This window comes from Bradyrhizobium sp. 141 (genome assembly GCF_023074055.1).
Taxonomy (GTDB): domain Bacteria; phylum Pseudomonadota; class Alphaproteobacteria; order Rhizobiales; family Xanthobacteraceae; genus Bradyrhizobium.
Genome location: NZ_JADPKR010000103.1, coordinates 113,976 through 229,318, shown reverse-complemented (window position 1 = coordinate 229,318; position 115,343 = coordinate 113,976). Strand labels below are relative to the sequence as shown.

The window sequence follows — 115,343 nt, the reverse complement described above, 5'->3', positions numbered from 1 at the left end:
ATCATCGGCGGCGTGCTGTTCGGTGCCTTTGCCGGCTTCGAATACTGGTTTCCGAAGGCGTTCGGCTTCCGCCTCGACGAGCGCTGGGGCAAGGCCGGATTCTGGTTCACCTTCCTCGGCTTCTTCATCACCTTCATCCCGCTCTACATCGCCGGCATGCTCGGCATGACGCGGCGGATGCAGCATTATGACGTCGCGGCGTGGCGGCCCTGGATGATCGTTGCAGCCGCTGGCATGGCGGTGTTGACGATCGGTGTGATCTGCCAGATCGTGCAGCTCGTGGTCAGCATCCGCAACCGCGAGGCTTTGCGCGACCGCACTGGCGATCCCTGGGACGGCCGCTCGCTGGAATGGGCGACCTCGTCGCCGCCGCCCGTGTTCAATTTCGCCTTCAATCCGGATGTGCGCGGCGAGGATGCTTATTGGCACATGAAGGCTCACGCCCAACAGCAATCGCTCGAACGCGACAGGCCGGAATATCAGGACATCGAGATGCCCCGGAATTCCCCGACCGGCTTCGTCTGCGCGTTCTTCGCCACCATCATGGGCTTTGCGCTGATCTGGCATATCTGGTGGATGGTGATTCTGGGCGGTCTCGGCGCGTGGGCAACCTTCGTCGTGTTCGCCTGGCGGGACCACGACGAGTACGTCATCCCGGCCGAGGAGGTCGCGGCGATAGACCGCGTCAATCTCGAGGAGCGGCGCAGCCTCATCAGCATGGCGGGAGCAGCCTGATGGCGATGACCGCGACCGCCGGCCACGCGCACGCCGATCCCCATCACATCGGCGTTGTCATCGAACATCCCGGACCCGCCTCGAAGCGGATCGTGACCGCCTACGGCTTCTGGATCTTTCTGCTCTCCGACATCGTGATGTTCTCCTGCTTCTTTGCCGCCTATGCGGTGCTGTCCGGCCAGACTGCCGACGGCCCGAAAGGCTCGGAGATATTCGAGCAGAGGAATGTCGCGATCGAGACGGTCTGCCTGCTCTTGTCGAGCTTCACCTGCGGCATGGCGAGCATCGCCGCCGATGTGCGCAACCGGTTCTGGTTCTATCTCGGCATGACCGTGACCTGCGTGCTCGGGCTCATATTCCTCGTCCTCGAGTTCCGCGAATTCGCCGATCTCGTCGCGCGCGGCTATGGCCCGTCGCGCAGCGCCTTCCTGACCGCGTTCTTCTCGCTGGTCGGCTGCCACGGCCTGCATGTTTCGGCCGGCGTCTTGTGGCTGCTCACCATGATGGCTCAGGTGTTCGCCAAGGGCTTTCGCGCCGATGTGCTGCGCCGGATGATGTGCTTTGCGTTGTTCTGGCACGCGCTCGATATCGTCTGGGTCGGAGTGTTCTCGGTCGTCTACCTGCTTGGGAGTGGCGCATGAGCGATCAGACGCATATGCCGGCCGGCCACGATCTCGCGCCGGGTGACGAAGAGCAACACAGTGTCGGCACCCGCATCCTCGGCTACGTCGTCGGCCTTGTCCTGGCGCTGCTGCTCACGGCGACGTCGTTCTTCATCGCCGGCACCGATCTGGTCTGGCAGCCCTCGATCCCCGTCGCGCTGATCGTGCTCGCGATCGCGCAGATGGGCGTGCACTTGGTGTTCTTCCTGCACATTACTACCGGCCCCGACAACACCAACAACGTGCTGGCGCTCGCCTTCGGGCTGCTGGTGGTGTTCCTGGTGGTCGGCGGCACCGTCTGGATCATGGCGCATCTCAACGCGAACATGCCGCCGATGGACCAGATCATGATGCGCCAGTAGCGCGGGACGATGAGCTGTAATGCGCTGACTTCGCTACGTCGTCATGGCCGGGCTTGTCCTGGCCATCCACGTCTTGATCCGCGGCACGAAGAACGTGGATGCCCGGGACAGGCCCGGGCATGAGGGACTCGGTTTGCAGCACCGCACAAAAAAGAAGAGCCGCTTGTGGTGACAAGCGGCCCAAGTCTAGGGAGGAAACGCCCAAGCAAGGCAATCGGGCCGGAGCCGGATTGCCGCCAAGGAAACGCACGCGCAAGCGCTTGCGTCCGCTTACAAATGCGGCAACTCCCGATGAAGTTCAATTCCGGATCAATACGGTCTAGGACTACCACTCATGGGTGCGTGAACAGCTTTGTTCACTTCGGGCGACGGCAATTATAGGCCTTGCGGAAGCCGGCCGCCTGGGCGTCGTCTTCCGAGCAGAACCAGCGGTCTGGCTTGGTGGTCGCCGGGTAGCTCGGGCAGCCCCGCAAATGATAGATGCCGATATTGCCGGTGACGCGGGCACGCACCGCGAGCTTGCCCTTGATGCTGCAGCTCGGCGGCATCGTCAGCTCTTCCGGGAACAGCACGGTGCGAATTTCCTTGTCCCGGTCCTGGCGGCACGCAGCGCCCAGGAGTGCGCCGTCCTTCTTGCCGGCGCGGAAGTCTTGCGGTGCAACAAAGCAGCCCTTCCAGATGCCGACGGCGGCTGTCTTCGCTTCGGTCGCGGCCGGCTTGACGTTCGCCTTGATCGGCTCCCGCGCGATAGCAAAGCCGAGCTTGACCAGCTGTTCGTTCAAAGTCGATTTGTCGCCCTCGGCCGTGCAGATCGCCCGGTGCCGCTTGCCAAAACTCTTCTCCGGCCCGACATCGTCACAGCGCACCGTCCGCTTGCCGATCAGCTTGGTCAGCTGGTCGCGAGCCTCGATGCCGCAGGTCCAGGGATCGGCGTGATCGTCGATACAGACCTGGTCCAGCTCGGGCGCGTCGACGCCGTCGAGCCGATAGGTGGCGTCGCCAAGCTGGATGGAGTTGCCGTCGCGGACCGTCGCGGCGGCGGTCAGCGCGGAAGCCGGCTCGGAGGATGCCAGGAATCCGGACAAGGCGAAAAACCCAACGAGCGCAAAAGCGCGGGCGGCGGCAAAGACATTTCGGAAGGACATACGGTCTCGCTATCGATTGCTCGGGCGCCTGTTCCTAGCATCCGGACGTGGCGATACCAATGGTCTGCACCCTGCGAAGTGCGACATTCCGGCCTCGCGGCTTTACTCCCCGCCTGCTCTGATCCTATCGTTCGCGGGCCTTGCCAACCGTGCAGGCCGAATCGCCGGAAAGCGGCGAGGGCGGGAGGAAAAGGTTGCGATGAAAGACCCCGTGGACGTCCTGATCATCGGCGCCGGCGCTTCGGGCGCTGCGGTGGCGTGGTCGCTGGCCGAGACTAAGATGCACATTCTCTGCCTGGAGCAGGGTGGCTGGATGAACCCGGCGGAATATCCGAGCACCGGCCGCGACTGGGAGGCCAAGTTCTACGGCGAATGGTCGTCGAGCCCGAATGTCCGCGGCCGGCCCGAGGACTATCCTGTTAACGACGACAATTCGCCGATCAAGGTCGTCAACTACAACGCGGTCGGCGGCTCGACGGTGATGTACACCGCGCACTGGCCGCGGCTGCATCCCTCCGATTTCAAGGTGAAGACGCTCGACGGCGTCGCCGACGACTGGCCGATCGACTATGACGCGCTGACCCCGTTCTTCGAAGAGAACGACAAGATGATGGGCACGTCAGGGCTATCAGGCGATCCGCTCTCGCCGCTGACGCATCCGCCGATGCCGCAGCAGCCGATGGGATTGACGGGGGCGATCTTCGGCAAGGCCATGAACAAGCTTGGCTGGCACTGGTGGCCGTCGGACACGACGGTCGCGACGATGGACTATGAGGGCCGGGCGCGCTGCATCAATCTCGGCCATTGCACGCCGGCCTGCGCGCAGGGCGCAAAGTCTTCCACGGACATCACCTATTGGCCGCATGCGATCCGCGCCGGCGTCGAGCTGCGCACCCATTGCCGGGTGCGGGAGATCACCACCGACGAGAACGGCATGGCCTCGGGCGTGGTCTATTACGACAAGGACGGCGTCGAGCAGTTCCAGCCGGCGCATGTCGTCATCATCGCCTGCAACGGCGTCGGCACGCCGCGACTGCTGCTGAACTCGGCGTCCTCGCGCTTTCCGAACGGCCTCGCCAATTCGTCCGGCCTCGTCGGCAAGAACCTGATGTTCCACCCCTACGCGCAGATCTACGGCTATGTGAAGGAGCCGACCGACTCTAACCGCGCGCCGCCGACCTGCCTGTGGAGCAAGGAGTGGTACGACACGGACTTGTCGCGCGGCTTCGTGCGCGGCTATGGCGTCCAGTTCGTGCGCGGGGCAGGTCCCGTGTTCGAGGCCGTGGTCAGCGAGCAGAAGGGCATTCTGCCCTGGGGCGATGACCACCATCGCGTGTTCCGCAAGCTGAACGGCCATCGGCTGGGCTTCTCCGCGATCTGCGAGGATCTGCCAGAGGAGCACAACCAGGTCACGCTGGATCCGGTGCTGAAGGACAGCCACGGCATTCCCGCGCCGAAGATCGACTACACGATCAGCGAGAACAGCCGGAAGATGATGGAGCATGCGCTGGCGCGCGGCCGGGAGGTCCTCGAGACCGCCGGGGCGACCGACATCTGCATTAACTCGCCCATCCCTTGGGGCGGCTGGCACCTGCTCGGCACCGCGCGGATGGGCACCGATCCCGCGCGTTCCGTCGTCAACGAATGGGGCCGCACGCACGACGTGAAGAACCTCTTCATCGTCGACGGCAGCATCTTCGTCACCTCTGGCGGGGTGAACCCGACCTCCACCATCCAGGCCCTTGCGCTGTACATCGCCGACCAGATGAAGCAGCGCCTGGCCAATTTGTTTGACTGAACATGACGAAGAATGAAGCGACCTCCGCGCTCGGTGCACCTCTCCCGCTTGCGGGAGAGGTCGGCGCAACGCGCCGGGTGAGGGCTCTTTCCTCTGGGGGATTCCCTCTGTGGAGACACCCTCTCCCCAACCCTCTCAGCGCGAGCGAAGCTCGTCGCGCCCCGCAAGCGGGGGAGGGAGCAGACCTTCAACGCGGCGCCAGCTTTCGAAGAGGACGCGATGCCTGATCAACTCTCCCTCACGCCGCGCCAGCGCGAAGATCTTCGCACCGTCGCCGGGATGATCGTGCCCGCCAGCGACGAATACAAGGTGCCCGGGGCCGACGATGCCGCGATCCAGGCGGATATCCTTGCGACGCTCGGCCGCGACACCAAATTGGTGGCAGCGGCTCTGGACCACCTCGCTGACCTGGCAGGAGGGCCGCTCGCTGAGCTCGATGCCGATAGGCGCGATGCGGTGGCGCTGGTGCTCCGCAAACACGGCGGCGTGGCCGCCGCGACGCTCGTCCGCGTCGTCCTGCAATGCTACTACCGCGACGACCGCGTGCTGCGCTCGCTCGGGCTTGAGCTGCGTGCGCCGTTCCCCAGGGGACACGTGCTTCCGGACGGCGACTGGTCGCTGCTCGACCCGGTCAAGGCAAGGGGCGGCACACTGCGGCGGGCACCCTAGCCATCTGGGCAGTCCAGCCTAGCGCTCCAGGCAGGCACCTTGCGCGGCAGCGAACAGGCCACCATCTGTGTGAGCCTTCAAGGACTGTTGCCATGCTGGATTTTACCTCGGATATCGCCGATGACGCACCGTCATCGCGAACGCCGGCGGCTGCCACGGTCGATGACCGGGCGCTGCTGGACGCCTATTCCAATGCCGTGATCGACGTGACCGACCGCGTCGGCCCCGCGGTCGTGCGGGTCGAGACCGGGCCCAAGGTGCCGAACGGCCGCGAGCGCGGCGGGCTCGGCTCGGGCATCGTGATCTCGCCGGACGGACTCGTTCTCACAAACAGCCATGTGGTCGGCTCCTCCAGGGAGATCCGGCTGCGGGACGTCGAGGGCCATGTCGGCGAGGCCCAGGTGCTCGGCGTCGATCCCGACACCGACCTTGCGCTGCTGCGGGCTAACGGCGTGCGGCATCTGCCCTATGCCGCGCTCGGCAACTCCAAGACGTTGCGTCGCGGCCAGCTCGTGATCGCGATCGGCAATCCGCTCGGCTTCGAATCGACCGTGACCGCCGGCGTGGTCTCAGCGCTCGGACGCTCGATCCGCTCGGTCAGCGGCCGCACCATCGAGGACGTGATCCAGACCGATGCCGCGCTCAATCCCGGCAATTCCGGTGGTCCCCTGGTATCGTCGAATGCCGAGGTGATCGGCATCAACACCGCCATCATCAACGGTGCGCAAGGCATCTGCTTCGCGGTTGCCAGCAACACTGCGCAATTCGTGCTGTCGGAGATCATCCGTCACGGCTATGTCCGCCGCGCCTATATCGGCGTCGCCGGACAGACCGCGCCGGTCCCGCGGCGGCATGCGGTGCTGGCCGGCATCGAAAACAAGATGGGCGCGCTGCTCGCACAGATCGAGCCGGATGGTCCGGCGGCGAAGGCGGGGCTGCTGCCCGGCGACGTCGTGATCAGGCTCGACGGCATCGAGATCAACGGCGTCGACGATCTGATCCGGGTGCTCGACCGCGACCGTATCGGCCGGCGGCTCGCCATGGACTTGCTGCGGCTCGGCCGCCTGCGGGCGATCGACATCGACCCGATCGAGCGCAAGCCGCAACGCTAGCGCTCCACGGGCACGGCGGGGTATGACGGTGCCATGCCTCGTCCCAGGAAACCCGCCGCATGATGCCGGCGCATGAGACCTACGACGTCATTGTCATCGGCGCCGGTGCGGGTGGCATGACGGTGGCGGCCGTGGCCGCTGCTGAAGGCCTGCGTGTGCTGGTGATCGAGAAGACCGCGTTCGTCGGCGGCACTACGGCGTGGTCCGGCGGCATGGTCTGGATCCCTGCCAATGCCAAAATGAAAGAGGTAGGGCTCTCCGACAGTGTCGCGGATGCCGTGCAGTATCTGTCGAGCACGGTGCCCGAGCCCGCCAATGCCGGCCTGCGTGCCGCATTCCTCGCGCGCGGGCCCGAGGCGGTCGCCTATCTCGAAGCCAACACCGAGGTGCGGCTTCAGCCGGTGAAAACCAATCCGGATTATTATCCGGAACGGCTGGGCGCAACGCCCGGCGGCCGTGTGCTGGAGCCGGTTGCTTTCGATGGCACGCGGCTGGGCGGAGCTTTTGCGAGATTGCGGGCCCCGCTGCCGGAGTTCACGCTGTTCGGCCGGATGATGGTCAATCGTCTCGATATTCCGCATCTGCGGAAGGCGGGAAGATCGCTGCGCTCGACCCTGCGCGCGGCGCGACTGGTTTCCGAATATGCATTGCAGCGGCTGCGCAGCCCGCGCGGCACGACGCTGCATCTCGGCAATGCGCTTGCTGCGCGATTGTACGCCTCGCTGCTGGCGCGGCAGGTTGAAATTCTCTTCAGCGCCGACGTTGAAGACCTCTCCATGCAGGGCGATCGCGTCAGCGGCGTGGTGATCCGTCATGGGTCCCGCGACCGCCCGATCGCCGCGCGCCGCGGAGTCGTGCTGGCGACCGGCGGCTTCTCGCACGACGCGGTGTTGCGCAAGCGCCTTTTCCTGGCGGCAGCCGGATTTGTTTCGGCGACGAACACCTCCGGCACCGGCGACGGACTTCGGCTCGCGGCAACGGCTGGTGCCGCGCTCAACACGGACGCGACCAGCCCGGCCTATTGGGTGCCGGCCTCGCTGTTCCCCCGCGCCGACGGCAGCCGCGGCGTGTTCCCGCATATGGTGACCGACCGCGCCAAGCCCGGTGTGATCGCCGTCAACGCAGCGGGCCGGCGTTTCGTCAACGAAGCGCTGTCGTACCACGAATTCGTGCTCGCCATGCTCCGTGATGGCAATGGCGAACCGGATCGGCCGTTCTACCTGATCTGTGACCGCACGTTCCTGTGGGCTTACGGCCTCGGTCGCATCAAGCCGTTTACGCGCGGCTATCGGCGTTATGTGGCGAATGGCGAGTTGATCGAGGCTCCTGATATCGCAGAGCTCGCAACCAAGATCGGCGTCAAACCGTCCGCCCTCACGGCGACGATCGCGAACTACAACGCCGATGCGAAAGAAGGTCGCGACGGCGAATTCGGCCGCGGTAGCACCGTCTACCAGCGTCACCTCGGTGATATCAGCCACAAGCCCAACCCGTGCGTCGCGCCGATCACCTGCGCCCCGTTCTTCGCGATGCGCATCCATCCGGCCGATCTCGGCACCGCCATCGGCATGAAGGTCGATGCGCAGGCCCGCGTGCTGCGCGAGGACGGCACGCCGGTCACGGGGCTTTATGCCTGCGGCAACGACATGGGCTCGATCATGAACGGGAATTATCCGGGGCCGGGCATCATGCTGGGGCCGGCGCTGACATTCGGCTATATCGCGGGGCGGCATCTGGCGGAGGGCAGGGTGGAAGCGTCGAGTGCCGCCAAGACGTCGATCTAGCCACCCCCACCGCTGTCATGCTCCGCGAAAGCGGGGCATCCAGTACGCCGCGGCCTATCAGCATAACCGCACCGTCTCGGAGTACTGAATCGCCAGGTCAAGCCGGGCGATGACACTGACTGTTTGGTGAGACTCTTGGATTGCTTCGTCGCATCAGCGCAAAATTGCTACGCAATTTTGTCGCGAGCTCCTCGCAATGACCTGGAGAGAGTGCGGGCTACTCCGCAGCCGCGGCAAAGCGGCTGTTCTCGAGCTCCGCTTCCAGCCGCGCCGTCTCGGCCGCCGCGAGCTTGACGTTGGCTTCCTTGACGTGGCCAAAGCCGCGGATCGTCTCGGGCACGCGCGCGAGTCGCGTCAGCAGCGGGATCTGCTCTGCCTTCAGCCCGGCGGTGCGCTGGTCAATCATCGCAAAGTATTCCTCGACCAGCTTCCGCTCGGTGCGGCGCTCCTCGGTTCTGCCGAACGGATCGAACGCGCCGCCGCGCAGAAACTTCAGCCTGGCCAGTACGCGGAAGGCGTGGATCATCCAGCCGCCGAACTCCTGTTTCTGAAGACGACCCGTTATCTTGTCGCGCTTCGCGAAGATCGGCGGAGCCAGATGGAATTTCAGCGTGAAATCGCCGTCGAATTTTTCGGACACCTTCCTGGCAAAGCTGCCATCGGTGTAGAGCCGCGCGACCTCATACTCGTCCTTGTAGGACATCAGCTTGAACAGGTTCTTTGCGACCGCCTCTGTCAACTCCGTGGACGCGGGCGAAGCGGCGCTCTCCGCCTTGCGCACCTTGGCGACGGCTGCGAGGTAGCGGTCCGCGTGGGCCTTGTCCTGATACCCGGTCAGGAACGCCGCACGGGTCGCGATGATGTCGTCGAGCGATTTCGTCGGCGCTGATGTCCTGTTCTTGAACTGCAGCACGCTGCGCACCCGCGACATGTCGTGGGCGGCAAGGCGGCCCCAGGTGAAGGCGAGCTTGTTCATCTCGATCGCGGCGCCGTTGATCTCGATGGCGCGGAGCAGGGCTTCCAGAGACAGCGGGATCGCGCCTTTCTGGAAGGCGAAGCCGAGCATGAAGGGGTTGGTCGCGATGGAATCGCCCATCAGCGCTGAAGCAATGCCCGTCGCATCGATGATGTCGAGGTTCTTGTCGCCGATGGCATCGCGCAGCACGGTCTGCATCGTGCCCATCTCGAAATCGAGATCGGGGTTTTGCACAAAGCTCGCGGTCGGCTGCAAATCGGCGTTGATATAAGCCCTGGTCACGCCGCGCTCGGCGCGGCTGAGCGCGGAGGGACCTGCCGAGACGATCATGTCGCAGCCGAGGATGACGTCGGCGCCGCCGGTGGTGATGCGAACCGCGGAGATGTCCTCCGACTTCGGGGCGATGCGGACATGGCTCATCACGGCGCCGTTCTTCTGCGACAGGCCCGTGAAGTCCAGTGCCGAGCAGCCGCGGCCATCGACATGGGCGGCCATGCCGAGCAGGGCGCCGATGGTGATGACGCCGGTGCCGCCGATGCCGGTGACGAGAATGTTGTAGGGGCCTTCCAGCTCGCGTGCCGGCGGCAGCGGCAGGTCGGCGAACAGCTGTCCGGAATCGACCGCCGACGTCTTCATGCGCTTCAGGTTGCCGCCATGCACGGTGACGAAGCTCGGGCAAAATCCCTCGACGCAGGAAAAGTCCTTGTTGCAATTCGACTGGTCGATCTGGCGCTTGCGGCCGAACTCGGTCTCCAGTGGCTGCACCGAGACGCAGTTGGAAGCCTGAGAGCAATCGCCGCAGCCTTCGCAGACGAGCTCGTTGATGAAGGCGCGCTTGGCGGGATCGGGATAGAGCCCGCGCTTGCGGCGGCGGCGCTTTTCCGCGGCGCAGGTCTGGTCGTAGATCACGACCGTGAGGCCTTTGATGTCGCGCAGCTCGCGCTGCACGGCATCGAGCTCGCGGCGGTGATGGATGGTCGCGCCTTGCGGGAAGTAGTTGCCTTCAGGGTATTTGCTCGGATCGTCCGAGACGATCGCGAGCCGCTTGACGCCCTCGGCCCAGACCTGATGCGCGATCTGCGCGACGTTGAAGGCGCCTTCGGCGGGCTGGCCGCCGGTCATCGCGACGGCGTCGTTGTAGAGGATCTTGTAGGTAATGTTGATGCCGGCGGCCGACGCTGCGCGAAGGGCGAGAAGCCCGGAATGGGTATAGGTGCCGTCGCCGAGATTCTGGAAGATGTGGGTCTCTGTCGTGAAGGGTGACTGGCCGATCCAGTTCACGCCCTCGGCACCCATATGCGAGATCAGATCGGTGCGGCGGGTCGGCATGCTCAGCGCCATGCCGTGGCAGCCGATGCCGGCCATGGCGCGGCTGCCCTCCGGCACGCGCGTCGAGGTGTTGTGCGGACAGCCCGAGCAGAAGAACGGCGTGCGCGCGAGCTTGATCGGCGCACTGGTGGTGACGGGATGGTCGAAGGCCTCGAGCCGGGCGAGGCGCTGCTCCAGCAACGGGCTGTGATGGCCGAGCTTGCGCAAGCGTGCCACCAGCGCAGAAGCGACGATGGTCGGCGTCAGCTCGCCCTCGCCCGGCAGCAGCGGCGCGCCACTCTCGTCGCGCTTGCCGGTGACGGTCGGCCGCCTGGATGCATCGATATTGTAGAGGATGCGCATCAGCTGATCTTCGATGAAGCCGCGCTTCTCCTCGACCACGAGCACATCCTGAAGTCCTTCGGCGAAACGTTTCGCGCCGCTTTCCTCCAGCGGCCAGGTCAGCGCGACCTTGTAGATGCGAAGGCCCAGATCCTGCGCGTCCTTGTCGGTAATGCCGAGGTCGGCCAGCGCCTGGCGCAGATCGAGATAGGCCTTGCCGGTCGCGACGATGCCGAGCCTTGCGGGCTTGGAATCGAGCACGATACGATCGAGCTGGTTGGCGCGGGCGAAGGCCTGCACCGCTTCCATCTTGGGGCCGAACAGGCGCCTCTCGGCATCCAGCGGCGGATCGGGCCAGCGGATGTTGAGGCCGCCGGGCGGCATCTCGAAATCATCGGGCAGCCTGATCTGGATACGTTCGGGATCACTATCAATCGAGGCGGAGCTTTCGACGGTCTCGCTGATCGCCTTGAAGCCGACCCAGCAGCCGGAGAAGCGCGACAGCGCGAAGCCGTAGAGGCCGAGATCGAGATAATCCTGGAGCGTCGCCGGGTTGATGACGGGGATCAGCGCCGCCGCGAACACCTGCTCGCTCTGATGCGCCAGGGTCGAGGATTGGCAACCATGGTCGTCGCCGGCAAGCGCGAGCACGCCGCCATTGAGCGCGGTGCCGGCCGCATTGGCATGCTTGAGCGCATCGACCGAGCGGTCGACGCCGGGGCCCTTGCCGTACCAGATGCCGAACACGCCATCGACCTTGGCGCCGGGAAACAGGCCGACCTGCTGGCTGCCCCAGACCGCGGTCGCCGCCAGATCCTCGTTGAGGCCGGGGACGAAGGCGATGTCGTGCTGCTGAAGGTGCGACTTGGCGCGCCACAGCGCGTGGTCGTACATGCCGAGCGGGGAACCGCGATAGCCCGAAATGAAACCGCCGGTGTTGAGCCCCTGAAGCCGGTCACGTTCGCGCTGCAACATGGGCAGGCGGACCAGGGCCTGTGTGCCGGACAGGAAGATCCGCTTCGATTCGAGCCGGTATTTATCGTCCAGCTCGACCTGCAACAGCGTCATTTCAGGAGTCCTCGTCTTCTTGTTCGGCGCGGGGTTTGCGCTGCGGGAGGGATTGGCGGCTGCGCGACGCGAATTGTGACAGTCAAGAGCATGGGCCGGCGAAGTCAATATCGCTGGCCGCATCCGTGGCGCTCCTGCTAGTCATGGCTGCCTGTGGAGAGCACCATGACTGCAAACGCATTCGACACCGAGATCACCGAGGCCGGAGGGGCCTTGATCGGGCCGTGGCAGCAGCCGCGCCAGATGCTTCAGGCGCAAACTTATGACGCGCATGCTTCGATCCACGATGACTCGACCGCGCAGAAGCTGGGCTTCAAGGGCGGCACCATCGAGGGGCCGACCCATTTCAGCCCGTTCGCGCCGCTGTGCGAGCGACAATGGGGCCAGGCCTGGTTCGAGACAGGATGTCTCTCCGCGCATTACCGCAGCGTCTGTTACGAAGGCGAGGAGGTGCAGGCCATCCTGTCAAAACCCTTGCCCGATACGCGCCAGTGCCAGATCCAGATGGTCAAGCGCGACGGCACCGAGGTGCTGCGCGGCACCGCCTCGGTCGGCGAGACGCACGCGGCGACCGCGCTCGAAGCGCGTCTTGCCGAGCTCAAGCCGCTCGCCGATCCCGTGATCCTGCGTGACGTGAAAGTGGCGCAGACCAGCAGACGCCAAACCGTGCGAATGGCGTTCGACCAGATCATGGGCGACCTCTATCCGTTCTCGCTCCGGCAGAAGCTCGCGGTCATCACCGAAAACTCGCCCTATTATTCCGGCGCCGACAATCCCTGGCGCAAGCCCATCATCCCGATGGAGATGCTGAGCGTGCTGTTCCAGTACCGCTCCAAGGACGATCCGCTGCCGGCAAAGGGACCGGCGGTCGGCCTGTTCGCTGATCAGGAGATCAGGCTGGTGAAGGGGCCGCTGTTCGTCGACGAGGACTACGAGGTCGAGCGCGAGGTGGTTGCGCTCTCCGGCAGCCGCCGCACCGAAAGCGCCTGGGCCAAGACGCGCGTGTTCGACAAGGCGGGCACGATGGTGGCGACCATGCTGCTGAACATGGCGACGCTGAAGGATTCCTATGCGCCGTACGAGGAAGAGTATCGGCAGCTGTATGGAGCGGGGCGGTAGTCTCATCGTCATTCCGGGGCGCGCGTAGCGCGAACCCGGAATCCATTTTACCGCGGACCTTGGCGCCTGATGGATTCCGGGCTCGACGCTTCGCGTCGCCCCGGAATGACGAGCGGAGGGCGCTCATCCTTTAAGCAAATTCACGTCGCAAAGCCGTCGCACAGAGAATAAGCAGGCGTCGGCTTTTCGCGTAAGTTTCTGAGCGTGCTGCGAATTCCCCCGCCGTCCACGCCCCAGCGCAATTGTACACAATGGCACGGCGCTTGCAGAACTCCTGGCGCAGTTCTCGCGAGGGGCGGGCGTCATGCTGAGTGCAAGCAAGCCGACATTGGGCGTCATCAGCGCCGAGCCCGAGCCGATCACGCTCGACTGGTCCGCCACCGCGCTTCTGATCATCGACATGCAACGCGACTTCATGGAGCCCGGCGGCTTCGGCGAAACGCTCGGCAACGACGTCAGCCAGCTCGCGCGCTCGGTGAAGCCGATCGGTGCGGTGCTGAAGGCCGCGCGCGACACCGGCATGCTGGTGATCCACACCCGCGAGGGCCATCTGCCCGATCTTTCCGATGCGCCGGCGGCGAAGGTCGAGCGCGGCGCGCCGTCCTTGCGCATCGGCGATCCCGGCCCGATGGGCCGCATTCTCATCCGCGGCGAGGCGGGCCACGACATCATTCCCGAGCTCTATCCGCTCGACAGCGAAATCGTGATCGACAAGCCCGGCAAGGGCGCGTTCTACGCCACCGAGCTTACCGACGTGCTGGAGAAATACGGCATCGAAAATCTGCTGGTGTGTGGCGTCACCACCGAAGTGTGCGTCAACACCACGGTGCGCGAGGCCAATGACCGCGGCTACCGCTGCGTCGTCATGTCGGACGGCTGCGCGTCCTACTTCCCCGAGTTTCACGAGATGGGCCTGAAGATGATCAAGGCCCAGGGCGGCATCTTCGGCTGGGTCGCAACCTCAGCCGCGGTCTTGGAGGCAATGAAGATTTCGACCAAACAGGGGTGACATCATGAGCACATTGACGGGGACGACTGGCAAGTCTGAGATCACGACGTCCGAGTTCAAGCCGGCACTATGGACATCGGGCGACTGGAACGCGTTTTTCGGCTTCGGCACCAACATCCTCGTCAACATGCTGGTGCTCACGGGCCTCCTGCGTTTCGTTTTGAAGATGCCGGATAGTCTGGTGTTCGGCCGCATCCTGCCCGCGCTCGGGCTGATGATGTGCCTGTCGACCTTCTATTATGCCTACCTCGCTTACCGCCTGGCGCAGAAGACCGGCCGCAACGATGTCTGCGCGCTGCCCTCGGGCGTCAGCGTGCCGCACATGTTCATCGTCACCTTCGTCATCATGCTGCCGATCACGCTGAAAACCGGTGACCCGCTCAAGGGGTGGTCCGCGGGTCTGGTCTGGGTGTTCTTCCAGAGCTTCATCCTCATGATCGGCGGCTTCATTGCGCCGTTCATTCGCAGGATCACGCCGCGCGCGGCGCTGCTCGGAACCCTTGCCGGCGTCTCCGTCACCTTCATCTCGATGCGCCCCGCGCTTGAGATGTACATGACGCCGCAGATCGGTCTCGTGTGTTTCGCCATCATCCTGGTGAGCTGGTTCGGCGGCGTGAAGTATTGGCGCGGCATTCCGGCCGGCCTCGTTGCGATCGCCGTCGGCATGATCATCGCCTGGGGCTCGAACCTGTTCGGGCTCGGTCTCGGTGGATTGAGCATCGCGGGCGTTGGCGCAGCGTTTGCGAATTTCGGCTTCTCGGTGCCGCTTCCCGCCGTGGGCTACGTCTTCTCCGGCTTCGAATTCCTCGGCATCATCCTCGTCACCGCCATTCCGTTCGGCATCTACGACCTCGTCGAAGCCATGGACAATGTCGAGAGCGCGGAAGCCGCCGGCGACGAATATCCGACCACGCGGGTGCTCACGGCCGACGGCGTCGTCAGCCTGATCGGCTGCCTGATGGGCAATCCCTTCATCAACGCCGTCTATATCGGGCATCCCGGCTGGAAGGCGATGGGCGGCCGCATCGGCTACTCGGCCGCAACCGGCATCATGGTGATCGTGCTGGCCTGGTTCGGCATCATCTCGGTGCTGCTGGCACTCGTGCCCGTGGTCGCGATCTCGCCGATCTTGCTTTACATCGGCATGCTCATTGGCGCGCAGGCGTTCCAGACCACGCCGGTCAAGCATGCGCCCGCGATCGTGCTGGCGCTGACGCCGCATCTGGCCGCCTGGGCCAAGCTGCAGATCGACACGATGCTCGGCTCGACCATGAATGCGGCAACAACCGTCGGCGGCTTGGCCGCCGACAAGGCCGACGCTGTCAAAGCTGCCGCGATCGCTGCACTGCCGCAGCAGGGCGTGTTCTACCACGGGCTGGAGGTGATGGGCGGTGGCTCCATTCTCGGTGGCCTCATCCTGGGGGCGATCGGTGTCTTCATCATCGAGCGCGACTTCGAGAAGGCATCGGGCTTCGCGCTGGTCGGTGCGGTCCTGACCTATTTCGGCTTCATGCACGGCGAGGCCGTCGGCATCGGCGGCGGATTTGGTGTCACGCCCGCTGTGGCGCTCGCCTATGCCGTGATGGCCGCCGGCCTGTTCGCGGCCAGCAAGCTCGGCGCCAGCGCATCCTATGCCGTGCATCCGGAGATGTCGGCCGCGCCGGCGGAGTAGACCTGGGGCAACAAGAATCTGCGGCCGGACGGCATCGCGTCGTCCGGCGCATTCTACCCCTACCGAAACTTACGCACTGGATTCCATACTTACCAGAACGTCCCCGGCGATGATCTCGGGGTCTCCAAGATTGAGGTCGGGCAGGCTTGCCTGAACGAAACCCAGCACTTTGTCGTTCGCCGCATTGGCGCTCTCGCGGTCCTCGAATATCATCACGGCGACGCCGACGCCGTCGCCTCCGTCCAGCACGTAATAGGATCTGAAACCGGGCGATTCCCTCAGGATGTGACCGATGCCGCTCTTGGCACGGCGAGCGGCGTCCGCAACCGAGCGAACCTTGGTGTACTTTCGAACGAACATGTACATCAGGGCACCTATGCGTCTCAGTCCCTGCCACACGCATCAAAGCACATCAGGACGGTGCCGGACAGGCTCTTCGGGCGGACGATTCCCGTCGCGCAGTTTAGCCGCCCTTGACGGCTCCCGCCGTCAGCCCGGCGACGATCTGCCGCTGCGCCAGCACTGTCAGGAGCAGCACCGGGAAGGTGACGATCAGCGCAGCGGCGGCGAGCGGTCCCCAGCTCAACTGGTCGAACGAGATCATGTTGTACACGGCGACGGGCAGGGTGCGGGTCTCGCGCCCGGCCAGAACGATGCCGAACACAAAGTTGTTCCACGAGAAGATCACGGCCAGGATGAAGGCGACCGCGATGCCCGGCCGCGCGATCGGCAGCGCGACATGGCGGAACACCTGCCAGCGGCCGGCGCCGTCGATCAGGGCGGCTTCCTCCAGCTCCATCGGTGTCGTCTCGAAATAGCCGATCATGATCCAGATCACGATCGGCACCGTCACGACGAGGTGGATGATGATCTGCGGTACCAGCGTGCCGAGCAATCCCAGCCACTGAAACAGCAGGAACAGCGGGATCAGGTAGGACAGGCCCGGCGTGATGCGGGCGATCAGGATTACGATCGCGGATTTATGCGCGGCCATGCGCGCGATGCCGTAGCCGGCGGGGACGCCGACGATCAACGCCAGCGCGGTGGCGCTACCTGTCACGATCAGGCTGTTGACGAAATAGGTCAGGAAGCGGTTGGAGGCGAGGACGTCGGCATAGTTCTTCCAGGCGATACGATCGGGGATGAACACCGGCGGATAGGCCGCGTTGTCGACCTCGAACTTGAGCGACAGCGATGCCATCCAGAGGAAGAACAGGATGGCCGGCGACACGATGACGAACACCGAAAGCCAGAGGCCGATCTGGCCGACGATCTGACGTAGGTTGATTTGACTTGAGGTCATGCGCGGCTCGCGATCTCGGTCCACAGCATGCGCTGGCGGGCGTAGAGCATCACTGCCGCGAGCAGGACGATCAGCAGGAAGAACACCACCGCGATCGCCGAGCCGTAGCCGAGATCGTAATAGGTGAAGGCGACGCTGTAGAGATAGATGTTGATCGTCTCCGACGCCGAGCCCGGTCCGCCTTGCGTGATCGCGAAGATGATGTCGAAGCTTTTCACGGCGTCGATCATGCGGATCATGCCGGCGATGAACAGGAACGGCATGATCAGCGGCAGGGTGATGAAACGGAACACCTGCCAGAAGCTGGCGCCGTCGATCTGCGCGCTCTCGTAGGGCTCGGTCGGGATCGCGGCGAGGCCCCCGAGCACGATCAGCATCACCAGCGGCGTCCATTGCCAGGTCTCGACCAGCACCAGCGAGGGAATGACGGTGGCGGGGTGGAAGACCCAGAGCTGCGCGGGGATCCCGACCAGCGACAGCAGATAGTTGAGCACGCCGAGCTGCGGATGGAACATCATGGTCCAGACCAGCGCGATCGCCACCGGCGTCGCCATCATCGGCATGATGAAAATACCGCGCAGAAAACCGCGGCCGGGAAATTTCTGGTGAAACACCACGGCAGCGAGCGTGCCGAGCGCCAGCGGCAGCACCACCGACAGCACGGTGTAGACCATGGTGTGGCCGACTGCCTCGAGGAAGCGGGGATCGCTCGTCAGCCGCAGATAGTTGGAGAACCCGACGAAGGTAGTCGCCGAGCCGACCTTCCACTCGTTCAGGCTCATCCAGATGGTGAAGACCCACGGGAAGATGATGATGGCGAGCACGACGACCAGCGCCGGCACCACGAACGGCCAGTAGGACGGTGGCCGCAAGGCCTTCTCCGGCGCGGCATCGGACCGTGCCGCGGCCGGAGTCGATTGTGTCAACGTGCTCACGCCTTTTCGCTGCGCTCCAGGATCGGCCGGTACTGTTCGTGCGCCTTCTTCAGCTCGGTAGCGGGATCGGCGCCCGACAGTGTCGAGGTCAGCGCGGCGCCGACGAGATCGCGGAATTCTGCGACTGGGATGACGACGGGAAGGCCCAGCTTGCTGATCTTGGCGGAATCGATCACCGATTGCAGCCATTCCTTGGGCATCTTCACGCCGCTCTGGACCTCCGCATCGTTCAGGATCGAGTTGCGGAACGGTACGCCGCCGCCGGCCTGCAACAGCCGCGCGCCCTGCTGCTTCGAGACCGCCCATTGGCACAGCAGATAGGCGGCTTCCTTGTTCTTGCTTGCGGCGGCAATGCCGATGCCGTCGCCATAGGTCGCTGAATATTGCCCCTTCGGTCCGGCCGGCACGACGGTATAACCGACCTTGCCGACCACGCGCGAGGCGGCGGGATCCTCCAGCGGCGGCGCCCAGCCGACGCCGTCGATCCACATCGCGGAGCGGCCTTGCGTGAACGAGGCCATCGACTCCATCCAGTTGAAGCCGGCGACGCCGGGCGGGGCCACCTTCGTCAGCAGCGTCTGATAGAGTTTTGTCGCCGCGACGGCTTCCGGACCATCCGTGAGGATGTTGCCCTTGGCGTCGAGGAATTCGCCGCCATAGTTGAGGAAGAAGTTGGTCCACAGGGTCATGTTGGCGTTGCGCAGGCCTCGCCCGACGAAGCCGTAGGTGCCGTCCTTGGCGTCGGTGAGCTTTTCGGCTGCGGCGACCATCTCGTCCAGCGTCTTGGGGACAGCGACGCCCTTCTTCTGGAACAGCTCCTTGTTGTAGTAGAGGATGAAATAATCGACCGACCAGGGCAGCGACAGCATCTGGCCCTTGTCGTTCTTGGCGTATTGCAGACCTGCGGCCGAGAAATCGCCCTCGACGAGATCGGGCGCGGTCAGTGCCGGATCCTTCATGAAGGGCGTCATGTCGGCGAGCCAGCCGGCTTTCTCGAACTGCCGCTTCTGCACGTGATAGCTGAGATGGACGACGTCGAAGCTCGGCCGGCCCGAGGTGAGCTCGATCACGACCTTCTGGCGCTGCTGCTGTTCAGGAATCTGCTCGGATTCGACCTGGATGCCGGTGAGATCCGTGAACTCCTTGATGTTCTTTTGCAGGTTGTCGCCGCGCGGGCCCTTGGCGAGGATCACCTCCAGCTTGGTCCCGGCGTATTTCTTCCAGTTGACCTCGGCGCGCGCCGGCAAACCGGTCAGGCCGAGTGCGCCGGCCGCGGCGGTACCCGCTAGCAGCGTGCGGCGCGAGATGGTGTGGTTGGCCAATTTAGTCCCTCCCTCTAATTCATTTTCTTTGGGAGGGATACTAGCGGCCGTTCCACGCCTGCCTAGCCCTAATCGACGATCAGGGCCGCACCGCCGGCGTCTCCACTGGCAGGCCGCGCGCCCGCGACATCAGATAGAGCTCGAGTGCAACCAGCTCGGGCGAGCCGTAATCATAGGCCTGGGCGCGGACGCCGCTCATGCAGCTGCGCAGCCGCCGTTCCAGCGATCCCAGCGTTTGCCATTCCAGCCGGTAGAGCGGATAGCCGGTCGGCTGTCCTTGCGTGACCGGCGCGCCCGCCAGGCGCTTGTCGAAATTGTCGTCGTGGCAATTGGTGCAGGCGAGGTTGAGCTGACCCTCCCGTTGCATGAAGAGGTTGCGGCCTTGGTCCACAAAGGGCTTGAGGTTTGGATCGTCGCCGGCCGTGATCGGGATGCCGCGCGATTGGTGAGCGACGAAGGCGGACAGCGCCAGGAGATCGCGGCTCTCGTAAGGCAAAGGCGTAGCCAGCTGATGATTGGCCCGGCAGAGGTTGATGCGCTGGTCGAGCGTAACGGGGCGCCCCAGGGGCTTGTCGAAGGCGGGGTAGCGTGCGGCGACGCCATTCATGCTGGTGCGCGCATCGCCATGGCAATCCGCGCAGGCCTTTTCGGCATTGCCGGTCTTCTTTCCCCATAGCGCCTCGCCGTCCAGCACGAACAGCATGCCCGGATTAGCCGTGTCGTCATCCTGCATCGCGCGCGTGTCGGGCCCCATGAACGAATAGCCGGACCGGTGCGCATCGGGCGGGATTTCACCGGCGAGCAGGGCAGGGGCCGCGGCGAACAATGCCGCCGCTGCTATAGCGCGCCAAACGCTCATTCGACAATGATCGATGCCGATGCGGTCGACGAATAGCCGTTGTCGCCGATCCATTCGAATTCGAACTTGCCGCTCTCCTTGGCGACCGTGAAGAACGATAGATAAGGATTGGCCGCGATCGCCGGAAACAGATCGGCGCGAAAGATCTCGGCGCCGTTGTAGCGGCAGGTGAAGCTGGTGATGATGTCGCGCGGCACGAGCTTCCCGTCCACGGTGTGGCGAAAGCCGGTTTCCATGATGTGCGAGGTCAGCGTCCGGATCTCGATGACGTCGCCGCGTCTGACCTTTGCCGGAACGTTGATCAGTGCTGACATCAGTTCATCTCCTCGGTGCAGGCGGCCAGCGTCACGACGATTTCGGCGGCAACCTGCCAGAACGTGTCGTCGGACAGGCGGGCGATCGCGACCACCTTCTGGGTGTCGGCGAGCCGGATCCGGGTCGAGACCTGGGGGCGGCCGGAGGAGGGTCCGAGATGGAAATTGGCGATGTTCGGCTGCGGGTTCTTCTCGTTGAAGACGTGGATGCTCTTGACGTGGTCATCGGCCGTCATCGCGCTTGCGACGCTCACCGTCATCGGCACCGTATTGCCGTTCTCGACCAGTGGCGGAATGTCGAGCTTCACCCTGCCGGTGCGCAATTGCGCTTCGCCGACGACATTGCGGATCGCGGTATTGAGCATCGCGGGCGTGGCTTGAAGTGGACGCAGGGTGACGATCGGGATCGTTCCGGCGGCAGTGATGCCTCCCGCAAGGCTTAGGAATTGTCGTCGGGTGGTTGGCATGAGCAGTCCTAGTCGCCAAGCGTTGCAAGAAAGGCCACGATGTCCTCGATCTCCGCAGCCGACAATATCGGCTTGCCGGCGAAGTTACGTCCGACGCGCACGAGGCCGTCGTTGCGATAATAGGACGGCATGATGGTCTGTGCGTTGAAACGCGACGCATCGACCAGTCGAAGCCGCAACTGGCTCACCGTCCATCGGTTCCCGGCGCCGGCGAGGTCGGGCGCGAGATCTCCCTGGAACCGCGTCTCCGGAAAGGGCCCGGAATGGCAGAGGATGCAGGTCGTCGTGCGCGCGAGCACCAGTGAGCGCCCGCGGGCGGCATCACCGGGCGATCCCGTGAGCGAGGCTGGAATGCCATCGCCGATGATTGTGTAGCGCGCGAGCTCGTCCGCCTTGATATGCGAGGAGAGGGCGAGGCTCGCTGCGATGAATACAGCAATCGCAGATATCGGATGGGGCGCATAGCGCCGCGGCGAACTCCACTGACCTCTCCCGCTTGCGGGAGAGGTCGGCGCGCAGCGCCGGGTGAGGGCTCTTTCCTCTTGGGGGTTCTCGCGAGTGGAGGCACCCTCTCCCCAGCCCTCCCCCGCAGGCGGGGGAGGGGGCGCACTGCGTTGGTGGCGACGGCTTGGTCCCATCATTGCTCTAGCCAAAGGTATCCGCCGTGATGGTTTCAAACCAGCGCTCCGTCTCCGCGGCCTCGCGCGCCCGCAATTCGCGCGGCGCATCGACCGGGCTGGTCGCGCCGCCCTCGACCTCGGCGAAGATGTCGCCTCTCGGCTGGTAGTTGCCGGCGAGTGAAAAACCGTAACCGGGGGCGACGGTGTTGTAGCAGACACCCGTGAGCCGCGGCGCCTGCGGCGCGCGTCCGGCGAGTAGATTGACGATTGCGCTGGCGCAGGCCTTGCCTTGCGCGCTTGCAGCGGATGCCGATTTGGGAATGCCGCCGCCAAGGCAGGCATCGCCGATGACGTGAATGTTTCTGACGAGCCTCGACTCGAAGGACATGGGATCGATCGGGCACCAGCCGGTCGCATCCGTAGCGCCCGCGATCTCGCCGATGCGTCCCGCACGCTGCGGCGGGATGACATTGGCGACGTCGGGCGTGTAGTTGCCGAACTCGGTAACGATCGTCATGGTCGCCGGATCGACCGAAGTCACGCGGCCGCCTTGCGACAGCGAGACGCGCTCGATCATGTCGCCATAGAGCTCCTTCCAGGCTGTCTCGAACAGCCGCTGCTGGGAGAAACTATCCTTGGCATCGAGGATCAGAACTTTCGAGCGTGGCTTGTTCGTCTTCAGGTAATGCGCGATCAGGCTGGCGCGCTCGTAAGGCGCAGGCGGGCAGCGCGAGGGATTGGCCGGGATAGCAATGGCGACGGTGCCGCCGTCCGCCATCGCCTCCAATTGCCTGCGCAGCAAAAGCGTCTGGGCTCCGGCCTTCCAGGCATGCGGCATCTTCTCCGATGCGGCGTCGTCATAGCCAGGCAGGGCTTCGACCTGGAAGTCGATGCCGGGGGAGAGCACGAGGCGGTCATAGCCAAACGCCGTGCCATCGGCCGTCGTCACGCTACGCTTTTGCGCGTCGATGGCCGTTGCGGCCTGAGCGACGACGGTGATGCCTTCGGCCGCGAGCTTGTCGTAGCCAAACTGCTGCGCCTCCATCTTGCGCAGGCCTGCGATCACCGCGTTGCTGAGCGGGCAGGAGATGAAGGTCTTGTTCGGCTCGATCAACGTGACCTGCAATCTCGCATCGGCGCGTTTGAGTGCCCGGGCGCAGGCGGCGCCGCCAAAGCCGCCGCCGACCACGACGATGCGGCCCGCCGATTGCGCGCGCAGGATCGAAGGTGCGAAGAGCGATGTGGCCGCGACGGTGATGCCGAGGACGGCATCCCGCCGTGTCACCGGCACATTCATGAGTCTTGTCCGGAAAAAATGCTGCGGCTGCATTTGAGGCAGCCGCAGCGCTCTCTTAGGCAAAGGTGATGTTCTGGTCCCGCAGCGGCACCGAGCGGATGCGCTTGCCCGTCGCGGCGAAGTAGGCGTTGAGCACGGCCGGCGCGGCAACGCCGATGGTCGGCTCGCCGACACCGCCCCAGAACCCGCCGCTCGGCACCATCACCGATTCCACCTTCGGCATCTCGTTGATACGCATCGAGTTGTAGGTGTCGAAGTTGGTTTGCTCGATCTTGCCGCCCTTGACCGTGCAGCCGCCGTAGAACAGCGCGGAGAGGCCATAGACGAAGGAGCCCGCGATCTGCCGCTCGACCTGCGCCGGATTGACGACATAGCCGGGGTCGGTGGAGGCGACGATGCGATGCACCTTGATCTTGCTGCCGTCGGTCACCGAGATTTCGGCGGCGCCGGCGACATAGCTGCCATAGCCCATGACCTGGGCAATGCCGCGATAGACGCCCTGCGGCGCCGGCGTGGTCCAGCCGATCTTCTCGGCGACCGCATTGAGCACCGCCAGATGCTTGGGATGATTGCCCATCAGCTTGCGGCGGAATTCGAGCGGGTCCTGGCCTGCGGCCTGGGCCAGCTCGTCCATGAAGCATTCCATGTAGATCGCGTTGTGATTGACGTTGACGCCGCGCCAGAAGCCGGGCGGAACGTGCGGGTTGCGCATCGCGTGCTCGACCAACAGGTTCGGCACCGAATAGCCGAACGCGGCCTCGCCGGATTGGGCGACGCCCTGGAATGCGGCCGGGTCCATGCCGTTCTGCAACGCCTCGGGGCGAAGCGAGAACAGGATCGACTGCCCGGACAGGCGGTAGTGCAACGCGACCAGATTGTTGTTGGCGTCGAATGCGCCGGTCATCTTGCACTGGGTGATGGGGTGATACCGGCCGTGTGCCATATCCTCTTCGCGCGACCACAACAGCTTGATCGGCGTGCCCGGCATCTCTTTGGCGATCAGGACCGCCTGACGGACATAGTCGGTCTGACCGCGCCGGCCGAAGCCGCCCCCTGGCATCACCTTGTGCACGTCGCACTTCTCGGCCGGCAGGCCGGAAGCCTCCAGCACCGCTGCAAACGCCGCCTCGCCATTCTGCGTGCCGCACCAGACCTCGCATCGGTCCGCGGTGTAGAGCGCGGTGGCGTTCATCGGCTCCATCGTGGCGTGGTTCTGATAGGGATAGCTATAGACGGCCTCGACCTTCTTGGCCGCGCCGGCAATCGCCGCCTTGGCGTCGCCGTTCTTGTTGCCGACATAGGCCGGCTGCTTGTCGTCGAGGCCCTCGGCCAGCCACTTCGCAATCGACTCGCTGGAAACTTTGGCGTTGTCGCCTTCGTCCCAGACGATCGGCAGCGCCTCCAGCGCGGTCTTGGCGTGCCACCAGGTGTCGGCAACGACCGCGACCGCGGTATCACCGACCTTGACGACCTTCTTGACGCCTTTCATACCGGCGATCTTGGCTTCGTCAAAACTCTTCAACTTGCCGCCGAACACCGGGCAGTCCTTGATCGCGGCGTTCAGCATGCCCGGCAGCTTGACGTCGGCGCCGTAGATCATGGCGCCGGTGGTCTTGTCGACGGTGTCGAGCCGCTTCACGCCCTTGCCGATCAGCTTCCAGTCCTTCGGATCCTTCAGCTTGACGTCCGACGGCGGCGTCAGCTTTGCCGCAGCCTCGGCGACCTTGCCGTAGGTCGTGGTCTTCCCCGAGGGCGTATGGGTGATGACGCTGTTCGCGGCTGCGCATTCGGAGGCCGGCACTTTCCAGCCGTCGGCGGCGGCCTGGATCAGCATCACGCGCGCGGTGGCGCCGCCCTTACGGACATAGTCCTGCGAGGAGCGGATGCCGCGGCTGCCGCCGGTCGAGAAATCGCCCCAGACACGCTTGCGCGCGACGCTCTGGCCGGGTGTCGGATATTCGGTCGTGACCTTGGTCCAATCGCATTCGAGCTCCTCGGCGACGAGCTGGGCGAGGCCTGTCAGCGAGCCCTGGCCCATTTCGGAGCGAGCGATGCGAATCACGACTGTGTCATCGGGCCTGACCACGACCCAGGCGCCGATCTCGGGCGAGCCGTCGGCGGCGCGGACCACGGCGGGGCCGCCGAAGGGAATGTCGAGGCCGATGGCCAGGCCGGCACCGACTGCGGCCGTGCCAATGACGAAGGCGCGGCGGTTGAGCCGCGGCGAAACATGCTTGTTCATGTGGGATTTCCTTACGCGCTTGCGATCGTGTGGATCGCTTCGCGCACCTGTGCGAAGGTGCCGCAGCGGCAGATATTGGTGATGGCCTCGTCGATGTCGGCGTCGGTCGGCTTCGGCTTCTCGCTCAGTAGCGCCGCCACCGCCATGATCATGCCGCTCTGGCAATAGCCGCATTGCGGCACGTCCTGGGCGATCCAGGCTTCCTGCACCTTGTGCAGCGAATCACCGGATGCGAGGCCTTCGATCGTGGTGATCTTCTTGGCTGCGGCCTCGCTGACCGAAACGCCGCAGGAGCGCATCGCCACCCCGTCGATGTGAACGGTGCAGGCGCCGCATTGTGCAATGCCGCAGCCATATTTGGTGCCGGTCAGGCCGGCATTCTCGCGAATCGCCCAGAGCAGCGGCGTATCCGGCTCGACGTCGAGGGTGAAGGTTTTTCCGTTGATTGTTAGGTTTGCCATCGCAGTCCCCTGATTGGCCCAATCCACCGATTGGACTCAGGGGCGCACTGTGTCCGGCAAACTGGAACCGTTCAAATCAACAGTCCGAGGGTTGCCGGCGAAGATTTCGCGGCCGCGGGAGGATTTTGGATCGGGCGGTGTCGTGAGTTCCGGAAATTGCGGCTGACGGCGGAGCCCCCTCCCTGAGCGCCGATAATGTGGCTTGGCGCGACGGTTCCGGAGGCGACAGTTTGTCCCTTTTGCTGGGGTGCAAGATTTGGGCGCTTTGGTACACTAGGCCGACGCCAAAAGGAGTTCCATGAAGGTGCCGACCCCCTGCAACGTGCTGATGCTCTATCCGCTGTTCTCAGCAGAGTCCTTCTGGACCTTCGGCGAATCCTGCAAAGTGTTGGGCGTGAAGCGCCCGGCCGCCCCCTTGGGCCTGATCACCGTTGCCGCCATGCTGCCCGAGAGCTGGACGGTCCGGCTGATCGACTGCAACACGGCCTCCTTCGGTGACGAAGATCTCGCCTGGGCCGACGTCGTCTTCACCGGCGGAATGATGCCGCAGCAGGCCGATACGCTGCGTCTGATCGAACTCTGCCGTGCGGCCGGCAAGCCGGTGGTCGTCGGCGGTCCCGATCCCACCTCCAGCCCCCACATCTATGAGCGGGCCGACTTCCGGGTGCTCGGCGAGGCCGAGAGCGTCATCGACGAATTCATCGCGTCCTGGGAGGGCGGCGCACGGTCCGGCGTCTTCACCGCGCCGAAATTCCAAGCCGACGTCACCAAAACGCCGGTGCCGCGCTTCGACCTGCTCAAGTTCGAGGACTACCTCTATCTCGGCGTGCAATATTCCCGCGGATGTCCGTTCACCTGCGAGTTCTGCGACATCATCGAGCTTTACGGACGCGTGCCGCGGACCAAGACGGTCGAGCAGATGTTCGTGGAGCTCGAGACGCTCTACAAGATGGGCTATCGCGGTCATCTCGACTTTGTCGACGACAATTTCATCGGCAACAAGAAATCGTTGCGGCAATTCCTGCCCAAGCTCGCCGAATGGCAGCGCGCCCACGGCTATCCGTTCGAATTATCGACCGAAGCCTCGGTCAATCTGGCCGATGATCCCGAGCTATTGGAGTTGATGGGGGCGGCGAATTTCTTCGCCATCTTCGTCGGCATCGAGAGTCCGGATCCGGCCACGCTGGTCGCGATGCGCAAGAAGCAGAACACGCGGCGCAACATCGCCGAGAGCATCCACAAGATCTACGCCGCCGGCATGCTCGTCACCGCGGGCTTCATCGTCGGCTTCGACAATGAGAAAGTCTCGATGGCGGACGCCATGATCGACTTCATCGAGGAGGCGGCGATTCCCGTCAGCATGGTCGGCCTGCTCTATGCCTTGCCGAACACGCAGCTCACGCGCCGCCTGGAGCGCGAAGGCCGGCTGCATTCGGGCCACGATGTGGCGCCGACCATCGGCGCCGATCAGTGCACGGCCGGGATCAACTTCGATCCGGTGCGCCCGCTGCGCGACATCCTGACGGACTACAAGCGGGTGCTGGAGCACGTCTACAGCCCGGCGGCCTATGCAGGACGCGTCGACCGCCTGATGACGCTGCTCGACCGCTCCAGGCAGCGTCACGAGCTCGCCGAAGGCGATATCCGCGCCAAGCTCGGTGCGATGGAGACGGTGCACAAGGTGGTCAGCGCCCTTCCCGAGGCGCGTGCGCCGTTGTGGCAGACTTTCATGAACTGTGCCAAGCGCGACACGACATCCGCGCGCATTGCCGTGCAGATGATCGCCGCCTATGCCCATCTCGGGCCGTTCTCGCGCAAGGTCATCGCTGCCATCGATGAGCGCCTGGCGGCGCTGGACAACGAAACCACGCCGGCGACTGTCGATGTGACGGCGGCTTGACACCTGGCGCGAGAGCTTACTTCACCGCCAGCCGCAAAAAGCTCATCACGCTGCCGAGCGCGGCAAAGCCCGCGCCGAGCGCCAGCGCCAATGTTGCGCCCTCGTGGCCCGCGAGCGCGAAGCAGGCCGCGGCGAGCGCGGCGCCCGTGGTCTGCCCGGTCAAGCGCGCGGTGGCGACGATGCCGGAGGCGCTGCCGCTGCGATGCGGCGGCGCGCTCGACATCACCGCCTTCATGTTCGGCGCCTGGAAGAAGCCGAATCCCATGCCGCAGATCACCATCCGCCAGATGATGTCGAGGATGGCGGGATTGGCCGGCAGCATCGCGAGCAGCGCCATGCCGAGGCCGAGCAGCACGAGCCCGATGCCGCCGAGCAGGCCGACCGCGTGGCGATCGGACAGGCGCCCGGCGATCGGCGCCATGATGCCGACCACCAGCGGCCATGGCGTCATGAAGAAGCCGGTCTCGACCTGGGAGCGGCCGAGCACGTCCTCGAAATAGAACGGCAGCGAGACGAAGGCGAGACCCTGCACGGCGAAGGAGCACACCGCCGTCGCCGCCGACAGCGCGAACATCGGCCGGCTGAACAGGTCGATCGGCAGCATCGGCGCAGGATGGTCGGCATGTCGGCGCGTCAGGATGAAGCCGAGCGCGAGCGCGGTGACCAGCTCGATGCCCACGACCACTGGCGACAGATTATGCGCGGCGCTGCCGATGCCGGTGATGAACAGGCCGAGGCAGGCTGACGCCAGGATCGCGCCGAGAAAGTCAAAGCCGTGATCGGCGCGCGGCGTCTTCGGCAGCATCGCAAAGCCGATGCCGATCGCGACCAGGCCGAACGGGATGTTGACGGCGAACAGCCACGGCCACGGGCCGAGCGCGAGGATGGCGGAGGCGATCGAGGGTCCGAAGGTGAAGGCGGTCGCGACCACCAGGGCGTTGTGGCCGAAGCCGCGGCCCTGCATCCTTCCGGGATAGACGAAGCGCACCAGCGCCGTGTTGACACTCATGATGCCGCTGGCCCCCAGGCCTTGCAGCGTGCGGGCGAGCAGCAGGCTGTCCAGCGACCACGCCACCGCGCAGAACAGCGAGGCGATGGTGAACAGGATCAGGCCGCCGAGATAGATGCGCTGGTGCCCGACGATCTCGCCGAGCGCCCCGAGCGGCAGCAGCGTCGCCACCAGCGCGATCTGGTAGACGTTGACCACCCAGACCGACTGCTCCGGACTGACATGCAGATCGGCGGCAATGGCAGGCAAGGCGATGTTGGCGATCGCGGTGTCGAGCGAGGCCATCGCCAGCGCGGTGAAGATCGCGGCGATTGCCCAGCGCCGCTGCGCGGCCGGCAGGCCATCGGACATGGTGTGATCGGGCTCGCGCGTGGCGGCAGGTAACGTAATTGTCATTGCCTTGTTGTCATTGCCTCAGCGCGTTGCTTCGGCGGCGTGGCCGAAAGGGAGTTTCGGCATGTACTACGCCCACGCCGCCTGCCACAGGCACACGCGTGCATGCTGTGTATGCGCCCGCGGCTGCGGGCTCCGACAAAAAGTGCGAAAACAACCCCATGCACAGTAGAGATGGGCTTGATCAATAAGGGGTTTTCAATCTGCAGCGGGACGACATCCGCCGTTGCGACGACGTTGACACGTCGGGCAAAGCACCCGCAAGATGTTATGCTGACGACACCCGGCAAGCACGTGGACGCGCGCCTCTCAGAGCACGATTGGCCGCCTTTGAAGGCAAGGTAGATGCCGGGTGCGCTGTCGCCGACATTGTTGCCGGCGTCTCACCAGCTATGGCTCGCCTCCTGCACTGTATTGCCTTCGATCGAGCAGGCGAGCCCAGGCTGACGAAATCGGCGTTCAGCTACACCGTCGGGCATAGCAGCGTGAACGGGCGAAGTTCGCGCCGGGAGACCGGGTAGTCCCGAATGATAAATTGCGCGAGGTCGCGGCATGACGGCTGGCGGCGGAATAAGCGACGTGGAGACCAGCGCCCGTGGTGGTGGAAAACCGTCACTGAAAACCGTCACTCGAATACAAGCCCCAACGCCAACCAGGTCGCAAGAGACAAGCAGACGCCAATTCCCAAATAGGGCAATGCAAGGCGCATCGGTCACTCCTCAGCTCCGAGACGCTGCGAAAACGCCGTCAGCTTCGCATGTTCGCCGTGACCTGCCCATATTCCATACGATGTACGAGCTTTGATTTACCGCGGACCGGTCGGACACGTTGCCGGCGCAATGAAGACGATGCCAACAGGAAGCAAACGCGCCTGATTTGACGCCGTACCAGACTTATTTAATTTGACTTCGCATTTTCTTCGAAATATATAATTATAATCTATTTAATTATTTAATTGTGAGCCGGGTACCTGCCAAGTCATTTCGATCTCAGGACTTTTGTTCAATGCCGAACCGCGAAACAGGCGGAGCAATCGCGTCGCTCTAGCCGTTTATCTAAAGAGGCGTGATCGATGCGCCGACCAATTGATACCGCACCCAGGGACGGAGAAGACATCTGGGTGGAAGATGCGACCGGGGCTGTTGACGTCGCCCGCTGGTCGCCTCAAGCAGGCAAATGGGTCTCCAAAGACGGCGCTCCAATCAACGCCGAGCCGACCCATTGGTATCCCGAAACCGAGGACATCGACGCAGAGGGAGAACCATTGGGCAAGCCGTTCGCAGCGGCTGTCATTTTGCTTCCCGCGATCCTGATCGGAGCGGCCTTCCTAGGTGTGTTCGACACTTTCGGCGCACGAACGATTCCGGAAATGACGCAAATCGGCGGCGAGAACGCCCTCAGCTTCGACCAACGGCCGGAAACAGGGCCGGGGTCGCAAGCGCTCCTTCAGCGCGAAGCGAGCGGAGCCCTGACGTACACGGTGCCGGCAGGCATGGTGCAGCCTGAGCCATGGCCCGATCGAGATGCTTTGCACAGTTATGCGCGCGCCAGTGAACTGGACGGGGCGCGCAGGGAACTCGAGGAGGCGGTCCAGCACGCAGACGCGGCAAAAATTGCGGCGGACGAGTTGCGGCAGTCGCTGCAACAGGAGCAAGCGCGCAGCGCTGCGCTTGCGAACGAAGTTGCCGAATTCCGCCGCGAGATCGATACCCGTGACGCAGGATCGCGGAAGGCGGAGGATGTGGCCGCGCAGCAGAGAGAGGCGGCGCAGCGGGAGATCGCAGAACTGGAGCAGTCTCTGCAGCGCGAGCGGGAAAATAGCGCCGTCCGCGCGAGGCAGGTGAACGCCGCTCAGGCAGCAGCGGCGAGCGCGGAGCAGGAACGCCACGAGGCGCAGTCGCGCGCTGCCGCGCTCGCGAGCGAACTCGCCGGAATACCTCGCCGTTTGCCTATGGCGGAAGCTGCGACCGCGGAGCAAAGCCAGGCGGCGGGGCTGGAGATTGCGGAACTGCGGCAGTCCCTTCAGCAAGAGCAGGAAAAGAGCGCCGTTCTCGTCACGGAGGCCAAAGCAGCGCAGGCCGCAGCTGCCAATGCCGATCAACAACGCCGCGCTCTCGAAGAGGCTCAAGCGCACGCCGCTGCGCTGGAGAGCGAACTTGGCGAAGTGCGCCGGGAGATCGAAACCCGCAACGTGCAATTGCGCGAGGCCGAAAATGCGGCCTGGCAGCAGAGACAGGCAGCGAAACGGGAGATCAGCGAACTGCGGCAGTCGTTGCAACAGGAGCGGAGCAAGACCGAGGCCAGGGAGAGAGATCTTGCACCGAGGTGGCGCTCCACCCATGAGCGCGCCCTCGCAGTGCAAGCAAATGACGTCCCGGTCTTGCCGGCGACGCGGAGCGTGGAAGTGGCGGAGCCACCGACCGCCGCAGTCCCGAACGAGGCGGAGGCCCGCTTGATCCCGCGTGCCAGGGCGCTGCTCGATCAGGGAAATATTGGTGCAGCACGCATCGTACTCGAGCTCGCGGCTGAGAAAGACATTGCGCAGGCAAGTTTCATGCTCGCCGAGACCTACGATCCGGCGGTCTTATCCGCCTGGGGTACTTATGGAACGCGCGGCGAAGCGGCCAAGGCGCGAGAACTCTACGCGAAGGCACACAGGGGCGGTATTCGCGAAGCGAAGGAACGGCTGGATGCGTTGCGACCCTGAGAATGGGCTTCTTGCAGTCCGAGGGACGAAAGCTCGCGGTGGCTGAGCCGGAAGGGAACGACATGAACAAGGCGCCAAAGTCACACTCGTTGCTCCTGCTCACTTGCTTGGTGCCGGTCGCGATGATGCTTCAAACGGCCTGCTCGGAAGCGCAAACGGCGAGAAATGCCAAGGCCGATGCACAGCTCGTCCGACCGCTCCCGAAAGAGAACGAAAAAGACCGGATGAACGCCTGGACGGTCGGGCTCGCCGGGGGCTTGCTCGAGGGCGCGCCGATCCGCCTCGCCGCAGAAATGGCTCGCGTCGTCGACGACGGAGCAGACCTGCATCTCCTGCCGATCGTCACCCGGGGGGCCACCGACAATCTGAATGCGCTACTTTATTTGCGCGGCGTCGATACTGCCATCATCAATTCCGACGCGCTCGAGGAGTATAAGATTCAGGCGCCGCAGATCCGAAGCCGCATCACCTATCTGCTCAATCTCTTCCCATCCGAACTGCACATTTTTGTGCGGCCTGAAATCACAAGCCTGCAGGATCTTGTCGGCAAGAGGGTGAACTTCAACACCCTGGGCACCGCGGCCGCCTATTCAGGACCACTGATCTTCAGCCGTCTGGGGATCGATGTCGATAAGACATTCATTCCGCATCAGGTTGCCCTGGAACAGATGCGCAAAGGCGAAATGTCGGCCGTTGTGTTCATCACGTCGAAACCCGTCGACGCCTTTGTAAAGGGCCGCTGGGAGGCTGGATTCAAGTTCCTCCCGATCCGTTACGACAAGACGTTCGAGGACTATTATCTGCCCGCGACCTTGGACGCCAATGAGTATCCCAATCTGATCAAGCAGGGTGAGCGGGTCTCGACCATCGCGGTCCCGACAGCACTTGTCGCCTTCAACTGGCCGCTACGCTCCAATCGCTACCAACGCGTGGCTCGCCTTGTCGAGTACCTGTTCTCGCGCATCGACCGCCTGCAGGCACCAGGCTTCGATCCGAAATGGCAGTCGATCAATCTTGCGGCATCCGTCCCGGGTCTCACACGCTTCCAAGCCGCGCAGGAATGGCTGGATCGCAAAGCGCGCAGCGTACAGGCGAGGCCATGAAGGCTGCCGCTCCTCCGCTCGCTGTCGCCTTCAACGTCGCCTGCGGTATCGCCTACGCGCAAAGTGCGAGCGATTCCATGGAAACACTTAGGGCTTGTTCGGCGATGGAGGGACAAGCCCGGCTGGAATGTCTGCAAGACTTATCGCGCAAGGGTCCACCGTCCAGTCGGGGGAGGCGGGATGCTGGCTGGATCGTCAGCGAGACGACTTCGCCCGTGGATTATCTGCCGGTCGTCACCGCCACCACCACTTCTGTCGGCAGCTCGGATGGCGCCGCGATGCAACTCGCAATCCACTGCCGCAGAGGCCGCACGGAAGTCATAGTCGCCGGACCGGCGCTGTCACGCAGCGCCAACGAATACGTCATCTCCTTTCGGCTGAACGCGGATACGCCAATGCAATTCGCTGCAGCGTCGCCGTCATTCGGCTCCGGCATTGCTTTCGGGGGCGACGTCGTAAAGTTGTTAAGCTCACTACCCGACGACGGTCACATCGTTGTGAGCCTTTTCACCCGCACTGGCCCGGTGCAAGACGGACAATTCCTGCTCAGCGGATTCGAAAACGTGCGCAAGAAAATGGCGGCTGCATGCAAATGGCCACATGCCGTCGCTAGACCGGGTAGGTGAAGGTCAGGGAATGGGAGACACGAGATGATCAATCCAAAATGGGCGATCGCAGTCATCAGCGGCTTGACGATGTTGCTTCTGGTCGGACCAGGCGCGCAGGCGCAGCAGGACAACCAGTGGATCCCGCAGGCGCGCGAGAAGAGCCAGGCGAGCAACCCGAAGCATCCGGGTGGACAGAAGCAGGTGAGCAAGCCGCGGCAGAATCACGCGATCAAGCAGGATCCTCCGAACAACACGAAGATGGCTCAGGCTACAAAAACCGAGAGCGCGAAAAAGCCGCACCGGCTGGTGCTCCAGGTTAATTCCAACGAACCTGCGATGATGAACCTCACACTCAACAATGCGAGCAACGTCGCGCAATACTATCGCGATCTCGGTGAACCGGTGTCGATCGAGGTCGTCACCTTTGGTCCCGGCCTTCACATGCTGCGCGATGACACCTCGCCGGTAAAGCCGCGCATCGAGGTGCTCGCGATGAGCCATCCCGAAATCTCCTTTAAGGCTTGCGGCAACACGCAGGAAAACATGCGTAAGGCGGAGAACAAGGACATAAGCCTGATTCCGCAGGCCACGATTGTCAAATCCGGCGTCGTCCGGGTCATGGAGCTGCAGGAGCAGGGCTGGAGCTACGTCAAACCGTGAGGTCGGGCGGAGAGGCTGGACATCATCGCGTGCGCTCGCGGGCGGTGGATTCAGGAGGCCGCCCTAGAACTGATACCTCCTCAGCCCCATCCACCGGGATCACCGTGCGGATTCGGGAAAATGACGGCCCGCTTACCCAACTGGAGCAGCGGATGGGAATCCACGACCTAAATCAGATCGCGCCTCGTTGACGGCCGCGACTGGAGGCGGGGCGAACCTCCGCCATTCGTCGACTGGGTGCAGTCGAGCACTGTCATCGCGATTGCAGGCTCTGCTCTCTATTTTCCGGCCCGCGAAGCGCATCTGGATTCACCGTCCGCTCCCTCGGAGGCGCCGATGACGCTTTGCCGGAATGGCCGATCGGCAGGCTGCGGTTCCGACAATTCCTGGCAATACATCCGGTCGATGTTGTGCTGCATGAGCGCATAACAATCGCATGCGACCCTCTCGAGCCGTGCCCGATCGATCTCTATAAACCCCCGCCGGTCGGACGGGACGGCGCCGGCCTTGCGTAGCTTGCTCATCGTCAGAGTCACTGTCGTTCGCCGCACCCCAAGCAGTTGCGCAAGCGCCTCCTGCGTCACCGGAAGGAGGTCGTTGGGAACGCGGTCGTGAAGCTGCAGGAGCCAGCGTGCCATGCGGCCATCCACCCGGTGCAGCGCGTTGCAAGCGGCTACGTGCTGGAGCTGCAATAACAGGGCGCGGGCGTGGACCTGCACGACATTCCTGATGGCTGTACTTTGCGCATAGGCAGCCCTGAATTTGGCGGCGGAAATCATCGACGCCGTGCCGGTCACGCGAGCAATCGCGGTCACGGATGAAAGCGACGGGCCGAGCACGGAAAACGAGGCCAAAGCGCCTTCCCGTCCCATCAGGGTGGTTGCGACCGATTGCCCATCCGGCATATCGAGCATGAAGGCGATTGCGCCGCTGTGAGGAAAATAAACCGGGTCGAGCTCATCGCCCGATCGCACCAGGACGGCGTCGGTTTCGAACGAGACTTTCTGGAAATACGGCGTGAGCAAGCCGAGATCCGCAGGCGGCAATGCCGCCAGTAGCCGATTGCCGATTCCCGTGCGGTGAACGGTCACGACGCCTTCTCGTGAACGCGCACCCAACGAACGACGATATCCATCTATTTCATCAACCATGATGTTCCGAAATACGAACTGCCCCAACGAAACTATCCAAACAGAGGCATCAGTCGAGATCAAGCGCGGAGAAATGCGGGGCGCTTGCCGCTGTTCTCGCAAAGCAGGCTCTTGCATACATCATACTATTTAGATCTTTGCCCATTCAGGGCTCTGGCAATTCAGCCTGTAGGATGGGGGAGAGCACTTGCGAATACCCATCATGGTTCACCTTGGATGCTGTCGAAAAGGCCGACCGCAACACTCACGCCTTGCGATACCCGCACGCATCCCGTGAATTGCTAGAACTGATGGCGCCTCAACCCCCCATCCACCGGGATCACCGTGCCCGTGATGTACCGCGCCACCGGTGAGGCCAGAAACACTGCGAGTGCGGCGAGATCTTCCGGCTCGCCCCAATAGCCGACCGGGATCTCTTCCTCGGCAAAGCGCTCGCGATAATCGGGCGCGTAGTTGCGGCGGATCTGCTCGCTCATGATGCGGCCGGGCGGGATGCAGTTGATGGTGATGCCGTGCTCACCGATCTCGCGCGACAGGCCCTTGGCCCAGGCGTGCACGGCGGCCTTCGCGGCGAACGCAGCATTCAGCCCTTCCGGCTCGGACTTGCCGGTGATGTTGACGATGCGGCCCCATTTGCGCTCGATCATCTGCGGCAGCAGCACATGCGCGATGCGGCGGTAGCTGGTGAAATTCAGCGCGATCGCCTCGTCCCATTTGCTGTCGGGCGCATCGACCGGCAGCGGCCGGCTGCCGCCGGCATTGTTGATGAGGATGTCGACATGGCCGAGCTCTTTCAGCGCAAAGGCCGCGATCCTCTCCGCCGCGTCCTTGGCCATCACGTCCTGCTCGAACGGCGTGATCAGACCGGAGCCTTCCTCCTTCACCAGCTCGGCAAGCAGATCGGTACGCCGCGCCACGCCGACCACGCGCACGCCTTCGGCGGCGAGGCCCTTGGCGATGGCGCGGCCGATGCCAATGCTCGCTCCCGTGACAACAGCGGTTTTCGCTTTGAGCCCGAGGTCCATGGTCACACGCTCTCTTATTTGCTTTTGCTTGTTGCTGCTCGTTTTCCGGCCCTGTCCCGGTCGGGGTGATTTGCTCGACGGGGACGAGCAGTGGTAACCAAGCCCCTTGGCGAAGGAAACATCAAAAAGAAAAGGCGTCGGGCGATGGTCTGGGATCCGCAGCAATACCTGAAATTCTCCGGCCACCGGCTGCGGCCCGCCGTCGACCTCTTGATGCGGATTCCGGATTTTGCTCCGCGGGCAATCGCCGATCTCGGGGCGGGCGCCGGCAACGTGACAAAATTGATCAAAGAGCGCTGGGCGGATGCAAGCGTGACCGGCGTCGAGGGTTCGGCCGAGATGGTTGCGGCCGGGCGCAAGGCCGCGCCCGATGTGGAATGGTCGCACGAAGACCTCGGCCATTGGCGCCCCGCCAGGCAATACGACCTGATTTATTCCAATGCCGCACTGCACTGGCTGCCCGATCATGCGGCACTGTTTCCGGCGGTGATGGAGAAGGTGACGCCTGGCGGCACGCTTGCCGTGCAGATGCCGCGCAATTTTACCGCGCCCTCGCATGTGCTGATCGGCGAGACCGCGCTCGATGGTCCGTGGCGGTCCAAGGTCGAGCATCTCGTCACGCCGCCGCCGGTCGAGGGGCCGGCCTTCTACCACGATCTTCTCACGCCGATGTCGGCCAACATCGACATCTGGGAGACCGAATATCTGCAAGTGCTCGAAGGCGAGAACCCCGTCAGGGAATGGACCAAGGGGACCTGGCTGACGCGCTATCTCGACGTGCTCGCAGGCGACGAGAAGATCGCGTTCGAAGCCGCCTATGGCGCGCGCCTTGCGAAGGCCTATCCGAAGAACGGGGCGGGGCAGACCCTGTTCCCGTTCCGCCGTCTCTTCATGGTGGCCCAGCGCAAGGGCTGATGCACTGCCGCAATGCGACATAAGCGCTCTTTCCCTTGAACGGGCGCGGGGGCCGGGTTGCGTAGACCGCACTCGTCAAGCTAGCTTGGCTGCGGCAAATTGGGCTTAGGTCTAGTTGTTCGGCTTGCGGATTGCTGCCACTACTGACCTGCAAAACAAGAAGAACCCGGTTTTCGAGGTTGTTGGGGAGGTCTTCATGCGCAAACTGCTTCTCGCGGTCGCGGCGGCCGCGCTCGTTCTGGCCCCTGTCGTTGCGCAAGCCCAAACCCCGATCGTCATCAAGTTCAGCCACGTCGTCGCCAACGACACCCCGAAGGGGAAGGGCGCGCTGAAGTTCAAGGAGCTCGCCGAGAAGTACACCGACGGCAAGGTCAAGGTCGAAGTCTATCCGAACTCCACGCTGTACAAGGACAAGGAGGAGATCGAGGCGCTGCAGCTCGGCTCGGTGCACATGCTTGCCCCTTCGACCGCGAAATTCGCGCCGCTCGGTATCAAGGAGTTCGAAGCGCTCGATCTGCCCTGGCTGTTCAAGGACGACCAGACCTATGCCAACGCGATCAAGGGCACGATCGGCAAGTGGCTGTTCCAGAAGCTCGAGGCCAAGGGCATCACCGGGCTCGCTTACTGGGACAACGGCTTCCACATGGTCTCCTCGAATCGTCCGCTGATGAAACCTACGGATTTCCAGGGCCTCAAGTTCCGCATCTCGGGATCCAAGGTCGCCGACCAGTATTTCCGCCTGGTCGGCACGATCCCGCAGATCATGGCGTTCTCCGAAGTCTACCAGGCGCTGCAGACCGGCGTGGTCGACGGCTGCGAGAACACCGCATCGAACTATTTGACGCAGAAGTTCTACGAGGTGCAGAAGGACATCACCGTGTCCTATCATGCGCATCTGCAATATGCCGTCATCGTCAATTCAAAGTTCTGGTCGGGCCTGCCGCCCGATATCCGTACCCAGCTCGACAAGGCGATGGCGGAGGCGACCGACTACACCAACTCGATCGCACGCCAGGAGAACGAGGACGCGCTGGCCGAGATCAAGAAGACCGGCAAGACCAGTCTGCATTACCTCACCGACGCCGATCGCAAGGCGTGGCAGGAGGCGATGCAGCCGACCTACAAATGGGCGAAGGGCCGGGTCGGGCAGGAAGTGCTCGATCTCATCGCCAAGGAACTCGACGTCAAGATGAACTGACGGCCGGGCTAATAAGGACAATAGTAACGGTCGGGGGTGATCGCACTCCCGGCCGTTTCGCATCCGAACGGACGAGCCAATGCTGGGGGGACCAAGTTGCTGCGTGTGCTGAATCGTTTTCTCGATCATCTCGAGGAATGGCTGATCGCGACGATGATCGCGGCTGCGACGTCGCTCATCTTCGTCGCCGTGCTGCACCGTTACGGCGCCGGGCTGTCGATCGACATCGCCAAATGGGCGGAAGCCCGCAACCTGGCTTTCCTGGCCGTCCCGGCCCGCGCGGCATTCGTCTGGCTTGCCGCCCTCGACCTGTCCTGGGCGCAGGAGCTCTGCATCTACATGTTCATCTGGATGGCGAAGTTCGGCGCCGCTTACGGCGTGCGGACCGGCATCCATGTCGGCGTCGACGTGCTCGTCAATATTCTTCCGGGCGGATCGCGCCGCCGCGTCATCACTTTCGGCCTTCTGTGCGGCGCGCTGTTCACCGCCATCGTCGCCTATTTCGGCGCCGCCTTCGTCGGCCAGATGTGGCAGACCGGCCAGCAGTCCAACGATCTGGAAGCGCCGATGTGGATGGTGTATCTCACCATCCCGCTCGGATCCGGCTTGATGTGCTTCCGCTTCCTGCAGGTCGCCTGGTCGTTCCATCGCACCGGCGAGCTGCCGCATCACGACATGGCTGGCGTCGAAGGCGTCGACGTGGACCCGGTGCATCCGGCCCCGGTCACGCCGACCCAAGTGGTCCGGGACGAGCGCAGCCCGCTCGGCTGGATCCTGATGTTGCTGCCGGTGTTGATCGTCGCAATATGCTTCGCGCATGCGGGCCACGTCATCACCTTGCCGCAGGGCCTGCGCGTCGCCATCGTGTTCGCGCTGCTGCTCTCGTTGATGCTGACGGGCATGCCGATCTCGATCGCGCTTGGTCTCACCGTGCTGAGCTTCATGTTCACGCTGACCGACGTGCGAACGGAATCGGTGGCGCTGAAGCTGTTCACCGGCATCGAGAATTTCGAGATCATGGCGATCCCGTTCTTCATCCTCGCCGGCAACTTCCTGACCCATGGCGGGGTGGCGCGGCGGATGATCACCTTCGCAACCTCGCTGGTCGGCCATTGGTACGGCGGTCTCGCGCTGTCGGGGGTGGTCGCGTGCGCGTTGTTTGCCGCGATCTCCGGCTCCTCGCCGGCAACCGTGGTGGCGATCGGCTCGGTGATCCTGCCCGCGATGGTGGCGCAAGGGTTTCCCAAGCGGTTCGGCGCGGGCGTGATCACGACGTCGGGCTCGCTCGGAATTCTCATCCCGCCGTCGATCCCGATGGTTCTCTATGCCGTCTCCACCAACACCTCGGTGGGCAAGCTGTTCATCGCCGGCATCGTGCCGGGGCTTGCGCTCGCCACGCTGCTCGGCATGACGACGTTTTATCGGGCCTGGCGCAACGACTATCCGCGGATGCGCAAGGCCACCTTCCTCGAGCGCCTCGACGCTTTCCGCAAGTCGATCTGGGGCATCCTGCTGATCGTGATCGTGATCGGCGGAATCTACAGCGGCCTGTTCACGCCGACCGAAGCTGCCGCCGTCAGCGCGGTCTACGCCTTCATCGTCGCGGTGTTCATCTACAAGGATCTGAAGCTGCGGGACGTCCCACGGGTGCTGCTGTCATCGGCGAATCTCTCGGCGATGCTGCTCTACATCATCACCAACGCCGTGCTGTTCTCGTTCCTGATGACCTACGAGAACGTGCCGCAAGCGCTCGCGCAATGGATGATCGACCAGGGCCTGGGGTGGATCGGCTTCCTGCTGCTCGTCAACCTGCTGCTGCTGGTGGCGGGCAACGTGATGGAGCCGTCCTCGATCATCCTGATCATGGCCCCGATCCTGTTTCCGGTCGCGGTCAAGCTCGGCATCGATCCCATCCATTTCGGGATCCTGATGACGGTCAACATGGAGGTCGGCCTGTGCCATCCGCCTGTCGGCCTCAACCTCTACGTCGCTTCAGGCATCGCCAAGATGGGGATCACCGAGCTCACGGTCGCGGTGTGGCCATGGCTTCTCACCATGTTGGGATTCCTCGTAGTGGTGACGTATTGGCCCGGTCTGTCGCTGTGGCTGCCGCGGCTGCTGGGGATGTAGGCAGTAAGCCGCACGAATAGTGCACCCTCTCCCCTTGCGGGAGAGGGTGGCTTCGCGAAGCGAAGCCGGGTGAGGGGTCTCTCTCCGCTCGCTCAACTCTCATTGAATCGCGGAGACATACCTCATCCGGCGCTTCGCGCCACCTTCTCCCGCAAGGGGAGAAGGGAAGGGACAACTGCACTCCTCCGTCGCCGATAGCAATCGACCGCAAGATGCGGTTAGATGCTGCGCGACAGGCGGGGAGGAGAAACATGACAGAGCGCAGCAGCGAGCCGAAAGACGCCTCTCCGTCCGTCATCGCTCAGCAGCAGGCGATGCTGAATGCGCTGCCGTTTTCCGACACGCGGGATTTCGACGATGCCGCGCGCGGCTTTCTCGGCACGATCGAGAATGCAGCGATCACGAGCCCGCAAGGGCGGACGGTTTGGAGCCTCGCGCCTTACGGATTCCTGTCCACTAAAGAGGCGCCGCCCACGGTCAATCCGAGCCTGTGGCGGCAGTCACGGCTCAACATGCAGCACGGCCTGTTCGAGGTCGTGCCCGGCGTCTACCAGGTGCGCGGGCTCGACATCGCCAACATGACGCTGATCGAGGGCGAGCGCGGCGTCATCGTCGTCGACACCCTGACCTCGATCGAGGGCGCCCGCGCCGCGCTCGATCTCTATTTCAGGCATCGAGGTTCGAAGCCGGTTGCGGCCGTCATCTTCACGCACACCCATACCGACCATTGGGGCGGCGCGCGCGGCGTGCTGGAGGAGGACGTGCTCGCCAATGCCAGCGTGCCCATCATCGCGCCGAACCTGTTCATGGAGCACGCCGTCTCCGAGAACATCATTGCGGGACCGGCGATGCTGCGCCGGGCGCAGTACCAGTTCGGGCCGCTGCTCGCCAAGGGCGCGCGAGGGCAGGTCGATTGCGGGCTCGGCAAGTCGATGGCGGCCGGCTCCGTCGCGCTGCTGCGGCCGACCGACTTGATCATGGCGACCGGGGACACGCGCGTCATCGACGGCGTCGAATTCGAATTCCAGATGGCCCCGAACAGTGAAGCGCCGGCGGAGATGCACTTCTTCATCCCGCGCTACAAGCTGTTGAACCTTGCCGAGAACTGCACGCACAATTTCCACAATCTGCTGCCGTTCCGCGGCGCCGATGTGCGCGACGCGCTGGCCTGGTCGAAATATCTGAACGAGGCCCTGCAGCTCTGGGACGGCAAGGCGGAGGCGATGTGCGGTCAGCATCACTGGCCGGTGTGGGGAGCTGAGCGCATCGGCACGATGATCCGGCAGCAGCGCGACCTCTACAAATTCGCGCATGACCAGACCATCCGCCTGATGAACCACGGCCTCACCGCAGCCGAGATCGCCGAGACGATCCAGCTGCCGAAGAGCCTGGAAGGTGCCTGGCACGGCCGCGGCTATTACGGCCACATCCGGCACAATGTGAAGGCGATCTACCAGAAATATCTCGGCTGGTACGACGCCAATCCGGTCAATCTCGATCCGCTGCCGCCGGTGGAGTCAGGCAAGAAGTACGTCGAATATATGGGCGGAGCGGATGCGATCCTCGTACGGGCGCGCCGCGATTTCGACAAGGGGGAATTTCGTTTCGTGGCTCAAGTGCTCGGCCATCTCGTCTTCGCCGAGCCTGACAATGCGGCGGCGCGCGGTCTGCTTGCCGACACGCTGGAGCAGCTCGGCTACGCGGCCGAAAGCGCGACCTGGCGCAACGCCTATCTGTTCGGCGCGCAGGAATTGCGCCTGGGCATGCCGAAGGTGCCGGCGCGCCCGCCAATGCCGCGCGAGACGCTGGCCGCGCTGCGCACTTCCCAGCTCTGGGATGTGCTGGGTATTCGCCTCAACGGCCCCAAGGCGGAAGGCAAGCACATCGTCTTGAATTGGAGCTTTTCCGACACCGGCGAGACCTTCGTGCTCAACCTGGAGAACTGCGCGCTCACTTACTCCGAGGGCGTGCAGGCAGAAGGCGCCGATGCCAGCTTCACGCTGGCGCGCTCCACGCTCGACGAGGTGATCGCCAAGCTGACGAGCTTTCCGGAAGCCGTCGCGGCCGGCAAGGTTAAGCTCGCGGGCAACCCGATGAAGCTCGCCGAGCTGATGGGCCTGATGGACGAGTTTCCGCGAATGTTCGAGATCGTGGAGCCGAAGCGGGCGGTGGTGAGGTAGGGGGGCGCGTGCCCCGGACGCAGCGCAGCGCTTCTTCAGCGGTGCGCTGCTGAGCCGGGGCCCATGTTTCCGAGAGTACAGCCGGCGGCGTGGGTCCCGGCTCTGCGCCGCAACGCCAAGAGCGTTGCAGCGCGTCCGGGACACGAGAGTTGCCGCTACTCCGCGCTGCTCACCAGCTTGATCCGCGGCGCCTGCTCCTCGGCGAGGCTGCGGTAGGCCGCGAGATAGTCCAGCGCCATGCGCCGCGCCGTGAAGCGCGTCTCGAACTGCTTGCGGATCGCGGCGCGATCGAGTTGCGGAAGGCGGTTCACCACCCCCGCGGCACTGATGACGTCCTCGACGATGAAGCCGGTGAGGCCTTCGTCGATGATCTCCGGCACCGAGCCGCGGTTGAAGGCGACGACCGGCGTTCCGCACGCCATGGCCTCGATCATCACGAGGCCGAACGGCTCCGGCCAGTCGATCGGCAGCAGAAGTCCGAGCGCGCCACTCAGGAAATCCGACTTCTCATGATCGCTGATCTCGCCGATGAACTCCACCAGCGGATTGTTCTCGATCATCGGCCGGATCAGCTCGTCGTAGTAATCCTGATCGGCACGATCGACCTTGGCTGCGATCTTCAGCGGAATGCCGCAGTGGGTCGCGATCTTGATGGCGCGGTCGACGCCCTTCTCGGGCGCGATGCGGCCGAGAACGGCGAGATATTCCTGTTTCGCCGGCTTCGGCGTCAGCAGGTTCTCCGGAAGGCCGTGATGAATCGTGGTCACCCAATTCGCCTGCGGCACCGGCCGTCGCTGCGCATTGGAGATCGAGATGACCGGCATCTTGGAGAAGGTGTTGAAGACCGGCTGATGCTCCGGCAGGTCGAGCCGGCCGTGCAGCGTCGTCAGGAACGGCGTCGGCTGCCGGTGGAACAACGACCAGGGATAATAGTCGAGATGGAAGTGGAGGAAGTCGAACTCCTCGTCGTCACATTTCTGCCGCACGCGCTCCAGCAGCACCATGTGCAGCGCATTGGGGTCGCGCACGGAACCGTCGAGACGGAGCGCCCGGGGCCACAGCGCGTCCAGCTTGCCTGATGTCCGCGAGTCGCCGCTGGCGAACAAAGTCACGTCGTGCCCAAGGGCCACCAACTCTTCCGTCAACCAATGCACCACCCGCTCGGTGCCGCCATACAGCTTGGGTGGAACAGCCTCCGTCAACGGAGCTACCTGCGCGATGCGCATCTCACCATCTCCTCTGCGATCATGAAGTTGAAACCCCCGCCAGTACGGCACCGGCATGCCAGACAAGGGAACGTTCCCGCACTTGCGAAGTTCCTTCCTGCGAACGTTACATATTCGACACGTCCGCGGGCCGTCTCGATGCTGCCACTACATCTTCTCAGATCGTCCGCATCCGCATGTCGTGATCGCCCGGCTCGGGAACCGAGGCGAAGAGGTCGATGTTCAGTCGATCAGTAACAAAACGAAAATCAGCATAACGGGGCGATAGCCATATGGATCAGCTTTCTGGATACGCACGCAGGCCATTTGCCTTTGTCTTGCGCTATCTCCGGCGTCGGCTTGCGGCGCATCTGGTGATCCTGACTGCCGTCGTGGCAGCCGTTGCCTGCTCCGTGGGCACGCAGTACGGCGTCAAGTCGCTGGTCGACAGCCTGTCCGCGGGACCATCACACGGCGGGAACGTATGGCTGGCATTCATTTTACTCATGTCGCTGATCGCCGCCGACAACTTCCTGTGGCGGATCGCGAGCTGGACGGCGAGCTTCACCTTCGTTCGTGTCACGGGTGATTTACGCCGTGACATATTTCGTCATCTCACCGGGCACGCGCCGAGCTACTTCTCCGACCGGATGCCCGGCATGCTGACGAGCCGCATCACGGCGACGTCGAACGCGGTGTTCACGGTCGAGAACATGTTCGTCTGGAATGTGTTGCCGCCCTGCATTGCCACAATTGCGGCAATCGCCTTGATTGGAACCGTCAGCCCTTACATGGCGCTTGGCCTGATCGTGATCGCCGGCGGCATGGTGGTTGCGATGTTCCGTCTCGCCGCCGCGGGCAAGCCGCTGCATGACGACTTCGCCGACAAGGCCGCCGTGGTCGACGGCGAGATGATCGACGTCATCAGCAACATGCCGCTGGTGCGGGCCTTCTGCGGCATCGGCCACGAGCACGAGCGGTTCGACGCGACCGTGAACCGGGAGCTGACCGCGCGCAGCCGCAGCTTGCGTTATCTGGAAAAGCTGCGGTTGTTGCATGCCGCTGTGACCGTGCTTTTGACGATCGCGCTGATGGCCTGGGCAGTCACGCTCTGGCAGAAGGGCGAAGCGACGACCGGTGACGTCGTGCTGGTCTGTACGCTTGGTATCTCCATCTTGAGCGCAACGCGCGATCTCGCGGTGGCGCTGGTCGACGTCACCCAGCACGTCGCGCGGCTGACCGAGGCGATCGCGACGCTGCTGGTGCCGCACGATCTGCGCGATCACCCCGAAGCGGAGCCGCTGGTGAAGAGCGGCGCGGCGATCGCGTACAACAATGTTACCTTCGGCTATCCCGGCGGCGAGAAGATTTTCGAGCGGTTCAGCCTTCGTTTGCAGCCCGGCCAGCGCGTCGGCCTGGTCGGCCAGTCCGGCGGCGGCAAATCGACGCTGTTCACGCTGCTGCAGCGCTTCTACGATACCGACGAGGGCAGTATCACGATCGACGGGCAGGACATCTCGAAGGTCACGCAGCTGAGCCTGCGCGAGGCGATCTCCGTCGTGCCGCAGGACATCTCCTTGTTCCACCGGTCGATCCGCGAGAACATCCGCTACGGCCGCCCGAACGCGACCGACGACGAGGTGCTGCGCGCCGCGATCGCCGCGCGCTGCGATTTCGTCGAGAGCATGCCGGATGGTCTCGACACCATGGTCGGCGACCGCGGCGTCAAGATGTCGGGCGGCCAGCGTCAGCGCATCGCGATCGCGCGCGCCTTCCTGAAGGACGCACCGATCCTGCTGCTGGACGAGGCGACCGCGGCGCTCGACAGCGAGTCGGAAGAGGCGATCCGCGAGGCGTTGTCGCGGCTGATGCGGGGCCGCACGGTGATCGCGATCGCGCATCGCCTCGCGACGCTACGCAATTTCGACCGCGTGGTGGTGCTGAAGAATGGTAAGATCATCGAGGACGGCGCGCCGGACCGCCTGATGCAAGGCCACGGCCCCTATCGGGAATTGGTGACGCAGGAGATGAGCCGGCTCGCGAAGTTCGCCGCGTAAATCCAACAGTCGCGCTCGCGTTGGTTGCGTTTCGAAACAATGCGCAGGGGAGCAGCTCATGGCAGCCGAAGCCGTAACCCAGATCATCTCCGTATCGCAGACGGTGGACGCCGTCGCGGAGCAGACGTTCTACATCCCGATGACCGGGCCCGCAGCACGACCGCGGCGGTCCCTCAAGCACGACGACATGTTCATCGTGCTCGACAGCCATGGCGACATCGGCGCCTCCGCCGGCGGGCCGGACGGACTGTTTCACTATGACACGCGCTATCTGGCGCGGCTGGAGCTCGTGCTCGACGATCTCCAGCCGCTGCTGCTCGGCTCCAACCTGCGCGACGACAATTCGGCGCTGACCGTCGATCTGACCAATCCGGACATCTACCGTCAGGGCCGCCTGGTGTTTCAGAAGGACCTGCTGCACATCGTGCGCACGATCTTCCTGTGGCGCGGCACCGCCTATCAGCGCATCGGCGTGCAGAACCACGGTGACGCACGCGCCAGCTTCGAGCTGACGCTGCTGTTCGACAACGATTTCGCCGATCTGTTCGAGGTCCGCGGCGAGCGTCGCCCGCGCCGCGGGACCGGCACGAGCAAATTGCTCGGGCCGACCGACGTGCTGTTCGAATATCGCGGTCTCGATGACACCGAACGTACCACGGGGCTGCATTTCGACCCGCGTCCGACGCGGCTGTCGGTGAATGCCGCGACCTGGCAGATCGAACTGGATCCGCATGAATCGGAATCGCTGTTTGTGGCCGTGTCCTGCAACCGGCCGATCGCGGAGAAGCCTGCGCGCTTCTTCAGGGGCTTGCTCGCCCATCGCCGCGAGATGCGCCAGTCCACGATGGGCGCCGCCAGCATCGAGACCTCCAACAACATCTTCAACGAGGTGCTGTGTCAGGCCATGGCCGACCTCAACATGCTGATGACGGAGACGCCGCAGGGGCGTTATCCCTATGCCGGCATTCCCTGGTACTCGACGACGTTCGGTCGCGACGGCCTGATCACCGCGCTCCAGATGCTGTGGGTCGATCCGCGCGTCGCCAAGGGCGTGCTGCGCCGGCTTGCGCATTTTCAGGCCAAGGCGATAGATCCGCTCGCCGATGCCGCGCCCGGCAAGATCCTGCACGAGATGCGCGGCGGCGAGATGGCGGCGTTGGGCGAGGTGCCGTTCTCACAATATTACGGCAGCGTCGATTCGACCGCGCTGTTCATCCTGCTCGCCGGAAGCTATTTCGAACGCACCGGGGACGAGGCCACGTTGATCGAGCTATGGCCGGCAATCGAGGCGGGGCTGGCCTGGATCGACGGTCCCGGCGATCCCGACCAGGACGGCTTCGTCGAATACCAGCGCGCGACCGAAAAGGGGCTGGCCAACCAGGGCTGGAAGGATTCGTATGACGCGATCTTCCACGCCGACGGGCAGCTCGCGGAAGGCAATATCGCACTCGCCGAAGTCCAGGGCTACGTCTACGCCGCCAAGCAGCTCGCCGCGCGTTGCGCCTTGCGGCTCGGCAAGCCGGACCGTGCGCGTAAGCTCGAGGCCGAGGCCAGGGCGCTGGCCGAGCGCTTCGAGACGGCGTTCTGGTGCGAGGAGCTCGGCACCTATGCGCTCGCCCTCGATGGCAAGAAGCGGCCGTGCAAGGTGCGGACCTCGAACGCCGGTCAGGTCCTGTTCAGCGGCATGATCCGCGAGGACCGCGCCCGTCTCGTCGCAGCCGATCTGATGCAGCCGCATTTCTTCTCGGGCTGGGGCATCCGCACCGTCGCGCAAGGCGAGGTGCGCTACAACCCGATGTCCTATCATGACGGGTCGATCTGGCCGCATGACAACGCGCTGATCGCGCTCGGGCTTGCTCGCTACGGCCTCAAGCACTCGGTGGCGCATGTCTTCAAGGGATTGTTCGACGCGGCGACCTACATGGACCTGCGCCGGTTGCCCGAATTGTTCTGCGGCTTCCGGCGCGAAAAGCGGCGCGGCCCGACGCTCTATCCGGTCGCCTGCGCGCCGCAGGCCTGGGCCAGCGCGACGCCGTTCACATTGCTGGAAGCGGCCCTCGGCCTCGAGTTCGACGTGGCGCGCGGCGAAATTCGCCTGCGCAACCCGCATCTGCCGACGTTCCTCCACGAGGTGATCCTGCGCGATCTGCGCCTGGGCGAGTCCAGCGTCGATCTTCGCGTCAGCCGCCACGGCGACGACGTGGCGCTGGAGGTGTTGCGCACGCGCGGCCAGATCCAGGTCTCGATCGTGCTGGCGCGCTAGCGGCGCGCAAGGAGGGCGTCATGCGTGCGATCGGAGTATTGATTCTTGCCATAGCTATCGTCGCGAACCTGGCGGTCGCCACCTCGCGTGCCGCGGACGAGCCGCCCACGGACCCGAGTGAGGCGAATGCGCCGGCGACCCAGCCGCCGGCTTCGACCGTGCCCGTCACGCCGAAGGACGCCGCCCCGCCGCCGTCGGTGACCATCATCGGCGCGAGCGAGGCTCACGGCGTGCTCGGCCGCGACGTGCGCAGTGCTGCCGGTGAGGATATGGGCCGCATCGTCGATGTCATCGTCGATCGCGGCGGCCATGTCCGCGCCGCGGCTATCGATTTCGGCGGATTTCTCGGCGTCGGCAGTCGCAAGATCGTGGTGGACTGGAACGCACTGCGCTTCGGCAAGATCGCCAACAAGAAGGACAGCATCACGCTGGAATTGACCAAGGCGCAGGTCGCGGCCGCGCCGGAATACAAGGAAGACACGCCGATCGTGGTGCTTGGCGCGTCCGGCAGCCTTCAACCGCTGCAAGTGATCCAGTGAGGTGCGGGGAGGGCTGACCGGCTGTGCTGTTGTCGAGGAAGCCGAACCAAGCAGATCGCGATGGCCGCGTTGAACAGGACGACGTCGCCGTGCCATCGGCCGTTGGCATTCCGGCGCCGTCGCGCCAGAGCCTGCGCGGCCTCGACTGGTTCATCTTCTTCCTCGCCGACGTCCAGACCGGATTCGGTCCCTTCATCGCGGTCTATCTGACCACCCAGAAATGGACGCAGGTCGAGATCGGCCTCGTGCTGTCGATCGGCGGGATCGTCGCGTTGATCGGGCAGATGCCGGGCGGGGCGATCATCGATGCCGCGAAATCGGAGCGGCTGGTCGCCGGCCTGGCGATCGCGACGATCGGCGCTTGCGCGCTGGCCTATGCGGCAATGCCGATCTTCCCCGTCGTGGTGGCCGCGGCCACCTTGCACGCGGCGGCGAGCTGCGTGCTGGGGCCGGCAATTGCGGCGATCAGCCTTGGCCTGGTCGGTCCGCTCGCGATCGGCGAACGGCTCGGCCGCAATGCGCGCTTTGCCTCGCTTGGCAACGGCGTCGCAGCGGCGGTGATGGGCACCGCGGGCTATCTCTTGTCGAGCCGCTCGGTATTCCTGGTCACCTTCCTGCTCGCAATTCCGACCCTGATCGCACTCTCGCGCATCCGCGAGCATGAGGTCGATATCAGGCGTTGTCACGGCGAGATGCCGCCTGAAGCCGCCGACCGTGGCGACACCAATCTCTGGCATCTGATCCGGCAGCGTCCGCTCATTGTCTTCGCCCTCAGCGTGCTGCTGTTGCAGCTCGCGAACGCTGCGATGATGCCGCTGATGGCAAGTGCTGTGACGGCGCGGTCCAGCCAATGGGCAACGGTCCTCGTCGCATTTTGCATCGTCGTTCCGCAGGCGATCGTGGCGCTGCTGTCGCCGACGGTCGGCCGCAAGGCGCAGCTCTGGGGCCGGCGGCCGTTGCTTCTGATCGGATTCGGCGCGCTGATGATTCGCGGCCTGCTGTTTGCGACCGTGCGCGACCCGTACCTGCTGGTAGCAGTGCAGGTGTTCGACGGCATCACCGCGGCGGTGTTCGCGGTGATGATTCCGCTGATCGTGGCCGACGTCGCTTTCGGCAGCGGCCATTTCAACCTGGCGCAGGGCATCGTCGGCACCGCCATCGGCATCGGCGCGTCACTGAGCACGGCGCTCGGAGGCTATGTCAGCGACAAGTTCGGCAATGCCACCGCCTTCATCGGGCTGTCCGGCGTTGCCGCGACGGGGCTGTTGCTGATTCTCTTCGTGATGCCGGAGACACGGCGCACGGGTCTGGTCGCCACGAAAGAAATGGCCGGCTGAACGAATTCAACCGGCCAGTGGGTGGGGAGGACGTCGCAAAAATCAGGCGTCGAGATGCTGCAGGCGCTGACGGTTGCGCAGCACGATCTGGCGGGCGCCGGAGAAACCGAGAATGCCCTGGGCGTGAAGCTGCGACAGTGCGCGCGACACGGTTTCGAGCGTGAGACCGAGATAGTCGCCGATGTCGCGGCGGCACATCGGCAGCGCCATCATGCCGGCAACGGCGAGGCGGCGGTCCATTTCGAGCAGGAAGGTCGCAACGCGCTCCATCGCGGTCTTGCGGCCCAGCAGCAGCATGTGGTCCTCGGCGTGGCGAAGCTCGGAGGCGGTCATCGCCCAGAGCTTGCGGGCGACCTGGACGTCGGTGCCTGCAGCCTTCTCGAGGCTCGCGCGCTTCACGAGACGCACGGTGGTGTCGATGATGGCTTCGGCAGCAAGGCGGTGAGCGGGGCCGGATTCGAGGCCGAACACGTCGCCGGGAAGATGGAAGGCACCGATCTGGCGGCGGCCGTCCGACAAGAGCTTGTAGCTGCTCACTGCGCCTGACACGACCTGGTAGACATATTCGGCCGGCTCGTCCTCGCCATAGATCTCCTCGTCCTTGCGGTAGGAGAACTCCGTGGCGACGAGGCCGACATGGCCCGTGATGGCGCCGAACTGGTCGGTAACGGGATGGGCGGGAGCAATCTTGCCGACGATCTGGGTGTTGATCGCCTGGGTGTTGAGCGTCTGGGTCAGCATCTGCGCCATCTCCGTTGTGATGGAGCATTGCTACGCGGGATCGTGCAATCCGGAAATTTCGAGCGATATCTTAAGGACGATTACCTACGTAGAATCCCGTAGGTCAGGCGCGGGGACGGTCCTGGATGGCATGGCGGATGCACTTGACCAGGTTTTCGTCGAGAAGCGGCTTCAAAACCACGTCTTTGATGCCCGCCGTCGCAGCCCGGGCCGAGATGTTCTCGTCGGGATAGCCGGTGATCAGGATCACAGGCGCGTCGCGGTCGGATTCGCGCAAGTGGCCGGCGAGCTCGATGCCGTTGATGCCTGGCATCTTGTAGTCGATGACGTAGCAGTCCGGTCCAGGCGCGCCGCTGAGATTAAGCAGCGCCGTGGCGCTCCTGAAGGTTCGCACGGCGAAGCCGTCGGTCTCCAGCAGGAACCGCAGGGACCCCAGGACGGCGGCGTCATCATCGACCACATAGACGGTGCGGAGCGCTGAGGACGACGGCCGCTCATGATGTGAACCGACCTCGATCATGCTGCTTAGGCTAGCACAGTGCCGGGACGGGGGATTGACTTGCCTCAATCGTTGAGCATGCCGGCGCGCATCGCCAGCCGGACCAGTTCCGAGAGGCTGCCCGCCTGCATCTTGGTCATGACATTGGCCCGGTAGACCTCGATGGTGCGCGGGCTGATGTCGTATTCGCGGGCGATCAGCTTGTTGGACAGTCCCGCGATCAGCCCTTCCATGACTTGGCGCTCCCTGGGACTCAAGGACGCGACGCGGGCGGCGATGTCCTGCGCGACGGCCTCGCTCTTGGCGGCGGGCTCGGCCTGGCGGATCGCCGACTCGATCATGGCGGTGAGACGGTCGTCGTCAAACGGCTTTTCCAGGAAATCGACCGCCCCGAGCTTCATCGCCTCGACGGCGAGCGGCACGTCGCCATGACCTGTCATGATCAGGATAGGGAACGCGCTTTGCTGCGCCTTCATCCGCTTCAGCAGCTCGATCCCGTCGAGGCCGGGCATGCGCACGTCCGAGACGACGCAGCCGAAGCCGAGGCCGGGCATGGCGTCGAGAAAGGCGACTGCGTTGTCGAACAGCGTGACGCCGAAGCCGGCGGAATCCAGCAGAAAATTCAGCGAATCGCGCATCGCGGCGTCGTCGTCGATGACGTAGACATGTCCCTTGGTCGTCATGAATCAGCTTTCGTCGGTTGCCGGCAAGGTGAAGCGGAATGTCGCTCCGCCCGCTGCGTTGCTCTCGGCCCACATGCGGCCGCCGTGAGCCTCGATGATCGAGCGGCTGATGGAGAGCCCCACGCCCATGCCGGTGTCCTTGGTGGTGAAGAAGGTCTGGAACAGGTTTGGAATGACGTCGTCCCGGAAGCCCGAGCCGGTGTCGGAGACCTCCACCTCGATCATGTCGTCGCCGACGCGGGTATTGGCGACGACGAGCTCGCGCCGCGGCGACTGCGCCATTGCTTCGAGCGCGTTGCGAAACAGATTGACCAGCACCTGCTGGATCTGCACGCGGTCGGCAAGGACGAGATCGGCGTCGGGATCGAGGCTGAAGCGGAGCTGCACGTTCTGCTCGCGCGCGCCGGCGAGCCCGAGCGCGCCGGCCTCCTCAATCAGCTTGGACAGGCTCTCGACTCGCTTTTCCGATTCGCCGCGGGAGACGAAGTCGCGCAGGCGCCGGATGATCTGGCCGGCGCGCAAGGCCTGCTCCGCCGCGCGATCCAGCGCGCTTTCAACCTTCGGCATGTTGGGATCGCTGCTGCCGGCGAGGAGGCGCCGCGATCCCTTCATGTAATTGCTGATCGCCGCCAGCGGCTGGTTGAGCTCGTGGGCGAGAGCGGAGGCCATTTCGCCCATGGCGGTCAGCCGCGAGACGTGGACGAGCTCGGATTGCAATTCCTGGAGCCGGGCCTGGGTCTGCTGGTGCTCGGTGAGGTCGCGGACGAAGCCGGTGAAATAGGGCTCGCCGCCGGATTCCATCTCGCCGATCGACAGGTGCATCGGAAAAGTCGTGCCGTCGCGGCGCTTGCCGGTCACGATGCGGCCGATGCCGATGATGTGCGGATCGCTCGTGGTGCGGTAACGGGCAATGTAGCCGTCGTGGCGGGTGCGATCGGGCTCCGGCATCAGGATGCTGACGTTCTGGCCGATCGCCTCGTGCTCGGGCCAGCCGAACAGGCGTTCCGCCGCCGTGCTGAAGAGCTGCATGATGCCGTGGCCGTCGATGACGATCATGGCGTCGGGAATGGTGTGGAGGATGGAGCGGAGGTGACTCTCGCGCGTGCGCAGCGCCTCCTCGACCTGCTTCTCCTCGTCGATGTCGAGAAAGATGCCGCTGAGATGACGGGCGGCGCCGGATTCGTCGCGAATGAGTCCGGCCCGGGCGCGAATCCACTGTGCGCTGCCGGAGGCATTCGCGACCCTGAAGGAGACGTCGAAGCTGCCGCCACGTTCGGAAACGCGCTTGATCGCGCTCTCGACCCGCTCTCTGTCCGCGGGTTGAAGCTGCGACAGGAAGAGGTCGTAGCTCGCCGGCTGATCCCGTTCGACGCCGAGCAGAGCCCTGGCGGTATCGGACCAGTCCAATTCCCGCGTCGCGAGGTCGAGATCCCAGGTGCCGACGCCAAATCCTTCGATCCGAACGCGAAAACTTTCGCCTCGACCATCGTCCTGCGAGTGCGTTACGCGGGTCGGCGACAAGTGATGCTCCTAATCCTGATGCGGCGGCTCCGGACGCGGTTACCGCTTTCCTAATGTCGCCCAAGGCCGGGCCGGAGGCAAGTTCTGTCGCTTGCCGATGGACGGCAAGCCGGGGGCCGGTGGTCTCCTTGATCTATCTCATCTCCATGTGCGGAGGCAGGCGTAATTTCACCGAAGTCTTTGCACTGGAGAATTCCGATGACATACGCGACGGTGATGGTCAGCCTGGCGCTCGATCAGTCCAACGAGGCGCGTCTTCAGGTCGCCGGTGAACTGGCCGAACGATTCGAGGCTGATATCGTCGGGGTCGCGGCGGCGCAGTTTGCGCCGCCGCTCTATTTCACCGACGGCGCCGAGGCGCAAGCGCTGATCGACGAGGGCGAAGCTTCGATCAAGCGGCGGCTGGCGGGCCTGGAGGCGCAATTCCGTGCCGCTACCAAGAATCGTGGCGGACATGCGGAGTGGCGCAGCGCCATGGACTTTCCGGCGCGATTCGCCCTGGCGCAGGCGCGTTACGCCGACATCGTGGTCAGCGGCGGGCAGAGCCCGGCCTTCTCCGACGCGTTCGCGCTCGCAAGCCCCAAGGATCTGGTGATGCAGGCCGGCCGCCCGCTTCTCGTCGTCCCCGACCGTGCCAACTGGCTCGATCTGCGTAGCGTGCTGGTGGCGTGGAAGGACACGCCGGAGGCGCGGCGGGCGGTGGCTGATGCGCTGCCGATGCTGCGCAAGGCGAGGGACGTCACCGTCGCCACGATTCCGGAGCGCGACGACGATCGTTCGGTCGTGATGGCCGGCGTCACCGACGTTGCCGCCTGGCTCGCCCGCCACGGCGTCACCGCGACGGTGCGAATCTGCGAAGGCGCACGGAGCGAAACCGCCGCCGCGCAACTGGAGAAAGTCGCCGGCGACGTTGATGCCGGCCTGATCGTAGCGGGCGCCTATGGTCATTCGAGATTTCGTGAACTGATCTTGGGCGGCGTCACCCAGTATCTGGTCACGCAGACTGCCCGCAGCGTGCTGCTGTCGCATTGACGGCTGGCCGGAAAACAATCGAGGAGGACGCGCCGTGTACAGATTTCTTGAACAGACCGTCGACGGCTACATGACGCGCAACGTCAAGGCGGTGCAGCGCGACTGCGACTTGCTCGAGCTCAGCGAGATGTTCGAGACCGACGATTTCAACTCCTATCCGGTCGAGGACGACGGGCAGGTGGTCGGCATCGTCACCAAATTCGACATCCTGAAGTGCTTCGCTTTCACCCCGAGTCAGATGCTGCCCCGCTATCACGACCTGATGAGCCGCAAGGTCGGCGACGTCATGACGCCCGAATTCATCTATGTCAGTCCCGACACGCGCCTGACGCGCGTGCTCCAGATCATGGTCGAGCACCGCATCAGGAGCATCATCGTGCTCGATAACGCGCAGAAGCTGGTCGGAATCATCGCCCGCGAGGACGTCATCGCGGCACTCAAGGCGACGGCAAGGGACTGACTTCCTTTTTCCTCATGTTATGAGTCGTAGGGTGGGCAAAGCGCAGCGTGCCCACCATTTCTGCCAGCGGTGTTGGATGGATGGTGGGCACGGCGCAAGCGCGCCTTTGCCCACCCTACGATTCTGCTCTCGCGGAGCTGCACCCCTCACCCAAGTGAGTTTGTATATCCCGGCGGCGCTGCCCTCTCCCGCAAGGGGAGAGGGCACATCAACTGCCGGCTCCGCGGAAATACGGGGCAATCCCCAAAGAATGAGCCGATCCAGAACTTAAGTGCCGCTCTTGATTTCAATCAATTCCCCGCGAGGGTGAATGTGGTTTCTGGCGGCGTGTTCTTTCAGAGAGAATCCGCATGAGCCAGCCCTCCATTTCCAAATCCATGACATCAGGTGAAAGCGGCTTGGCTGTCGTGTTCGCAGTCACCGCCTTCCTCTGCGTGATCGCTTCGGCCAAGGCGCTCGATGCGCCCTTCGCCTTCCATGCCGCGCTCAGCGCGGCGGCGAGCCTGGCTGCGGTGTTCGTCATCGTCAACCGCTACCTCGACCGTCCGGCGGCGCTGCCGCCGGCGGAGATCAACGGCCGCCCGAACTACAACATGGGCCCGATCAAGTTCTCCTCCTTCATGGCGATGTTCTGGGGCATTGCCGGCTTCCTCGTCGGCCTTCTCATCGCCTCGCAGCTGGCCTGGCCGGCGCTGAACTTCGACCTGCCCTGGACCAGCTTCGGCCGCCTGCGGCCGCTGCACACCTCCGCCGTGATCTTCGCCTTCGGCGGCAACGTGCTGATCGCGACCTCGTTCTACGTGGTGCAGAAGTCCTGCCGCGCGCGCCTCGCCGGTGACCTCGCGCCCTGGTTCGTCGTGGTGGGCTACAACTTCTTCATTCTGATCGCCGGCACGGGCTATCTGCTCGGCGTCACCCAGTCGAAGGAATATGCCGAGCCGGAATGGTATGCCGATTTGTGGCTGACCATCGTCTGGGTTGTCTATCTGCTCGTCTTCCTTGCCACCGTCATCAAGCGCAAGGAGCCGCACATCTTCGTCGCGAACTGGTTCTATCTCGCCTTCATCGTGACGATCGCGGTGCTGCATCTCGGCAACAACCCGGCGCTCCCCGTCTCGGTGTTCGGCTCGAAGTCCTACGTCGCCTGGGGCGGCATCCAGGACGCCATGTTCCAGTGGTGGTACGGCCACAACGCGGTCGGCTTCTTCCTGACCGCCGGCTTCCTCGCCATCATGTACTACTTCATCCCGAAGCGCGCCGAGCGGCCGATCTACTCCTACCGGCTGTCGATCATCCACTTCTGGGCCCTGATCTTCCTCTACATCTGGGCCGGCCCGCACCATCTGCACTACACGGCGCTGCCGGACTGGACGCAGACGCTGGGCATGACCTTCTCGATCATGCTGTGGATGCCCTCCTGGGGCGGCATGATCAACGGCCTGATGACGCTGTCCGGCGCCTGGGACAAGCTGCGCACCGACCCCGTGCTGCGCATGCTCGTGGTCTCCGTCGCCTTCTACGGCATGTCGACCTTCGAAGGCCCGATGATGTCGATCAAGGTGGTCAACTCGCTCAGCCACTATACCGACTGGACCATCGGTCACGTGCATTCCGGCGCGCTCGGCTGGGTCGGCTTCGTCTCCTTCGGCGCGCTCTACTGCCTGGTGCCGTGGGCGTGGAATCGCAAGGAGCTCTACAGCCTGAAGCTCGTCAACTGGCACTTCTGGGTCGCGACCCTCGGCATCGTCCTCTACATCTCGGCGATGTGGGTGTCCGGCATCCTCCAGGGCCTGATGTGGCGCGCCTACACCTCGCTCGGCTTCCTCGAATATTCCTTCATCGAGACCGTCGAGGCGATGCATCCCTTCTACATCATCCGCGCCGCCGGCGGCGGGCTGTTCCTGATCGGTGCGCTGATCATGGCCTACAATCTCTGGATGACCGTTCGCGTCGGCGAGCAGGAAGCCCAGATGCCCGTCGCTCTTCAGCCGGCGGAATGAGGAGCTAAAGCAATGTCGTTCTGGACACGCCACCAAGTCTTCGAAAAGAACTCGATCATCCTGATCGTCGGCATCCTGCTGGTGATCGCGATCGGCGGTCTCGTCGAGATCACTCCGCTGTTCTACCTCAAGAGCACGATCGAGAAGGTCGACGGCGTCAGGCCCTATACGCCGCTGGAGCTCGCGGGACGCAACGTCTACGTTCGCGAGGGCTGCTATCTCTGCCACTCGCAGATGGTCCGCCCCCTGCGCGACGAAGTCGAACGCTACGGCCACTTCTCGCTCGCCGCCGAGAGCATGTTCGACCACCCGTTCCAGTGGGGCTCCAAGCGCACCGGTCCGGACCTTGCCCGCGTCGGCGCCAAATATTCCGACGACTGGCACGTCACCCATCTCACCAACCCGCGCGCGATCGTGCCGCAGTCGGTGATGCCGGGCTATCCGTTCCTGAGCCATAGCGAGGTCGATCCGGACACGATCGCCGACCACATGCGCACGCTGAGGACCGTCGGTGTGCCCTATACGGACGACCAGATCGCCAGTGCTGGCGCCGATTTGAAGGCCCAGGCCGACCCGGAAAATGCCGGCCCCGATGCCTTCAACAAGCGCTACGCCAAGGCCGTCGTGCGCAATTTCGACGGCAAGACCGGCACGCCGACCGAGATGGACGCGCTGATCGCGTACCTGCAGATGCTCGGCACGCTGGTCGACTTCAAGATCTACAACGAGAAAGCCAATCTTCGCTGAGAAGGCATGAACGATGAAAGCTATCCTGACAGTCCACAATCTAGCGTCCGAGCTCGTGACGACGATCTGGACGCCGGTGTTCGTCGCGATCTTTCTCGCGATCATCGCCTACGCTTTTTGGCCCCGTAACAAGGCTGTTTTCGATCAAGCAGCGCACCTGCCGTTGCGGGAGGAGTGAGAGACCATGACCGATCATCATAGCGACATCGATTCCGTCTCCGGCAAGTCCACGACCGGACATGAATGGGACGGCATCAAGGAGCTCAACACGCCGCTGCCGCGCTGGTGGGTGATCTCGTTCTATATCACCATCGTCTGGGCGGTCGCCTACTGGATCGTCTATCCGGCCTGGCCGCTGATCTCCAGCAATACCACGGGCATGTTCGGCTACTCCTCGCGCGCCGACGTCGCGGTCGAGCTCGCCAACCTCGAGAAGATTCGCGGTGACAAGATGGTGGCGCTGGGCGCGGCCTCGCTCGCCGACATCGAGAAGGACCCGGCCTTGCTGGCGCTCGCTCGCGCCAAGGGCAAGACCGTGTTCGGCGACAATTGCGCGCCCTGCCACGGCTCTGGTGCCGCCGGCGCCAAGGGCTATCCGAACCTGAACGACGACGACTGGCTGTGGGGCGGCACGCTCGACCAGATCATGCAGACCATCCAGTTCGGCGCGCGTTCCGGTCATGCCAAGACCCATGAGGGCCAGATGCTCGCCTTCGGCAAGGACGGCGTGCTGAAGGGCGACGAGATCGTCACGGTCGCCAATTACGTGCGGTCGCTGGCTGGCCTTCCGATCCGCAATGGCTTCGATGCCGCCAAGGGCGAGAAGATCTTCGCGGAGAATTGCGTCGCCTGCCACGGCGACGGCGGCAAAGGCAACCCGGAGATGGGTGCACCGAACCTGACCGACAAGATCTGGCTCTACGGCTCCGACGAGGCGAGCCTGATCGAGACCATCAGCCAGGGCCGCGCCGGCGTGATGCCGGCCTGGGAAGGGCGGCTCGATCCCGCCACCATCAAGGCGATGGCGGTCTACGTCCACTCGCTGGGCGGCGGAAAATAGCAGATCCCGTGGCTCAAAGGAGTCTAGCGGGGGCGAACAAAAGCGCCCCCGTTTGAGCTGGATCAAATGGCGCAACGATGTCGGGTCTAGGTTTAATCGCACCTCTTCGAGAAGTTCTAAGCGATGAACAAGACCGTGAACCCGAAAGACCTCACATCGGACGACCACAACGGGCCGCTCTACGCGGCCCAAAAAAAGGTCTATCCCCAGAGCGTCTCCGGCACATTCCGCCGGATCAAATGGAGCCTGATGGCGGTCTGCCTCGGCGTCTATTACTTCCTCCCCTTCGTGCGCTGGAACCGCGGTATCAGTGCCCCCAGCCAGGCGGTGCTGATCGATCTTCCCAACAGCCGCTTCTACTTCTTCTTCATCGAGTTGTGGCCGCAGGAGGTCTACTACTTCACCGGCCTGTTGATCGTGGCCGCGGTGGTGCTGTTCCTGATGAACTCGGTCGGCGGCCGCATCTGGTGCGGTTATCTTTGCCCACAGACGGTGTGGACCGACCTGTTCTATGCCGTCGAGCGTCTGGTCGAGGGTGACCGGCGCGAGCGGATGAAGAAGGACAAATCCTCCGACCCGCTGAAGCTCGAGCGGATCTCCGAGATCGTGCTCAAGCATTCGATCTGGCTCATGATCGCCTGGTGGACCGGCGGCGCCTGGGTGCTCTACTTCAACGACGCGCCGACCCTGGTGAAAGAGCTCGTCACCTTCCAGGGGCCGATGATCGCCTATGTCTGGATCGGCATCCTCACCGCGACGACTTATCTGCTCGCCGGCTACATGCGCGAGCAGGTCTGCACCTATATGTGCCCGTGGCCGCGGATCCAGGCCGCACTCACCGACGAATGGGCGCTCAACGTCACCTACCGCTACGACCGCGGCGAGAAGCGCACGTCGGTCAAGAAGGCCGCCGAGTTGCGCGCGCTCGGCGAGCAGGTTGGCGATTGCGTCGATTGCTACCAGTGCGTCGCGGTTTGCCCCACCGGCATTGACATCCGCAACGGACCGCAGATGGAATGCATCCAGTGCGGTCTCTGCATCGACGCCTGCGACAACGTGATGACCAAAATCGGCCGGCCGAAGCGGCTGATCGGCTACGACAACGACATCAACATTCAGCGCCGCCAGGAAGGCAAGGCGCCGATCTACCGCATCGTCCGCCCCCGCACCATCGGCTACAGCGCCATTATCGCGGCCATCGGCGGCTTCATGATCTACACGCTGGCGACGCGCAGCCTGCTCGACGTCAACGTGTTGCACGATCGCAATCCGGTCGCGGTCAAGCTCAGCGACGGCTCGATCCGCAACGCCTACACGGTGCGCCTGCTGAACAAAAGCGGCTACGACCGCATCATCGCGATCGACGCGAACGGTCCGGCCAACGCGACCATTCACGTGATCGGCGTCGATTCGGTGACCCCGGACCGGCCGATGATCGTGATCCCGCGCGACTCCACCAGCGAGCTGCGGCTGCTCGTCACCGCGCCGGCCGAGAACAATCCGGAGAAGTCGGTCCCCGTTCGCTTCCACGTCACCGATATCGGGCTCGGCGAGGTCGCTTCCGCCACCGACAATTTCGTCTCGCCTTAAGAAAAGTCTGGAGTGAGCCATGGCATCCGCCCCGAAGCCGCTGACCGGAACAAAAGTCTTCCTGATGCTGGTCGCTTTCTTCGGCCTCGTGATCGGCGTGAACGTCACCATGATGAAGCTCGCGATCGCGACGCTGCCCGGCACCGATGTCGACAGCCCCTATGCCGCCGGCCTGACCTACGACCGCGAGATCTCGGCGGCGCATGATCAGGCCGCGCGCAAATGGAAGGTCAACGCCTATATCGAGCGCCGCAACGACGGTGGCGCCGTGGTCCAGGTCGAAGCCCGCGATGCCGGCGGCCAGCCGATCGCCGGACTGAAATTCGGCGGACGCCTGGAGCGGCCGACCGACAAGCGCTCCGATCTCGCCGTCGAGCTCACCGAGGCCGGCATCGGCCTCTATCGCGGCAACGCAGCGTCCGTCGCGCCGGGCCAGTGGGACTTGGTGATCGAGGGCGAGGCGCGGGGGACGCGCGTGTTCCTGTCGCGCAACCGCGTGATCCTGAACTGAAGGACTTCGACATGCACGTCACGCGGGATTTCTCGCACTACGTCCGGACCGCGGGCGAGGGCGTCCAGCACATCGATCTCGCGGTCGAAGGCGTTCACTGCGCCGGCTGCATGGCCAAGATCGAACGCGGCCTGTCTGCCATTCCCGACGTCACGCTGGCGCGCGTCAACCTCACCGACCGCCGCGTCGCGCTGGAATGGAAGGCGGGTACGCTCGACCCGAGCCGCTTCATCGATCGGCTCGAGGAGCTCGGCTACAAGGCCTATCCGTTCGAGACCGAGAGCGCGGAGGTGGCGGAGGTCGCCGAATCGCGCTTCCTGCTGCGCTGCCTCGGCGTCGCGGCGTTCGCCACCATGAACGTGATGATGCTGTCGATCCCGGTGTGGTCGGGTAACGTCTCGGACATGCTGCCCGAGCAGCGCGACTTCTTCCATTGGCTGTCGGCGCTGATCGCATTGCCGGCGGCGGCCTATGCCGGCCAGCCGTTCTTCCGCTCGGCCTGGCGCGCGCTGTCGGCGAAGACGACCAACATGGACGTGCCGATCTCGATCGGCGTGATCCTGGCGCTCGGCATGTCCGTGGTCGAGACCATCCACCACGCCGAGCACGCCTATTTCGACGCGGCGATCATGCTGCTGACTTTCCTGCTGGTCGGCCGCTTCCTCGACCAGAACATGCGGCGGCGGACCCGCGCGGTCGCCGGCAATCTCGCGGCGCTGAAGGCGGAGACGGCCGCGAAGTTCGTCGGATCTGATGAGATCTCGCAGGTGCCGGTGGCCGCGATCCATCCCGGCGACATCGTGCTGTTGCGGCCCGGCGAGCGCTGCGCGGTCGACGGCACCGTGATCGAGGGCCGTTCGGAGATCGACCAGAGCCTGATCACCGGCGAGACGCTCTATGTCACGGCCGAGCACGGCACGCCGGTCTATGCCGGATCGATGAACATTTCCGGCACCCTGCGGGTGCGGGTTTCGGCCGCCTCCGAGGCGACGCTGCTCGCCGAGATCACGCGGCTGCTCGACAACGCGCTCCAGGCGCGCTCGCGCTACATGCGCCTCGCCGACCGCGCCTCCCGGCTCTACGCCCCGGTGGTGCATGCGACCGCGCTCATCACCATTCTCGGCTGGGTCATTGCCGGCGCGTCCTGGCATGACGCGATCGTGACCGGCGTTGCCGTGTTGATCATTACCTGTCCCTGCGCGCTGGGGCTTGCCATTCCGACCGTGCAGACGATCGCCTCCGGCGCGATGTTCAAGTCCGGCGTGCTGCTGAATTCCGGGGACGCGATCGAGCGGCTGGCCGAGGCCGACCATGTCATCTTCGACAAGACCGGCACGCTGACGCTGCCCGATCTCGAAGTGATGAATGCCGCCGACATTCCCGCCGATGTCTTCGAGCTCGCGGGCCGGCTCGCGCTGTCGAGCCATCATCCGGTTGCCGCCGCCGTCGCTCAAGCGGCCGGCGCCAGATCGCCGATCGTCGGTGCGGCCGAAGAGGCCGGGCAGGGCGTCCGTGCGACCGTGGACGGCGTCGAGCTCCGCCTTGGCCGCCCTTCTTTCTGCGGCGCGGAGGCACTGGTCGGCAGCGCCATGGTCGATCCCGAAGCTTCCATCGTCGCTTTCAGCAAGGGAAGCGACAGGTTCATCCTCTCGGTCCGCCAGGGCCTGCGTCCGGATGCGCAGGCTGTGATCGCGGCACTGAAGGCGCGCAACATCGGCATCGAGATTCTCTCCGGCGACCGCGAGCCGGCGGTGAAGGCGGCGGCCCATGCGCTTGACATTCCCGAGTGGCGCGCCGGGCTCACGCCGGCCGACAAGATCGCGCGGATCGAGGAATTGAAGCGGCGCGGCGCAAAGGTGCTGATGGTCGGCGACGGCATGAACGACGCGCCGTCGCTCGCGGCAGCCCATGTCTCGATGTCGCCGATCTCGGCCGCGCATCTGAGCCAGGCCACCGCCGACCTCGTCTTCCTTGGCCGGCCGCTGGCTCCGGTGGTCGCGGCCATCGACGCTTCGCGCAAGGCACTGCACCTGATGCGGCAGAACCTGTGGCTTGCGATCGGCTACAATGTCCTGGCGGTGCCAGTTGCGATCAGCGGCGTCGTGACGCCGCTGATCGCGGCGGCGGCCATGAGCGGATCCTCGATCCTGGTCATGCTGAATTCGCTGCGCGCGCGCAGCGCCTCGCGGGAGATCATGTGATGGAGATCCTGGTCATCCTGGTCCCACTGGCGCTGATGCTTGGAGGTGCTGGTCTCGTCGCCTTCCTCTGGTCGCTCCGCAGCGGCCAATACGACGATCTCGACGGCGCCGCCTGGCGCGCCATCGCCGACGACGAGCAGCCGCAGGAAGCCCCGGCGAAACGCTGAGGGCCTGCCCGTTCATCGAATTGCCACAGGCCTTGCGGATTGTTCGGTCTCGTTCTCAGCCGAGATCCTGCCATTGGTCGCCGAGAAAGATCTGGAATCGACCCTCGATCAGGTCCGCGCCAATGCGGCGGGACCGGTTGCGGGCGTGTTCGGTCCTGACACGCTGACCTGGCGGATCGACCGGGAGGCCGTCATCTTCCTCGGCGCCGGACGCGCGTTGTTGCTGCAACTGGCGCATCCCTGGGTCGCGGCCGCCATCGCCGAGCATTCGCGCACCTTGGCCGATCCGATCGGCCGCTTCCATCGCACCTTCGACATCGTCTTTGCCATGGTGTTCGGCTCGCTCGACCGGGCATTGCTATCGTCCCGGCAACTGCATCGGCGCCACGGCATGATCGTTGGCGAGATGCCCGAGACAGTCGGCCCCTTTGCGGCAGGTTCGCGCTATTGTGCCAACGACATTCCGTCGCTGCGCTGGGTTCATGCGACGCTGGTGGAGTCCGCGCTCATGGCGCACGATCTGGTCCTGCCGCCTTTCTCGGCGGAGGAGCGCGAGCGTTACTGGAGCGAGTGCCGGCTGTTCGGTGCCTTGTTCGGATTGACGGCGGACGACCTGCCGGCGGACTGGTCGGGCTTTAAGGCCTACACTGCGGCGATGACGCAGTCGGAGACGTTGACCGTCAGCCCGGCGGCACGCGAGATAGCCGCGCAGATCTTTGGCGGCGCGCGTCCGTGGTTGCGGCCGCCGCGTTGGTATCGCGCGCTCACGGCGAGGATGTTGCCGGAGCGCCTGCGCACGGGCTTCGGGTTTGAGGCCGATGATCGGGACGAGAGGGCGGCCGACAGCGCGCTGCGATGGATCAGGCGCATCTATCCAAGATTGCCGGATAGGCTGCGCTACGTCGGGCCCTACCAGGAAGCGCAGGCGCGGCTGCGCGGCGAGCCGCAGCCGGACTGGATGACCCGATGTCTCAACAGGGCGTGGATCGGCCGGCCACAGATGGATGTGCGCGGGAAGGGGTGACGGGCAAAAGCTATCATCCGTGTCCCGGACAAGCTGCAACGCATAAGCGTTGCGGCGCAGAGCCGGGACCCAGAGGCCAGGAGCTCTCGTGCAGCATGGGCCCCGGCTCAGCAGCCACCGTCGAAGAGACGCTGCGCTGCATCCGGGGCACGAATGTGAGATTCGCTTTCTCCACATCGTCATTGCGAGCGCAGCGAAGCAATCCAGACTGTCACCGCGGAGGCAGTCTGGATTGCTTCGTCGCTTCGCTCCTCGCAATGACGGAGTGTGAGGACGCGCCGTCGCCTCTCACACCGAAGCCAGCTTCCGGTACAGCGCGCTGTAACTTCCCGCCGAGACGCTCCAGGAGAACGAGCGTCCCATGGCGCTGCGACGCATGGTGTCGAGCTGGTCGTGCGCCACGAAAGCCGAGAAGGCTCGGCGCACGCCGCCGAGGAAGGAATCGCGCGAGGGTTTCGAGAACAGGAATCCGGTCTCGCCATCGGTGATGGTCTCGGCGAGGCCGCCGGTCTGGTGCCCGATCGGCAGCGAGCCGAAGCGCTGGGCGTACATCTGGCTGAGCCCGCACGGCTCGAAGCGCGAGGGCATCAGGGTGAAGTCGCTGCCGGCAAAAATGCGGCGCGCCTGGGCGTCGTTGAAGCCGATCACGACGCCGATGGCGTCGGGGCGGCGGCGATGCGCGTCGATCAAGGCCTGTTCGAGCGCCGGCTCACCGGAGCCGGTGACCACGATCTGCCCGCCGGCATCGACGATCTCGTCGGCCGCCGACAGCACGAGGTCGATGCCCTTTTGATGCACGAGGCGGGCGACGATCCCGAACATCGGGCCGCGCGAGACCGCAAGCCCGAACTGCTTGCGGACGTAATCCGCGTTGGCCTTCTTGCCGATCCAATCACCGGCGCCGAATTGCTGGGCGAGCTGGGCGCAGGAGAGCGGGTCCCAGCTCTCGTCGATGCCGTTGAGGATGCCGGTCAGCTCGGCGGCGTCCGAGCGCAGGCGGAGCAGACCCTCCAGACCGCAACCGAACTCGGCCGTCGTGATCTCCCGCGCATAGGTGCCACTGACGGTGGTGAGGTGCGAGGCGTAGACGAGGCCGGCCTTGAGGAAGGAGACCTGGTCGTAAAATTCGACGCCGTCGATGTGGAAGGAGCTCTCCGGTGCGCCGATCCGCCGCAGCGAGTCCTTCGGGAAGAGGCCCTGATAGGCGAGGTTGTGAATGGTCAGGATCGACGGCAGCTTGGCGCCGCGCCAGGCAAGATAGGCCGGCACGAGCGAGGCCTGCCAGTCATTGGCATGGATCAGGTCTGCTGCCCAATTCTTGTCCAGCTTGCCCATGGCCAGCTCAGCGGCTGCCGAGGCAAAGCGCGCGAAGCGGATGTCGTTGTCCGGCCAGTCGCGCCCGGACTCGTCGCCATAGGGGTTGCCGGGCCGATCGTAGAGTTGTGAGCACAACAGCACGTAGACCGGCATTCCGTCCTTCGTCGCGGCCCGGCCGAGCGAGCAGGCCGGCATTTCCGCGAACGCGGGGCAGCGGCCAACGATCTGAATATGCGTGAGTTGCTCGATGATATCGCGATAGCCGGGCAGCAAGATCCGGATATCGGCAAAGGAGCGAAGGGCGCGGGGGAGAGCGGCCGAAACGGCTCCAAGTCCGCCAACGCGGACGAAGTCATCCATCTCTGTGGTGACGAACAAGACCCTCAAGAACAGCTGCCCTCTTCCGATCCCGTTTGCTGCTATGCAAGAACGGGTCCAGTTGTCCCGGAATTCTTAAAGCCCGCCCACGCGGCGCGCCCGTTCGGTAAACACTTTCCTACTCAGCCGCCGCCCTCTAGGGTCGCCGCATCAACAACAGAGAACTTCGATAGTTCCTAAGAGACCCAAGGACGTAAGCAGGCATGCAGCTAGCAGATAAGCATGAGGGGACGACGACAAAGGCCTTCGCGGGGCTGCGGGTCCTGGATTTTTCGACCACGATCGCAGGTCCCCATTGCACGCGGATGCTTGCCGACATGGGCGCCGAGGTCATCAAGATCGAGACAGACGGCGGCGAGACGATGCGGACCCGGCCTCCCTTGCGCCAGGGGTGCAGCACCGCGTTCGGCCAGCTCAATGTCGGCAAGAAGAGCCTGGTGCTCGACCTCAAATCCGAAGACGGCAAGGAGACGGTCCGCCGGCTGGCGGCGACATCAGACATCCTGGTCGAGAACTTTCGCCCCGGCGTGATGCAGCGGCTGCGGCTTGACTACGACAGCCTGCGTCAGATCAACCCGAAGCTGATCTACTGCTCAATCTCGGGCTACGGCCAGACCGGTCCCTCGGCCGAGCTGCCGGCCTATGCGCCGGTGATTCACGCGGCCTCCGGCTACGACATGGCGCATCTCTCCTACCAGCCCGGCCGCAACCGCCCCGATTATTGCGGCATCTATCACGCCGACGTCGTCACCGGAACCTACGGCTTCGGCGCGATCACGTCCGCGCTCTATCAGCGCACCGTGACAGGGCTTGGCCAGCACATTGACGTCTCCATGATGGAAACGATGCTGTCGCTGACGCTGACCGAGTTGCAGACCTCGCAATTCACAGTGAAGGCGACCGCGCGCCCGATGTTCGGGCCGACCGAGACGGGAAACGGCTATGTCATGATCACTGTCGCCAGCGAGAAGACGTTTCAGGGCTTGATGGGCGTGATCGGCCGCCCCGCCTGGATCTCCGACCCGCGCTTCTCGACCTACGCCGCGCGCCGCGAGAACTGGGTCGAGATGATGGACGGCGTCGAAGCCTGGTCACGGCAACTCACGACCGATGCATGCCTTGCTGCGCTGGGCGCGGCCGGCGTGCCGGCTTCGGCCTATCGCACCGTGTCCGAGGCGCTGGCCGATCCGCAGCTCGCGCACCGGCAGGCGCTCTCCGAGGTGCGCGACGAGGGCGGCTCCTTTCAGGTGCTCAACCTGCCGTTCCGGATGTCCGGCGCCGACACCACGCCCGCCAGGACAATGGCCGTGCTCGGCGAGCACACGGATGCGCTGCGCGACGAAATCGGCCTCGCCGATGATGCGCCAATTCCGACAGGCAAAACGGCCGCGACACGCTGAGGCCGAGTGTCGTGCGGCAAGCAATGCGGCCTTGCGTTCCGTCGGCTTGTCATCATCGGCTAGCGTCAACTAGACAGGCCCCGGTTTGTCTCGTCACGCCACCCGTGGCATGGTGGCGATAACGACAAGCATGCCGGGAGGACGCCGATGAAGAGTTTCAAGGTTGCCGATTTCAAGGCGCCGCTGCAGGAGTTCGACGAGGCCACGCCGCAGCCCTCGGGCACGCAGGTGCTGATCAAGGTGAAGGCGGCTGGCGTCTGCCACAGCGACCTCCACATCTGGGAAGGCGGCTACGATCTCGGCCATGGCCGCAAGCCGCTGTCGCTGAAGGACCGCGGCATCAATCTGCCGCTGACCATGGGTCATGAGACGGTCGGCGAAATCCTGGCCTTCGGCCCCGACGTGAAGCCCACCGACCAGGGCGACGTCAAGCTCGGCGACGTTAGTCTCGTCTATCCCTGGATCGGCTGCGGCAAATGCGCCACGTGTCTGGCGGGTGACGAGAACATGTGCCTGACGCCGCGCTCGCTCGGCGTCTATTGCGACGGCGGCTATTCCGATCACATGCTGGTGCCGCATCCGCGCTATCTGCTCAATCTGAAGGGCCTCGACCCGGCGACGACCGCGCCCTATGCCTGTTCGGGCGTCACCACCTACAGCGCGCTCAAGAAAGTCGAGCAGCATTTCGACACGCCGATCGTGATGTTCGGTGCCGGCGGCCTCGGCCTGATGGCCCTGTCGCTCCTAAAGGCGATGGGCGGCAAGGGCGCGATCATGGTCGATATCGACGCCAGAAAGCGCGAGGCGGCGGAGAAGGCCGGCGCGCTCGCCACCGTCGATCCCAAGGCGCCGGATGCGCTGGAGCAGCTTGCGAAGAAGGCGGGCGGGCCGATCCGCGCCGTGATCGACCTCGTCGGCAACGCCGCGACGACGCAGCTCGGATTCGATTGCCTGACCAAGGGCGGCAAGCTCGTCATCGTCGGCCTGTTCGGCGGCGGCGCGACCTGGGCGCTGCCGCTGATTCCGATCAAGGCGGTGACGATCCAGGGCAGCTACGTCGGAAACCTGCGCGAGACGCAGGAATTGCTCGAGCTCGTGCGCACCAAGAAGGTGCCGCCGATCCCGGTGACGACGGCCCCGCTCGCCAAGGCCAACGACGCGCTGGTGCAATTGCAGCAGGGCGCGGTGGTCGGGCGTACGGTGCTGACGCCGTAACGAACGCTCTCTCCTCCGTCATTTGCGAGGAGCGAAGCGACGAAGCAATCCAGACTGCCCCCGCGGAAAGATTCTGGATTGCTTCGCTTCGCTCGCAATGACGACTTGGCTAACTTCTTTCTCGAGGCCTTCCATGTCCGCAAACAACGCCTTCCATATTGCCGTGCTTGCCGGTGACGGCATCGGTCCCGAAGTCATGGCGCCGGCCATCGAGGTGCTGCGCAAGATCGAGCAGAAATCGGATCTGCGATTCCGCTTCACCGAGGCCCCGGCCGGCGCCAATAACTATCTCGCCACCGGCAAGTCGATGCCTGACACCACCATCAAGCTGTGCGAGGAGGCGGACGCTATTCTGCTCGGGGCCTGCGGTCTGCCGTCGGTGCGCTACCCCGACAATACCGAGATCGCGCCGCAGATCGAGCTGCGTTTCATCTTCGATCTCTATGCCGGCGTGCGGCCCGCGCGTCTCATTCCCGGCGTGCCGAGCCCGATCGTCGGTGCCGACCAGCGCGGCATCGATCTCGTCGTGATCCGCGAATCCACCGAGGGCCTGTTCGCCTCGATGGGCAAGGGCGTCGTCACCCATGAGGACGCCCGCGAGACCATGGTGATCACGCGCCGGACATCAGAGCGCCTGTTCGAGTTCTCGTTCCGCCTTGCCGAGCGGCGCAAGGCGCGCGGCAAGCCCGGTGCGCTCACCTGCGTCGACAAGGCGAATGTGTTCAAGGCGTTTGCGTTCTTCCGCGGCATCTTCGACGAGATCGAGAAGAAGCATCCTGATGTGAAGACCGACCGGCTCTATGTCGATGCCTGCTCGGCGATGCTGGTCAAGCGACCCTGGGATTTCGACGTGATGGTGATGGAGAACATGTTCGGCGACATCGTCTCCGACATCACCGCGAGCCTGATCGGCGGCCTCGGCATGGCGCCGTCGGCCGACATCGGCGACAAATACGCCGTGTTCCAGCCCTGCCACGGCACCGCGCCCGATATCATGGGGCAGGGCAAGGCCAATCCCACCGGCATGATCCTGTCCGCGGCAATGATGCTGGACTGGCTCGCCGACAAGCACGGTATCGAGAGCGCGGCGGAAGCCGGTGAGACGATCGAGCGCGCGGTGGATCAGGTCTATGCCGGCGGCATCAAGCCGATGGAGTTCGGCGGCAGCAACGGCACGGCGGATATTACCAAGGCGGTGCTGGCGGCGCTGTAGTCGAACGCCACAAGCAAAGGGGCCTTGCGGCCCCTTTATTTCGTTCACCAGCGACGCCAGTGGCGGTGACCATAGCCCCAGCGCGGGCCGCCATAGTACCGGCGCGGGCCACCGTAATAGCCATAGGCGCGGTAATAGTTCGGGCGCCAGAAGCAACGGCCCCAGGGGTTGCAGACCCAGCGCACCTGATCGACATCAGCGGCCGGTCCGCTCGCGATTCGATCCGCCTGCGGAATGCCGTTCGGCATTGCCGCGAGCGCCGAGCCCGAGGCGAGCGCCGCACCGCCCAAGGCAGCCAGACCGAGAACAGCAAATTTGAATTTCATCGCAATCTCCCTCGTTGGTGGCGAGAGAACCTGCGACAGATCAACTGGTTGCTATCAAGGTGCGGCCGTGCGCGGATTTAATCTTCCTGAATGAAGGTTCAGATTCAGCGCCCCTGGAACTTGGGTCGGCGTTTCTCCATGAAGGCTTGCCGGCCCTCGCGGAAATCCGCGCTGTCCATGCAGGCATGGCCGACCGCCTTGATCGCCTCCATGTCGCGCTGGCTTTCGTCCTTCAGCACCTGCGCGATGGTGATTTTGGCGGCCTTGATTGCGAGCGGGGCGTTCTCGGAGATGGTCTGCGCGATCGTCATGGTCTCGCCCCAGAGCTCGCCCTCCGGGAATACGCGCTCGACGAGACCGATGCGCAGCGCCTCGGCGGACTCGATCCGCATGCCCGTGTACATCAAGAGGCGCGCCCAGGACGGGCCGACCAGCGACACCAGATGCTTCAAGCCCTCATAACCATAGGCGATGCCGAGCCTGGCGGCGGGAATGCCGAACTGGCTGCCGTGTGCGGCGATGCGAATGTCGGCGAGCATCGCGACCTGCATGCCGCCGCCGAGGCAGAAGCCCTCGATGCAGGCGATCGTCGGTTTGGGATAGTCGGCGAGCAGCGCACGCTGTGCCGCGCTGCGCTTGGCGTATTCCTCGGACGCCGCCGCGTTATGGCGTGTCTTCTCGAACTGGCTGATATCGGCGCCGGAGACGAACGCCTTGCCGCCGGCACCGCGCAGGATCACGACGCGCACCATCTCGTCGTCGCGCAAGGCCGTCAGCGCCTCGCCGAATCCCTCCCACATCTCCAGCGACATCGCGTTGCGCTTGTCGGGATTGTTAAAGGTGATCACGCCGACGCCACTGGCTGCGTGCTTGAGGATCTTGCCGTCGGCGTAAGGTGTTTCGGTCGTGCTGGAAATGTCGGGCATCGCGCGCTCGCTTGTCATGTGCGAGGGGCAATGTGCTGCGCGGGTGCTTGCGGGGTCAACCGGAGCAGGGCGCGCGAGTCTGCATCGGCCTGTTCCGCGATTGCATGGCGCCTCGTCCTAAGCATCGTGCCGCAAAGAAAAAGGGGCGGTCGAACCGCCCCGGAAAGGCCGCACGCAAGCGCGCGAGCCGGAATATGCTCGTCCGGTCTCGTTCAATCCGGCCGCGCCCCCGCGACGCGGCGGATTGAAGATCGACCCTTAAGGCAGACCGTCGATCGATCTCAGCTTTCGTTCGCTGCGATCGATTCCATCAGCGAGACGAGCTGACGCTGCACCGTCTGGTCCTTGATCTTGCTGTAGGCGCGCAGCAGGCGGAGGCTGAAGGCGCTGTCGAGGAACAGCAGGCTTTCGACTTCGCGGGCCTTGTTGTCGCCGTCGTAGAAGAAGGTCACGGGCACATCGAGGGCGGTGGCGATCTGCTGAAGTCGAGCCGCGCCGACGCGATTGACGCCCTTCTCGTATTTCTGGACCTGCTGGAAGCTGACGCCCAGCTTCTCGCCGAGCTCCGCCTGCGAGATCTTCATCTCGACGCGCCGCAGACGGATCCGTTTGCCAAGCTCAATGTCCGGCTTGCCGGCACTGCGCTGCTTCATTCTTTTCGCCGCTGCTTTCATCTCTGTTCTCACCTTTGTTCTTCGGTTGAAAATCCCCCGAAGAGCTGGGTCAGGGGTTCGCCCATATACGAGTTCTTGAATTCATGCGGGTGCACGAACTCTTCCTTAAACCACGGGAAGCGAGCCGGACTGAAAGCTTCGATCAGCCAGTCAATCATGTGCCGCACGCGCGGAATACGGCCGCTACCGGGATGGTAGGACAACCAGATATCCAGCGGTCGGTTCAGCTCGACCTCCAGTGGAATCAATTTCCCGCCAAGCGCAATGGCATAGCTGGGGAAGACGCCGATGCCGGCGCCATTCGCGACGGCCCAATAGTTGGCGCTTGAGACGTTGGTCTTCATGACCAGGAGGTCACGTTCCGAAACGCCGGGGAAGAAGCTCTCGAAGGATTCCTTGGCGGCGAGCTGGTCGGCGAATTGCAGCACCAGGCGATGCTTGATCAATTCCGCCGCCGAACGCGGCGCGCCATGTTTTTCGATGTATTTCTCGGAGGCCCAGAACATCAGGTGCATGCGACCGAGCCGCACCAGCTTGATGTCGAGCGCCGAGGGACGCGACAGATGGATGGCGACGTCGGCCTCGTGACGCGAGACGTCGGCCGAACGCATCGCGCAATGCAGGTCGACCAGAATCTTCGGATAGGCCTGCTGGAATTCAACCAGGCGCGGGGCGAGCCAGAACGTACCGAGTCCCTCGGTGACGGCGACCCGAACCTCGCCGGACAAAGCATTGGCCATCGAATCGCTGGCGCGCAGCACGTCGAAGGTGGCGGCCTCCATGCGCTCGACGGCGGAGACCACCAGCGCGCCTTCATCGGTCAGATGGGTGCCGTGGACGTCGCGGGTGAACAGCGTCGTGCCGGTCTGGCGTTCGAAATCGTCGATTCGCCGGCGCACGGCATTGATCGACAGCGACAAGCGCTCGGCCGCCGAGCGGAAACTTCCGCATCGGACGACTTCCAGAAATATGCGGGCCGTATCCCAATCAGAGAGGCCGCTGAGATTTGTCTTTGGGCGTTCCGCCAGATGAACGCCCCTTTCCGCTAAGGAGTGCATACAATTTCCTTCGGGCGACTAAACTGGCAGAATCTGGCGCAAACCACAACCACTGCGGGTTGGGGGACGTAAAGTTTTGAACGTCATCCTTACTACCTCGTGGGTGGTATCGGAGTGCTGCCAATGGCTGGGGAATCGGGCGCACTATTTGCCCGGATGAGGGGTGTAGCGTGAGTTCCGTTGCGAGCCGCGAAATGGCTGCGGAATTGCAGGCGCTGTCCGCAATGAATGACCATGCGCGAGAGCCGGCGCCGTCTCCCTCGACGGATCAATCACAGCGCGCCAGGCGTTTGCTCCCGGACCGCTTCGACAATGGCCAGCTGCGCAGCGCGGCGATGTCGGCCAGAATCGCGGTTCCAGGGCTGAACCCGACTGAAATCAGGTTCGGAGGCGCAGCGGCCTCATGCTATCCTCGGTATTCCATGGGGGCCGAAGGGGTCGTCACAACCACGTCTCGCAGGCCGAATTAACGGAAAGAACGCCGGTGTCGCATTCAGACGAACAGTTGCAGTCGGTGCTGGAAACGCTTGAGGAGTGCCGCAGGGTTCTCAACGCGTGCGACAGCCGTGAGTCGGCCGAGCTGCTGTCCATCGTCATCCTCGACGTCAGGATGAAACTCAAAGGAATTGACAGTGCCGATCTCAAGGCGCTGTGCGACGAAATGCTGCGGAGCGCTGCGAGCGAACCGCCGTCCCCTTCCAAGCAGACGCAGGACCAGCCCCGGCGTCCGCTGCTCCGCGTGGTGAAGTAGCCGCGCCGCCGAAGCTCGCTTTTTGGCGAGGTTTGTGCGCGTCCCGATGCCGCACCTGTGATCGCAGACGGCATCGGGCGGAGCCCTGGTTTCGTGCGCCTCTGTTGCGCATTCCCCGGCATCGGCTACACCAGAGCCGGTTCGGCTCCGGGCCGGGCGCATTCCGCCGCGCGCCCGACCGGCACCTGAGATGGCTCAGACGGCATCATGCAAAATGTTTCGATCCCGGCGGCGCTGATTGCCGGCCTCGTCAGCTTCCTCTCTCCTTGCGTCCTGCCGCTGGTTCCGCCGTATCTGATCTATCTCACGGGCGCCACGATCGAGCATGTCGAGAGCGACGAGCCGGCCTCGACCTCCAAGCGCGCGATCATGATGTCGGCGCTCCTGTTCGTGCTCGGTTTCTCCACGGTGTTCGTCGCGCTCGGCGCCAGCGCCTCGCTGATCGGCGGGCTGATCCGCGCCTGGTCGGCCGAACTGTCGATCCTCGCCGGCCTCGTCATCATCGTCATGGGCCTGCACTTCCTGGGCCTGACGCGCATCGGCCTGTTGATGCGCGAGGGCCGGCTGCCGATCCCCAGGCCTGTTGGCCTCTGGGGGGCCTATATCATGGGCCTCGCCTTCGCCTTCGGCTGGACGCCCTGCATCGGCCCGATCCTCGCCGCGATCCTCTCGATCGCCGCGGCTGAAGCCACGGTAACGAAGGGAGCCGGCCTGCTCGCGGTCTATTCCGCCGGCCTCGGCATTCCCTTCTTGATCGCCGCGCTGATGATCGAACAGTTCTCCGCGCTTTTCGCGCGCATGAAGGGCCACCTCGTCACGGTCGAGCGCGCCATGGGCGTGCTGATGGTCATCACCGGCATCGGCTTTCTCACTGGTGCGGTCTCGAATGTGAGCATCTGGCTGCTCGAGACGTTTCCGGCGCTGCAGACGATCGGGTAGAACTGCACAGTTTCCGGGGCATGCTCTAGTTGCTGCCAGCGGTGATTCCGCGCTCCCGGATGAGCGATCCGAATCGCTTGGAATCCTCGCTGGCTCTTTCTCCGAACGCTTCGGGCGACATTGCCGCCGGCACATTGCCGACCGCCATGATGCGCTCTTTCAACGCGTCGGTTGCAAGCGCCCGGTTGATCTCGGCGTTCAGGCGCGCGACGATATCGCTGGGCGTTCCCGCCGGCGCGTAGACGCCGAAGACGGCGTCCGCGTCAAAGCCGGTGAGGCCTAATTCGGCGAGCGTCGGCACATCAGGGAGTTGATGCGAGCGTTGCGGACTGCCGATTGCAATGGCCCGGAGCCTGCCCGCCTTTACATGCTCGATGGCGATGCCGGGATCGAACAGGAAGTCGAGTTGCCCGCCGAGCAGATCGTTGAGTGCAGGTGCCGCTCCACGGTAAGGCACGTGGACGGCATCCGTACCGGTCATCTTCTTGAGCAATTCCGCCGCGAGATGCGGAGAACTGCCGACACCGGGCGATCCGAAATTGCGTTTTCCCGGGTTGGCCTTGAGGTCGCCGATGAGCGCGTTGAGATCTTGCGCCGGATTGTCTACCCGGACGACGAGATAGAAGGGGACACGCGCAACGGAGGCGACGGGAACGATGTCCTTGGCCGGATCGAAAGGCATGGTGGCATAGATGTGAGGATTGATCGCGACCATGCTGCCTGAGGACATCAGCAGGGTATAGCCGTCCGGTGCGGACCGGGCCACCGCGTCGCCGCCGAGATTTCCGTTTGCGCCGGCCTTGTTTTCGACGACCACGGGCTGGCCGAAGGTCTCGCTGAGCGACTGACCAATGAGCCGCGCAAGCAGGTCGGCCGCCCCTCCCGGCGGGAAGTTGACAATGAGGCGCACGGCGTGAGTGGGCCAGGCCTGCGCGAGTGGCGGCTGTGCCGACGATGTCTGGGCCAGCGCTGCCGATATCATGCTCGCGGTGAAAGCGAGCGCGATCACAATGCTCCTCATGTTCGTCTCCCTCGGTTGTTTCATCGGGACAGATTGTTGGATTCCCGGTCTGTCGCCGGGATTGCGTTCCCCATGCGGGAGAGGACCCGGCCGACGCCCCTTAACCAGCGAGGAAATCGCCAATCGCCATGACGCAGGCTGGCTCTTCCTGCATCGCGAAATGTCCGACGCCCTGCACGATATGGATGCGTGCTTTCGCAATCTCGCTGGCCCAGAGCTCCGCCTGGCTGGCGGGGGCCAGCCGGTCCTTGTCGCCCCATACGATGAGCGTTTCGTTGGGGATCCGACTCAGCCAGCGACCAAGATTCGGGTGTCCCATGCCGTGGGCCTTCCGAATATTGCCCAGCGCCTCGCCCTCCCTGTCCCTCGCCGCAATGAATTGCTCCGAAGAAGGAGCAAGCGACCCTCCGGGAAAATACCGGGCGGCAACCTTCGTGCGATGCGCCAGGTATTGTGGCAAATCCTGCGGGGCGACTTTGCTGACGTCGGTGGCGCGATGATCGGGGTGATTGAGGCCGGCAGGGGCGTTGAGCACCAAACGGGCAAAACGCTCGCCGGCCACCACGGCGATTTCCGCGGCCATCCATCCGCCCATGGAATGCCCCACGAGGTGCGGTCGATCCAGACCCAACGCTGCGATGAGCCGCAGGTAGTGAACGACCAGATCCTGCATCCCGCAAATATGCGGTGCGGGCCCAGTCTCGCCGAAGCCGGGATGAAACGGCAGATAGACCCGAAACCTGTCGGCCAGAGCGCGGGCCCATTCATGCCCCTCGATCGTCGCCGCGCCATGGAGCGCCAGCACGGCAGGGCCGGCTCCTATGACCTTGATCGCAGTGTCGATGCCATCGATGTCGAGCCTTATCGTTTCGAAGGTCACGTCGGGGTCCTAGCTTGTTCGGTGATCTCTTCATCAACCGATGTGAGCGCGACGCATTTGGGGGATGACCTCCCCGCCGAAGAGGGCGATCGATTCGAGCCGCCGCGGCGAGGAGCTCCTGCCAAGCATCGCGAGAAGATGGCCGGCGCCGGATTGGCGGCATTGGTCGATGACTTGTTCGGCGACCTGCGCCGGAGTGCCCGCGATATAGTCGTCGTCATGCAGCGAAAATCCGGCTCCGGCCCGCGGTGCATCCAGCAGGGAGGATGAGCGCTCGACGACGCGCGGATCGCCGGCCACGACTTTCCGTGTGGCTGCCTTTGCGATCTCGGATTCCTCTCGCGCCAAGGCGGCATCGCGAGAGATCGAGATGTTCCGCCGGATGGCGAGCTGATCGGGCCCCGCCGGCAGTCCCAGCCGCGCAGCCTCGCTGCGATACGCGTCGAAGATCTCCGAGACGCGACCGACCGACTCGAAGCCGGTGCAAATCTTGGATCGCCTCTGCGCCGATTTCTGTGCGGAGCCGATGCTGACGACAGTTGTCCATTTGGGCGGGGAGGGCTGTCGAAAGACGCTCGGCATCAGGGTCAGGTTTTCGAGCTTCCAGTGTTTCCCGCTATGGTTGACGACAGGGTTTGCGAAGGCTGCGTCGATGATGTCCAGAGCCTCGTTGAACCGTTCGCGGGCCTCCTCCATCCCGAGGCCAATCCGGGCCAGCTCCTGAGGTACGCCCGCAGCAAAGCCGATTTCCAGGCGCCCGCTTGTCAGATGGTCGAGCATTGCCAGTTCTTCGAAGAGGCGCCACGGCTCATAGAATGGCACGACGTTGCCCATCGTTCCCAGACGCAGCCGGGTCGTTTGCCGAGAGATCGCTGCGATCAGGAGATTGGGCGACGGGCTCAGCGAGAGGCCGAAGTGATGTTCGCTGAAGAATATGCCCTCGAACCCGAGCCGCTCGGCCTCCAGCCAGAATGTGAGACCCTCGCCGAAGGCCGCGGTCACGGCATCGGACAACGATGTCCCGTCGCTCGAGGCCGGGGCCTGCATGAATTCAAAGATCCACGGCTTGATCAAGATATTCCCTCCCGCACATGGCCTTGTTGGTCGGCTGTTTTGTTGAACGGCATTCTTGACGGGTTTTTGAAATTTGGAAAATCGATTATATTGATCCGTGATATTTACGGCATGGATGTATCCGGATGCGATTCGAAGGCCTGGACCTCAATCTTCTGATCGCGCTCGATGCCATCCTCGAAGAGCGCAGCGTCATGGCGGCAAGCCGGCGCCTTCATCTCAGCCAGCCGGCGATGAGCGCCGCCATCGGGAGATTGCGTCAGTATTTCAACGACGAGATATTCACGATCTCACAGCGAAAGCTGGTGCCGACGCCATTGGCGCAGTCACTCGAAAAGCCTACGCGGGATATATTGCTGCGTATCCGGGCCAATTTGATCTCGCCTCCGAAATTCGACCCTGTGAGCTCGGAGCGGCGCTTTCGGCTCGTCGTCTCCGATTATGCGAGTATCGTGTTGATGCACGCCGTGATGAAGCGCGTCTATCGGGCCGCTCCACGCGTGTGTCTCGAAATCCTGCCCTTCAGCGACCGGGTCGGTGATCAGCTTCAGCGTGGAGAGGTCGATTTCGTCGTGATTCCGGATACAGGTCTCATTGACGGCCATCCGAGCCTGCATCTGTTTGCCGACGAGTTCTGTTGCGTCGCGTGGAGCGGAAGCCGCCAGATCGGGCGTTCGATCTCGCTCAACCGCTATCTTCAACTCGGGCATATCACGGCTCAGCTCGGACCCATCCGCGGGCTGTCGTTTGATGAACGAGCGCTCGTCCAGCTGGGCTACAGGCGTCGCATCGAGGTCATCGCACCGAATTTTACCGCGATGGCGGCGATGGTGATCGGGACGGACCGCATCGCGACAATGCATCGCCGGTTGGCGGCTATCTTTGCACGAAACTTTCCGCTGAAGCTGCTGCGCGCGCCGGTCCGCATCCCGGCATTTCGCGAAGCCCTGCAATGGCCGGCATCGTTCCATATGGATCCGGGGCTGGTCTGGTTGCGCGAGATCATGACCGACGTTGCTCGCGAGGTTGACCGGACGCCGGCGACGCAGATGAGGATTGGGTAGAAAGTCTATGGCGAATGTGCGCCCCTAGTTCTTGGTGAAGCGCGCCAGCGCCTTGCGATCGACATCGATTCCGAGTCCCGGCCCGTCCGGCACGCGCACGACGCCCCTCGCATGCTCGATCGGCTCCTTCAGGATCGCCTGCCGGATCGGATGCTCGGTGCGGTCGAATTCGAGCATCGGCTCCAGCGGTGCCAGCGAGCTCGGCGTGTGCGACGGTAGAACGGCGAGAAGCTGGAGCGAGGCGGCGATCGCAATCCCGGTGCCCCAGACATGCGGATTGTAGCGGATGCCGAACGCTTCGCTCATGTCGGCGATCTTCTTGCATTCGGAGAGACCGCCGGCCGCGCAGGTGTCTGGCTGGGCGATGTCAAGCGCGTGCGCGGCGAACAGATCGCGGAAGCCGAAGCGGGTGAACTCGCACTCGCCGCCGGCGATGGGGATCGTCAGCGCGGATCTCACCGCGCGATAGCCCGCGACGTCCTCCGGCGGTACTGGCTCCTCGAACCATCCGATGTCGTAACGTTCGATCACGCGGCCGAGCCGGATCGCGGCGACCGCGTCATAGGCGTGGTTCGCATCGACCATTAGCGCGACATCGGGGCCGATCGCCTCGCGCACGGCGCGCGTGACTGCGGCATCCTCCGCGAGGCCGAAGCCGACTTTCAGCTTCACGGCGCGGAATCCTTCCGCGGCGTAATCGGCCGCTTCCTCCGGCAGATACTTCAGTGGATCGCCCGATCTGCGCCGGTAGAGGCCGGTCGCATAGGCGGCGACCTCCGTGCGCGCCGCGCCGCCGAGAAGCTGGTACGCGGGCACGCCAAAGTGCTTGCCCTTGATGTCCCACAACGCGATATCGATTCCGCTCAGCCCCTGGATCACGACACCCTTCTGGCCGTGGTCGCGCAAGCGAGCGTAGACGGTCTGCCACAGCACGTCGGTGCGCAGCGGATCCTCGCCGATCAGCCATGGCGTGACGCTTCCGACCACCGCCGCCGTCATCCGCGCCGGCCCGTAGCATTCGCCCCAGCCGGTGAGGCCCACATCGGTCTCGATCTCGACCAGCATCGCTGTGCGCATGTCGTACCAGGCTCGCGAATAGGCGAAGGGCTGGGAGAGCTTGGTCTCAAGGATGTGCGTGTGCACATGGGTGATTTTCATCGCCGATGTCCCTTCGGTCTATTCAACGCGCCTCGTCCAGCGTGCAGATCACGGTGCAGACCACGCCGCGCGGCAGGAAGTCGACGGTTGCCTCGCCGCCGAGCTGGTCGCGTGCGCTGCGCTCGATCAGGCGCGAGCCGAAGCCGCGCTGCACCGGCGCCGTGACCGGCGGTCCACCGATCTCGGTCCAGATCAGCCGCAGCCGTGGCTTCGGCGCATCGGCGATGACCTCCCAGTCCAGTGTCACCCGGCCGGTCTCGTTGGACAGGGCGCCGTATTTCGCGGCGTTGGTGGCGATCTCGTGCACGATCATCGACAGCACCACGGCGAGCCGTGGCGACAGCGGCACCGCGGGACCGGCCATGCGGATGCGGTCGGGACCATTGAGAAGGAAAGGCTGAAGGGCGCGGGTAATCACGTCCCGGAGCTCGGAGCCCGCCCATTTTTCCTGGCTCAGAAGGTTATGCGCTTCGGCCAGCGCACCGAGCCGGCCCTCGAACTTGGTCCGCTCGTCCCGGCTGGCGCTGCGGAAGGTCTGCACCGCGATCGCCTGCATCAAGGCCAGCGTGTTCTTGACGCGATGGTTGAGCTCCTCGATCAGGAGATTGTGCAGCATCTCGCCGCGCGCGATCGTGGTGGCCATCCTGACCGCGAAGGTCAGGCCGGTCAGCAGCAGGATGCCGCCGATCAGGCTGGTGATCGCGATGTTGCGCCAGAGCGGTGCAATCAGCGAGCCTTCGTCGACGCCGGCGGCGATCGTCCAGCCCGTCAGTCCCGATCGTGTGTAGGCAGCGGCCAGGGCGACGCCGTCGAGCGATACCGTTGGGAGCGCTGCCTCGCTACGGCCGAACATCTCGGCATACAGCGATGGGGAAGCACGCTTGCCGAACGATTCATCCGGGTTCGGCGCGCGTGCAAATACGATGCCCTTGGTGTCGAGCAGAGACACGGTCCAGAGCTGGTCGGGCCGCTGCTTCTCCACCAGTTCCTGAAAGATGCTGATCGGCGGGCTGAAGCAGAGGTCGTAGATCACCTCGCCGTTGCGGAACACCGGAACCTCGACGGTGAGCACCTGCCGCCCATTGATCGCGCCTGTGAACAGGTCGGAATATTGCGGCGACCTGGTCGCGAACACCTTTTCGATGATCTCCAGATGGCCGCGCGGCGCTAGGCTTGCAGTGTCTTCCGTTGCGGAGGAGAACAACAGCCGGCCTTTTCGGTCGGAGATCAGCACCAGGCCGCCCTTGCCGTATTGCTCGACGAAGCCGAGCGCGATGCGGCGGAAATTTTGGAAGTCGTCGTTGCGCAGCGAATTCGTCAGCGCCAGAACCTGCAGGCCGCCGGTCATCCGCTGCACCTCGGAGTCGAGCACGAGGCGCATGCTGCGCACGTTCTCCAGCACGCGGCGGCTCGCGTCGCTTCGATCCTGCTTGTAGTTGTAGAAGACAATGCCAACCGCAAAGACGATCAGCGGCAACATCGTCCCCGTGACGAGAAGAGCGAGCCGGACCGGCAGGGTGAGCTTTGACAAACGCAGGCGTCCCGGTTCCGGCGCAGCGGCGCCGGATTATGATTTTGGGAAGACCATACGGGCGGGACTTGCGTGGCGCCACGATTTTCGCATCCGCAAGCCGCCGAGAGCTGCGATTTTGCAGCGCAGTCCGGGATGCCCGCGCATCAGCTCAGGCTCATTGCGGTCAAAAGTAGACACATGATGTAGGCAGCCGCCAGGCTGAGCTGCAAACCCGGGCCTCTCGATGCGATGTCATGCGGCCGGCGAGGGCGACCAGCTTTGCACTGGCCACCCACGCCTCGATCAATCGATTTCCTCAACCAGCGCACGTGCACAGCGTTCCCTGGCACAGGAACAAATTACCATTTTTTCCCGTTTACAGATCGACCGGGCCGGAAGCCCGGCGATTGGAGGAGGAGAAAATGAAGCTGAGAATAGCGACCGCAGCGCTGATGCTTGCTGCATTGTCCCTGCCGGCGTTCGCGGCCGACGAGTTCTATGTCGTCCAAGACCTCAAGACCAAGAAGTGCACCGTCGTCGACAAGAAGCCGACGGAGACGTCCATGACCGTGGTCAGCCCGTCGGGCACGATCTACAAGTCGCGGACCGAGGCCGAAAGCGGCATGAAGACCGTCAAGGTCTGCACGTCGAATTGAGGAGGATGACAAATGCCAGTCTTTATTTTGTGGGCCGTGCCGGCCGTTCTGGTGATCGGCGGCGGCATTTATCTGATTGGCCATATGCACTAGGCCTGCATCAGCAGGCGAACGGACCTGTGCGCGCAGCGCACAGGTCCGGTAAGTCTTCGGACCTCGCAAGTTTTCGGATTTTTGAGAGCGCGGACCGCGCGCCGGCCCGAGCGCGAGTTGCAGTGCAACAGGTCGTGCAGGGGAGCCCTGCGACGAAGGAGTACCTCCAGCGCAGTCGAAATGACTTCCGTCCCGGCGAGGTTTTTCATACGCTTCCTCCAGCAAGCCGCATACCGGCTGCGCTCACGCCCCGGCGACAGGGGCGGAGCATCAAAGGGAGGGGAGACGATGAAGCGAAGGTCATTTCTCGCTGGTATCGGCGCGACCACTGCGGCGGCGACGATTGGCATGCCGTCGATCCTCAGGGCGCAAGCGCCGATCACCCTGAACGGAGCCGTGCAGTTCAACGACGACCACGCCTTCAACCGGGCGCTGCTCCGGTTCGAGGAGCTGGTGAAGAAGTATTACGGCAAGCCCGTCAATTTTACCCTGCACAGAAACTCCTCGCTCGGCCTCGAGAAGCAATATTTCGAGTACATGTCGCAGGGCAAGGCGGTCGATTACGGCATCGTCTCGCCGGCCCACATGTCGACCTTCGCCAAGGCTGCCCCGTTCATCGATGCGCCCTTCGTCTTCAAGGGCATCGAGCACATGAACAAGGTCGTCGAAGCCAATATCCTGGCGCCGATCGCCGATGAAGTCGCGGCGAAAGCCGAGGTGGTTCTGATCGGTTATTCCGGCGGCGGCATCCGCAACATCTTCGCCAACAAGCCGCTCAAGAATCTCGCCGATCTCAAGGGGCTCAAGGTTCGCGTGCAGGGCGCGCCGATCTGGTCGAAGACCTTTGCGGCCGTCGGCATGAGCCCGACGGTGATCGCCTATAACGAAATCTACAACGCGATCCAGAACGGCGTGATATCGGCCGGCGAAAACGAGGCGGCCGGCGTCGAGGCGATGAAGTTCTATGAAGTGGCTCCGCACCTCAACCTGACCCAGCACGCCGTGTCGATCCGGCCGATCTGCTTCTCGGTGAAGACGCTGAAGACGTTGCCGAAGGATTTGCAGGACGCGATCATGAAGGCCGGCAAGGAGGCCGGCGACTATGGCCGTCAGCTCGAGTCGAGCGAAGAGGTCGTCAAGCTCGACACGCTCGAGAAAGCCGGCAAGCTCAAGCGCGTCCCCTTCGAGGAGCGGGACGCCATGAAGAAGCTCGCCGACCCCGTGATGGCCACCTACGCCAAGGAAATCGGTGCGGAAGGCATTTTCGAGAAGATCAACGTCGTCTGAGGTCGCTCTGTCCGCCGACAGCATTCCGGGCAGGCCCCGCTTCCTGCCCGGACATGGCGGATGACTGCCGCACGGAGTCCCAATGTCTGAAATGCCCGTCCCGTCCACACCATCGCTGTGGCGTCGCGTCACGGCGGCCTATGCGAAACTCCTGGAATTTCTGCTGGCCGCCTGTGTCGGCATTCTGGTCATTCCGGTCACGCTGCAAATCGTCTCCCGCTACACGCCCCTCATTCCGTCCTACATCTGGACGGAGGAGATGGCGCGATTCATGTTCGTCTGGACGATCATGATCGGGGCCATGGTCGGCGTGCGCGAGGCGCAGCATTTCGAGGTCGACGTGTGGCCGGACCTGTCGCGGCGGTCGGAGGCTGCGGTGCGGATCCTGGCGCGGACCGGCGTATTGGCGCTGGCGCTGGTGTTCGTGTCGGCCGGCCTGGAGTTCACCCGCTTTGCCTGGAATAGAACGTCGGAGCTGGCCGATCTGCCGCTTTGGCTGATTCACGTCGCCTGGCCTGTGACCGGCGTGACGTGGATCGTCTTTGCGGGTGAACAGATCATCGATGAAATGCGCATTCTGGTTGGGGCAGAGCGATGAGCGGCAATGTACTCTCTGCCGGACAGGCCGCGATGGTGCTGTTCGGGGTCTTCGTCGGCCTGCTCGTTGTGCGGGTGCCGGTCGCTTTCGCGCTCGGCCTTGCCTGCGTGCCGATCCTGCTGATCGAGCCTCATCTCTCGATGATGATGCTCGCGCAGGAAACCTTCAACGCCTACAATTCATTCATCCTGCTCGCGGTGCCGTTCTTCCTGCTGACGGCCAACCTGATGAGCATTGGCGGCATCACCGATCGCCTGGTGGCGCTGTCGCGCTCGATGGTCGGGCACTGGCCGGGATCGTTGGCGCAGATCAATGTCGTGTTGTCGGTGTTCTTTGCCGGCATCTCGGGCTCCTCCACCGCTGATGCGGCGAGCCAGTCCAAGATCTTCATCGATGCGCAGACCAAGGAGGGCTACGATCTCTCGTTCTCGATTGCCATCACGGCGGTGTCGGCGGTTCTGGCAGTCATCATCCCGCCGTCGATCCTCATGATCGTGTGGGGCGGGCTGATCTCGACCTCGATTGCGGCGATGTATCTGGCCGGCATCGTGCCGGGCCTGCTGATCGCAGGCGCGCAGATGGCGACGGTGCACGTCTATGCCGTGCGCCGCGGCTACCCGACCTATCCGAAGACAAGCTGGGTCGAGATGCGATGTGCCATTTGGAAGTCAATTCCGGCGCTGATGACGCCCTTCATCATCGTTGGCGGCATTCTGCTCGGCTGGTTCACCGCAACCGAGTCAGCCTGCGTCGCGGTGCTGTATTCGGTCGCGCTCTCGGCATTCTTCTATCGAGAGACGGGCATCCGGGAATTGTACAAGGCCTTGCTCGACACCGGGCGCCTTGCCGGCGTGGCGCTGTTCTGCGTCGGCACCGCAAGTGCCTTCGGCTGGCTGCTCGCCTATTACAAGATCCCGGAAGAGCTGCTGGCCAACGTCTCGACATGGGGCATGGGCACCGTTGCGGCCGGCTTCTTCATCGCCTTCTGCTTTCTGGTCGTGGGCTGCTTTCTCGACGCCATCCCGGCGATTGTCATCGTCGGCACCGTGCTGGAGCCGCTCGCCAGGTCCGTCGATCTCCATCCGGTCCAGTTCGCGATCATTTCCATCGTATCGCTGGCGTTCGGACTGGTGACGCCGCCCTATGGATTATGTCTGATGATCGCCTGTTCGATCGCAGGCGTGCGGCTGCGCTATGCTCTGAAGGACACGGTGATCATGCTGATCCCGATGCTGCTCGTGCTCGCGGCCGTCATCGTCTGGCCAAGCGTGTCGCTGTTCCTGCCGCGTCTGATCGTGCCGGAAATGCTCAAATAAGCAACTGACAGTGGATCCCGCAGCCGACGGCTGCGGGATCCAGCCAATTTGTTACAGGTTGCTCTCGGTGATCGCAGCGTAGACCATGCTGCGCAGCTCGCGGCGGAGCGGGTAGGCGCTCGACGGCAGCACCTGCGTCATGAAGATGGCGATCAGCTCCTCGGCCGGATCGATCCAGAACGAGGTCGTTGCCGCGCCGCCCCAATTGTATTCGCCGGGGCTGCCCGCGATCAGCGTTTCGGCCGGGCGCATCGTCACGGCAAAGCCGAGGCCGAAGCCGATGCCGTTGTAGGTTGCTTCCGAGAACAGCGAACGCGATACCTCGGGCAGGGCGCGTCCGCCCGGAATGTGGTTGCTGGTCATCAGCGCCAGCGTCTTCGGCCCGATCAGCCTGACACCGCCGAGCTCGCCGCCGTTGAGCAGCGCGCGGCAGAAGGTGAGATAGTCCGCGACCGTCGAGCAGAGGCCGCCGCCGCCCGAGATGAAGGAGGGCGGAGACAGGAAGGAGCTCGTTGTCGGGTCGTCCTGAAGCGTCAGGCCCTCGCGTCGCTGGCCGGCATGGAAGGTCATGCCGCCGCCGGGATCGGCGGAATAGCAGGCCGCGAACCGATGCGCTTTCGAGGCCGGCACGTGGAAGTCGGTGTCGGTCATCCCGAGCGGATCGAGGATGCGTGACTTAAGGAACTGCTCGAAGGGCATGCCGGAGATCTTGCCGATGAGATAGCCGAGCACGTCGGTTGCGACCGAGTAGTTCCAGGCCTCGCCCGGCGAGAACTCCAGCGGGATCTTGGCAAGCGCTTCGATCATGGTTTGTAGCGTGCCTGATTTCTCGACCTCGCCGACCTTCTCGGTACGATAGGCGGCATCGACATTGGAGCGCTGCTGGAAGCCGTAGGTGAGGCCGGAGGTGTGGCGCAGGAGATCGACGATCAGCATCGGCCGGGACGGCGGCCGCGTCAGGAACGCCGGCGCTGTTCCGGCGACGAACACGCCGAGATCCTTCCATTCCGGAATGTATTTGGCGACGGGCTCGTCGATGGCGACGAGGCCCTGCTCGACCAGCATCATGAAGGCGACGCTGGTGAGCGGCTTGGTCATGGAATAGATGCGGTAAATCGTGTCGTCCTTGACCGGCAGCTTGCGCTCGACATCGGCAAGGCCCTGAACCGAGCTGTGCGCGACCTTGCCGCGCCGGTAGACCAGAAGATGCGCGCCCGGGAAGCGGCCGGCATCGATGTAGCGGCTCTTCAGATGCGCATCGACGCGGTCGAGTGCGGCCTTGGACATGCCGACGGATTCGGGCGAGGCGGGGGTAGGGGCAAGCATCAGTTCCTCCGGGCAGTTTCGTCGGTCCGTTGATAGCCAAATGACGGCCCCATTCCAAGCCGCTCGCGCTTAACGCAGGGGGGCCGGCTGGTGTAGGCTGCCCCCTGGAACGCCGCCAAGGAGCCCCCGGGGCGAACGAGAAAAACACAGGGCAAGCCATCATGACCCAGTTCAACGAGACTGATCTCACCGAAGCCGTCGTCGGGAGCTTCGACAACACGCCCAATCCGCGCGCGAAATTCCTGCTCCAGGAATTGGTGAAGTCGCTGCACGATTACGTGAGCAAGACCGGCCTCACCTTCGAGGAATGGGACTACGCCATCGATTTCCTGACCCGCACCGGGCAGAAATGCACCGACACCCGCCAGGAGTTCATTCTTTTGTCCGACGTGCTCGGCGTCTCCATGCTGGTCGATGCCGTCAACCATCGCGATCGCGACGGCGCCACCCAGACCACCGTGCTCGGCCCATTCTATGTCGGCGAGCACAAGGTAACGGCGCACGGCACCGACATCTCGCCGAACAATCAAACCGGCGAGCGGATGTTCGTGCAGAGCCGTGTCACCGATCTCAAGGGCAAGCCGCTCGCTGGCGTGCCTGTCGACGTCTGGCATGCCGATGACGACGGCTTCTACGATTCCCAGAAGCCTAACTATGACGAGGTCGGCGCCTCGGCGCGAGCGCGCTTCGTCACCGATAGCGACGGCCGCTTCTTCTTCCGTACCATCTTGCCGTGCAGCTATCCGATCCCGACCGATGGTCCCGTCGGAGAGATGATCATGCAGACCAAGCGTCACCCGATGCGCCCCGCGCATGTGCATTTCCTGGTCAATGCCAAGGGCTATGAGCCGCTGATCACCCACGTCTTCATGGACGGTGACAAATACCTGGATTCCGACGTGGTGTTCGGGGTCAAGGACGACCTCGTCGCCAGGGTCGAGCCGCGCAACGATCCGGCAATGCCCGACGGCGCCAAGGCGAGCGGGAAGTGGCACCTGATGACTTACGAATTCCACCTCAAGCCCGGCGGCGGCATGGCGCCGAAACCGCTGGGGGTGAAGGCCGAGGAGCCGGCCTGACGGCCTTCACTAAAGCGCGATGAGATGAGGAGAATCGTCATAGCGCTTTAGGTTATTGAAGCATGATCTTTCCGGAAAAATCGCTACCCACTTTTCCGGTTCATGCTCTAGCCCAAGCCTACCTAAGTATGGTCGCCTGATACCTGCGCGCGATGGCGTCGACCCAGTGCCTGATGCTACCGATACATCCAGAGTGAAAGCAGCGGAACCGGCCCAGCGAGCCGGCAGTTGCGGGTCAAGGCCGGCGGCGTAGCGCCCGCCGGCGCTTCTCCCGATCTAGCGGCGCTTCCCGCTCAACTGATGCTTAGTGCCATGGTTGGTGCAGAGAGAACGCCATGAGAAACATCGCCGATCTCCTGACGCGGTTCTGGCAGGGACGCCAACCCGCCTCCAATGCCCAGGTTGTGGTTATGGCTGAAAACCGAGATCGATCCAGCATGGCTGATTTTGTCCGGATACTGCAGGCCTACGATCAAGCCCAGTAGGGCACGAGTGAGAGGCGATCGCGCCAGTCAGTGATACAGACGTCCGAGCAGACGAAGCCAAGGCCTGAGATCGCACCGCTCGACAGGCCCCTCAGCGAGAGGGAACTTGAAGTCTCGGAATTCGGCCTGTGCGACGTACGAAGCGTTGCACGATCACCGATCCTGGTTGGGGACCCATTCCTCAGCGGTTGAGTCCCAATGATGGGTGTCGTCGAAGTGTTTCCAGAGCGGTCGCGGTGGCTTGCTTTCACCGTTCTGTCGGTTTGCATTCGGTGCGCGGAGTTGACCGACAAGCGCCCCAGCCATCATCACCCATTCGCGAGGGCTATATCGGGAGTTCCATTTGATTGCCGCGAGCATTGGATGCCTCCTTCAAAGCAAGAAGCCTCCGCGATATTAGCCTGGGCCAGGAGCACCGGGGTGTAAACTACTTCACAGTCAGTTAAAATCTTCGACATCGCCCCGGGCGATCACTGCGCCGCGCTTGGCGCCGGAAGGCTGACGCTTCCGCCCTTAGGCCCTAACGCGCATGCAGCAGCGCCAGCAGCACGACGACGGCACAGGCGAGCGCCGCCGAGGTCAGCTTCCAGAACATCAGGGGGCTGCGCTCCAGGAGCGGGGTGATCCGCGTGTCGAGATAGACCGGATTGGGCGTGCGAAGCTCGAAGACGAATTCGGAGATATCTTCGTGCCGCTTGTAGGGATCGGGATGCAGCGCGCGCCTGAGCGCGCCGTCGACCCAGGCCGGCACGTTGCGATCGTCGTCGGCCGGGCGATATTTGAGCCTTCGCACGTCCGCCTTGCGTCGGATCCTGGCTACCTGGGTGCCGTAGGGAAGCTTTCCGGTCAGCATCTGGTAGCAGATCACCGCCAGCGAAAACATGTCGGAGCGCGGCGTGCCGCCCTGCCCAAGAAAATACTCCGGCGCCGTATACTGGACGGTGCCCAGGATTTCGTCGGCCTCGTCCGGCGGTGCCGCCTCCGCGACGCCGGCCACCCTGACCGATCCGAAGTCGATGATCTTCGCGGTGCCGGTCTTGTCGATCAGGATGTTGTCGGGCCTGAGGTCCTGATGCAGCATCTCCATACGGTGGAAGGCGCGCAGGCCGGCGGCGATCTGCTCGATGAGGCCACGGACGGTTTCGAGATCGGGGCGTGGATTGTCGGTCATCCACTGCTTCAAGGTCTGGCCTTCGACGAATTCGGTCGCAACGTAGAGGTAGCTGCGCCGCTTTGAGTGTGACAGCGGCTTCAGCACGTGCGGGCTGTCGATCCGGCGCGCGATCCACTCCTCCATGAGGAAACGCTTGAGATAGGCGGCGTTGTCGCGCAGGTCGATCGACGGCAGCTTGAGCGCGACGGGCTCCTCGGTCTCCACGTCGATCGCGAGATAGATATGACTGCGACTGCTGCCGTGGATTTCCCTGACGATCCGGTAGCCATCGAAGACCGCCCGCGGCTCCGGCAGCGATGGCAGCGGCAATTGTGACGTCTGACTGAAAATGCCGGCCGGCTCGCGTTGAGGCACCGCGTCGATCCGCAGGATCTGGACGGTGATGTTGTCGTCGCTGCCGCGCCTGTAGGCTTCTTCGACGATGGCCTTGGCCGCTCCGTCGAGCTCCCCTGCATGTTCGTTTAGCGCGCTCGTGACGAAGCGCGCGTCGACGAATTCGTAGGCACCGTCGGTCGCCAGCAGGAAAATGTCGCCAGCCTCGACCTCGAAGGCCTGATAGTCGATCTCGAGCTGCGGATTGATGCCGAGCGCGCGGCCGAGATAGGTCTGCTCCGAGGACACGATGATGCGGTGATCGTCGGTCAGCTGCTCGAGCGCCTTGCCGGCGACGCGGTAGATGCGGCAATCGCCGACATGGAAGATGTACGCGGTGGTTGCCTTGATGACCATGGCGCTGAGGGTGCAGACATAGCCCTTGTCGCGGTCATAGGCGTATTGGCTTTTGCGCGTCTGCGCGTGCAGCCAGGAATTGGTCGCATCCAGCACACGGCGCGCGGACGTCTTCACCGTCCAGGATTCCGACGTGCAATAATAGTCCATCAGGAAGCTTTTGACCGCCGACTCGCTGGCGATCTGGCTTACCGTGCTAGAGGAGATGCCGTCGGCGAGGACGGCCGAGATGCCTTTCAGGCTGAGCAGCGGCTCTTCCGGAATCAGGACGCCGTGAAAGTCCTGGTTGACGGGCTTGCGACCCTTGTCCGAGTGCTGGCCAACCGAGATCAGGAGTCCGCGGGACATCGTCATCACCAGGGGAAGGGAGCCTCACCCTGCTTGGGCGAGGCTCCCTTGTCGAGACGTATTCGATCAGGCCGCGACGCGGGGCTTCGCAGCCTTGTCAGCCTGGCGCTTCGGCAGCGTCATGACATGCGTGGTGTAGAGGGTCATGCCGGTGAAGGCGAGGCCGCCGACGAGGTTGCCGAGCACGGTCGGGATCTCGTTCCAGATCAGGTAGTCCAGGATCGAGAACTTTGCGCCGAGCAGCAAGCCGGACGGAAACAGGAACATGTTCACGACGGAATGCTCGAACACCATGTAGAAGAATACCAGGATCGGCATCCACATGGCGATGACCTTACCGGAGACCGAGGTCGAGATCATGGCGCCGACGACACCGGTCGAGACCATCCAGTTGCAGAGCATGCCGCGCAGGAACAGCGTCGCCATGCCGGCCGCACCATGCGCGGCATAGCCGAGCGTCCGGCTTTCGCCGATGATTCCGATGGCGGTACCGACCTTGTCCGGCGGCTGCGAGAAGCCGAAGGTCGTGACGAAGGCCATCATGAAGGCGACAGTGAACGCGCCGGCGAAATTACCGATGAAGACGAGGCCCCAATTGCGCAACACACCGCCGATCGTGACGCCCGGGCGCTTGTCGATCAGGGCAAGCGGCGAGAGCACGAACACGCCGGTCAGGAGATCGAAGCCCAGCAGGTACAGCATGACGAAGCCGACCGGAAACAGCAGCGCGCCGATCAGCGGCTGGCCGGTGTTGACGTTGATCGTGACGGCGAACCATGCCGCGAGCGTGAGGATGGCGCCGGCCATGTAGGCGCGGATGATGGTATCCCGGGTGGACATGAAGATCTTGGACTCGCCCGCATCCACCATCTTGGTGACGAATTCCGAAGGCGCGAGATACGACATCAATGGTTCCTTTGCTTCGTAAGTGAGATCGACACACCCTCAGGGAGAGCGCGGCTGAACATCTTGGGCCGTGCGGGCCGGCCTGCCGCGCACGAGGGCTATTGAAAGTTTGGAAGCCTTGGGAATCGCGTCACGAGGACTGAGCCGGAGAGGGCCGCGAAGCAGTTGAGCTTCCGAATGCAGCCGCCAGAGGCTGCAACGATGCGGCAAGCCGCAGTCTTCGTTGACGTCCACGGAGAAGCAAGTTGCGTGCCGCGTCGAAAAAATAGAAAAATATAGTAATATCAACGGCATGGATCTTAGTGCGATCTGCCGGGGCAGCGCTGGTCGGCTTCTTGCTTGATCTCGTGCACAAGATTTGTGCGCCGCACAAGGATTGAGCAGACCGCAAGTTTCACATGCGCGGCCGACATGCGGCGGCCTGCCGCAATGCCGATAACACATTGATTATTATTTGCTTTTTTGGTCGTCGGGCTTGGCATGAAGCTTGAATAGTTCCACGCCGACGCCATTGAAGCCGTCCCGCGAGACTTCTCATCCGACTTGCCGACGCCACCAGACGGGGGTTTTCCCCGTCGTGCGTTCGCATGCGCCAAAGACGGCGCCGCCGGACGGACGGGCTGCTCGTGTGCACTGACGCCATCAATTCTGCAACGATGCAAAGGACGACACATGACCAAGCGCACCCGCCGGCCCTCGGACAACGGGCTCAGCCGCCGCCAATTGTTGAAGGCCGCAGGCTCGACCGCCGCACTTCTCGCCGCCGCTAAACTAAATTTTCCCGCCGGCGCCTTCGCGCAGGACGCAGGCCCCGAAGTCAAGGGCGCCAAGCTCGGCTTCATCGCGCTGAGCGATGCCGGCCCGCTCTTCGTCGCCAAGGACAAGGGCCTGTTCGCCAAATACGGCATGCCTGATGTCGACGTGCAGAAGCAGGCCTCCTGGGGCACCACGCGCGACAATCTCGTGCTTGGCTCCGAGGGCAACGGCATCGACGGCGCGCATATCCTCACCCCCATGCCGTATCTGATCTCCGCCGGCAGGGTGACGCAGAATAACCAGCCGACGCCGATGTACATCCTGGCGCGGCTCAATCTCGATGCGCAGTGCATCTCGGTCGCCAAGGAATACGCCGACCTCAAGATCGGCGCCGATGCGGCGCCGCTCAAGGTGGCCTTCGACAAGAAGAAGGCCGAGGGCAAGTCGGTGAAGGTGGCAATGACCTTCCCGGGCGGCACCCATGATCTCTGGGTTCGCTATTGGCTCGCCGCCGGCGGCATCGATCCCGACAAGGACGTCGAGACCATCACCGTGCCGCCGCCGCAGATGGTGGCCAACATGAAGGTCGGCACCATGGACGCCTTCTGCGTCGGCGAACCGTGGCCTGGCCAGCTCGTCCATCAGGGCATCGGCTACACCGCCGTCAACACCGGCGAGATCTGGAGCAAGCATCCGGAAAAATCGCTCGGCATGCGCGCAGCCTGGGTCGACAAGAACCCGAAGGCTGCGAAAGCGATCCTGATGGCGGTGATGGAGGCGCAGCAATGGGCCGACAAGATGGAGAACAAGGAGGAACTCGCCACCATCATGGCCAAGCGGCAGTGGATCAACTGCCCGGTCGAGGACATCGCCGATCGCGCCAAGGGCAAGTTCGACTACGGCATTCCGGGCAAGGTGGTCGAGAACTCGCCGCACATCATGAAGTACTGGCGCGACCATGCCTCCTATCCATTCCAGAGCCACGATCTCTGGTTCATGACGGAGGACATCCGCTGGGGCAAATACGAAGCCGGCTTCGATAGCAAGGCGCTGATCGCCAAGGTCAATCGCGAGGACATGTGGCGCGATGCGGCCAAGACGCTCGGTGTCGCGGCCTCGGACATTCCAACCTCCACCTCGCGCGGCAAGGAGACCCTCTTCGACGGCAAGGTATTCGATCCGGAAAATCCGGCTGCCTATCTGAAGTCGCTCGCGATCAAGCGCGTCGAAGTCTGATGGAGCCAGCGGCCGCCTTTAGGCGGCCGCATCGCCTTTTGCAGCCGGAGAAATATTGCGATGAATATGTCTGCCGCCAAGATCGAGACTGTGACGCCTGCCGCCACCATCGCGCCGGTCGTTGCGATGACGCCAAAGCGTCCCCCGCGCACGGATGCCTACGCACGCATGGCAAGGGAGACCGCCGTGCGCGTGATCCCGCCGCTGGTCGTGATCGCGCTGCTCACGCTGGTCTGGGAGCTGATCTGCCGCCGAGCCGGCTCGGCACTGCCGCCGCCGTCAAAAGTGTTCAGGGATACCAAGGAGCTGATCCTCGATCCGTTCTTCGACCATGGCGGCATCGACAAGGGTCTGTTCTGGCATCTCTCTGCCAGTCTGCAGCGCGTCGCCTTCGGCTATTCGCTCTCGGCGATCGCCGGCATCGCGCTCGGCGTGCTGGTCGGACAGTCGGTCTGGGCGATGCGCGGGCTCGATCCGCTGTTCCAGGTGCTGCGCACCATCCCGCCGCTGGCCTGGTTGCCGCTGTCGCTCGCGGCCTTCCGTGACGGCCAGCCCTCGGCGATCTTCGTCATCTTCATCACCTCGATCTGGCCGATCATCATCAACACCGCCGTCGGCATCCGCAACATCCCGCAGGACTATCGCAACGTCGCCGCGGTGGTGCAGCTCAACCCGCTCGAATTCTTCGCCAAGATCATGATCCCGGCGGCCGCGCCTTACATCTTCACGGGCCTGCGCATCGGCATCGGGCTGTCATGGCTCGCCATCATCGCGGCTGAAATGCTGATCGGCGGCGTCGGCATCGGCTTCTTCATCTGGGACGCCTGGAACTCCTCGCATATCAGCGAGATCATCCTCGCGCTGTTCTATGTCGGCATCGTCGGCTTCGTGCTGGACCGCCTGATCGCGGGTCTCGGCAAATTCGTCACCCGCGGCACCGCGCAGAATTGAAGGAGAGGGGCACATGACCGCCTATCTGAAACTCGACCATATCGACAAGATCTTCACCCGCGGCGCCGCCACCACCGAGGTGCTCAAGGAGATCAACCTGACGATCGAGAAGGGCGAATACGTCTCGATCATCGGCCATTCCGGTTGCGGCAAGTCGACCCTGCTCAACATCATCGCAGGCCTGACCAACGCCACCACCGGCGGCGTGCTGCTGGAAAACCGCGAGGTCAACTCGCCCGGGCCCGACCGCGCCGTGGTGTTCCAGAACCACAGCTTGTTGCCTTGGCTGACCGTCTACGAGAACGTCAGGCTCGGCGTCGACAAGGTCTTCGCCAAGACCAAGTCCCGCGCCGAGCGCGACGCCTGGGTGATGCATAATCTCAACCTCGTGCAGATGGCCCATGCCAGGGACAAGCGGCCCTCGGAGATCTCCGGCGGCATGAAGCAGCGTGTCGGCATCGCGCGGGCGCTGGCCATGGAGCCGAAGGTGCTGCTGCTCGACGAGCCGTTCGGCGCGCTCGACGCGCTGACCCGCGCGCATCTGCAGGACTCGGTGATGGCGCTGCATCAGAAGCTCGGCAACACCATTTTGATGATCACCCACGACGTCGACGAGGCCGTGCTGTTGTCCGACCGCATCGTGATGATGACGAACGGGCCGAGCGCGCGCATCGGCGAGGTGCTGGAGGTGCCGCTGGCGCGTCCGCGCAAGCGGCTCGATCTCGCGACCAACGCCACCTACTTGAAGTGCCGGCAGCGCGTGCTCGAATTCCTCTACGAGCGTCATCGCTTCGTCGAGGCCGCGTAAACCGAATGTTAACGCGAGACATGCACGCGCCTAATTAATCGACATCCCGCTCAATCCTTGTGCGCCGCACAAGGATTGAGCGAATCGCAAATTTAGCGAGCGGAAAAGCCCTGCAACAAATTCGGGCAATGCGAATAACGTCCTGAAATCTCTGTATTTCCAGCGTGCGCGCAATTGGCACGGAAATTGAAATGTCTTTGCGCGACGCCAACGACGACGTCCCTCAACACCATCAATCAGCATCGTGAACTCGCCACCGGGGTGAAGCCTCGGAGCGCGCCTCCATGTGAGGCAGAGCCTGCAACGACGCAGCGGTGAGCCTAGAAGGGATACTCAATGACGAAGAATCCTACTTGGATTTCAGACTGGCGCCCCGAAGATGAGGCGTTCTGGAATGCGACTGGCAAGACCGTCGCGCGACGCAATCTGATCTGGTCGATCGTGGCCGAGCATATCGGCTTCTCGGTCTGGCTGATCTGGAGCATCGTCACCACCAAGCTGCCGCAGGCGGGCTTCCACTACACCACCGACCAGCTGTTCCAGCTCGTCGCGGTGCCGGGCCTGATCGGCGCATTGATGCGCTTTCCCTATACATTCGCAGTGACGACGTTCGGCGGCCGCAACTGGACCATCTTCAGTGCGGCGATCCTGTTCATTCCGACGCTGTCGCTTGCCTATTTCGTGAGCCAGCCCGACACGCCGTTCTGGCTGATGCTGCTGATCGCCTCGACCGCGGGTCTCGGCGGCGGCAACTTCGCCTCCAGCATGACCAACATCTCCTTCTTCTTCCCCGACCGGATGAAGGGATGGGCGCTCGGCCTCAACGCGGCCGGTGGCAATATCGGGGTCTCCAGCGTGCAGCTGCTGACCCCGATCCTGATGACGCTCGCCGTCTTCAACCTGTTCCAGGCAACGCCGGTCGACGGCATCTTCCTCCAGAACGCCGGCCTGATGTGGGTGCTGCCGATCGCGATCGCCGTGTTCGGTGCCGTGTTCTTCATGAACAACCTCACCACAGCGAAATCGTCGGTGAAGAACCAGCTTGCCATCGTCAAGCGCAAGCACACCTGGATCATGGCGTATCTCTATATCGGCACGTTCGGATCCTTCATCGGCTACTCCGCCGCGTTCCCGCTGCTGATCAAGACGCAGTTCCCGCAAGTCACGATCGCGATCGCGTTCCTGGGGCCGCTGGTCGGCTCGCTGTCGCGTCCGCTCGGCGGCTGGCTTGCCGACAGGATCGGCGGCTCGATCATCACGTTCTGGAATTTCATCGTGATGGCGGGCGCCACGGTCGGCGTGCTCTACTTCGTCGGGCAGAAGGATTTCATCGGCTTCCTGTCGATGTTCCTGATCCTGTTCGTGACGACGGGCATCGGCAACGGCTCGACCTATCGCATGATCCCCTCGATCTTCCGCGAGGAGAACCTGTTCAAGGTGCGCGGCAAGGGCGATGCGGCGCGCGCGGTGGCGCTCAAGACGGCGAGCATCGAGAGCGGTGCAGCGGTCGGCTTCATCGGCGCCATCGGCGCCGTCGGTGGCTATCTGATCCCGACCGGTTTCGGCAAGTCGATCGCCATGACCGGCGGGCCGCAGCTCGCGCTCGTGGTCTATCTCGCCTTCTACGCCACCTGCCTCGCTCTGACCTGGTGGTTCTACCTGCGTCGCAGCCCGCAGGGCGAAGGCGCAGGAAGCCTTGCCGAAGCAAGGATCTAGAACTTGGTACGAATCTCGCTTCTCCCCGTACGCGGGGAGAGGACTCTCTGATGACGTTTGACCCATGAACCTTGTTCGCAACGGCGCGCACCAAGGCAAACCGAAACAGACAGGAGAACATCATGACGCCCGAACAGATCGCCCTCATCCAGCAGAGCTTTTCCAAGGTCGCCCCGATATCGGAGCAGGCCGCGGTGCTGTTCTACGATCGCCTGTTCGAGCTGGCGCCGCCCGTGCGCGCAATGTTTCCTGAAGACATGACCGAGCAGCGCAAGAAGCTGATGGGGATGCTCGCTGCCGTCGTCGGCGGCCTGTCGAACCTGGACTCGATTCTTCCCGCGGCCTCTGCACTCGCCAAGCGCCATGTCGCTTACGGCGCGGTGGCCGAGCACTATCCCGTGGTCGGCGCGACCCTGCTGTGGACTCTGGAAAAGGGTCTTGGCGAGGCCTGGACGCCCGAACTCGCAATGGCCTGGACCGACGCCTATGGCGTGCTGTCCGGCTACATGATGTCCGAAGCCTACGGCGCGCAGCCGCAGGCTGCTGAATAGGAGATGCCTCGTGAGTGAACCGCTGGTCATCGTCGGTAACGGTATGGCGGCCGCACGTCTGGTCGACGAACTCGCCAAGACCGCGCTCGGCCGCTACGCGGTCGCCGTGATCGGCGAGGAACCGCGGCTCGCTTACAACCGCGTGCTGCTCTCATCCGTGCTGGCCGGCGAGACCGGCTCGCACGAGATCGAGCTCCGGCCGGCGGATTGGTGGCGCCATCGCGGCGTCACCGTCCGCTACGGCTATCGCGTCACCGAAATCGATGTCGGCCGCCGCGAGCTGAAGATCGAAGGCGAAGAGAGCATGGAATATTCCAAGCTCGTGCTCGCCACGGGATCGACGCCGCTGCGGCTGAACGTGCCCGGCGCCGATCTCGCCGGCGTGCACACCTTTCGCGACACCCGCGATGTCGACTTGTTGCTGACGCTGGCTGCAGCGAAGAAGCGCGTCGTCGTCGTCGGCGGCGGGCTGCTCGGACTTGAAGCAGCCTACGGCCTCGCCAAGGCCGGCGCGCCGGTGACGCTGCTGCATCTGATGGACCGGCTGATGGAGCGTCAGCTCGATGGGCCGGCCGCCGACCTGCTCAAGACGTTGGTCGAGCGCAAGGGCATCCGCATCCTGCTCAACGCCTCGACCGCACGCATCCATGGCGATGGTCATGTCGAAGCTGTCGAGCTTGCCGACGGCAGCCGTATCGAGGCCGACGCCGTGATCTTCGCGGCCGGCATCAAACCGAGCGCGGCGCTGGCGAAAGAGGCGGGGATCGCGGTCAATCGCGGCATCGTCGTCAACGACGTCATGCAGACGTCCTCGCCCGACATCTTCGCGCTCGGCGAATGCGCCGAGCATCACGGCACCTGCTATGGCCTGGTCGAGCCCGCCTACGAGCAGGCGCGCGTGCTGGCGCGGCATCTTGCCGGACGTCCTGCTTCCTATCATGGCAGCGTGGTCTCGACCAATCTGAAGGTCTCCGGCGTCAGCGTGTTCTCCGCCGGCGATTTCATGGGCGGGGAGGGCAGCGAGAGCCTCGTGCTGACCGATCGCAGGCGCGGCACCTACAAGAAGCTCGTCATCGCGGACGGACGGCTCACCGGCGCCGTGCTGATCGGCGATACCGTCGATGCGCTCTGGTACCTCGAGCTGATCCGCAATCGCGACAAGGTGGCGATGATCCGCACCGACATGATGTTCGGCCGCGCGCTCGCGCTTCCTTCGAAAGCAGCCTGATATGACGGCGATCGATCCCACGCTTCGTGCCACCAAGACGGCCTGTCCCTATTGCGGCGTCGGCTGCGGCGTGCTGGCGACGCCCGACGGCAAGGGCGGGGCTGCGATCGCCGGCGACCCTGATCACCCCGCCAATTTCGGCCGGCTGTGCTCCAAGGGCTCCGCGCTCGGCGAGACCGTCGGGCTGGAAGGCCGTCTGCTCTACCCGATGATCCGCTGCAAGGGCGTGCTGGAGCGCGTCGCCTGGAGCGATGCGCTCGATCATGTCGCCCATCGCATGCAGCACATCGTGGCGCGTGACGGCGCCGACGCAGTCGCGTTCTATCTCTCCGGCCAGTTGCTGACCGAGGATTATTACGTCGCCAACAAGCTGATGAAGGGCTTTGTCGGCACGGCGAACGTCGACACCAATTCGCGGCTCTGCATGTCGTCGTCGGTCGCCGGCCATCGTCGCGCCTTCGGCGCCGACACGGTGCCCGGCTGCTACGAGGACCTCGATCAGGCCGATTTGCTCGTCTTCGTCGGCTCGAACGCGGCCTGGTGCCATCCGGTGCTGTTCCAGCGCATGCTGAAGAACCGGCAGGAGCGCGGCGCGCGCATGATCGTGATCGACCCGCGTCGGACCGACACCGCTGATGACGTCGATCTGTTCCTGGGGCTCAAGCCCGGCACCGACACCGCGCTGTTCTCCGGGCTGTTCGTCCATCTCGCCGACAACGGCGCGCTGGATCAGGAGTATATCGCGCAGAACACGTCGGGTTTCGACGACGCGCTGGCACGGGCGCGGAGCATTGCCGGCAGCGTCACGGCGACCGCGCTCGCCACGGGCCTCTCCGAGCAGGACGTCGCCACCTTCTTCAGGATGTTCCGCGACACGACGCGCGTCGTCACGCTCTACTCGCAGGGCGTCAACCAGTCGGCGCAAGGCACCGACAAGGTCAACGCGATCCTGAATTGCCATCTCGCCACCGGGCGCATCGGCAAGCCGGGCGCCTCGCCGTTCTCGCTCACCGGCCAGCCCAACGCCATGGGCGGCCGCGAGGTCGGCGGTCTCGCCAATATGCTCGCTGCCCATATGGGCTTCACGCCGCCCGACATCGATCGCGTCAGGCGGTTCTGGAAGGCGCCGCACATCGCCACCCATGAGGGGTTGAAGGCGGTTCAGCTGTTCGAGGCCATCAACCGCGGCGAGGTCAAGGCGCTCTGGGTGATGGGCACCAACCCGGCGGTGTCGCTGCCCGATGCCGATTTCGTGCGCGAGGGGCTGAAGAAACTCGAACTGTTCGTGGTCTCCGAGAACGTGCTCTCCAACGACACGGTTGAGGCCGGCCCGCACGTGCTGCTACCCGCGCTCGCCTGGGGCGAGAAGTCGGGCACCGTGACCAATTCCGAACGCCGCATCTCGCGTCAGCGTTCGTTCCTGCCGGCACCCGGCGAGGCCCGTCCCGATTGGTGGATCTTGAGCGAGACCGCCAAACGTCTCGGCTTCGGCGATAGCTTCAATTACAAATCCGCCGCCGATATCTTTCGTGAGCACGCCGCGCTCTCGGCCTTCGAGAACGAGGGCAGCCGCGATTTCGACATCGGCGCCTTGACCTCACTGTCCGACGAAGGCTTCGATGCCTTGAAGCCGGTGCAGTGGCCGGTGCGAGAAGGCGAGGCGCCCGGCGAGCGCTTCTTTGCGAAGGGCGGCTTCTTCACCAGTGACGGCAAGGGCCGCTTCGTCGCCCCGGAGGTGCCGTCGCTGCGCAGCGAGACCGGCGCCTCGCGTCCCCTCAGGCTCAACACCGGCCGCATCCGCGACCAGTGGCACACCATGACGCGCACCGGCCTCAGCCAGCGGCTGGGCGCGCATCTGCCCGAGCCGTTCGTCGAGATTCATCCCGACGACGCCAGCAAATACGGCATCGTCCATGACGGCTACGCCCGCACCACCACCGATTACGGCCAGTGCATCCTGAAGGCCGTGGTCAGCGATCGGCAGCAGCGCGGCGCGCTGTTCGTTCCAATCCACTGGAGCGCCATGAACGCCTCGCATGGCCGCGTCGGGGCGCTGGTGCAGTCGTTCACCGATCCGTTCTCCGGGCAGCCCGAGTCCAAGGCGACGCCGGCCGCGATTGCACCTTACGAATACGTCTTCCGCGGTTTCGCACTGTCACGCAAGCAGCTCGATCTGCCGCCGAACCTGTTGTGGGCTCGCGTCACGATCGCGGGGGGCTTCGGTTATCTCTTCGCCGACAATGCAGACCTTTCGCGCTGGCCGGCCTGGCTCGAGAGCGTCGCCGGTGAGGACGTCGCCGAGTATCGCGATTTTGGCGGGGGCGTCTATCGCGCAGCCTCGTTCGCCGGCGATCGCATCGAGGCCTGTGTGTTCGTTGGCCCCGGGCATGATGCCGGCGATTGGGAAGTGGTCAGAAGCGCCTTTGCGGCCGATCACGTCACCGACGATCAGCGCCGCATGCTGCTGTCAGGCAAATCGACGGAGGGGACAGCCTCGACCGGGCCGATCGTCTGCGCTTGCTTCGGCGTCGGCCGCGGCACCATCTGCGATACCATCGCGGCAGGCGCGCGCACCTCGGCCGAGATCGGCGCCAAGCTCAAGGCCGGCACCAATTGCGGCTCCTGCATCCCCGAGCTGAAGCGCCTGATCGCGACGACGGACGTGCCGGCGAAGCAGGCGAAAGTCGCGAGCGCGGTGGGGTAGGTAGGTCTCGTGCCCCGGACGCTGCGCAGCACGAAGTGATGCGCAGCAGAGCCGAGGCCCATCTAGCAGCGGAGTATTTGGCCTTCCTGGGTCCCGGCTCTGCGCCGCAACGCTGACGCGTTGCAGCGCGTCCGGGACACGAGAGTGGCGTGGACGCAGCCATGCCCTCCGCCAATCGACGCGCCCTCGATAGTGCCCTATGCTGCCGCGCATCCCACCAGCCAACAACCACAACAACAATGATGTACCTGGAAACGCCGCCGCGCCTAATCGAGACCAAGCTCTTCTCCGCGATGCCCGACAAGTTCCGCCGTAAGGGCGTGCGGACGGATTGGGCCGACGCCAACCGGCCGGGCGTTGCCACAGATAGCTTCATCGAGGGGCCGTCCTTCGACAAAGACGGCAATCTCTACATCGTCGATATTCCCTTCGGTCGCATCTTCCGCATCGCGCCGGATGGCGAGTGGTCGCAGGTCGCCGAATATGAGGGATGGCCCAACGGGCTCAAGATCGCATCCGATGGCCGCATCCTGGTCGCCGACTACATGCACGGCCTCATGGAGCTCGATGCCAAGGCCGGCCGCGTCAAGCCGGTCCTGACCGCGCGCAATTCGGAATCGTTTCGCGGCTGCAACGATCTGCATCTCGCCTCCAACGGCGACATCTATTTCACCGACCAGGGGCAGACCGGGTTGCACGATCCGAGTGGACGGGTCTATCGGCTGGCATCGAATGGCCGACTCGACTGTCTCATCAACAGGGGTATCAGCCCGAACGGTCTCGTGCTCGACCCGACTGAGACTGTCCTGTTCGTCGCGATGACGCGCGACAATGCGGTGTGGCGGCTACCGTTTATGAAGGACGGCAGCGTGTCGAAGGTCGGCCGCTTCTGCTCGCTGTTCGGCACCAGCGGACCCGACGGCCTGACCATGGATGCCAAGGGCCGCCTGTTCGTCGGCCATGCTTCGCTCGGCCACGTCTTCGTCTTCGCGCCGAATGGCGAATTGCTCGCGCGGATCAAGTCGTGCGCGGGGCCGAACTGCACCAATGTCGCCATCGGTGGCGCGAGCAAGGATCGGCTCTATATTACGGAGTCCGCGACCGGCAGCGTGCTGGTCGCGGATATCAGCGGACTCTGAGCTCCAACATGAACACAAATCCCTTCGGCAAGACCGGGGCCAACGTCTCCGTCATCGGGCAGGGCACCTGGTATCTCGACCACGGCGACCGCAAGCGCGCGATTGCCGCGCTTCAGCGCGGGCTCGATCTCGGCATGACCCATATCGATACGGCCGAGATGTATGGCGATGCGGAGCTCGTCATTGCCGATGCCATCGCGGGCCGGCGCGATGAGGTGTTCCTGGTCTCCAAGGTGCTGCCGAGCAACGCCTCGCGCCGCGGAACCATCACTGCCTGCGAGCGCTCGCTGAAGCGGTTGAAAACCGACCGTCTCGATTGCTATCTCCTGCACTGGCGTGGTTCCTATCCGCTGGAAGACACCGTCGCTGCGTTCGAGGACTTGGTGAAATCGGGTAAGATCAAATCCTGGGGCGTTTCCAATTTCGACGCCGACGATCTCGACGAGATTCTCGACGTGGCCGGCGAGGGCCGCATCGCCTGCAACCAAGTGCTCTATCATCTGAAGGAGCGCGCGATCGAGCACGCGGTGATCCCCTGGTGCGAGCGGCATGGCGTCGCCGTGGTCGCCTATTCGCCGTTTGGTCATGACGATTTTCCAGATGCGCGCAGCAAGGGCGGCGCCGTGCTGGCGAAGATTGCGGAGGCGCGTCGCGTGACGCCGCGTCAGGTCGCGTTGAGCTTTCTCACCCGTGCGACTACGGTGTTTGCGATCCCGAAGGCGTCGTCCGCGGAACATGCCGCCGAGAACGCGGCGGCCGGCGATCTCGTGCTGACGAAAGAGGAGATTTCGGCGCTCGATGCGGCGTTTCCGCGCGGTCCGAAGCCGCGAAGCCTGCCCATGCTGTAATGCACAAACCCCTCTTATTAACGGGGCATTGACGCGCGCGGCGGCTCGCGCATATCGGCATCCTGTTTTCGGAAGTTGTGAACGCGGCGCATTTGTCGTTTTTTACGCGTGTTCTCGATTCGCAATTTCCCGGGTTCCAACCGTGACACCGCCGCCCGCTGCAGCCGCAAGGCTCGACAGTATTCCCATGCCCGTGCCGGAGAAGAAGCAGGAAGTTCGCCGTGCGCCCGCGCGCGTCGATCATCCCTTCAAGGGCATCGCGCTGGTCTTGTTGTCGACGGTATTTCTCGGAGCCTCCGACACTACCGCGAAATATCTCTCGACCAGCTTGCCATCGATCGAGATCACTTGGATCCGCTTCGTCACCTTCGCGCTCATGTTCACGCCGGTGATGTTTCCGGGCTCGCCGCTGCATGCGATGCGTACCGAGCGTCTTGGCCTGCAGCTGATGCGCGGTGTCGCGCTGCTCGGCTCCTCGCTGTTTTTCATCACCGGTCTCGCATTCCTCCCCATCGCGGAAGCCTCCGCCACCGGCTTCGTCTCGCCGCTGTTTGTCACCGCGCTGTCGATCATCTTCCTCAGCGAGAAGGTCGGTATGCGCCGCTGGATCGCGACGGCGATCGGCTTGACCGGCGTGCTGATCATCCTGCGGCCAGGCACGAGCGCGTTTCATGCTGCCGCCTTCTTCCCGATCATCTCGGCATTGTGCTGGGCTGCCGCGCTGATCCTGACGCGCATGATGAGCGGTCGTGAGGCGGTCCTCACCACCATGGCCTATTCCGCGCTGACCGGCGTTGCGATCCTCTCGCTAATGGTGCCGTTCGTCTGGGTCACGCCGAGCTGGACCGCGATCGGGCTCGGCATCGTGATCGGTGTCGCTTCTACCGTCGGCCAGTGGATCATCGTGCTGGCCTATCGCTATGGCGATGCCTCGGTGCTGGCGCCGTTCTCCTACACGCAACTGCTCTGGGTCAGCATTTTGGGCTTCTTCATCTTCGGTGAGGTGCCTGACCTCTGGACCATCGTCGGCGCCGCCTTCATCGTTGCGAGCGGCCTCTACATCGCCCATCGCGAGCGCGTGCGCCGCGCCCAGTTGCTGGTGCTGGAAGAGCGTTCCCCGAACCCCTGACGCAAGTCGGCGCGTCCCGCTTTGTGCTATCAACGGCTCCAACGATAGGGGAGGAGCCGGATGCGCGCTGCGATTTTCAGGAACGGCGAGATTGTCGTGGGACAGATGGCCGAGCCGACGCCGGGTCCCGGCCAGGTGCTGGTCAAGACGCTCGCCTGCGGCATCTGCGGCTCCGACCTGCACGCGCGCCAGCATGCTCACCGCATGGTGGAGATGGCGCGGAAGGCCGGGCGCAAGCCGATGGATCTCAGCCGCGACGTCGTGTTCGGCCACGAGTTCTGCTGTGAGATCGTCGACTATGGTCCCGGCACGGCGCGCAAGCTCAAGCCGGGTACGCGCGTCTGCTCGCTGCCGGCCCTCGTGACGCCGCAGGGCATCGAAGGGATCGGCTATTCCAACGACAATATCGGCGGCTATGCCGAGGCGATGCTGCTCAGCGAGCCGCTGCTGCTCGAAGTGCCCAACGGTCTTGCGCCGGAACACGCGGCGCTGACCGAGCCGCTCGCGGTCGGCGTTCACGCGGTCGCCAAGGCAAACATCCGTGGCGGCGAGGTGCCGCTCGTGATCGGCTGCGGTCCAGTCGGCCTTGCGGTGATCGCGGCGCTGAAGCTTAGGGGACTGCATCCGATCGTCGCCGCTGACTATTCGCCGGCGCGGCGGGCGCTTGCGGCCAAGCTCGGCGCCGATATCGTCGTCGATCCCCTGACGTCGCAGCCCTATACGACCTGGGCGGAGCACGCGCAGATGTCGGACGCGGAGAAGGCGGCGCGGCCGCCGTTCCAGGCCATGCTGCCGGCGCTCAAACCTGCAATCATCTTCGAATGCGTCGGCGTGCCCGGTCTGCTGCAGCAGGTATTCGAGGGCGCCCCGCGTGACGCGAGGATCGTGGTGGTTGGCGTCTGCATGGAGAGCGACAGAAACGAGCCGATGCTGGGCATCATGAAGGAGCTCAACGTTCAATATGTGCTCGGCTATACGCCGGAGGAGTTCGCCGCGTCGCTACGGCTGATCGCGGAAGGGCAGGTGGATGCGGCGGCGATGGTGACTTCCGAGGTCGGCATCGACGGCGTCGCAAAGGCGTTCGCCGACCTCGCCAACCCAGAAGCCCACACCAAGATCATCGTGCAGCCGTGGAGATGACGGTCTCGTAGGGTGGGCAAAGCGTAGCGTGCCCACCATTCTCACCACAAACGCAGATGCATGGTGGGCACCCTACGCTTTGCCCACCCTACGAGACCTTCGTCAATATTTCGAAGGCACGTACATCTCCGGCGGAACCGGACCGCGCTGATAGTCGGGGTTGCGGACGCGCGGCGGCAGCACCACGGGCGCGCGCGAGACCTCCTGGTAGGGGATCTGGCTGAGCAGGTGCGCGATGCAGTTGAGCCGGGCGCGCTTCTTGTCCACGGCATCGACGATCCACCAGGGCGAATCCGGCAGGTGCGTGTACTCGAGCATCGTCTCCTTGGCCTTGGTGTACGCCTCCCAGCGGCTGCGGGCCTCGACGTCCATCGGGCTCAGCTTCCACTGCTTTAGGGGATCCTTGATGCGCATGGTGAAGCGGAACTGCTGCTCGTCGTCGGTGATCGAGAACCAATATTTGACCAGGATGATGCCGGAGCGGATCAGCATCCGCTCGAACTCCGGCACCGTCTTGAAGAATTCCTGGTACTGTTCCTCGGTGCAGAAGCCCATCACGCGCTCGACGCCGGCGCGGTTGTACCAGCTGCGGTCGAACAGCACGATCTCGCCGCCGGCCGGCAGGTGCGACACGTAGCGCTGGAAGTACCATTGCGTGCGCTCGCGCTCGCTCGGGGCCGGCAGGGCGGCGACGCGGCAGATGCGGGGATTGAGACGCTGGGTGATGCGCTTGATCACGCCGCCCTTGCCGGCGGAGTCGCGGCCCTCGAAGAGCACTACGACCTTCCTGCGCTCGCTCTGGACCCAGTCCTGGAGCTTGACCAGCTCGCCCTGGAGGCGAAGCAGCTCCCGGAAATAGAGCCTGCGGTCGACCGTGGGGCTCAGCAGGTCGGTCTCGTCCAGGAGCTCGTCGAGCCGCGTGTCATCGAGCTCCATCTCCAGCTCTTCGTCGAGGTCGTCGGCCATCTCCTGGATGATGCGCTCGCGCTTGGCGGTTTGGGAGGTGCGATCGGATGCGGTCATGGGCTTCTTCTCTCGGCTAGGGTGCCAGTGTTACCAACGACCATCGACGGGGTTTGTTGCGCCCATGTGACAGCCCTCCAATCCCGCTGAAGCAGGTCACACCGGCAGCGCGATCGAATATTTCACCTGGCTCAGTGCAAAGCTGGACTCGATCGAGGCGATGCCGTCGAGGCGGGTCAGCTTGGTCTTGAGGAAGGTCTCGTAGGAGGCGAGGTCGGCAGCGACGACGCGCAGTAGATAGTCGCGGTTACCGGTCATCAGATAGCATTCCAGCACCTCGTCCCATTTCGAGATCGCACGCGCGAAGCGGTTGAGGTCCTCCTCCTTCTGTCGCGCCAGCTTGATCGAGATGAAGACGCTGACATGCAGGCCGAGCGCCTTCTGGTCCACGGTCGCGACATAGCGCGAGATGACGCCGCGCTCCTCCAGCAGCTTGACCCGGCGGTGACAGGGCGAGACCGACAGCCCGACCTTGTCGGCGAGCTCCTGCATAGTCAGCCGGCTGTCGGCCTGGAGCAGCGCGAGGATTTTTCGGTCGATGGCGTCGAGCTCTGACATTGGGACAAAACCTGTCATTTGGGCGATCTGTTGGTAAAATATCCCAATTGCGCCGGGTATGGCGCAAAAAATTGAGAAGTCTGGCGCCGCCCGCGGGCGTATCATCGGGGGGACCTGTTGCCGGGAGCATTGCCATGCCCGTTGATACCACTCGCCTCGACACTCTGAACGCGCTGGCCCGCAAGGCGCTGTGGTTGTCGTCGTGGACCATCCACCATGCCAACCACATCCGCTCGAGCGCTGATGGACTCAAGGTCGGCGGCCACCAGGCCTCCTCCGCCTCGCTCGCCACCATCATGTCGGCGCTGTATTTCCACGTGCTGAAACCTGAGGATCGCGTCGCGGTGAAGCCGCATGCGAGCCCGGTATTCCATGCCATCCAATATCTGTTCGGCCGGCAGAGCCGCGAGAAGCTGGAGAATTTTCGCGGCTTCAAGGGTGCGCAATCCTATCCCTCACGCACCAAGGACATCGACGACGTCGATTTCTCGACCGGCTCGGTCGGGCTCGGCGTTGCGCAGACGCTGTTCGCCTCGCTGGTGCAGGACTACGTCAAGGCGCATGGCTGGATGAAGGATCGCCGCGAGGGGCGGATGATTGCCCTCGTTGGCGATGCCGAGATGGACGAGGGCAACATTTTCGAGGCGCTTGCGGAGGGGTGGAAGCACGGCCTGCGCAACACCTGGTGGGTGGTTGATTACAACCGCCAGTCGCTCGACGCCGTCGTCCGCGAGGGGCTCTGGGAAAAGTTCGAGACCATGTTCCGCAATTTCGGCTGGGACGTGGTGATCGTGAAATACGGCCGCCTGATGCGCGAGGCCTTCGCCGAGCCCGGTGGCGAGGCGCTGAAGCGCTGGATCGACAATTGCCCGAACGCACTCTACGCCGCGCTGTGTTTTCAGGGCGGCGCCGCCTTCCGCAAGCATCTGCATGACGAGATCGGCGATCAGGGCCCGATCACCAAGCTGATCGACAAGCGCAGCGACGACGAGCTCTTGGCACTGATGTCGAATCTTGGCGGCCACGACATGGCAAGCATGCTGGAAGCGTTCGAGTCCATCGATCACGATCGCCCGGTCTGCTTCATCGCCTACACCATCAAGGGCGTTGGCCTGCCGTTCCAGGGCCACAAGGACAACCATGCCGGCCTGATGACGGTCGCGCAGATGGAAAAGTATCGCGACAGCCAGAACATCCGGCCCGGCCATGAATGGGACAAATACGAAGGCCTCGCGCAATCCGCCGGCGAGCTCGACGCGTTCCTCGCGCGCGTGCCGTTCAACCAGGACGGCCGCCGGCTGAGCGCGCCTGTTATTGAGGTGCCCTCGCAGCTCGCCTTCAAGCCATCGCCGCAGATGTCGACCCAGCAGGGTTTTGGCCTGGTGCTGAACGAGATCGCCCGCGGCGACAGCGAGCTGGCCAAGCGCATCGTCACGACCTCGCCCGACGTCACCGTCTCGACCAATCTCGGCCCCTGGGTGAACCGGCGCGGCCTGTTCGCCAGCGCGGAGAAGGCGGACTTATTCCGCAGCGAGAAAATTCCGTCCACCTTCAACTGGGATGCCTCGCCAAAAGGACAGCATCTGGAGCTCGGCATCGCCGAGATGAACCTGTTCATCATGCTCTCGGCGCTTGGCCTGTCACACCAGATCAACGGCGAGCGGCTATTGCCCGTCGGCACGCTCTACGATCCCTTCATCGAGCGCGGCCTCGATGCGCTGAACTATGCCTGCTACCAGGATGCGCGCTTCATGGTGGCGGCGACGCCGTCGGGCATAACGCTCGCGCCCGAAGGCGGCGCGCATCAGTCGATCGCAACGCCCCTGATCGGCATGGCGCAGGACGGGCTCGCCTCGTTCGAGCCGGCCTTCGTCGACGAGCTCGCCGTGATCATGGGCTGGGGGTTTGACCACATGCAGCGCGAGCCGGGCGAGGGCGGCTCAGTCTATTTGCGGCTGTCGACGCGCAGCATCGAGCAGGCGCAGCGGATCATGACACCAGAGCTTGCGCAGGGCATCACCGACGGCGCCTATTGGCTGCGCAAGCCCGGCCCGAATGCCGAAGTCGTGATCGCCTATACCGGCGCAGTCGCGCCCGAGGCGATTGAGGCCACTGGCTTCATCGGCGAGAGCCGCCGCGATATCGGCCTGCTCGCGATCACCTCGGCAGACCGCCTCCACGCAGGCTGGACCGCCGCGCGAAAATTGCGGCGTGACCGCCGCGGCGTGCAGCATCTCAGCCACATCGAGAAACTGCTGGCGCCGTTGCCGCGCGACTGCGGCATCGTGACCGTGATCGATGGCCACCCTTCCGCGCTCGGATGGCTCGGCAGCGTCCGCGGCCACCGCGTCGAGGCGCTCGGCGTCGAGCAGTTCGGCCAGACCGGCACCATCGCTGACCTGTATCGGCACTACGGCATCGATGCCAACGCCATCATCGATGCGGCCGAAAGCCTCACCACCGGCGCGCCGGTGCTGCATCGGAAGATGGCGGTGTAGTCGGGGTAACCTTGAGCATGGGCCCCGGCTCAGCAGCGCACCGCTGCACCGGGCGATGCTTCGCATCGCCGGGGAAGCGCTGCGCTGCGTCCGGGGCACGAGCGTGTTTGCATCCCTTCCAATCTCGTGTCCCGGACGCGGCGCGACATGAAATGTCGCGACGCTGAGCCGGGACCCAGAGCCGCTTGCCTCGCTTCAAATCGCGCCCCATATTCCGCGCGTCCGCCGCAACGCTGGCCCCGCATATGGCGGTTTCAATTGCCGGCGCTTTCGTGCAAGGATGCCTGCCGAAACGCCCCCACATGCCCCCAAAAAGAGGTTAACGATGGTCAATCGCATGCAATTCTACATCGACGGCGCCTGGGTCGATCCCGCCGTCAAGAAGTCCACCGCCGTGGTCAACCCCGCGACGGAAGAGGCGATGTACGAGGTTGCGCTGGGCTCCAAGGCTGACGTGGACAAGGCCGTCGCCGCCGCCAAGCGCGCCTTTGCAACGTTCTCCCAGACCAGCCGCGACGAGCGCGTCGCGCTGCTCTCCAAGGTCATCGAAGTCTACAAGGGCCGTCTCAAGGAGATCGGTGCCGCCGTCTCCGACGAGATGGGCGCGCCGCTGCCGATGGCGGAGAAGCTCCAGGCCGGCGCCGGCCTCGGCCATCTCATGACCACGCTCGACGTGCTTAAGAACTATCATTTCGAGGAGCCGGCCGGCACCGCCATGGTGCTGCGCGAGCCGGTCGGCGTGGTCGGCATGATCACGCCCTGGAACTGGCCGCTCAACCAGATCGCCTGCAAGGTCGCGCCCGCGCTCGCTGCCGGCTGCACCATGATCCTGAAGCCCAGCGAGTTCACCCCGACCTCGGCGCTGATCTTCGCGGAAATCCTCCATGAAGCCGGCGTGCCCAAGGGCGTGTTCAACCTCGTCAACGGTCTCGGCCCCGAGGTCGGCGCCGCCATGAGCGAGCACCCCGATATCGACATGATCTCCTTCACCGGTTCGACCCGCGCCGGCATCGACGTTGCGAAGCGCGCAGCTCCCACCGTGAAGCGCGTCAGCCAGGAGCTCGGCGGCAAGTCGCCGAACGTCATCCTGGAAGGTGCCGACCTCACGAAGGCGGTGACCGGCGGCGTGATGCACATGTTCAACAACTCCGGCCAGTCCTGCAACGCGCCCTCCCGCATGATTGTGCCGGCCTCGAAGATGAAGGAAGTCGCCGCGATCGCGAAGGCCGTCGCCGACAAGACCAAGGCGGGCGATCCGCGCGCCGAAGGCACCACCATCGGCCCGGTCGTCAACCGCGGCCAGTGGGACAAGATCCAGGGCCTGATCAAGAAGGGCATCGACGAGGGCGCTACCCTCGTCGCCGGCGGCCCGGGGCTGCCCGAGGGCGTCAACAAGGGCTTCTACGTTCGCCCGACCATCTTCGCCGACGTCACCCCTGACATGACGATCGCCCGTGAGGAAATCTTCGGACCGGTGCTGACCATCATTGGAGCCAAGGACGAAGCCGAAGCCGTGCACATCGCCAACGACACGCCCTATGGGCTCGCCGGCTACGTCACGGGCGCTTCGGTCGAGGACGCCAAGCGCGTCGGCCGGCAGATCCGCGCCGGCAACGTCAATCTCCAGGGCGTTCCCAACGACCGCACCGCGCCGTTCGGCGGCTACAAGCAGTCGGGCAACGGCCGCGAATGGGGCAAGTACGGCCTCGAGGACTTCCTCGAAGTGAAGGCCGTGGCCGGCTTCAACGCGGCGTAAATTTTATCGTCTGAGCAACATGGCGCCGGAGCGGGAAACCGCTCCGGCGTTTTTCTTTGTAGCCCGCATGGAGCGAAGCGGAATGCGGGACCGGTCCCCGGATTGCGCTGCGCTCCATCCGGGCTACGGGCGAGAACGCGAGGTGCCGTAGGGTGGGCAAAGCGAAGCGTGCCCACGTCTTCGCGTCCGCGACGGCATGATGGTGGGCACGTCGCTTGCGCTCCTTTGCCCACCCTACGAGATCGTCGCTTGCGGTGCGCCTATCCCCCCGCCGCCCCCTGCGTGTTCACATACAGCGCGTAGATCGACTGGCTCGCCGCCATGAACAGGCGGTTGCGCTTGACGCCGCCGAAGCAGAGATTGGCGCAGCGCTCGGGCAGCGCGATGCGGCCGATCATGACGCCGTCAGGCGCGAACACCACGACGCCGTCGAGCTCGGGATCGCCCATGCCCCAGCCGCACCAGAGATTGCCGTCGACGTCGCAGCGCATGCCGTCGGGCGTGCCCGGGCCGGCATCGATGTGGACGCGTTTGTTGGAGATCGAGGTGCCGTCCGCCGCGACGTCATAGGCGAGGATCTTGCGGTTCGGCACGCCGCGGGATTCCACGACGTAGAGGATCTTCTCGTCCGGCGAGAAGCATAGCCCGTTCGGACCGAGCACGCCCTCGGCGACAATGGTCGCCTTGCCGGTCGCGGGATCGAACCGGTAGACGTTCGGATCGATCTCGGGCTCGGCCTTGTAGCCCTCGTAATTGCCGAGCAGGCCGAAGGTCGGATCGGTGAACCAGATCGAGCCGTCCGATTTAACAATGACATCGTTCGGCGAGTTCAACCGCTTGCCGTTGAATTGATCCATCAGCGCGGTGATGCTGCCATCATATTCGGTGCGCACCACGCGCCGCCCGCCGTGCTCGCAGGTGACGAGCCGGCCCTGCCGGTCGCGTGTGTTGCCGTTGGCGAAATTCGAAGGCTTGCGGAACACGCTGACCGCGCCCGTCTCTTCCTCCCATTTGATGATGCGCTGGTTCGGGATGTCGCTGCAGAGCAGATAGCGCCCGTCGCCGAACCACACCGGTCCCTCGGCCCAGCGCAGGCCGGTCGCCAGCCGCTCCACCGCGGACAATTTCAGCCAGTATTTTTCGAAGCGGGGATCCAGTGCTTTTATCGCGGGATCGGGGTAATAGGTCGCCGGCTGCCAGCCTTGAGTGCGGGACGATGCATCGTTCATGTGCAATTCTCGTTGTTGCGTTCCCTCTGTCAAAGTCTGCTAGCATCAGATATCTGTGGCCGCAAATCGGTTACTACATACGAGGAAAGACATGCCGCGCATCTTGATGACGGGAGCTTCGGGCGGGATCGGCACGCGCCTGCGAAAACTGCTGCCGCCGATCTATCCGGATCTCCTGCTCTCCGACATCAAGCCGCCGGCCGATCTCGGAGCGAGCGAAAAATTCAAGGCGGCGGACCTCGCCGATCTCGCTCAGTGCGAGGCGATCTGCGAGGGCGTCGACGGCATCATCCATTTCGGCGGCTATTCGGTCGAAGGCCCCTGGGACGACATCCTCCAGGCCAACATCATCGGCTGCTATAATCTGTTCGAGGCCGCCCACCGCAAGGGCGTTAAGCGCGTGGTGTTCGCCTCGTCCAATCACGCCGTTGGCTTCTATCCGCGCCACCACAAGATCGGCACTGACGTCACCCCGCGTCCCGACGGCCGCTATGGCGTCAGCAAGGTGTTCGGCGAGGCCGTCGGCGCGCTCTACGCCGACAAGCACGGGCTGAAGGTGACGTGTCTGCGCATCGGAAATTTCGGCGACATGCCGCTCGACCATCGCCGCGTCTCGATCTGGCTGAAGCCGGAAGACCTGGTGCAGCTCTGTCAGATCGGGCTCGAGCATCCCGACATCCATTTCGAAATCTTCTACGGCGTCTCGCTGAACGAGCGCGCCTGGTGGGACAACCACCGCGCCTACGAATTCGGCTATCGCCCCACCGGCCGTTCCGAGGATCACGTCGCGCACGCGATGGCCGAGCAGGCCAAGCTGAAGCCGGATCCGATCGGGGATCATTTCCAGGGCGGCGCGTTCTGCAGCAACGAGTTCGACGGCGATGCGAGCCGGATCATCGACTGGAATAAGCGCTAGGCCGCGTTTGTCTAAGTCCTGACATTAGCTGCGACTGATCAAGCGCCGCTGGCGGCTCAAGGCGGGCAAGTGTCGATCCACGCTTGTCCGCGAGCGCCGCGCGCAGATCGTCAGTGTGCTTGGGCAAATCGGGCTCGTGTGATCGCAGGACCTGTTGTACCTCATTTTGCAACGCGCGCTTCCTGTTTCCTGGTCACATGCCAGAGCACCACATGGTAATGCGGCACATCCACGCCGGGGTGACCCGGGTTGAAGTAGATGCTGACGTGGTCAACTGACCGCGCTGGCCCCGCCCCCTCCAACGACTTGTGATCGTCGATGTCCTTGTTCGGGACCATGTACACGGTCGCCACGAGGCGATCCCTGCGATCGAAACACAGGAATGGCCCCAGCGGCAAAGTGTCGGGCTTGACGAAGATGATGCCAAGGCCCGGAAAGAACTTCGGGAAGTTCACGAGATCGCTGACCCGCTTGTATCCGTTTCTTTCCGCGACCTTCCGCTGATTTGGCGGCGGACGAACGACTTCGTGCTTCCTGCGCGGCTTGCTGCTTCGATGGGGGGCTGTCCTGGCTTGTTCGACCTGGTCAGATGGTGGCGCGGTGGCCGGTGCAAGGGTCTGCGGCGCTGATGGCCAGAAGGGGGCAAATTGGGCGGCTGGGCGCCTCACATCGGCGATCAGGGCGAGCAACGCAACCAAGGCTGTGCTCACAAGCGCTTTGCGCATCGACACCTCCCGAGATTTGTTTTGCCGAGGTTTGTTTGGCTTGCTCACTTGCCTGGATTGCGTTCTCGCCAGCGCAGGAAATCCTGGAACAATTCTTCGCCGTCTGGCGGTTTCGCGGTTGGCTTTCCCTCGAGGAACCGGCCGAACGCCTTGCGAAGCGCGGCCTCGCCCCCGGATTGCTGCTGGAGCCAGCGCTCTGCCGGTCGGAATCGTCGCCATCCGGGGAGCAGCGCGGCCAGGCTCACCTCGCGCCATTTGGGGTGATGTGCGTCGCCAAGAAACTCAGGAAAGCGCGTGAACAATGTCTGGACGAAGAATTCCAGCAACCGATATCGCTCGTTGCCGCTGGGCCAGTTGTAGGCGAACAGAGCGGATTTGATCGCGATCGTGTCGACGCTTGCTTCGGCCGCAATGATATTCGGGTAGTCCTGATGGCGAAGCGTCGATGGCAGATAATCTTCTTGCAGCAGCTCTTTGGAGTAGGGGATAGGCAGGAGGCGAATACCATCGAGTTGCGAGATCTGCGTCAGGAAGCTGACCGGCTTTCCTGAGACCAACAGAGCGGCGGAGAGATCTCCCTTCCTCAGACCGTGCAGCGCGGCCTCAGGTCCCAAGTTCGACTCCCTGATCTTGACGCCCAGACGGTTCAGCACCTCGCGGCCAAGCACGGCACCGGCACTGCCATCCTCGCCGAGATTGACCTTCTTTCCCGCAAGATCCGTCAGGCTTGCGATCTCCGGTCGCGCGAGGAGATGGAACTCTTCGATATGGAGCGGGGCAATATAGGTTAGCTTGTTAGAGATGTCTCCGAACGTCTTTGCTTCCCGGAGCCGGTCGACCAGGATAACAGGTGCGATCGCCACGTCGGCACCTGCCAAGGTGAGCACGTCCAGGACGCTGCGGGTGCCGCCGTTTCCGACGATTGGCACAACCCGCAAAGCGACTTCGCCACGAGGGCCCGTCTCCTGACCACTGGCCAGTGTGGTCGCAATATCCTGAGCCATGGCGAATTCAGTGCATTGCGGCGTACCGGTTACGAAACCCACCGTAAATGGGTCCGCAGAACGTCCCGTTGCTTTCCTGGGGACGCTTTCTTTTCGCGGAGACGCTTTCCCGGGTTCACTTGGAGAAGCGGAAGGTCGCGTTTGTGCGAGGGACTCCTGGACCTGTCCGCCGAGCCAGGCCGCTGCAATCAATGCGATGAACAAACCGGCCCGCATCACTCCGCAGACCCTCATTGCTCAAACCTGTGCGCTAGCCAGTCCTCCTTGGGCTGACATCGTCACTCTGCCACGTCCGAAGCACGACGCGCGAGTGAATCTCGCTCAAGC

The 115,343-nt window shown here is 64.0% G+C and carries 100 protein-coding genes and 1 pseudogene (1 of these 101 only partly in view); 61 read left to right on the top strand and 40 right to left on the bottom strand.

All coding sequences use genetic code 11. The annotated features are described in order from the left end of the window. The 3 genes in view from cyoB to cyoD are tightly spaced (each overlapping or abutting the next) and all read left to right on the top strand, a layout consistent with a single transcriptional unit that may run on beyond the window. Positions 1–735 carry the 3' portion of a cytochrome o ubiquinol oxidase subunit I gene (gene cyoB / locus IVA81_RS32440; protein ID WP_247326073.1) on the top strand. 1,266 nt of this gene lie to the left of the window's left edge, so only the last 735 of its 2,001 coding nucleotides appear in the window; the start codon falls outside the window, past its left edge; the stop codon is at positions 733–735. Then, the gene (locus IVA81_RS32435; RefSeq protein ID WP_247325689.1) at positions 735–1,376 is read left to right on the top strand and encodes a cytochrome (ubi)quinol oxidase subunit III; all 642 of its coding nucleotides are present in this window, start codon (positions 735–737) and stop codon (positions 1,374–1,376) included. Before cyoB ends, IVA81_RS32435 begins: the two co-directional genes overlap by 1 nt. After that, entirely contained in the window at positions 1,373–1,759 is a 387-nt protein-coding gene (gene cyoD / locus IVA81_RS32430; RefSeq protein WP_247325686.1) for a cytochrome o ubiquinol oxidase subunit IV, read from the top strand. Before IVA81_RS32435 ends, cyoD begins: the two co-directional genes overlap by 4 nt. Positions 1,760–2,115: 356 nt before the next feature. Here cyoD and IVA81_RS32425 read toward each other — a convergent pair whose 3' ends face one another. After that, positions 2,116–2,904 (bottom strand): thermonuclease family protein, encoded by a 789-nt coding sequence (locus IVA81_RS32425; protein ID WP_247325683.1) that lies wholly within the window; start codon positions 2,902–2,904, stop codon positions 2,116–2,118. A 199-nt stretch (positions 2,905–3,103) separates the two neighbouring features. Between IVA81_RS32425 and IVA81_RS32420 the strand changes: the two genes are divergently transcribed. From IVA81_RS32420 to IVA81_RS32405, 4 genes are all read left to right on the top strand, one after another. Then, positions 3,104–4,702, top strand: coding sequence for a GMC family oxidoreductase (locus IVA81_RS32420; protein ID WP_247325665.1), 1,599 nt, complete (start codon positions 3,104–3,106; stop codon positions 4,700–4,702). 219 nt (positions 4,703–4,921) lie between these two features. Further along, positions 4,922–5,371, top strand: a complete 450-nt coding sequence (locus IVA81_RS32415; RefSeq protein ID WP_247325662.1) for a hypothetical protein — start codon at positions 4,922–4,924, stop codon at positions 5,369–5,371. Between the two features lie 92 nt (positions 5,372–5,463). Then, positions 5,464–6,483, top strand: a complete 1,020-nt coding sequence (locus tag IVA81_RS32410; RefSeq protein WP_247325660.1) for a trypsin-like peptidase domain-containing protein — start codon at positions 5,464–5,466, stop codon at positions 6,481–6,483. A 59-nt stretch (positions 6,484–6,542) separates the two neighbouring features. Beyond that, on the top strand, positions 6,543–8,267 hold the full coding sequence (locus IVA81_RS32405; protein WP_247325657.1) for an FAD-dependent oxidoreductase: 1,725 nt from the start codon (positions 6,543–6,545) through the stop codon (positions 8,265–8,267). 217 nt (positions 8,268–8,484) lie between these two features. On the opposite strand, the gene IVA81_RS32400 is transcribed toward IVA81_RS32405, so the two are convergent. Beyond that, positions 8,485–11,961, bottom strand: coding sequence for an indolepyruvate ferredoxin oxidoreductase family protein (locus IVA81_RS32400; protein WP_247325654.1), 3,477 nt, complete (start codon positions 11,959–11,961; stop codon positions 8,485–8,487). A 165-nt stretch (positions 11,962–12,126) separates the two neighbouring features. On the opposite strand from IVA81_RS32400, the gene IVA81_RS32395 reads away from it, so the two are divergent. The 3 genes from IVA81_RS32395 (at position 12,127) to IVA81_RS32385 (ending at position 15,761) form a co-directional block, all read left to right on the top strand. Then, positions 12,127–13,080 carry a hypothetical protein gene (locus IVA81_RS32395; protein WP_247325652.1) on the top strand — a complete coding sequence of 318 codons (954 nt, stop codon included), beginning with the start codon at positions 12,127–12,129 and terminating at the stop codon, positions 13,078–13,080. 304 nt (positions 13,081–13,384) lie between these two features. Beyond that, on the top strand, positions 13,385–14,089 hold the full coding sequence (locus IVA81_RS32390) for an isochorismatase family cysteine hydrolase (RefSeq protein ID WP_247325650.1): 705 nt from the start codon (positions 13,385–13,387) through the stop codon (positions 14,087–14,089). A 4-nt stretch (positions 14,090–14,093) separates the two neighbouring features. Further along, a complete protein-coding gene (locus IVA81_RS32385; protein ID WP_247325648.1) occupies positions 14,094–15,761 on the top strand; it encodes a regulator in 1,668 nt (555 codons plus the stop codon). A gap of 69 nt (positions 15,762–15,830) precedes the next feature. Here the strand turns inward: IVA81_RS32385 and IVA81_RS32380 are convergent, their stop codons facing one another. From IVA81_RS32380 to IVA81_RS32330, 11 genes are all read right to left on the bottom strand, one after another. Then, positions 15,831–16,127, bottom strand: coding sequence for a hypothetical protein (locus IVA81_RS32380; RefSeq protein WP_247325646.1), 297 nt, complete (start codon positions 16,125–16,127; stop codon positions 15,831–15,833). 97 nt (positions 16,128–16,224) lie between these two features. Continuing rightward, positions 16,225–17,049, bottom strand: a complete 825-nt coding sequence (locus IVA81_RS32375; RefSeq protein WP_246925797.1) for a carbohydrate ABC transporter permease — start codon at positions 17,047–17,049, stop codon at positions 16,225–16,227. Between the two features lie 11 nt (positions 17,050–17,060). Then, positions 17,061–17,999: a sugar ABC transporter permease gene (locus tag IVA81_RS32370; RefSeq protein WP_247325644.1), complete on the bottom strand. Its 939-nt coding sequence runs from the start codon at positions 17,997–17,999 to the stop codon at positions 17,061–17,063. Next, the gene (locus tag IVA81_RS32365; RefSeq protein ID WP_247325642.1) at positions 17,996–19,321 is read right to left on the bottom strand and encodes a sugar ABC transporter substrate-binding protein; all 1,326 of its coding nucleotides are present in this window, start codon (positions 19,319–19,321) and stop codon (positions 17,996–17,998) included. The genes IVA81_RS32370 and IVA81_RS32365 overlap by 4 nt, the downstream gene beginning before the upstream one ends. A gap of 79 nt (positions 19,322–19,400) precedes the next feature. Then, entirely contained in the window at positions 19,401–20,180 is a 780-nt protein-coding gene (gene soxA, locus IVA81_RS32360) for a sulfur oxidation c-type cytochrome SoxA (protein WP_247325629.1), read from the bottom strand. After that, entirely contained in the window at positions 20,177–20,494 is a 318-nt protein-coding gene (gene soxZ, locus IVA81_RS32355) for a thiosulfate oxidation carrier complex protein SoxZ (RefSeq protein ID WP_247325627.1), read from the bottom strand. Before soxZ ends, soxA begins: the two co-directional genes overlap by 4 nt. Further along, the gene (locus IVA81_RS32350) at positions 20,494–20,961 is read right to left on the bottom strand and encodes a SoxY-related AACIE arm protein (protein ID WP_247325625.1); all 468 of its coding nucleotides are present in this window, start codon (positions 20,959–20,961) and stop codon (positions 20,494–20,496) included. Before IVA81_RS32350 ends, soxZ begins: the two co-directional genes overlap by 1 nt. 8 nt (positions 20,962–20,969) lie before the next feature. Then, entirely contained in the window at positions 20,970–21,410 is a 441-nt protein-coding gene (soxX, locus tag IVA81_RS32345; RefSeq protein ID WP_247326071.1) for a sulfur oxidation c-type cytochrome SoxX, read from the bottom strand. 196 nt (positions 21,411–21,606) lie between these two features. After that, entirely contained in the window at positions 21,607–22,878 is a 1,272-nt protein-coding gene (locus tag IVA81_RS32340; protein WP_247325621.1) for an NAD(P)/FAD-dependent oxidoreductase, read from the bottom strand. Positions 22,879–22,933: 55 nt separating this feature from the next. Further along, positions 22,934–25,120 carry a molybdopterin cofactor-binding domain-containing protein gene (locus tag IVA81_RS32335; RefSeq protein ID WP_247325619.1) on the bottom strand — a complete coding sequence of 729 codons (2,187 nt, stop codon included), beginning with the start codon at positions 25,118–25,120 and terminating at the stop codon, positions 22,934–22,936. A gap of 11 nt (positions 25,121–25,131) precedes the next feature. After that, a complete protein-coding gene (locus tag IVA81_RS32330; RefSeq protein WP_247325606.1) occupies positions 25,132–25,581 on the bottom strand; it encodes a (2Fe-2S)-binding protein in 450 nt (149 codons plus the stop codon). 298 nt (positions 25,582–25,879) lie between these two features. Here IVA81_RS32330 and IVA81_RS32325 point away from each other — a divergent pair, with 298 nt between their 5' ends. Beyond that, entirely contained in the window at positions 25,880–27,481 is a 1,602-nt protein-coding gene (locus IVA81_RS32325; protein WP_247325604.1) for a B12-binding domain-containing radical SAM protein, read from the top strand. A gap of 16 nt (positions 27,482–27,497) precedes the next feature. Here the strand turns inward: IVA81_RS32325 and IVA81_RS32320 are convergent, their stop codons facing one another. Further along, positions 27,498–28,886 (bottom strand): MFS transporter, encoded by a 1,389-nt coding sequence (locus IVA81_RS32320; protein WP_247325601.1) that lies wholly within the window; start codon positions 28,884–28,886, stop codon positions 27,498–27,500. A 1,117-nt stretch (positions 28,887–30,003) separates the two neighbouring features. Here IVA81_RS32320 and IVA81_RS32315 point away from each other — a divergent pair. The 4 genes from IVA81_RS32315 to IVA81_RS32300 all read left to right on the top strand — a co-directional run bounded on the left by IVA81_RS32315 (position 30,004) and on the right by IVA81_RS32300 (position 33,961). Next, positions 30,004–31,590, top strand: coding sequence for a hypothetical protein (locus IVA81_RS32315; RefSeq protein ID WP_247325597.1), 1,587 nt, complete (start codon positions 30,004–30,006; stop codon positions 31,588–31,590). 62 nt (positions 31,591–31,652) lie between these two features. Then, a complete protein-coding gene (locus IVA81_RS32310; RefSeq protein ID WP_247326069.1) occupies positions 31,653–32,693 on the top strand; it encodes a TAXI family TRAP transporter solute-binding subunit in 1,041 nt (346 codons plus the stop codon). After that, positions 32,690–33,319 carry a hypothetical protein gene (locus tag IVA81_RS32305; RefSeq protein WP_247325594.1) on the top strand — a complete coding sequence of 210 codons (630 nt, stop codon included), beginning with the start codon at positions 32,690–32,692 and terminating at the stop codon, positions 33,317–33,319. The genes IVA81_RS32310 and IVA81_RS32305 overlap by 4 nt, the downstream gene beginning before the upstream one ends. Positions 33,320–33,343: 24 nt before the next feature. Beyond that, on the top strand, positions 33,344–33,961 hold the full coding sequence (locus IVA81_RS32300; RefSeq protein ID WP_247325589.1) for a hypothetical protein: 618 nt from the start codon (positions 33,344–33,346) through the stop codon (positions 33,959–33,961). A 278-nt stretch (positions 33,962–34,239) separates the two neighbouring features. Here the strand turns inward: IVA81_RS32300 and IVA81_RS32295 are convergent, their stop codons facing one another. Both IVA81_RS32295 and IVA81_RS32290 read right to left on the bottom strand, forming a co-directional pair. Continuing rightward, positions 34,240–35,052, bottom strand: coding sequence for a Crp/Fnr family transcriptional regulator (locus IVA81_RS32295; protein ID WP_247326067.1), 813 nt, complete (start codon positions 35,050–35,052; stop codon positions 34,240–34,242). A gap of 341 nt (positions 35,053–35,393) precedes the next feature. Continuing rightward, on the bottom strand, positions 35,394–36,137 hold the full coding sequence (locus tag IVA81_RS32290) for an SDR family oxidoreductase (RefSeq protein ID WP_247326064.1): 744 nt from the start codon (positions 36,135–36,137) through the stop codon (positions 35,394–35,396). A 144-nt stretch (positions 36,138–36,281) separates the two neighbouring features. Here IVA81_RS32290 and IVA81_RS32285 point away from each other — a divergent pair, with 144 nt between their 5' ends. From IVA81_RS32285 to IVA81_RS32265, 5 genes and pseudogenes are all read left to right on the top strand, one after another. Further along, entirely contained in the window at positions 36,282–37,052 is a 771-nt protein-coding gene (locus tag IVA81_RS32285; protein WP_247325586.1) for a methyltransferase domain-containing protein, read from the top strand. Between the two features lie 196 nt (positions 37,053–37,248). Then, positions 37,249–38,250 (top strand): DctP family TRAP transporter solute-binding subunit, encoded by a 1,002-nt coding sequence (locus IVA81_RS32280; RefSeq protein ID WP_247325584.1) that lies wholly within the window; start codon positions 37,249–37,251, stop codon positions 38,248–38,250. A 153-nt stretch (positions 38,251–38,403) separates the two neighbouring features. Continuing rightward, positions 38,404–38,880, top strand: a pseudogene (locus tag IVA81_RS40760) (TRAP transporter small permease); the annotation flags it as partial. 219 nt (positions 38,881–39,099) lie between these two features. Next, positions 39,100–40,380: a TRAP transporter large permease subunit gene (locus IVA81_RS40755; RefSeq protein WP_247326062.1), complete on the top strand. Its 1,281-nt coding sequence runs from the start codon at positions 39,100–39,102 to the stop codon at positions 40,378–40,380. 251 nt (positions 40,381–40,631) lie between these two features. After that, positions 40,632–42,560: an alkyl sulfatase dimerization domain-containing protein gene (locus IVA81_RS32265; RefSeq protein ID WP_247325572.1), complete on the top strand. Its 1,929-nt coding sequence runs from the start codon at positions 40,632–40,634 to the stop codon at positions 42,558–42,560. 155 nt (positions 42,561–42,715) lie between these two features. Here the strand turns inward: IVA81_RS32265 and IVA81_RS32260 are convergent, their stop codons facing one another. Next, positions 42,716–43,786, bottom strand: coding sequence for a glycosyltransferase family 4 protein (locus IVA81_RS32260; RefSeq protein WP_247325568.1), 1,071 nt, complete (start codon positions 43,784–43,786; stop codon positions 42,716–42,718). Positions 43,787–44,058: 272 nt separating this feature from the next. On the opposite strand from IVA81_RS32260, the gene IVA81_RS32255 reads away from it, so the two are divergent. The 4 genes from IVA81_RS32255 to IVA81_RS32240 are packed head-to-tail and all read left to right on the top strand — an operon-like array spanning position 44,059 to position 49,961. Continuing rightward, positions 44,059–45,822, top strand: a complete 1,764-nt coding sequence (locus tag IVA81_RS32255; protein WP_247325551.1) for an ABC transporter ATP-binding protein — start codon at positions 44,059–44,061, stop codon at positions 45,820–45,822. A gap of 58 nt (positions 45,823–45,880) precedes the next feature. Beyond that, entirely contained in the window at positions 45,881–48,085 is a 2,205-nt protein-coding gene (locus IVA81_RS32250; RefSeq protein ID WP_247325547.1) for an amylo-alpha-1,6-glucosidase, read from the top strand. Between the two features lie 20 nt (positions 48,086–48,105). Then, the gene (locus IVA81_RS32245; RefSeq protein ID WP_247325543.1) at positions 48,106–48,624 is read left to right on the top strand and encodes a PRC-barrel domain-containing protein; all 519 of its coding nucleotides are present in this window, start codon (positions 48,106–48,108) and stop codon (positions 48,622–48,624) included. Between the two features lie 23 nt (positions 48,625–48,647). Beyond that, positions 48,648–49,961, top strand: a complete 1,314-nt coding sequence (locus IVA81_RS32240; RefSeq protein ID WP_247325539.1) for an MFS transporter — start codon at positions 48,648–48,650, stop codon at positions 49,959–49,961. Between the two features lie 42 nt (positions 49,962–50,003). On the opposite strand, the gene IVA81_RS32235 is transcribed toward IVA81_RS32240, so the two are convergent. From IVA81_RS32235 to fixL, 4 genes are all read right to left on the bottom strand, one after another. Further along, positions 50,004–50,702: a helix-turn-helix domain-containing protein gene (locus tag IVA81_RS32235; RefSeq protein WP_247325534.1), complete on the bottom strand. Its 699-nt coding sequence runs from the start codon at positions 50,700–50,702 to the stop codon at positions 50,004–50,006. Between the two features lie 103 nt (positions 50,703–50,805). After that, positions 50,806–51,222 (bottom strand): response regulator, encoded by a 417-nt coding sequence (locus IVA81_RS32230; RefSeq protein WP_247325531.1) that lies wholly within the window; start codon positions 51,220–51,222, stop codon positions 50,806–50,808. 44 nt (positions 51,223–51,266) lie between these two features. Continuing rightward, a complete protein-coding gene (gene fixJ, locus IVA81_RS32225) occupies positions 51,267–51,884 on the bottom strand; it encodes a response regulator FixJ (RefSeq protein ID WP_247325522.1) in 618 nt (205 codons plus the stop codon). Between the two features lie 3 nt (positions 51,885–51,887). Next, on the bottom strand, positions 51,888–53,405 hold the full coding sequence (gene fixL / locus IVA81_RS32220) for a sensor protein FixL (protein ID WP_247325521.1): 1,518 nt from the start codon (positions 53,403–53,405) through the stop codon (positions 51,888–51,890). 198 nt (positions 53,406–53,603) lie between these two features. Between fixL and IVA81_RS32215 the strand changes: the two genes are divergently transcribed. The 11 genes from IVA81_RS32215 (at position 53,604) to IVA81_RS32165 (ending at position 64,197) form a co-directional block, all read left to right on the top strand. Continuing rightward, a complete protein-coding gene (locus tag IVA81_RS32215) occupies positions 53,604–54,437 on the top strand; it encodes a universal stress protein (RefSeq protein WP_247325519.1) in 834 nt (277 codons plus the stop codon). 34 nt (positions 54,438–54,471) lie between these two features. Then, positions 54,472–54,897, top strand: coding sequence for a CBS domain-containing protein (locus IVA81_RS32210; RefSeq protein ID WP_247325518.1), 426 nt, complete (start codon positions 54,472–54,474; stop codon positions 54,895–54,897). A 350-nt stretch (positions 54,898–55,247) separates the two neighbouring features. Further along, positions 55,248–56,897: a cytochrome-c oxidase, cbb3-type subunit I gene (ccoN, locus tag IVA81_RS32205; RefSeq protein ID WP_247325516.1), complete on the top strand. Its 1,650-nt coding sequence runs from the start codon at positions 55,248–55,250 to the stop codon at positions 56,895–56,897. 12 nt (positions 56,898–56,909) lie between these two features. Further along, entirely contained in the window at positions 56,910–57,644 is a 735-nt protein-coding gene (gene ccoO, locus IVA81_RS32200; RefSeq protein ID WP_247325514.1) for a cytochrome-c oxidase, cbb3-type subunit II, read from the top strand. Positions 57,645–57,657: 13 nt separating this feature from the next. After that, positions 57,658–57,822, top strand: coding sequence for a cbb3-type cytochrome c oxidase subunit 3 (locus IVA81_RS32195; protein WP_246916827.1), 165 nt, complete (start codon positions 57,658–57,660; stop codon positions 57,820–57,822). A gap of 6 nt (positions 57,823–57,828) precedes the next feature. Next, a complete protein-coding gene (gene ccoP, locus IVA81_RS32190) occupies positions 57,829–58,704 on the top strand; it encodes a cytochrome-c oxidase, cbb3-type subunit III (protein ID WP_247325513.1) in 876 nt (291 codons plus the stop codon). Between the two features lie 123 nt (positions 58,705–58,827). After that, the gene (ccoG, locus tag IVA81_RS32185) at positions 58,828–60,294 is read left to right on the top strand and encodes a cytochrome c oxidase accessory protein CcoG (protein ID WP_247325512.1); all 1,467 of its coding nucleotides are present in this window, start codon (positions 58,828–58,830) and stop codon (positions 60,292–60,294) included. Between the two features lie 19 nt (positions 60,295–60,313). Continuing rightward, positions 60,314–60,805 (top strand): FixH family protein, encoded by a 492-nt coding sequence (locus IVA81_RS32180; RefSeq protein ID WP_247325511.1) that lies wholly within the window; start codon positions 60,314–60,316, stop codon positions 60,803–60,805. An 11-nt stretch (positions 60,806–60,816) separates the two neighbouring features. Beyond that, positions 60,817–63,006 carry a cation-translocating P-type ATPase gene (locus IVA81_RS32175; RefSeq protein WP_247325510.1) on the top strand — a complete coding sequence of 730 codons (2,190 nt, stop codon included), beginning with the start codon at positions 60,817–60,819 and terminating at the stop codon, positions 63,004–63,006. Beyond that, the gene (ccoS, locus tag IVA81_RS32170; protein ID WP_247325505.1) at positions 63,006–63,173 is read left to right on the top strand and encodes a cbb3-type cytochrome oxidase assembly protein CcoS; all 168 of its coding nucleotides are present in this window, start codon (positions 63,006–63,008) and stop codon (positions 63,171–63,173) included. The genes IVA81_RS32175 and ccoS overlap by 1 nt, the downstream gene beginning before the upstream one ends. Positions 63,174–63,246: 73 nt before the next feature. Then, on the top strand, positions 63,247–64,197 hold the full coding sequence (locus IVA81_RS32165) for an oxygenase MpaB family protein (protein WP_247325503.1): 951 nt from the start codon (positions 63,247–63,249) through the stop codon (positions 64,195–64,197). 288 nt (positions 64,198–64,485) lie between these two features. On the opposite strand, the gene glgA is transcribed toward IVA81_RS32165, so the two are convergent. After that, the gene (glgA, locus tag IVA81_RS32160) at positions 64,486–65,901 is read right to left on the bottom strand and encodes a glycogen synthase GlgA (RefSeq protein ID WP_247325501.1); all 1,416 of its coding nucleotides are present in this window, start codon (positions 65,899–65,901) and stop codon (positions 64,486–64,488) included. 194 nt (positions 65,902–66,095) lie between these two features. Here glgA and IVA81_RS32155 point away from each other — a divergent pair, with 194 nt between their 5' ends. From IVA81_RS32155 to IVA81_RS32145, 3 genes are all read left to right on the top strand, one after another. Beyond that, positions 66,096–67,292 (top strand): CoA transferase, encoded by a 1,197-nt coding sequence (locus IVA81_RS32155; RefSeq protein ID WP_247325500.1) that lies wholly within the window; start codon positions 66,096–66,098, stop codon positions 67,290–67,292. 147 nt (positions 67,293–67,439) lie between these two features. Continuing rightward, positions 67,440–68,507: an alcohol dehydrogenase gene (locus tag IVA81_RS32150; RefSeq protein ID WP_247325499.1), complete on the top strand. Its 1,068-nt coding sequence runs from the start codon at positions 67,440–67,442 to the stop codon at positions 68,505–68,507. A gap of 133 nt (positions 68,508–68,640) precedes the next feature. After that, positions 68,641–69,720 carry an isocitrate/isopropylmalate dehydrogenase family protein gene (locus tag IVA81_RS32145; RefSeq protein ID WP_247325497.1) on the top strand — a complete coding sequence of 360 codons (1,080 nt, stop codon included), beginning with the start codon at positions 68,641–68,643 and terminating at the stop codon, positions 69,718–69,720. A 44-nt stretch (positions 69,721–69,764) separates the two neighbouring features. On the opposite strand, the gene IVA81_RS32140 is transcribed toward IVA81_RS32145, so the two are convergent. The 4 genes from IVA81_RS32140 to IVA81_RS32125 all read right to left on the bottom strand — a co-directional run bounded on the left by IVA81_RS32140 (position 69,765) and on the right by IVA81_RS32125 (position 72,704). Beyond that, complete coding sequence (locus IVA81_RS32140) at positions 69,765–70,046, bottom strand: hypothetical protein (protein WP_247325496.1); 282 nt, start codon at positions 70,044–70,046, stop codon at positions 69,765–69,767. 104 nt (positions 70,047–70,150) lie between these two features. Beyond that, positions 70,151–70,972, bottom strand: a complete 822-nt coding sequence (locus IVA81_RS32135) for an enoyl-CoA hydratase (protein WP_247325492.1) — start codon at positions 70,970–70,972, stop codon at positions 70,151–70,153. Between the two features lie 281 nt (positions 70,973–71,253). Next, positions 71,254–71,625, bottom strand: a complete 372-nt coding sequence (locus IVA81_RS32130) for a helix-turn-helix transcriptional regulator (RefSeq protein WP_028179980.1) — start codon at positions 71,623–71,625, stop codon at positions 71,254–71,256. Between the two features lie 29 nt (positions 71,626–71,654). After that, positions 71,655–72,704, bottom strand: a complete 1,050-nt coding sequence (locus tag IVA81_RS32125; RefSeq protein WP_247325491.1) for a LysR family transcriptional regulator — start codon at positions 72,702–72,704, stop codon at positions 71,655–71,657. Positions 72,705–73,188: 484 nt separating this feature from the next. Between IVA81_RS32125 and IVA81_RS32120 the strand changes: the two genes are divergently transcribed. Next, a complete protein-coding gene (locus IVA81_RS32120; RefSeq protein WP_247325490.1) occupies positions 73,189–73,455 on the top strand; it encodes a hypothetical protein in 267 nt (88 codons plus the stop codon). A 207-nt stretch (positions 73,456–73,662) separates the two neighbouring features. Beyond that, positions 73,663–74,394 carry a cytochrome c biogenesis protein CcdA gene (locus IVA81_RS32115; RefSeq protein WP_247325476.1) on the top strand — a complete coding sequence of 244 codons (732 nt, stop codon included), beginning with the start codon at positions 73,663–73,665 and terminating at the stop codon, positions 74,392–74,394. 25 nt (positions 74,395–74,419) lie between these two features. On the opposite strand, the gene IVA81_RS32110 is transcribed toward IVA81_RS32115, so the two are convergent. Genes IVA81_RS32110 through IVA81_RS32100 form a run of 3 tightly spaced genes read right to left on the bottom strand, consistent with a single transcriptional unit; the run spans position 74,420 to position 77,297 of the window. Beyond that, the gene (locus tag IVA81_RS32110; protein ID WP_247325474.1) at positions 74,420–75,538 is read right to left on the bottom strand and encodes a tripartite tricarboxylate transporter substrate binding protein; all 1,119 of its coding nucleotides are present in this window, start codon (positions 75,536–75,538) and stop codon (positions 74,420–74,422) included. Then, positions 75,516–76,295, bottom strand: a complete 780-nt coding sequence (locus tag IVA81_RS32105) for an alpha/beta fold hydrolase (protein WP_247325472.1) — start codon at positions 76,293–76,295, stop codon at positions 75,516–75,518. The genes IVA81_RS32110 and IVA81_RS32105 overlap by 23 nt, the downstream gene beginning before the upstream one ends. A 33-nt stretch (positions 76,296–76,328) precedes the next feature. Then, on the bottom strand, positions 76,329–77,297 hold the full coding sequence (locus IVA81_RS32100; protein ID WP_247325471.1) for an LLM class flavin-dependent oxidoreductase: 969 nt from the start codon (positions 77,295–77,297) through the stop codon (positions 76,329–76,331). A gap of 197 nt (positions 77,298–77,494) precedes the next feature. Between IVA81_RS32100 and IVA81_RS32095 the strand changes: the two genes are divergently transcribed. Then, the gene (locus tag IVA81_RS32095) at positions 77,495–78,433 is read left to right on the top strand and encodes a LysR family transcriptional regulator (protein WP_256469406.1); all 939 of its coding nucleotides are present in this window, start codon (positions 77,495–77,497) and stop codon (positions 78,431–78,433) included. Between the two features lie 24 nt (positions 78,434–78,457). Here IVA81_RS32095 and IVA81_RS32090 read toward each other — a convergent pair whose 3' ends face one another. Both IVA81_RS32090 and IVA81_RS32085 read right to left on the bottom strand, forming a co-directional pair. Then, positions 78,458–79,591 (bottom strand): mandelate racemase/muconate lactonizing enzyme family protein, encoded by a 1,134-nt coding sequence (locus IVA81_RS32090; RefSeq protein ID WP_247325470.1) that lies wholly within the window; start codon positions 79,589–79,591, stop codon positions 78,458–78,460. A 22-nt stretch (positions 79,592–79,613) separates the two neighbouring features. Then, complete coding sequence (locus IVA81_RS32085) at positions 79,614–81,071, bottom strand: sensor histidine kinase (RefSeq protein WP_247326058.1); 1,458 nt, start codon at positions 81,069–81,071, stop codon at positions 79,614–79,616. 455 nt (positions 81,072–81,526) lie between these two features. Here IVA81_RS32085 and IVA81_RS32080 point away from each other — a divergent pair, with 455 nt between their 5' ends. The 4 genes from IVA81_RS32080 (at position 81,527) to IVA81_RS32065 (ending at position 85,054) form a co-directional block, all read left to right on the top strand. Next, positions 81,527–81,760, top strand: a complete 234-nt coding sequence (locus tag IVA81_RS32080) for a hypothetical protein (protein ID WP_247325469.1) — start codon at positions 81,527–81,529, stop codon at positions 81,758–81,760. 381 nt (positions 81,761–82,141) lie between these two features. Next, a complete protein-coding gene (locus tag IVA81_RS32075) occupies positions 82,142–83,140 on the top strand; it encodes a TRAP transporter substrate-binding protein (protein ID WP_247325468.1) in 999 nt (332 codons plus the stop codon). A gap of 82 nt (positions 83,141–83,222) precedes the next feature. Next, positions 83,223–83,738 carry a TRAP transporter small permease gene (locus IVA81_RS32070; RefSeq protein ID WP_247325467.1) on the top strand — a complete coding sequence of 172 codons (516 nt, stop codon included), beginning with the start codon at positions 83,223–83,225 and terminating at the stop codon, positions 83,736–83,738. Beyond that, positions 83,735–85,054, top strand: coding sequence for a TRAP transporter large permease (locus IVA81_RS32065; RefSeq protein ID WP_247325466.1), 1,320 nt, complete (start codon positions 83,735–83,737; stop codon positions 85,052–85,054). Before IVA81_RS32070 ends, IVA81_RS32065 begins: the two co-directional genes overlap by 4 nt. A gap of 51 nt (positions 85,055–85,105) precedes the next feature. Here the strand turns inward: IVA81_RS32065 and IVA81_RS32060 are convergent, their stop codons facing one another. Continuing rightward, positions 85,106–86,380 (bottom strand): serine hydrolase domain-containing protein, encoded by a 1,275-nt coding sequence (locus IVA81_RS32060; protein WP_247325465.1) that lies wholly within the window; start codon positions 86,378–86,380, stop codon positions 85,106–85,108. Between the two features lie 161 nt (positions 86,381–86,541). On the opposite strand from IVA81_RS32060, the gene IVA81_RS32055 reads away from it, so the two are divergent. Continuing rightward, entirely contained in the window at positions 86,542–87,459 is a 918-nt protein-coding gene (locus tag IVA81_RS32055; RefSeq protein WP_247325464.1) for an intradiol ring-cleavage dioxygenase, read from the top strand. A 335-nt stretch (positions 87,460–87,794) separates the two neighbouring features. Continuing rightward, positions 87,795–87,944, top strand: coding sequence for a hypothetical protein (locus tag IVA81_RS32050; protein WP_247325463.1), 150 nt, complete (start codon positions 87,795–87,797; stop codon positions 87,942–87,944). A 520-nt stretch (positions 87,945–88,464) separates the two neighbouring features. Here the strand turns inward: IVA81_RS32050 and IVA81_RS32045 are convergent. The 3 genes from IVA81_RS32045 to IVA81_RS32035 all read right to left on the bottom strand — a co-directional run bounded on the left by IVA81_RS32045 (position 88,465) and on the right by IVA81_RS32035 (position 91,613). Continuing rightward, complete coding sequence (locus IVA81_RS32045) at positions 88,465–90,201, bottom strand: bifunctional protein-serine/threonine kinase/phosphatase (RefSeq protein WP_247326056.1); 1,737 nt, start codon at positions 90,199–90,201, stop codon at positions 88,465–88,467. A 60-nt stretch (positions 90,202–90,261) separates the two neighbouring features. Beyond that, positions 90,262–91,101 (bottom strand): formate/nitrite transporter family protein, encoded by an 840-nt coding sequence (locus IVA81_RS32040; RefSeq protein ID WP_247325461.1) that lies wholly within the window; start codon positions 91,099–91,101, stop codon positions 90,262–90,264. A 299-nt stretch (positions 91,102–91,400) separates the two neighbouring features. Further along, entirely contained in the window at positions 91,401–91,613 is a 213-nt protein-coding gene (locus IVA81_RS32035; RefSeq protein WP_247325459.1) for a hypothetical protein, read from the bottom strand. Positions 91,614–91,773: 160 nt separating this feature from the next. Between IVA81_RS32035 and IVA81_RS32030 the strand changes: the two genes are divergently transcribed. The 11 genes from IVA81_RS32030 (at position 91,774) to IVA81_RS31980 (ending at position 105,307) form a co-directional block, all read left to right on the top strand. After that, positions 91,774–93,093, top strand: coding sequence for a CmpA/NrtA family ABC transporter substrate-binding protein (locus IVA81_RS32030; protein ID WP_247325457.1), 1,320 nt, complete (start codon positions 91,774–91,776; stop codon positions 93,091–93,093). A 60-nt stretch (positions 93,094–93,153) separates the two neighbouring features. Next, positions 93,154–94,044 (top strand): nitrate ABC transporter permease, encoded by an 891-nt coding sequence (ntrB, locus tag IVA81_RS32025; protein WP_247325456.1) that lies wholly within the window; start codon positions 93,154–93,156, stop codon positions 94,042–94,044. 13 nt (positions 94,045–94,057) lie between these two features. Further along, positions 94,058–94,852, top strand: a complete 795-nt coding sequence (locus IVA81_RS32020; RefSeq protein WP_247325451.1) for an ABC transporter ATP-binding protein — start codon at positions 94,058–94,060, stop codon at positions 94,850–94,852. A 336-nt stretch (positions 94,853–95,188) separates the two neighbouring features. After that, complete coding sequence (locus tag IVA81_RS32015) at positions 95,189–96,568, top strand: MFS transporter (protein ID WP_247325450.1); 1,380 nt, start codon at positions 95,189–95,191, stop codon at positions 96,566–96,568. A gap of 122 nt (positions 96,569–96,690) precedes the next feature. Further along, entirely contained in the window at positions 96,691–97,119 is a 429-nt protein-coding gene (locus IVA81_RS32010; protein ID WP_247325448.1) for a globin family protein, read from the top strand. 10 nt (positions 97,120–97,129) lie between these two features. Continuing rightward, positions 97,130–98,347 (top strand): FAD-dependent oxidoreductase, encoded by a 1,218-nt coding sequence (locus tag IVA81_RS32005; RefSeq protein ID WP_346659426.1) that lies wholly within the window; start codon positions 97,130–97,132, stop codon positions 98,345–98,347. Position 98,348: 1 nt separating this feature from the next. Then, complete coding sequence (locus IVA81_RS32000; RefSeq protein WP_247325446.1) at positions 98,349–101,051, top strand: nitrate reductase; 2,703 nt, start codon at positions 98,349–98,351, stop codon at positions 101,049–101,051. 242 nt (positions 101,052–101,293) lie between these two features. After that, entirely contained in the window at positions 101,294–102,190 is an 897-nt protein-coding gene (locus IVA81_RS31995; protein ID WP_247326051.1) for an SMP-30/gluconolactonase/LRE family protein, read from the top strand. An 8-nt stretch (positions 102,191–102,198) separates the two neighbouring features. Further along, positions 102,199–103,038, top strand: a complete 840-nt coding sequence (locus IVA81_RS31990; protein ID WP_247325442.1) for an aldo/keto reductase — start codon at positions 102,199–102,201, stop codon at positions 103,036–103,038. A 187-nt stretch (positions 103,039–103,225) separates the two neighbouring features. Beyond that, complete coding sequence (locus IVA81_RS31985; RefSeq protein ID WP_247326049.1) at positions 103,226–104,167, top strand: DMT family transporter; 942 nt, start codon at positions 103,226–103,228, stop codon at positions 104,165–104,167. Positions 104,168–104,227: 60 nt separating this feature from the next. After that, on the top strand, positions 104,228–105,307 hold the full coding sequence (locus IVA81_RS31980; protein ID WP_247325441.1) for a zinc-binding dehydrogenase: 1,080 nt from the start codon (positions 104,228–104,230) through the stop codon (positions 105,305–105,307). A gap of 102 nt (positions 105,308–105,409) precedes the next feature. On the opposite strand, the gene ppk2 is transcribed toward IVA81_RS31980, so the two are convergent. Next, entirely contained in the window at positions 105,410–106,330 is a 921-nt protein-coding gene (gene ppk2 / locus IVA81_RS31975; RefSeq protein ID WP_247325439.1) for a polyphosphate kinase 2, read from the bottom strand. A gap of 96 nt (positions 106,331–106,426) precedes the next feature. Next, positions 106,427–106,888 (bottom strand): Lrp/AsnC family transcriptional regulator, encoded by a 462-nt coding sequence (locus tag IVA81_RS31970; protein WP_247325435.1) that lies wholly within the window; start codon positions 106,886–106,888, stop codon positions 106,427–106,429. Positions 106,889–107,022: 134 nt separating this feature from the next. Between IVA81_RS31970 and IVA81_RS31965 the strand changes: the two genes are divergently transcribed. Both IVA81_RS31965 and IVA81_RS31960 read left to right on the top strand, forming a co-directional pair. Further along, on the top strand, positions 107,023–109,386 hold the full coding sequence (locus IVA81_RS31965) for a transketolase (protein WP_247325433.1): 2,364 nt from the start codon (positions 107,023–107,025) through the stop codon (positions 109,384–109,386). Between the two features lie 325 nt (positions 109,387–109,711). Then, positions 109,712–111,142, top strand: a complete 1,431-nt coding sequence (locus IVA81_RS31960) for an aldehyde dehydrogenase family protein (RefSeq protein ID WP_247325431.1) — start codon at positions 109,712–109,714, stop codon at positions 111,140–111,142. Between the two features lie 260 nt (positions 111,143–111,402). Here the strand turns inward: IVA81_RS31960 and IVA81_RS31955 are convergent, their stop codons facing one another. Further along, complete coding sequence (locus IVA81_RS31955; RefSeq protein ID WP_247325429.1) at positions 111,403–112,371, bottom strand: SMP-30/gluconolactonase/LRE family protein; 969 nt, start codon at positions 112,369–112,371, stop codon at positions 111,403–111,405. Between the two features lie 91 nt (positions 112,372–112,462). On the opposite strand from IVA81_RS31955, the gene IVA81_RS31950 reads away from it, so the two are divergent. Then, positions 112,463–113,287, top strand: a complete 825-nt coding sequence (locus IVA81_RS31950) for an NAD(P)-dependent oxidoreductase (protein WP_247325427.1) — start codon at positions 112,463–112,465, stop codon at positions 113,285–113,287. A gap of 161 nt (positions 113,288–113,448) precedes the next feature. On the opposite strand, the gene IVA81_RS31945 is transcribed toward IVA81_RS31950, so the two are convergent. After that, complete coding sequence (locus tag IVA81_RS31945) at positions 113,449–114,012, bottom strand: hypothetical protein (RefSeq protein WP_247325425.1); 564 nt, start codon at positions 114,010–114,012, stop codon at positions 113,449–113,451. A 44-nt stretch (positions 114,013–114,056) separates the two neighbouring features. Continuing rightward, positions 114,057–115,058 carry a TAXI family TRAP transporter solute-binding subunit gene (locus IVA81_RS31940; RefSeq protein ID WP_247325423.1) on the bottom strand — a complete coding sequence of 334 codons (1,002 nt, stop codon included), beginning with the start codon at positions 115,056–115,058 and terminating at the stop codon, positions 114,057–114,059. Between the last annotated feature and the right edge of the window lie 285 nt (positions 115,059–115,343).

Bases quoted from the DNA above. Each gene is read 5' to 3' on its own strand.
- IVA81_RS32180 (WP_247325511.1), top strand. From the start codon at position 60,314: ATGGCATCCGCCCCGAAGCCGCTGACCGGAACAAAAGTCTTCCTGATG.
- IVA81_RS32415 (WP_247325662.1), top strand. From the start codon at position 4,922: ATGCCTGATCAACTCTCCCTCACGCCGCGCCAGCGCGAAGATCTTCGC.
- IVA81_RS32150 (WP_247325499.1), top strand. From the start codon at position 67,440: ATGAAGAGTTTCAAGGTTGCCGATTTCAAGGCGCCGCTGCAGGAGTTC.
- IVA81_RS32040 (WP_247325461.1), bottom strand. From the start codon at position 91,101: ATGTCGTATCTCGCGCCTTCGGAATTCGTCACCAAGATGGTGGATGCG.
- IVA81_RS31995 (WP_247326051.1), top strand. From the start codon at position 101,294: ATGTACCTGGAAACGCCGCCGCGCCTAATCGAGACCAAGCTCTTCTCC.
- IVA81_RS31960 (WP_247325431.1), top strand. From the start codon at position 109,712: ATGGTCAATCGCATGCAATTCTACATCGACGGCGCCTGGGTCGATCCC.
- IVA81_RS32330 (WP_247325606.1), bottom strand. From the start codon at position 25,581: ATGGCAAACCTAACAATCAACGGAAAAACCTTCACCCTCGACGTCGAG.
- IVA81_RS31970 (WP_247325435.1), bottom strand. From the start codon at position 106,888: ATGTCAGAGCTCGACGCCATCGACCGAAAAATCCTCGCGCTGCTCCAG.
- IVA81_RS31985 (WP_247326049.1), top strand. From the start codon at position 103,226: ATGCCCGTGCCGGAGAAGAAGCAGGAAGTTCGCCGTGCGCCCGCGCGC.
- IVA81_RS32140 (WP_247325496.1), bottom strand. From the start codon at position 70,046: ATGAAATTCAAATTTGCTGTTCTCGGTCTGGCTGCCTTGGGCGGTGCG.
- IVA81_RS32245 (WP_247325543.1), top strand. From the start codon at position 48,106: ATGCGTGCGATCGGAGTATTGATTCTTGCCATAGCTATCGTCGCGAAC.
- IVA81_RS32090 (WP_247325470.1), bottom strand. From the start codon at position 79,591: ATGAAAATCACCCATGTGCACACGCACATCCTTGAGACCAAGCTCTCC.
- IVA81_RS32305 (WP_247325594.1), top strand. From the start codon at position 32,690: ATGAAGGCTGCCGCTCCTCCGCTCGCTGTCGCCTTCAACGTCGCCTGC.
- IVA81_RS32000 (WP_247325446.1), top strand. From the start codon at position 98,349: ATGACGGCGATCGATCCCACGCTTCGTGCCACCAAGACGGCCTGTCCC.
- IVA81_RS32130 (WP_028179980.1), bottom strand. From the start codon at position 71,625: ATGAAGCAGCGCAGTGCCGGCAAGCCGGACATTGAGCTTGGCAAACGG.
- IVA81_RS32435 (WP_247325689.1), top strand. From the start codon at position 735: ATGGCGATGACCGCGACCGCCGGCCACGCGCACGCCGATCCCCATCAC.
- ccoS (WP_247325505.1), top strand. From the start codon at position 63,006: ATGGAGATCCTGGTCATCCTGGTCCCACTGGCGCTGATGCTTGGAGGT.
- IVA81_RS32135 (WP_247325492.1), bottom strand. From the start codon at position 70,972: ATGCCCGACATTTCCAGCACGACCGAAACACCTTACGCCGACGGCAAG.
- IVA81_RS32320 (WP_247325601.1), bottom strand. From the start codon at position 28,886: ATGACAATTACGTTACCTGCCGCCACGCGCGAGCCCGATCACACCATG.
- IVA81_RS32350 (WP_247325625.1), bottom strand. From the start codon at position 20,961: ATGCCAACCACCCGACGACAATTCCTAAGCCTTGCGGGAGGCATCACT.
- IVA81_RS32020 (WP_247325451.1), top strand. From the start codon at position 94,058: ATGACCGCCTATCTGAAACTCGACCATATCGACAAGATCTTCACCCGC.
- IVA81_RS32065 (WP_247325466.1), top strand. From the start codon at position 83,735: ATGAGCGGCAATGTACTCTCTGCCGGACAGGCCGCGATGGTGCTGTTC.
- IVA81_RS32195 (WP_246916827.1), top strand. From the start codon at position 57,658: ATGAAAGCTATCCTGACAGTCCACAATCTAGCGTCCGAGCTCGTGACG.
- IVA81_RS32300 (WP_247325589.1), top strand. From the start codon at position 33,344: ATGATCAATCCAAAATGGGCGATCGCAGTCATCAGCGGCTTGACGATG.
- IVA81_RS32385 (WP_247325648.1), top strand. From the start codon at position 14,094: ATGAGCACATTGACGGGGACGACTGGCAAGTCTGAGATCACGACGTCC.
- IVA81_RS32390 (WP_247325650.1), top strand. From the start codon at position 13,385: ATGCTGAGTGCAAGCAAGCCGACATTGGGCGTCATCAGCGCCGAGCCC.
- cyoD (WP_247325686.1), top strand. From the start codon at position 1,373: ATGAGCGATCAGACGCATATGCCGGCCGGCCACGATCTCGCGCCGGGT.
- IVA81_RS31965 (WP_247325433.1), top strand. From the start codon at position 107,023: ATGCCCGTTGATACCACTCGCCTCGACACTCTGAACGCGCTGGCCCGC.
- ccoN (WP_247325516.1), top strand. From the start codon at position 55,248: ATGAGCCAGCCCTCCATTTCCAAATCCATGACATCAGGTGAAAGCGGC.
- IVA81_RS32050 (WP_247325463.1), top strand. From the start codon at position 87,795: ATGAGAAACATCGCCGATCTCCTGACGCGGTTCTGGCAGGGACGCCAA.
- soxA (WP_247325629.1), bottom strand. From the start codon at position 20,180: ATGAGCGTTTGGCGCGCTATAGCAGCGGCGGCATTGTTCGCCGCGGCC.
- IVA81_RS32015 (WP_247325450.1), top strand. From the start codon at position 95,189: ATGACGAAGAATCCTACTTGGATTTCAGACTGGCGCCCCGAAGATGAG.
- IVA81_RS32215 (WP_247325519.1), top strand. From the start codon at position 53,604: ATGACATACGCGACGGTGATGGTCAGCCTGGCGCTCGATCAGTCCAAC.
- IVA81_RS32230 (WP_247325531.1), bottom strand. From the start codon at position 51,222: ATGATCGAGGTCGGTTCACATCATGAGCGGCCGTCGTCCTCAGCGCTC.
- IVA81_RS32400 (WP_247325654.1), bottom strand. From the start codon at position 11,961: ATGACGCTGTTGCAGGTCGAGCTGGACGATAAATACCGGCTCGAATCG.
- IVA81_RS32255 (WP_247325551.1), top strand. From the start codon at position 44,059: ATGGATCAGCTTTCTGGATACGCACGCAGGCCATTTGCCTTTGTCTTG.
- IVA81_RS32405 (WP_247325657.1), top strand. From the start codon at position 6,543: ATGATGCCGGCGCATGAGACCTACGACGTCATTGTCATCGGCGCCGGT.
- IVA81_RS32395 (WP_247325652.1), top strand. From the start codon at position 12,127: ATGACTGCAAACGCATTCGACACCGAGATCACCGAGGCCGGAGGGGCC.
- IVA81_RS31980 (WP_247325441.1), top strand. From the start codon at position 104,228: ATGCGCGCTGCGATTTTCAGGAACGGCGAGATTGTCGTGGGACAGATG.
- ccoO (WP_247325514.1), top strand. From the start codon at position 56,910: ATGTCGTTCTGGACACGCCACCAAGTCTTCGAAAAGAACTCGATCATC.
- IVA81_RS32080 (WP_247325469.1), top strand. From the start codon at position 81,527: ATGAAGCTGAGAATAGCGACCGCAGCGCTGATGCTTGCTGCATTGTCC.
- IVA81_RS32010 (WP_247325448.1), top strand. From the start codon at position 96,691: ATGACGCCCGAACAGATCGCCCTCATCCAGCAGAGCTTTTCCAAGGTC.
- IVA81_RS31950 (WP_247325427.1), top strand. From the start codon at position 112,463: ATGCCGCGCATCTTGATGACGGGAGCTTCGGGCGGGATCGGCACGCGC.
- IVA81_RS32420 (WP_247325665.1), top strand. From the start codon at position 3,104: ATGAAAGACCCCGTGGACGTCCTGATCATCGGCGCCGGCGCTTCGGGC.
- soxZ (WP_247325627.1), bottom strand. From the start codon at position 20,494: ATGTCAGCACTGATCAACGTTCCGGCAAAGGTCAGACGCGGCGACGTC.
- IVA81_RS32155 (WP_247325500.1), top strand. From the start codon at position 66,096: ATGCAGCTAGCAGATAAGCATGAGGGGACGACGACAAAGGCCTTCGCG.
- IVA81_RS32060 (WP_247325465.1), bottom strand. From the start codon at position 86,380: ATGCTTGCCCCTACCCCCGCCTCGCCCGAATCCGTCGGCATGTCCAAG.
- IVA81_RS32250 (WP_247325547.1), top strand. From the start codon at position 45,881: ATGGCAGCCGAAGCCGTAACCCAGATCATCTCCGTATCGCAGACGGTG.
- IVA81_RS32410 (WP_247325660.1), top strand. From the start codon at position 5,464: ATGCTGGATTTTACCTCGGATATCGCCGATGACGCACCGTCATCGCGA.
- ccoG (WP_247325512.1), top strand. From the start codon at position 58,828: ATGAACAAGACCGTGAACCCGAAAGACCTCACATCGGACGACCACAAC.
- fixJ (WP_247325522.1), bottom strand. From the start codon at position 51,884: ATGACGACCAAGGGACATGTCTACGTCATCGACGACGACGCCGCGATG.
- IVA81_RS32085 (WP_247326058.1), bottom strand. From the start codon at position 81,071: ATGTTGCCGCTGATCGTCTTTGCGGTTGGCATTGTCTTCTACAACTAC.
- ccoP (WP_247325513.1), top strand. From the start codon at position 57,829: ATGACCGATCATCATAGCGACATCGATTCCGTCTCCGGCAAGTCCACG.
- IVA81_RS32030 (WP_247325457.1), top strand. From the start codon at position 91,774: ATGACCAAGCGCACCCGCCGGCCCTCGGACAACGGGCTCAGCCGCCGC.
- IVA81_RS31955 (WP_247325429.1), bottom strand. From the start codon at position 112,371: ATGAACGATGCATCGTCCCGCACTCAAGGCTGGCAGCCGGCGACCTAT.
- IVA81_RS32045 (WP_247326056.1), bottom strand. From the start codon at position 90,201: ATGACGATGTCCCGCGGACTCCTGATCTCGGTTGGCCAGCACTCGGAC.
- IVA81_RS32290 (WP_247326064.1), bottom strand. From the start codon at position 36,137: ATGGACCTCGGGCTCAAAGCGAAAACCGCTGTTGTCACGGGAGCGAGC.
- IVA81_RS32175 (WP_247325510.1), top strand. From the start codon at position 60,817: ATGCACGTCACGCGGGATTTCTCGCACTACGTCCGGACCGCGGGCGAG.
- IVA81_RS31990 (WP_247325442.1), top strand. From the start codon at position 102,199: ATGAACACAAATCCCTTCGGCAAGACCGGGGCCAACGTCTCCGTCATC.
- IVA81_RS32260 (WP_247325568.1), bottom strand. From the start codon at position 43,786: ATGCGCATCGCGCAGGTAGCTCCGTTGACGGAGGCTGTTCCACCCAAG.
- IVA81_RS32125 (WP_247325491.1), bottom strand. From the start codon at position 72,704: ATGCACTCCTTAGCGGAAAGGGGCGTTCATCTGGCGGAACGCCCAAAG.
- IVA81_RS32335 (WP_247325619.1), bottom strand. From the start codon at position 25,120: ATGAACAAGCATGTTTCGCCGCGGCTCAACCGCCGCGCCTTCGTCATT.
- IVA81_RS32425 (WP_247325683.1), bottom strand. From the start codon at position 2,904: ATGTCCTTCCGAAATGTCTTTGCCGCCGCCCGCGCTTTTGCGCTCGTT.
- IVA81_RS32095 (WP_256469406.1), top strand. From the start codon at position 77,495: ATGCGATTCGAAGGCCTGGACCTCAATCTTCTGATCGCGCTCGATGCC.
- IVA81_RS32070 (WP_247325467.1), top strand. From the start codon at position 83,223: ATGTCTGAAATGCCCGTCCCGTCCACACCATCGCTGTGGCGTCGCGTC.
- IVA81_RS32325 (WP_247325604.1), top strand. From the start codon at position 25,880: ATGAAGGTGCCGACCCCCTGCAACGTGCTGATGCTCTATCCGCTGTTC.
- IVA81_RS32265 (WP_247325572.1), top strand. From the start codon at position 40,632: ATGACAGAGCGCAGCAGCGAGCCGAAAGACGCCTCTCCGTCCGTCATC.
- IVA81_RS32075 (WP_247325468.1), top strand. From the start codon at position 82,142: ATGAAGCGAAGGTCATTTCTCGCTGGTATCGGCGCGACCACTGCGGCG.
- IVA81_RS32280 (WP_247325584.1), top strand. From the start codon at position 37,249: ATGCGCAAACTGCTTCTCGCGGTCGCGGCGGCCGCGCTCGTTCTGGCC.
- IVA81_RS32380 (WP_247325646.1), bottom strand. From the start codon at position 16,127: ATGTACATGTTCGTTCGAAAGTACACCAAGGTTCGCTCGGTTGCGGAC.
- IVA81_RS32340 (WP_247325621.1), bottom strand. From the start codon at position 22,878: ATGAATGTGCCGGTGACACGGCGGGATGCCGTCCTCGGCATCACCGTC.
- ntrB (WP_247325456.1), top strand. From the start codon at position 93,154: ATGAATATGTCTGCCGCCAAGATCGAGACTGTGACGCCTGCCGCCACC.
- IVA81_RS32145 (WP_247325497.1), top strand. From the start codon at position 68,641: ATGTCCGCAAACAACGCCTTCCATATTGCCGTGCTTGCCGGTGACGGC.
- IVA81_RS32310 (WP_247326069.1), top strand. From the start codon at position 31,653: ATGAACAAGGCGCCAAAGTCACACTCGTTGCTCCTGCTCACTTGCTTG.
- IVA81_RS32035 (WP_247325459.1), bottom strand. From the start codon at position 91,613: ATGGCGTCGGCGTGGAACTATTCAAGCTTCATGCCAAGCCCGACGACC.
- IVA81_RS32235 (WP_247325534.1), bottom strand. From the start codon at position 50,702: ATGCTGACCCAGACGCTCAACACCCAGGCGATCAACACCCAGATCGTC.
- IVA81_RS31945 (WP_247325425.1), bottom strand. From the start codon at position 114,012: ATGCGCAAAGCGCTTGTGAGCACAGCCTTGGTTGCGTTGCTCGCCCTG.
- IVA81_RS32055 (WP_247325464.1), top strand. From the start codon at position 86,542: ATGACCCAGTTCAACGAGACTGATCTCACCGAAGCCGTCGTCGGGAGC.
- IVA81_RS32285 (WP_247325586.1), top strand. From the start codon at position 36,282: ATGGTCTGGGATCCGCAGCAATACCTGAAATTCTCCGGCCACCGGCTG.
- ppk2 (WP_247325439.1), bottom strand. From the start codon at position 106,330: ATGACCGCATCCGATCGCACCTCCCAAACCGCCAAGCGCGAGCGCATC.
- IVA81_RS32115 (WP_247325476.1), top strand. From the start codon at position 73,663: ATGCAAAATGTTTCGATCCCGGCGGCGCTGATTGCCGGCCTCGTCAGC.